This window comes from Burkholderia sp. PR2 (genome assembly GCF_052372875.1).
In the GTDB taxonomy this organism is placed as follows: Bacteria; Pseudomonadota; Gammaproteobacteria; order Burkholderiales; family Burkholderiaceae; genus Burkholderia; species Burkholderia diffusa.
On record NZ_JBQRWH010000004.1, the window covers coordinates 1635937 to 1751279 of the forward strand.

The 115343-nt window shown below is 69.0% G+C and carries 94 protein-coding genes, 1 pseudogene and 3 riboswitches (1 of these 98 running past the window's edge); of the genes and pseudogenes, 67 read left to right on the plus strand and 28 right to left on the minus strand.

Translation table 11 applies throughout. The features are described from left to right. The 7 genes from ACT2FV_RS24855 to ACT2FV_RS24885 form a co-directional block, all read left to right on the plus strand. On the plus strand, positions 1-435 hold the final stretch of the coding sequence (locus tag ACT2FV_RS24855; RefSeq protein WP_444504999.1) for a MexX/AxyX family multidrug efflux RND transporter periplasmic adaptor subunit. Its footprint begins 753 nt before the window's first position; only the last 435 of its 1188 coding nucleotides appear in the window; its start codon lies off the left edge, out of view; it ends in the stop codon at positions 433-435. 19 nt (positions 436-454) lie between these two features. Continuing rightward, positions 455-3592, plus strand: a complete 3138-nt coding sequence (locus ACT2FV_RS24860; RefSeq protein WP_444505000.1) for a multidrug efflux RND transporter permease subunit — start codon at positions 455-457, stop codon at positions 3590-3592. After that, positions 3589-5055 (plus strand): efflux transporter outer membrane subunit, encoded by a 1467-nt coding sequence (locus tag ACT2FV_RS24865; protein ID WP_444505001.1) that lies wholly within the window; start codon positions 3589-3591, stop codon positions 5053-5055. The genes ACT2FV_RS24860 and ACT2FV_RS24865 overlap by 4 nt, the downstream gene beginning before the upstream one ends. Before the next feature lie 833 nt (positions 5056-5888). Further along, the gene (locus ACT2FV_RS24870; protein WP_444505002.1) at positions 5889-6401 is read left to right on the plus strand and encodes a fimbrial protein; all 513 of its coding nucleotides are present in this window, start codon (positions 5889-5891) and stop codon (positions 6399-6401) included. A 122-nt stretch (positions 6402-6523) separates the two neighbouring features. Beyond that, complete coding sequence (locus tag ACT2FV_RS24875) at positions 6524-8977, plus strand: fimbria/pilus outer membrane usher protein (protein WP_444505449.1); 2454 nt, start codon at positions 6524-6526, stop codon at positions 8975-8977. 16 nt (positions 8978-8993) lie between these two features. Further along, the gene (locus tag ACT2FV_RS24880) at positions 8994-9740 is read left to right on the plus strand and encodes a fimbrial biogenesis chaperone (protein ID WP_124902471.1); all 747 of its coding nucleotides are present in this window, start codon (positions 8994-8996) and stop codon (positions 9738-9740) included. After that, positions 9737-10759, plus strand: coding sequence for a fimbrial protein (locus ACT2FV_RS24885; RefSeq protein WP_151051726.1), 1023 nt, complete (start codon positions 9737-9739; stop codon positions 10757-10759). The genes ACT2FV_RS24880 and ACT2FV_RS24885 overlap by 4 nt, the downstream gene beginning before the upstream one ends. Before the next feature lie 94 nt (positions 10760-10853). Here ACT2FV_RS24885 and ACT2FV_RS24890 read toward each other — a convergent pair. Continuing rightward, a pseudogene (locus ACT2FV_RS24890) lies at positions 10854-10949 on the minus strand (HHHH-motif protein); the annotation flags it as partial. 179 nt (positions 10950-11128) lie between these two features. Between ACT2FV_RS24890 and ACT2FV_RS24895 the strand changes: the two are divergent. From ACT2FV_RS24895 to ACT2FV_RS24925, 7 genes are all read left to right on the plus strand, one after another. After that, positions 11129-11797, plus strand: a complete 669-nt coding sequence (locus ACT2FV_RS24895) for an RNA polymerase factor sigma-70 (RefSeq protein WP_444505003.1) — start codon at positions 11129-11131, stop codon at positions 11795-11797. Positions 11798-11891: 94 nt separating this feature from the next. Continuing rightward, on the plus strand, positions 11892-12134 hold the full coding sequence (locus ACT2FV_RS24900; RefSeq protein ID WP_444505004.1) for an MbtH family protein: 243 nt from the start codon (positions 11892-11894) through the stop codon (positions 12132-12134). A gap of 45 nt (positions 12135-12179) precedes the next feature. Beyond that, a complete protein-coding gene (locus tag ACT2FV_RS24905) occupies positions 12180-13199 on the plus strand; it encodes a TauD/TfdA family dioxygenase (RefSeq protein WP_444505005.1) in 1020 nt (339 codons plus the stop codon). Beyond that, entirely contained in the window at positions 13189-14040 is an 852-nt protein-coding gene (locus ACT2FV_RS24910; protein WP_444505006.1) for an ABC transporter ATP-binding protein, read from the plus strand. The genes ACT2FV_RS24905 and ACT2FV_RS24910 overlap by 11 nt, the downstream gene beginning before the upstream one ends. Further along, positions 14037-16130: a Fe(3+)-hydroxamate ABC transporter permease FhuB gene (fhuB, locus tag ACT2FV_RS24915; protein ID WP_444505007.1), complete on the plus strand. Its 2094-nt coding sequence runs from the start codon at positions 14037-14039 to the stop codon at positions 16128-16130. The genes ACT2FV_RS24910 and fhuB overlap by 4 nt, the downstream gene beginning before the upstream one ends. Next, positions 16127-16927 (plus strand): siderophore-iron reductase FhuF, encoded by an 801-nt coding sequence (gene fhuF / locus ACT2FV_RS24920; RefSeq protein ID WP_444505008.1) that lies wholly within the window; start codon positions 16127-16129, stop codon positions 16925-16927. Before fhuB ends, fhuF begins: the two co-directional genes overlap by 4 nt. Continuing rightward, positions 16924-17967 carry an ABC transporter substrate-binding protein gene (locus ACT2FV_RS24925; protein WP_444505009.1) on the plus strand — a complete coding sequence of 348 codons (1044 nt, stop codon included), beginning with the start codon at positions 16924-16926 and terminating at the stop codon, positions 17965-17967. Before fhuF ends, ACT2FV_RS24925 begins: the two co-directional genes overlap by 4 nt. Positions 17968-18180: 213 nt before the next feature. Here ACT2FV_RS24925 and ACT2FV_RS24930 read toward each other — a convergent pair whose 3' ends face one another. Further along, on the minus strand, positions 18181-19926 hold the full coding sequence (locus ACT2FV_RS24930) for a cyclic peptide export ABC transporter (protein ID WP_444505010.1): 1746 nt from the start codon (positions 19924-19926) through the stop codon (positions 18181-18183). Positions 19927-20197: 271 nt separating this feature from the next. On the opposite strand from ACT2FV_RS24930, the gene ACT2FV_RS24935 reads away from it, so the two are divergent. From ACT2FV_RS24935 to ACT2FV_RS24975, 9 genes are all read left to right on the plus strand, one after another. Then, positions 20198-29872, plus strand: a complete 9675-nt coding sequence (locus ACT2FV_RS24935) for an amino acid adenylation domain-containing protein (RefSeq protein WP_444505450.1) — start codon at positions 20198-20200, stop codon at positions 29870-29872. A 9-nt stretch (positions 29873-29881) separates the two neighbouring features. Then, positions 29882-34879, plus strand: a complete 4998-nt coding sequence (locus ACT2FV_RS24940; protein ID WP_444505011.1) for an amino acid adenylation domain-containing protein — start codon at positions 29882-29884, stop codon at positions 34877-34879. After that, a complete protein-coding gene (locus ACT2FV_RS24945) occupies positions 34869-35894 on the plus strand; it encodes a GNAT family N-acetyltransferase (RefSeq protein WP_124626158.1) in 1026 nt (341 codons plus the stop codon). Before ACT2FV_RS24940 ends, ACT2FV_RS24945 begins: the two co-directional genes overlap by 11 nt. A 34-nt stretch (positions 35895-35928) precedes the next feature. Then, positions 35929-37305, plus strand: coding sequence for a lysine N(6)-hydroxylase/L-ornithine N(5)-oxygenase family protein (locus ACT2FV_RS24950; protein ID WP_226114168.1), 1377 nt, complete (start codon positions 35929-35931; stop codon positions 37303-37305). Positions 37306-37351: 46 nt separating this feature from the next. Then, positions 37352-39568, plus strand: a complete 2217-nt coding sequence (locus ACT2FV_RS24955; RefSeq protein WP_444505012.1) for a TonB-dependent siderophore receptor — start codon at positions 37352-37354, stop codon at positions 39566-39568. 85 nt (positions 39569-39653) lie between these two features. Continuing rightward, positions 39654-40493: a formyltransferase family protein gene (locus ACT2FV_RS24960; protein WP_444505013.1), complete on the plus strand. Its 840-nt coding sequence runs from the start codon at positions 39654-39656 to the stop codon at positions 40491-40493. Then, positions 40493-41512, plus strand: a complete 1020-nt coding sequence (locus ACT2FV_RS24965; protein ID WP_444505014.1) for a GNAT family N-acetyltransferase — start codon at positions 40493-40495, stop codon at positions 41510-41512. The genes ACT2FV_RS24960 and ACT2FV_RS24965 overlap by 1 nt, the downstream gene beginning before the upstream one ends. A gap of 270 nt (positions 41513-41782) precedes the next feature. After that, positions 41783-42049 carry a type II toxin-antitoxin system VapB family antitoxin gene (gene vapB / locus ACT2FV_RS24970; protein ID WP_059606948.1) on the plus strand — a complete coding sequence of 89 codons (267 nt, stop codon included), beginning with the start codon at positions 41783-41785 and terminating at the stop codon, positions 42047-42049. Further along, positions 42046-42468 (plus strand): PIN domain-containing protein, encoded by a 423-nt coding sequence (locus ACT2FV_RS24975; RefSeq protein ID WP_444505015.1) that lies wholly within the window; start codon positions 42046-42048, stop codon positions 42466-42468. The genes vapB and ACT2FV_RS24975 overlap by 4 nt, the downstream gene beginning before the upstream one ends. A gap of 42 nt (positions 42469-42510) precedes the next feature. On the opposite strand, the gene ACT2FV_RS24980 is transcribed toward ACT2FV_RS24975, so the two are convergent. After that, entirely contained in the window at positions 42511-43416 is a 906-nt protein-coding gene (locus ACT2FV_RS24980; RefSeq protein WP_444505016.1) for a nucleotidyl transferase AbiEii/AbiGii toxin family protein, read from the minus strand. Beyond that, on the minus strand, positions 43385-44452 hold the full coding sequence (locus tag ACT2FV_RS24985; RefSeq protein ID WP_444505017.1) for a type IV toxin-antitoxin system AbiEi family antitoxin: 1068 nt from the start codon (positions 44450-44452) through the stop codon (positions 43385-43387). The genes ACT2FV_RS24980 and ACT2FV_RS24985 overlap by 32 nt, the downstream gene beginning before the upstream one ends. A gap of 355 nt (positions 44453-44807) precedes the next feature. On the opposite strand from ACT2FV_RS24985, the gene ACT2FV_RS24990 reads away from it, so the two are divergent. Continuing rightward, positions 44808-45971 (plus strand): M20 aminoacylase family protein, encoded by a 1164-nt coding sequence (locus ACT2FV_RS24990; protein WP_174907859.1) that lies wholly within the window; start codon positions 44808-44810, stop codon positions 45969-45971. A gap of 170 nt (positions 45972-46141) precedes the next feature. Beyond that, complete coding sequence (bamE, locus tag ACT2FV_RS24995; RefSeq protein WP_124626175.1) at positions 46142-46681, plus strand: outer membrane protein assembly factor BamE domain-containing protein; 540 nt, start codon at positions 46142-46144, stop codon at positions 46679-46681. Between the two features lie 33 nt (positions 46682-46714). Here bamE and ACT2FV_RS25000 read toward each other — a convergent pair whose 3' ends face one another. From ACT2FV_RS25000 to cobA, 4 genes are read right to left on the minus strand one after another with little or no spacing between them, the layout of a single operon-like run. After that, positions 46715-48019 carry a cobyrinate a,c-diamide synthase gene (locus tag ACT2FV_RS25000; RefSeq protein WP_444505018.1) on the minus strand — a complete coding sequence of 435 codons (1305 nt, stop codon included), beginning with the start codon at positions 48017-48019 and terminating at the stop codon, positions 46715-46717. 3 nt (positions 48020-48022) lie between these two features. Next, positions 48023-48625: a cob(I)yrinic acid a,c-diamide adenosyltransferase gene (gene cobO, locus ACT2FV_RS25005; protein WP_059606742.1), complete on the minus strand. Its 603-nt coding sequence runs from the start codon at positions 48623-48625 to the stop codon at positions 48023-48025. A 34-nt stretch (positions 48626-48659) separates the two neighbouring features. Further along, on the minus strand, positions 48660-49037 hold the full coding sequence (locus ACT2FV_RS25010) for a cobalamin biosynthesis protein (protein WP_059606744.1): 378 nt from the start codon (positions 49035-49037) through the stop codon (positions 48660-48662). Beyond that, complete coding sequence (gene cobA / locus ACT2FV_RS25015; RefSeq protein ID WP_444505019.1) at positions 49034-49843, minus strand: uroporphyrinogen-III C-methyltransferase; 810 nt, start codon at positions 49841-49843, stop codon at positions 49034-49036. Before cobA ends, ACT2FV_RS25010 begins: the two co-directional genes overlap by 4 nt. A gap of 110 nt (positions 49844-49953) precedes the next feature. Then, a riboswitch (cobalamin riboswitch) is annotated at positions 49954-50191 on the minus strand. A gap of 124 nt (positions 50192-50315) precedes the next feature. Next, a riboswitch (cobalamin riboswitch) is annotated at positions 50316-50578 on the plus strand. A 187-nt stretch (positions 50579-50765) separates the two neighbouring features. On the opposite strand from cobA, the gene ACT2FV_RS25020 reads away from it, so the two are divergent. The 8 genes from ACT2FV_RS25020 (at position 50766) to ACT2FV_RS25055 (ending at position 60106) form a co-directional block, all read left to right on the plus strand. Then, positions 50766-51824, plus strand: a complete 1059-nt coding sequence (locus ACT2FV_RS25020) for a HoxN/HupN/NixA family nickel/cobalt transporter (protein ID WP_124626179.1) — start codon at positions 50766-50768, stop codon at positions 51822-51824. 25 nt (positions 51825-51849) lie between these two features. Beyond that, entirely contained in the window at positions 51850-52938 is a 1089-nt protein-coding gene (cobW, locus tag ACT2FV_RS25025) for a cobalamin biosynthesis protein CobW (protein WP_444505020.1), read from the plus strand. A 6-nt stretch (positions 52939-52944) separates the two neighbouring features. Next, positions 52945-56760 (plus strand): cobaltochelatase subunit CobN, encoded by a 3816-nt coding sequence (gene cobN, locus ACT2FV_RS25030; RefSeq protein WP_444505021.1) that lies wholly within the window; start codon positions 52945-52947, stop codon positions 56758-56760. Continuing rightward, positions 56757-57845, plus strand: a complete 1089-nt coding sequence (locus ACT2FV_RS25035) for an ATP-binding protein (RefSeq protein ID WP_444505022.1) — start codon at positions 56757-56759, stop codon at positions 57843-57845. Before cobN ends, ACT2FV_RS25035 begins: the two co-directional genes overlap by 4 nt. A 68-nt stretch (positions 57846-57913) precedes the next feature. After that, positions 57914-58522 (plus strand): vWA domain-containing protein, encoded by a 609-nt coding sequence (locus ACT2FV_RS25040; protein ID WP_174907842.1) that lies wholly within the window; start codon positions 57914-57916, stop codon positions 58520-58522. Positions 58523-58597: 75 nt separating this feature from the next. Continuing rightward, on the plus strand, positions 58598-59050 hold the full coding sequence (locus tag ACT2FV_RS25045) for a YaiI/YqxD family protein (RefSeq protein WP_151050735.1): 453 nt from the start codon (positions 58598-58600) through the stop codon (positions 59048-59050). Between the two features lie 120 nt (positions 59051-59170). Then, positions 59171-59743, plus strand: a complete 573-nt coding sequence (locus ACT2FV_RS25050) for a DUF1993 domain-containing protein (protein WP_444505023.1) — start codon at positions 59171-59173, stop codon at positions 59741-59743. 36 nt (positions 59744-59779) lie between these two features. Beyond that, entirely contained in the window at positions 59780-60106 is a 327-nt protein-coding gene (locus tag ACT2FV_RS25055) for a low molecular weight protein tyrosine phosphatase family protein (protein ID WP_444505024.1), read from the plus strand. 15 nt (positions 60107-60121) lie between these two features. On the opposite strand, the gene ACT2FV_RS25060 is transcribed toward ACT2FV_RS25055, so the two are convergent. Next, a complete protein-coding gene (locus ACT2FV_RS25060) occupies positions 60122-60550 on the minus strand; it encodes an NUDIX hydrolase (RefSeq protein WP_124626193.1) in 429 nt (142 codons plus the stop codon). A gap of 160 nt (positions 60551-60710) precedes the next feature. Next, positions 60711-60956 (minus strand): hypothetical protein, encoded by a 246-nt coding sequence (locus ACT2FV_RS25065; protein WP_059606767.1) that lies wholly within the window; start codon positions 60954-60956, stop codon positions 60711-60713. A gap of 270 nt (positions 60957-61226) precedes the next feature. On the opposite strand from ACT2FV_RS25065, the gene ACT2FV_RS25070 reads away from it, so the two are divergent. From ACT2FV_RS25070 to ACT2FV_RS25085, 4 genes are all read left to right on the plus strand, one after another. Further along, positions 61227-62393, plus strand: a complete 1167-nt coding sequence (locus ACT2FV_RS25070; protein WP_124626195.1) for a CaiB/BaiF CoA transferase family protein — start codon at positions 61227-61229, stop codon at positions 62391-62393. Between the two features lie 102 nt (positions 62394-62495). Then, the gene (locus ACT2FV_RS25075; RefSeq protein WP_151050732.1) at positions 62496-63797 is read left to right on the plus strand and encodes a CitMHS family transporter; all 1302 of its coding nucleotides are present in this window, start codon (positions 62496-62498) and stop codon (positions 63795-63797) included. 104 nt (positions 63798-63901) lie between these two features. Further along, the gene (locus ACT2FV_RS25080) at positions 63902-65068 is read left to right on the plus strand and encodes an acyl-CoA dehydrogenase family protein (RefSeq protein ID WP_444505025.1); all 1167 of its coding nucleotides are present in this window, start codon (positions 63902-63904) and stop codon (positions 65066-65068) included. 53 nt (positions 65069-65121) lie between these two features. Next, on the plus strand, positions 65122-65865 hold the full coding sequence (locus ACT2FV_RS25085) for an IclR family transcriptional regulator (protein WP_444505026.1): 744 nt from the start codon (positions 65122-65124) through the stop codon (positions 65863-65865). Between the two features lie 109 nt (positions 65866-65974). On the opposite strand, the gene ACT2FV_RS25090 is transcribed toward ACT2FV_RS25085, so the two are convergent. From ACT2FV_RS25090 to cobG, 5 genes are all read right to left on the minus strand, one after another. After that, a complete protein-coding gene (locus ACT2FV_RS25090; RefSeq protein ID WP_444505027.1) occupies positions 65975-67330 on the minus strand; it encodes a chitinase in 1356 nt (451 codons plus the stop codon). A 252-nt stretch (positions 67331-67582) separates the two neighbouring features. Continuing rightward, positions 67583-69307 (minus strand): precorrin-3B C(17)-methyltransferase, encoded by a 1725-nt coding sequence (gene cobJ / locus ACT2FV_RS25095; RefSeq protein ID WP_444505028.1) that lies wholly within the window; start codon positions 69305-69307, stop codon positions 67583-67585. Further along, positions 69304-70038 carry a precorrin-2 C(20)-methyltransferase gene (locus tag ACT2FV_RS25100; RefSeq protein WP_444505029.1) on the minus strand — a complete coding sequence of 245 codons (735 nt, stop codon included), beginning with the start codon at positions 70036-70038 and terminating at the stop codon, positions 69304-69306. The genes cobJ and ACT2FV_RS25100 overlap by 4 nt, the downstream gene beginning before the upstream one ends. Continuing rightward, entirely contained in the window at positions 70035-70661 is a 627-nt protein-coding gene (locus ACT2FV_RS25105; protein WP_059606783.1) for a precorrin-8X methylmutase, read from the minus strand. The genes ACT2FV_RS25100 and ACT2FV_RS25105 overlap by 4 nt, the downstream gene beginning before the upstream one ends. After that, positions 70654-72015, minus strand: coding sequence for a precorrin-3B synthase (gene cobG / locus ACT2FV_RS25110; RefSeq protein WP_444505451.1), 1362 nt, complete (start codon positions 72013-72015; stop codon positions 70654-70656). The genes ACT2FV_RS25105 and cobG overlap by 8 nt, the downstream gene beginning before the upstream one ends. A gap of 107 nt (positions 72016-72122) precedes the next feature. Then, a riboswitch (cobalamin riboswitch) is annotated at positions 72123-72314 on the minus strand. A 204-nt stretch (positions 72315-72518) separates the two neighbouring features. On the opposite strand from cobG, the gene cbiE reads away from it, so the two are divergent. The 4 genes from cbiE to cobM are packed head-to-tail and all read left to right on the plus strand — an operon-like array spanning position 72519 to position 76342. Continuing rightward, complete coding sequence (gene cbiE / locus ACT2FV_RS25115) at positions 72519-73754, plus strand: precorrin-6y C5,15-methyltransferase (decarboxylating) subunit CbiE (protein WP_124902481.1); 1236 nt, start codon at positions 72519-72521, stop codon at positions 73752-73754. Next, the gene (locus ACT2FV_RS25120; protein ID WP_444505030.1) at positions 73754-74842 is read left to right on the plus strand and encodes a cobalt-precorrin-5B (C(1))-methyltransferase; all 1089 of its coding nucleotides are present in this window, start codon (positions 73754-73756) and stop codon (positions 74840-74842) included. The genes cbiE and ACT2FV_RS25120 overlap by 1 nt, the downstream gene beginning before the upstream one ends. Then, a complete protein-coding gene (locus tag ACT2FV_RS25125; protein WP_124902435.1) occupies positions 74839-75570 on the plus strand; it encodes a cobalt-precorrin-6A reductase in 732 nt (243 codons plus the stop codon). Before ACT2FV_RS25120 ends, ACT2FV_RS25125 begins: the two co-directional genes overlap by 4 nt. 43 nt (positions 75571-75613) lie before the next feature. Further along, positions 75614-76342: a precorrin-4 C(11)-methyltransferase gene (cobM, locus tag ACT2FV_RS25130; RefSeq protein WP_124626214.1), complete on the plus strand. Its 729-nt coding sequence runs from the start codon at positions 75614-75616 to the stop codon at positions 76340-76342. Positions 76343-76539: 197 nt separating this feature from the next. On the opposite strand, the gene ACT2FV_RS25135 is transcribed toward cobM, so the two are convergent. Continuing rightward, entirely contained in the window at positions 76540-77724 is a 1185-nt protein-coding gene (locus ACT2FV_RS25135; RefSeq protein WP_444505031.1) for an MFS transporter, read from the minus strand. Between the two features lie 131 nt (positions 77725-77855). Here ACT2FV_RS25135 and ACT2FV_RS25140 point away from each other — a divergent pair, with 131 nt between their 5' ends. Continuing rightward, positions 77856-78380 carry a MarR family winged helix-turn-helix transcriptional regulator gene (locus tag ACT2FV_RS25140; RefSeq protein WP_444505032.1) on the plus strand — a complete coding sequence of 175 codons (525 nt, stop codon included), beginning with the start codon at positions 77856-77858 and terminating at the stop codon, positions 78378-78380. 134 nt (positions 78381-78514) lie between these two features. Here ACT2FV_RS25140 and ACT2FV_RS25145 read toward each other — a convergent pair whose 3' ends face one another. The 3 genes from ACT2FV_RS25145 to ACT2FV_RS25155 all read right to left on the minus strand — a co-directional run bounded on the left by ACT2FV_RS25145 (position 78515) and on the right by ACT2FV_RS25155 (position 83502). Continuing rightward, complete coding sequence (locus ACT2FV_RS25145) at positions 78515-79219, minus strand: glutathione S-transferase N-terminal domain-containing protein (protein ID WP_124902431.1); 705 nt, start codon at positions 79217-79219, stop codon at positions 78515-78517. A gap of 215 nt (positions 79220-79434) precedes the next feature. Continuing rightward, positions 79435-80559, minus strand: a complete 1125-nt coding sequence (locus ACT2FV_RS25150; RefSeq protein ID WP_151052489.1) for a porin — start codon at positions 80557-80559, stop codon at positions 79435-79437. A gap of 249 nt (positions 80560-80808) precedes the next feature. Next, the gene (locus tag ACT2FV_RS25155; RefSeq protein WP_444505033.1) at positions 80809-83502 is read right to left on the minus strand and encodes a LuxR C-terminal-related transcriptional regulator; all 2694 of its coding nucleotides are present in this window, start codon (positions 83500-83502) and stop codon (positions 80809-80811) included. A 253-nt stretch (positions 83503-83755) separates the two neighbouring features. On the opposite strand from ACT2FV_RS25155, the gene ACT2FV_RS25160 reads away from it, so the two are divergent. The 13 genes from ACT2FV_RS25160 (at position 83756) to ACT2FV_RS25220 (ending at position 96485) form a co-directional block, all read left to right on the plus strand. Next, positions 83756-84652, plus strand: coding sequence for a universal stress protein (locus ACT2FV_RS25160; protein ID WP_444505034.1), 897 nt, complete (start codon positions 83756-83758; stop codon positions 84650-84652). Between the two features lie 33 nt (positions 84653-84685). Further along, positions 84686-85666 (plus strand): quinone oxidoreductase family protein, encoded by a 981-nt coding sequence (locus ACT2FV_RS25165; RefSeq protein ID WP_444505035.1) that lies wholly within the window; start codon positions 84686-84688, stop codon positions 85664-85666. 10 nt (positions 85667-85676) lie between these two features. Then, positions 85677-86525, plus strand: coding sequence for a TauD/TfdA dioxygenase family protein (locus tag ACT2FV_RS25170; RefSeq protein ID WP_124902426.1), 849 nt, complete (start codon positions 85677-85679; stop codon positions 86523-86525). A 119-nt stretch (positions 86526-86644) separates the two neighbouring features. Continuing rightward, entirely contained in the window at positions 86645-87700 is a 1056-nt protein-coding gene (locus tag ACT2FV_RS25175; protein WP_124626226.1) for a 3-keto-5-aminohexanoate cleavage protein, read from the plus strand. A gap of 156 nt (positions 87701-87856) precedes the next feature. Continuing rightward, complete coding sequence (locus ACT2FV_RS25180; protein ID WP_444505036.1) at positions 87857-89185, plus strand: MFS transporter; 1329 nt, start codon at positions 87857-87859, stop codon at positions 89183-89185. Positions 89186-89207: 22 nt separating this feature from the next. After that, the gene (locus ACT2FV_RS25185) at positions 89208-89783 is read left to right on the plus strand and encodes an RBBP9/YdeN family alpha/beta hydrolase (RefSeq protein ID WP_444505037.1); all 576 of its coding nucleotides are present in this window, start codon (positions 89208-89210) and stop codon (positions 89781-89783) included. A gap of 262 nt (positions 89784-90045) precedes the next feature. After that, positions 90046-91212, plus strand: coding sequence for an ABC transporter substrate-binding protein (locus ACT2FV_RS25190; RefSeq protein WP_059606816.1), 1167 nt, complete (start codon positions 90046-90048; stop codon positions 91210-91212). 49 nt (positions 91213-91261) lie between these two features. Continuing rightward, positions 91262-92341: an ABC transporter ATP-binding protein gene (locus ACT2FV_RS25195; RefSeq protein WP_444505038.1), complete on the plus strand. Its 1080-nt coding sequence runs from the start codon at positions 91262-91264 to the stop codon at positions 92339-92341. 46 nt (positions 92342-92387) lie between these two features. Then, positions 92388-93260 carry an ABC transporter permease gene (locus ACT2FV_RS25200; protein WP_059606956.1) on the plus strand — a complete coding sequence of 291 codons (873 nt, stop codon included), beginning with the start codon at positions 92388-92390 and terminating at the stop codon, positions 93258-93260. Continuing rightward, positions 93260-94183, plus strand: a complete 924-nt coding sequence (locus ACT2FV_RS25205) for an ABC transporter permease (RefSeq protein WP_059606820.1) — start codon at positions 93260-93262, stop codon at positions 94181-94183. Before ACT2FV_RS25200 ends, ACT2FV_RS25205 begins: the two co-directional genes overlap by 1 nt. A gap of 191 nt (positions 94184-94374) precedes the next feature. Then, positions 94375-94812: a hypothetical protein gene (locus ACT2FV_RS25210; RefSeq protein ID WP_124626236.1), complete on the plus strand. Its 438-nt coding sequence runs from the start codon at positions 94375-94377 to the stop codon at positions 94810-94812. Between the two features lie 250 nt (positions 94813-95062). Continuing rightward, positions 95063-95275, plus strand: a complete 213-nt coding sequence (locus ACT2FV_RS25215) for a hypothetical protein (protein ID WP_059606822.1) — start codon at positions 95063-95065, stop codon at positions 95273-95275. 382 nt (positions 95276-95657) lie between these two features. Further along, positions 95658-96485, plus strand: coding sequence for an alpha/beta hydrolase (locus ACT2FV_RS25220; protein WP_151048888.1), 828 nt, complete (start codon positions 95658-95660; stop codon positions 96483-96485). Between the two features lie 70 nt (positions 96486-96555). Here ACT2FV_RS25220 and ACT2FV_RS25225 read toward each other — a convergent pair whose 3' ends face one another. Next, positions 96556-97581 (minus strand): hypothetical protein, encoded by a 1026-nt coding sequence (locus ACT2FV_RS25225; protein WP_444505039.1) that lies wholly within the window; start codon positions 97579-97581, stop codon positions 96556-96558. Positions 97582-97877: 296 nt separating this feature from the next. Here ACT2FV_RS25225 and ACT2FV_RS25230 point away from each other — a divergent pair, with 296 nt between their 5' ends. The 7 genes from ACT2FV_RS25230 to ACT2FV_RS25260 all read left to right on the plus strand — a co-directional run bounded on the left by ACT2FV_RS25230 (position 97878) and on the right by ACT2FV_RS25260 (position 104005). Further along, positions 97878-98804: a LysR family transcriptional regulator gene (locus ACT2FV_RS25230; protein ID WP_444505040.1), complete on the plus strand. Its 927-nt coding sequence runs from the start codon at positions 97878-97880 to the stop codon at positions 98802-98804. Between the two features lie 118 nt (positions 98805-98922). Then, the gene (locus tag ACT2FV_RS25235) at positions 98923-100128 is read left to right on the plus strand and encodes a YbfB/YjiJ family MFS transporter (RefSeq protein WP_444505041.1); all 1206 of its coding nucleotides are present in this window, start codon (positions 98923-98925) and stop codon (positions 100126-100128) included. Continuing rightward, the gene (locus ACT2FV_RS25240; RefSeq protein WP_444505042.1) at positions 100125-101384 is read left to right on the plus strand and encodes an MFS transporter; all 1260 of its coding nucleotides are present in this window, start codon (positions 100125-100127) and stop codon (positions 101382-101384) included. Before ACT2FV_RS25235 ends, ACT2FV_RS25240 begins: the two co-directional genes overlap by 4 nt. Positions 101385-101648: 264 nt before the next feature. Then, on the plus strand, positions 101649-102749 hold the full coding sequence (locus ACT2FV_RS25245; RefSeq protein WP_444505043.1) for an NAD(P)H-dependent flavin oxidoreductase: 1101 nt from the start codon (positions 101649-101651) through the stop codon (positions 102747-102749). 168 nt (positions 102750-102917) lie between these two features. Next, a complete protein-coding gene (locus tag ACT2FV_RS25250; RefSeq protein ID WP_059606833.1) occupies positions 102918-103289 on the plus strand; it encodes a GFA family protein in 372 nt (123 codons plus the stop codon). Further along, on the plus strand, positions 103286-103429 hold the full coding sequence (locus ACT2FV_RS25255; RefSeq protein ID WP_170296424.1) for a hypothetical protein: 144 nt from the start codon (positions 103286-103288) through the stop codon (positions 103427-103429). Before ACT2FV_RS25250 ends, ACT2FV_RS25255 begins: the two co-directional genes overlap by 4 nt. Positions 103430-103549: 120 nt before the next feature. Further along, entirely contained in the window at positions 103550-104005 is a 456-nt protein-coding gene (locus tag ACT2FV_RS25260; protein WP_444505044.1) for a MarR family winged helix-turn-helix transcriptional regulator, read from the plus strand. A gap of 111 nt (positions 104006-104116) precedes the next feature. On the opposite strand, the gene ACT2FV_RS25265 is transcribed toward ACT2FV_RS25260, so the two are convergent. From ACT2FV_RS25265 to ACT2FV_RS25280, 4 genes are all read right to left on the minus strand, one after another. Next, positions 104117-104860 carry a GNAT family N-acetyltransferase gene (locus ACT2FV_RS25265; RefSeq protein WP_444505452.1) on the minus strand — a complete coding sequence of 248 codons (744 nt, stop codon included), beginning with the start codon at positions 104858-104860 and terminating at the stop codon, positions 104117-104119. 148 nt (positions 104861-105008) lie between these two features. Beyond that, positions 105009-105338 (minus strand): DUF4148 domain-containing protein, encoded by a 330-nt coding sequence (locus tag ACT2FV_RS25270; protein ID WP_444505045.1) that lies wholly within the window; start codon positions 105336-105338, stop codon positions 105009-105011. Positions 105339-105401: 63 nt separating this feature from the next. Beyond that, positions 105402-105821, minus strand: a complete 420-nt coding sequence (locus tag ACT2FV_RS25275; protein WP_059683461.1) for an organic hydroperoxide resistance protein — start codon at positions 105819-105821, stop codon at positions 105402-105404. A gap of 280 nt (positions 105822-106101) precedes the next feature. Further along, positions 106102-106560 carry a RidA family protein gene (locus ACT2FV_RS25280; RefSeq protein WP_444505046.1) on the minus strand — a complete coding sequence of 153 codons (459 nt, stop codon included), beginning with the start codon at positions 106558-106560 and terminating at the stop codon, positions 106102-106104. A 354-nt stretch (positions 106561-106914) separates the two neighbouring features. Between ACT2FV_RS25280 and ACT2FV_RS25285 the strand changes: the two genes are divergently transcribed. After that, positions 106915-107847 (plus strand): LysR family transcriptional regulator, encoded by a 933-nt coding sequence (locus tag ACT2FV_RS25285; protein WP_151048879.1) that lies wholly within the window; start codon positions 106915-106917, stop codon positions 107845-107847. 112 nt (positions 107848-107959) lie between these two features. Here the strand turns inward: ACT2FV_RS25285 and ACT2FV_RS25290 are convergent, their stop codons facing one another. Further along, positions 107960-108673 carry an SDR family NAD(P)-dependent oxidoreductase gene (locus ACT2FV_RS25290; protein WP_444505047.1) on the minus strand — a complete coding sequence of 238 codons (714 nt, stop codon included), beginning with the start codon at positions 108671-108673 and terminating at the stop codon, positions 107960-107962. A gap of 526 nt (positions 108674-109199) precedes the next feature. Here ACT2FV_RS25290 and ACT2FV_RS25295 point away from each other — a divergent pair. Beyond that, positions 109200-110120 (plus strand): HEAT repeat domain-containing protein, encoded by a 921-nt coding sequence (locus ACT2FV_RS25295; RefSeq protein ID WP_444505048.1) that lies wholly within the window; start codon positions 109200-109202, stop codon positions 110118-110120. A gap of 217 nt (positions 110121-110337) precedes the next feature. Here ACT2FV_RS25295 and ACT2FV_RS25300 read toward each other — a convergent pair whose 3' ends face one another. After that, the gene (locus tag ACT2FV_RS25300) at positions 110338-111828 is read right to left on the minus strand and encodes an ISNCY family transposase (protein WP_444505049.1); all 1491 of its coding nucleotides are present in this window, start codon (positions 111826-111828) and stop codon (positions 110338-110340) included. Positions 111829-112155: 327 nt separating this feature from the next. Beyond that, entirely contained in the window at positions 112156-112644 is a 489-nt protein-coding gene (locus tag ACT2FV_RS25305) for an aminoacyl-tRNA deacylase (RefSeq protein ID WP_044848239.1), read from the minus strand. 453 nt (positions 112645-113097) lie between these two features. On the opposite strand from ACT2FV_RS25305, the gene ACT2FV_RS25310 reads away from it, so the two are divergent. Next, positions 113098-113385 carry a YciI-like protein gene (locus ACT2FV_RS25310; protein WP_059606847.1) on the plus strand — a complete coding sequence of 96 codons (288 nt, stop codon included), beginning with the start codon at positions 113098-113100 and terminating at the stop codon, positions 113383-113385. Positions 113386-113397: 12 nt separating this feature from the next. Here the strand turns inward: ACT2FV_RS25310 and corA are convergent, their stop codons facing one another. Further along, on the minus strand, positions 113398-114375 hold the full coding sequence (gene corA, locus ACT2FV_RS25315; RefSeq protein ID WP_444505050.1) for a magnesium/cobalt transporter CorA: 978 nt from the start codon (positions 114373-114375) through the stop codon (positions 113398-113400). Positions 114376-114554: 179 nt separating this feature from the next. On the opposite strand from corA, the gene cydX reads away from it, so the two are divergent. Together cydX and ACT2FV_RS25325 are read left to right on the plus strand one after the other, a co-directional pair. Beyond that, positions 114555-114701, plus strand: a complete 147-nt coding sequence (gene cydX, locus ACT2FV_RS25320; RefSeq protein ID WP_082729050.1) for a cytochrome bd-I oxidase subunit CydX — start codon at positions 114555-114557, stop codon at positions 114699-114701. Beyond that, positions 114698-115315 carry an AAA family ATPase gene (locus ACT2FV_RS25325; protein WP_444505051.1) on the plus strand — a complete coding sequence of 206 codons (618 nt, stop codon included), beginning with the start codon at positions 114698-114700 and terminating at the stop codon, positions 115313-115315. Before cydX ends, ACT2FV_RS25325 begins: the two co-directional genes overlap by 4 nt. The last annotated feature ends 28 nt before the right edge of the window (positions 115316-115343 follow it).

The window sequence follows — 115343 nt, forward strand, 5'->3', positions numbered from 1 at the left end:
GCCGACGGCACCACGTACCCGCTGAAGGGCAGGCTGCTGTTCAGCGATCTCGCGGTCGACCCGACCACCGATACCGTCGAGATGCGCGCGCTGTTCCCGAATCCCGAACGCGAACTGCTGCCGGGCGCGTACGTGCGGATCGCGCTCGACGCGGCCGTCGACCAGCGCGCGATCCTCGTGCCGCGCGATGCGCTGCTGCGCACGGCCGACCGCACGTCGGTGCGCGTGGTCGGCGCGAACGGCAAGGTGAAGGACGTCGAGGTCGTCGCCGACCGGATGAGCGGACGCGACTGGCGCATCACGCGCGGCCTCGCGGGCGGCGAGCGCGTGATCGTCGACAACGCCGCGCAGTTCGCCCCCGATACCGCCGTCAAGCCCGTCGAGCAGGCAACGCCGACGAAGGCTGCGTCACAGGCGGCCGCCCGTCAAACCTGACCGGTTCACCGAGACCAACATGGCACGTTTCTTCATCGATCGCCCCGTCTTCGCATGGGTGATCGCACTCTTCATCATGCTCGGCGGCGCGTTCGCGATACGCGCGCTGCCCGTCGCGCAGTACCCGGACATCGCGCCACCCGTCGTCAGCATCTATGCGACGTACCCGGGCGCGTCCGCGCAGGTCGTCGAGGAATCGGTGACCGCGCTGATCGAGCGCGAGATGAACGGCGCGCCGGGGCTGCTGTACACGTCCGCGACGAGCAGCGCCGGCGCCGCGTCGCTGTACCTGACGTTCAAGCAGGGCGTCAACGCCGATCTCGCGGCCGTCGAGGTGCAGAACCGGCTGAAGACCGTCGAGGCGCGGCTGCCCGAGCCCGTGCGGCGCGACGGCATCCAGGTCGAGAAGGCCGCTGACAACATCCATCTCGTCGTGTCGCTGACGTCGGACGACGGCCGGATGACCGACGTGCAGCTCGGCGAATACGCGTCGGCGAACGTCGTGCAGGCGCTGCGCCGCGTCGAAGGCGTCGGCCGCGTGCAGTTCTGGGGCGCCGAATATGCGATGCGGATCTGGCCGGACCCGGTGAAGATGGCCGGGCACGGCCTCACCGCGTCGGATATCTCGTCGGCCGTGCGCGCGCACAACGCGCGCGTGACGATCGGCGACATCGGCCGCGGCGCGGTGCCGGACACCGCGCCGATCGCGGCGACGGTGTTCGCCGACGCGCCGCTGAAGACGCCGGCCGACTTCGGCGCGATCGCGCTGCGCACGCAGCCGGACGGCTCGGCGCTCTACCTGCGCGATGTCGCGCGCGTCGAGTTCGGCGGCAACGACTACAACTATCCGTCGTACGTGAACGGCAAGACCGCGACCGGGATGGGCATCAAGCTCGCGCCGGGCTCCAACGCGGTGGCAACGGAGAAGCGCGTGCGCGCGACGATGGACGCGCTGTCCGCGTACTTCCCGCCGGGCGTGAAATACCAGATCCCGTACGAGACGTCGTCGTTCGTGCGCGTGTCGATGAACAAGGTCGTCACGACGCTGATCGAGGCCGGCGTGCTGGTGTTCCTCGTGATGTTCCTGTTCATGCAGAACCTGCGCGCGACGCTGATCCCGACGCTGGTCGTGCCGGTCGCGCTCGCGGGCACGTTCGGTGTGATGTACGCGGCCGGCTTCTCGATCAACGTACTGACGATGTTCGGGATGGTGCTCGCGATCGGCATCCTCGTCGACGATGCGATCGTCGTCGTCGAGAACGTCGAGCGGCTGATGGTCGAGGAGGGGCTCGGGCCCTACGACGCGACCGTCAAGGCGATGACGCAGATCAGCGGCGCGATCGTCGGCATCACGGTCGTGCTGACGTCGGTGTTCGTGCCGATGGCGTTCTTTGGCGGCGCGGTGGGCAACATCTACCGGCAGTTCGCGCTCGCGCTCGCGGTGTCGATCGGCTTCTCGGCGTTTCTCGCGCTGTCGCTGACGCCGGCGCTGTGCGCGACATTGCTCAAGCCGGTGTCCGGCGACCATCACGAGAAGCGCGGCTTCTTCGGCTGGTTCAACCGCTTCGTCGCGCGTGCGACGCAGCGCTATGCGACGCGCGTCGGCACGATGCTGAAGAAGCCGGTGCGCTGGCTCTTCGTGTACGGCGCGCTGACCGCGGCGGCCGCGCTGATGCTCACGCAACTGCCGACCGCGTTCCTGCCTGACGAGGACCAGGGCAACTTCATGGTGATGGTGATCCGGCCGCAGGGCACGCCGCTCGCGGAAACGATGCAGAGCGTGCGCGAGGTCGAGTCGTATATCCGCAACGACGAGCCGGCCGCATATACGTTCGCGCTCGGTGGCTTCAACCTGTACGGCGAAGGGCCGAACGGCGGGATGATCTTCGTCACGCTGAAGAACTGGAAGGAACGCAAGGCCGCGCGCGATCACGTGCAGGCGATCGTCGCGCGCATCAACGAGCGCTTCGCGGGTGCGGCGAACACCACGGTGTTCGCGATGAACTCGCCGGCGCTGCCCGATCTCGGTTCGACGAGCGGCTTCGACTTCCGGCTGCAGAATCGCAGCGGGCTCGACTACGCGGCGTTCAGTGCCGCGCGCGAGCAACTGCTCGCGGCGGGCGGCAAGGATCCGGCGCTCACCGACCTGATGTTCGCCGGCACGCAGGATGCGCCGCAGCTCAAACTCGACATCGATCGCGCGAAGGCGTCGGCGCTCGGCGTGTCGATGGACGAGATCAACACGACGCTCGCGGTGATGTTCGGCTCCGACTACATCGGCGACTTCATGCACGGCACGCAGGTGCGCCGCGTGATCGTGCAGGCCGACGGGCTGCGCCGGCTCGATCCGGACGACGTGAAGAAGCTGCGCGTGCGCAACGCGCGCGGCGAGATGGTGCCGCTCGCGGCGTTCGCGACGCTGCACTGGACGCTCGGGCCGCCGCAGCTCACGCGCTACAACGGCTATCCGTCGTTCACGATCAACGGCTCGGCCGCGGCCGGCCACAGCAGTGGCGAGGCGATGGCCGCGATCGAGCGGCTCGCCGCGAAGCTGCCGGCCGGCATCGGCCACGCGTGGTCGGGGCAGTCGTTCGAGGAGCGGCTGTCGGGCGCGCAGGCGCCGATGCTGTTCGCGCTGTCGGTGCTCGTCGTGTTCCTCGCGCTCGCGGCGCTGTACGAGAGCTGGTCGATCCCGTTCGCGGTGATGCTGGTCGTGCCGCTTGGCCTGATCGGCGCGGTGCTCGGCGTCACGCTGCGCGCGATGCCGAACGACATCTATTTCAAGGTGGGGCTGATCGCGACGATCGGGTTGTCCGCGAAGAACGCGATCCTGATCGTCGAAGTCGCGAAGGACCTCGTCGCGCAGCGCATGTCGCTCGTCGACGCCGCGCTCGAGGCCGCGCGCCTGCGGCTGCGGCCGATCGTGATGACGTCGCTGGCGTTCGGCGTCGGCGTGCTGCCGCTCGCGTTCGCGTCGGGCGCCGCATCGGGCGCGCAGATGGCGATCGGCACCGGCGTGCTCGGCGGCGTGATCACGGCGACGGTGCTCGCGGTGTTTCTCGTCCCGCTGTTTTTCGTGAGCGTCGGTCGCCTGTTCGACGTCGGCCCGCGCCGGCGCGGCGGATCGCAGCCGGCGACGATGGAGGGTTCGCAATGACGTTTTACCTGAAGGCGTGCGCGACGCCGCGAGCTCGGGTCGCGCTGGCCGCCACACTCGCGTTCGCGCTCGCCGGATGCTCGCTCGCACCGCGCTACGAGCGCCCGGCCGCGCCGGTGCCGGCCAGCTACACGCCGGTCGATGGCGACACGCAGCCGGCGGTCGAGGCGGCTGCATTCGCCGATGCCGCGCTGCTCGACGACTGGCGCGCGTATTTCACCGATCCAGCGTTGCAGGCGTGGATCGATGCCGCGCTCGCCAACAATCGCGACCTGCGGATCGCGGCCGGCCGGCTCGACGAAGCGCGCGCGCTGTACGGCGTGCAGCGCGCGGACCTGATGCCGTCGGTCGACGCGAACCTCGGCTACGAACGCACGCGCCAGTACGACCCGGTCGTGCGCGAGAGCGCGGTGAGCGGGCTGTATCGCGCGGGCGTCGGCGTCAGCGCGTACGAGCTCGACCTGTTCGGCCGCGTGCACAACCTGTCCGATGCGGCGCTCGCCGAGTATTTCGCGACGGCCGACGCGCAGCGCACGGTGCGCATCGGCGTGATTGCCGAAGTCGCCGGCGCGTATGTTTCCGAACGGTCGTTGCGCGAGCAACTGGCGCTGGCGCAGCGCACGCTCGACGCGCGCGAGCGCATCGCCGCGCTCACGCAGCGCCGCTACGCGGCCGGCACGAGCGACGCGATCGAGTTGCGTTCGGCCGAGATGCTGGTCGCATCCGCGCGTGCGTCGCAGGCCGCGCTGCAGCGCGAACACGCGCAGTCGGTGCGCGCACTGCAATTGCTCGCCGGCGATTTTGCACGCACCGTGCCGGCCGACGGCACCGCGTTCGACACGCTCGCGATCGCGCCGGTGGCGCCCGGCGCGCCGAGCGCGCTGCTCGAACGGCGGCCGGACATCCGGCAGGCCGAGTCGCGGCTCAAGGCCGCGAACGCGCAGATCGGCGCCGCGCGCGCGGCGTTCTTCCCGCGCATCGCGCTGACGACCGACTACGGTTCGGTCAGCGATGCGTTCTCGAGCCTGTTCGCGGGCGGCACGAGCGTGTGGACGTTCGCGCCGCGCATCACGCTGCCGATCTTCGCGGGCGGCCGCAATCGCGCGAATCTCGACGTCGCGAACGCACGCAAGCACATCGCGGTCGCGGAATACGAGAAGACCGTGCAGACCGCATTCCGCGAAGTGGCCGACGCGTTCGCCGCGCGCGACTGGATCGATCGCCAGCTCGCGGCGCAGCAGGACGTCTATGCGGCCGACGGCGCGCGGCTGAAGCTCGCCGAGCGCCGCTATGCGGGCGGCGTCGCGACGTATCTCGAACTGCTCGACGCGCAACGCAGCACGTACGAGTCGGGACAGGAGCTGATCCGGCTCAAGGAACGCAGGCTCGCGAATGCGATTGCGCTGTATCGCGCGCTGGGCGGCGGGTGGGCGCCGGCCACGGCTGGCGAAGCTGCCGCGTGATGTCTTGACCGGGACCGGGCAGGTAGCGGCGGCGCATGGCGATGCGTCGCCGCTACCCCGGTCGGTGTTGCTGCGGTCGGGTCACCGGCCGCGATCGACGACACGCGCATGCGCGCTTCGTCGCGCCTGTTTTTCCTCCACGCAGTCGGGTTGAAGGGCCGCCTTCCACTCGACTCGCATCCCGGCGACCGATCGCGTCGCCGCCGGCCTCCGATCGTGCCGGACTTCCTCCAGTTTCGACTCCATCCAGTGTCGCGAATGTCGTCCCGACGCACGGCTTTATGCGGCCGCTTTAATTCCGGGTTGACGATTCGATTAATTCACGTATTGCCAATAATCAGGGGTTGCAAAGTGTCGCGGTAAAACGTTTGTGCGTATTTTGCAATCGTTTGCGCGAAAATTTCGCGTCGTTGAATATCGCCCGTTAATTTCCTGTCAGTTGAAAATCGTCGAATCATTTCGTTGCGGTCATGCAACGATGGCGGGATCGGACCGAATTTTGTCGGCTCACATCCGGTATCTGGAAAGTCCTTGCCCAACGAAGAGAAGCCGGGATATTTCAATCGATAAAGCGAATTGTCTTTAATTTTCAGTCGGTTCCGAAAAATAGAAAAGGACTGCGGAAGAAAGTGTCGTAATTGAGAATTGGCAGGAAGGAATGGGGTTTAAAAATGCGTAAAACAAAGATTGTCATTGAGATTTGACAATGATTTACAAAATTCTTTCACTCCTATCTCGATAATGCCGCCTCGTGACGGACGGGAGCCAACCACACGCTGCCTTTTGTATCCGCCACGTCGTCCATTCCCTTTGCAATTCTCATGGAACACGTCATGAAAAAAACCCTCCTGAGCGCGGTCGCACTCGCAGCCCTGTCCACCTCGGCCTTCGCAGCGGGCACCGGCACGATCAACTTCACGGGCGAGATCGTCGCGGGCGCATGCGGCATCGATTCGAACTCCGTCAACCAGACCGTGCAGCTCGGCAAGGTACCGACCAACAAGTTCAAGCAAGCCGGCGACAAGTCGGACGCGGTGTCGTTCGACATCAAGCTGACGGACTGCGACACCAGCATCGCGCAGAACGCGTACTTCACGTTCACGGGCACGTCGAGCGCGGGCCAGCCGAAGCTGCTCGCCACGATCGGTTCGGCAACCAACGTCGGCATCCGCCTGCAGGCCGCGTCGGGCGAATACCTCGACAACGGCGCCGAACAGAAGGCACCGACCCTGCTGCAAAACGGCACCAACATCGCACGCTTCGCGGCAATGTACGAAGCCACGGCCGCCGGCGTGACGCCGGGTACGGCCGACGGCGTCGCGAACTTCACGGTCCGCTACCAGTAAGCGGCCGTACCGGAGAAGGTGTGTCCACACCCTTTCTCCGGCTTCCTTTCCTTCACGTCTCACCTTCCCCGGATTTCCGGTAGCGCCGCGTGCGAATCAGACATTCCTTCCTTTGCGTCTCCGTGCTGGTGGTCGGCAGCCAGAGCCATGCGACGGAATTCAATTCGTCGTTCCTCGACATCGACGGCACGAACAACGTCGACCTGTCGCAGTTCTCGCAGCCCGATTTCACGCTGCCGGGCGAATACATGCTCGACGTGCAGGTCAACGACCTGTTCTACGGGCTGCAGGCGATCCAGTTCATCGCGCTCGACGCATCCGGCGCGGGCAAGCCGTGCCTGCCGCCGGAACTCGTCGCGCGGTTCGGGCTGAAACCATCGCTCGCGAAGGACCTGCCGCGCTTTCAGGGCGGACGTTGCGTCGATCTCGGCGCGATCGAGGGCGCGACCGTGCGCTACCTGAAGAGCGACGGACGGCTGAAGATCACGATTCCGCAGGCCGCGCTCGAATTCACCGATTCGACGTACCTGCCGCCGTCGAGCTGGTCCGACGGGATTCCGGGCGCGATGCTCGACTATCGCGTGATCGCGAACACGAACCGCAACTTCGGTTCGGGCGGCGGACAGACGAATTCGGTCCAGGCCTACGGAACGATCGGCGCGAACTGGGACGCGTGGCGCTTTCGCGGCGACTACCAGGTGCAGTCGAACGTGGGCAACACGGCGTATGCGGACCGCACGTTCCGCTTCAGCCGGCTTTATGCGTTTCGCGCGCTGCCGTCGATCCAGTCGACGGTGACGTTCGGCGACGACTACCTGAGCTCGGACATTTTCGACACGTTCGCGCTGACCGGCGCATCGATCCGCAGCGACGACCGGATGCTGCCGCCTTCGCTGCGCGGGTATGCGCCGCTGATCTCGGGCGTCGCGCGCACCAACGCGACCGTCACCGTGTCGCAGGCGGGCCGCGTGCTGTACGTGACGCGCGTGTCGCCCGGCGCGTTCGCGCTGCAGAACATCAATACGAGCGTGCAGGGCACGCTCGACGTCACGGTCGACGAGGAAGACGGCAGCGTGCAGCGCTTCCAGGTGACGACGGCCGCCGTGCCGTTCCTCGCGCGCACCGGACAACTGCGCTACAAGGCCGCCGTCGGCAAGCCGCGGCAGTTCGGCGGCGCCGGCATCACGCCGTTCTTCGGGTTCGGCGAAGCCGCCTACGGGTTGCCGTTCGACATCACGCTGTACGGCGGCTTCATCGCCGCATCGGGCTACACGTCGATCGCGCTCGGCGTCGGCCGCGATTTCGGCACGTTCGGCGCGGTGTCGGCCGACGTCACGCACGCACGCGCACGGCTGTGGTGGAATGGCGCGACGCGCAACGGCAACTCGTACCGTATCAACTATTCGAAGCACTTCGACGGGCTCGATGCGGACGTGCGCTTCTTCGGCTATCGCTTCTCCGAGCGCGAGTACACCAACTTCGCGCAGTTCTCCGGCGACCCGACCGCGTACGGTCTCGCCAACAGCAAGCAGCGCTACTCGGCGACGATGTCGAAGCGCTTCGGCGACACGTCGACCTATTTCTCGTACGACCAGACGACCTACTGGGCGCGCTCGTCCGAGCAGCGCGTGGGTCTCACGCTGACGCGCGCGTTCTCGGTCGGCGCACTGCGCAACCTGAACGTCAGCGTGTCCGCGTTCCGCACGCAGAGCGCGGGCGCGAGCGGCAACCAGTTCTCGGTGACCGCGACGCTGCCGATCGGCGGCCGCCACACCGTCACGTCGAACCTGACGACGGGCAGCGGCAGCACGAGCGTGAACGCGGGCTACATCTACGACGATCCGGACGGCCGCACCTACCAGATCAATGCGGGCGCGACCGACGGCCGTGCGTCGGCGAACGCGAGCTTCCGCCAGCGCACGTCGACCTACCAGCTGAGCGCGCAGGCGTCGACGCTCGCCAACGCGTACGCGGCCGCGTCGCTCGAAGTCGACGGCTCGCTCGTCGCGACGCAGTACGGCGTGTCCGCGCATGCGAACGGCAACGCGGGCGATACGCGCCTGCTGGTATCGACCGACGGCGTGCCCGACGTGCCGCTGTCCGGCACGCTCACGCATACCGACTCGCGCGGCTATGCGGTGCTCGACGGGATCTCCCCGTACAACGTGTACGACGCGACCGTCAACGTCGAGAAACTGCCGCTCGAGGTGCAGGTGTCGAACCCGATCCAGCGCATGGTGCTGACCGACGGCGCGATCGGCTTCGTGAAGTTCTCCACCGCACGCGGCAGCAACCTGTACCTGACGCTGACCGATGCGGCCGGCAAGCCGGTGCCGTTCGGCGCATCCGTGCAGGACGCGGCGAACGGCAAGGAGCTCGGCATCGTCGGCGAAGCCGGCGCCGCGTTCCTGACCCAGGTGCAGCCGAGATCCGCGCTCGTGGTGCGTGCAGGCGAACGCACGCTGTGCGCGGTGAATGCACTGCCCAACCAGCTTCAACTCGAAGGCACGCCGATTCCGGTGACGTGCCAGACGCCCGGCGAGCCGCATGCAACGGCCGCACGGACGGAACGATGATTTGACGGATCCAGCGATGAACCACGCTTTCTCTCTTTTCTTCCCGCGCCGCGCGTCGTGCATGCTGGCCGTGGCCAGCGCGCTGCTCGCCGGCGTCGCGCATGCGGCGATCGTGCCGGACCGCACGCGCGTGATCTTCAACGAAGGCGAACCGGCCGCGATCGTCACCATCACGAACAAGAGCACGACGTATCCGTATCTCGTGCAGTCGTGGCTCGAGGACACGCGAGGCAACAAGATCACGTCGCCGCTGATGGTCGTGCCGCCGCTGCAGCGCGTCGAGGCGAACGAGCGCAACGTGCTGCGCATCGCGAAGCTGCCGGGCACCGAACTGCCGGCCGATCGCGAATCGGTGTTCTACCTGAACATCCGCGAAGTGCCGCCGAAGACCGATACGCCGAACACGCTGCAGATCGCGCTGCATACGCAGATGAAGCTGTTCTACCGGCCGAAGGGCGTGCAGCCCGCGCGCGACGAGGACTGGACGCTGCCGATGACGCTGCGCGTCGACGCGGGGGCGCACAAGCTCGTGTTCGACAATCCGACGCCGTATCACATTACGATCGTCGACGTGGCTTCGGGTGCGCAGAAGACGCATGTGCCGCTGGACCCGGTGATGGTGAGCCCGATGAGCACGGCCGACGTGCCGTTCAAGGCCGCGACGCCGTCGACGTTGTTCGTCACGCACGTGGACGACTACGGCGGCCAGGTGGCGGTCGAGTATGCGTGTGAGGCCGGTGCCTGCAAGAGCGTGAAGAAATGAGCGGGGGGATGCGCGAACGGCGGTTGCCGGCGGCGTGGCTGCGCTGGCTCGTGCTGGGATTGCTGGTCGCGGCCGCGCAGCCGGCGTGGGCGCTAAGATGCCTGACGAACAGCGGTGCGACCTCGCTGACCGAGCCGATCGGCGGTGTCGCGTCGTATCCGACCGACGCGCCGGACGGATACGTGATCTGGGTGTCGCCGGTCCGCACCACGTCAGGGTATTGCTACAAGGACCTCGGCGATGCAGGCAGCCTGAAAGTCGTCGACAACATCTATTTCTACGCGAACCCGAATCGCACGAACCCGGCGGCGTGGGGGCTGGAGATCGGCATCCGCTACAAGGGAATCGACTATTTCGACAAGACGAGTAATCGCGGCGGAGGGGTGTTTACCGGCTATTCGGTGCCGCCGTGCAGCAAGTACGACTTCGATCGCGGACGTTGCGAGCAGACCCGTATCAGCATCGACTACCAGGTCGTCGTGCGCAAGAAGGGCAACTGGGTCCAGCCACCGAGCGATATCTACACGGTATTCCAGTTCGACGGCGAGTTCGGGCTGAATGCATACAACCCGAGCTTCCAGTACCGCCTGAGCGGCCTGCGCAACCTCAAGCCGACGCCGTGCTTCGTCGACGTGCTCGTGACGCCCGAACCGGGCATCGTCAATTTCGGACAGGTGCAGGCCGTGGGCAACGGCTTCATGCCGGCGGTGCCGCGCAAGCGGTTCTCGTTGTCGTTGACCAAGAAATGCAACGTCGCGGTACGCGTCGACGGATATTTCGAAACGAGCTATCCGGTTCAGAACGGCTTGCTGGTGCCGGCGAAGGACAGCAATTTCGGTATCGGGATCGAGGACAGCCAGGGCAAGGCCATTCCGTTCAACCAACAGTTCAACCTCGCTCAGTTTCCGTCCAACGTCATGAACCAGAGCGTATTGATGGACGCGGTGCTCAAGTCGTTCGGGCCGCCGAAGATCGGGCGGTTCGATGCGACTGCAACGATCCGGCTGTTCATCTACTGACGCGAGCCGCGCGAGCGCGGCTCGACGCACCGCACGCACCTCACGTGAAAGCGCCGGCATGCCGGCGCTTTTTTCCAGGCTCGCGGCGCGCCGCTCAAAGCACCCGGCGACACACCTTGTGATGGCGATGCACGAAGTCGCACACGTGGCGCGGATGCGCTTCGGCGGTGGCCGGCACGAGCCGTGCGACGGTGGCGGAGGCGTCTTCGTCGAGATCCTGTCGTTCGGCCTGTCCCGTTCGTCAAAACACCGAATCCGTCAATTAATCAGACAAATCCTGACAACCGAAAGGGTCATCTCGTAATCGGATTGAGAATGATTTGCGTTTACGTTAAATTGCGCTATCTCGGAATTTGACGGAGCAGATCGATGGCTATGGCGGAAGTGCTCGAACGACCGGCAGCGGCAACGGCGAACCCGTTCCTCGGCAGTTATCCGGACCTGCCGTCGCGTCCCGCGCCGCGGGCGCGCCGTACCGCCGAGCCGCATGCGCAGGGCGCGCTGCTCGACGTGCTGATCTCCCATCGCGCGATGCTCGTCAACGTCGCGCGCGGCTTCGTCGGTTGTGCGAGCCGCGCCGAGGACGTCGTGCACGACGTGTTCGTGAAGCTCGTCGAATTCCCGAACCAGGACGCGGTGCGCCAGCCGGTCGCATACGTGACGCGGATGGTGCGCAATGCGTCGATCGATGCGTGCCGCCGGCAAAGCCTCGAGAACGTCTATCACACGGAAGAGGACGACGGCTTCGACGTGCCGTCGCCGGAACCGACGCCCGAGGCCGCGCTGATGACGCGCGACACGCTGCGCCGCGTGTGGGCCGCGCTCGACGACCTGCCGGCGCGCAGCCGCGCGGCGTTCGAGATGGTGCGGCTGCGCGAGGAGACGCTGCAGACCGCGGCGCGCGCGTTGAACGTGTCGCAGACACTCGTGTATTTCATGGTGCGCGACGCGGAGCGGCACTGCGCGGAATGCCTCGACGCGTGCCATCGCGGTGACGCGTGCCCGGTGTTTCTCGGCGGCCGCGCGCGGCGCCGGTAAAAAATCGCGCCGGCCAATCGTCTTCAAGACAGGAGCGGCCGATCCGACAGTTCGCCGCTTCGCCTCCCTCAACCGCCTCCCGCTTTTTTCGATCATGACGCAAGCCACGACGCCTTCCGCCGACACCGACGACCTCGTCTACACGATCGTCATCAACGACGAAGAACAGTATTCGATCTGGCCGACGTTCCGGCCCGTGCCGGCCGGGTGGCGCGAGGTCGGCGTGCGCGGCCCGAAAGCCGACTGCCTCGCGCACATCGAGACCGTCTGGACCGACATGCGCCCCGCGAGCCTGCGCCGCGCGATGGACGGCGATCGCGCAACGCGCGCGTCGTGACCCGCTGCGCCGCGTGTGCGGCGCGCCACCTGAAGAGGACGTTGCATGACCCTGCTTTCGTTGCCGACGCTCGACGACCTGCGTATCGAGCCGGGGCTGCCCACCGTCGTGTCGCCGCGCGGCGCCGACGGCATGTCGATCGACGAGATCGCGCCGCTCGCGCATGCGATCGCGGCCGACGCGCTCGAACGGGCGGGCGGTGTGCTGTTCACGGGCTTTCACGTGCCGTCGATCGACGCGTTCCAGCAGTTCGCGGCGTCGTTCGGCGATCCGCTGATCGGCTATGAATACGCGTCGACGCCGCGCAGCCAGGTCGAAGGCGCCGTCTACACGTCGACCGAATACCCGCCGCATCGCGCGATTCCGCTGCACAACGAGCAGTCATACACGCGCGAGTGGCCGCTGCGGATCTGGTTCCATTGCGCGCTCGCGGCGCCGAAAGGCGGCGCGACGCCGATCGCGGACAGCCGCGCCGTCTACCGTGCGCTCGATCCGGCGCTGGTCGCGCGCTTCGAGCAGCGCGAGCTGCTGTACGTGCGCAACTTCGGCCAGGGGCTCGACCTGCCGTGGCAGCAGTCGTTCGGCACCGACGAGCCGGCCGAGGTCGAGCGGATGTGCGCGGCGCGCGGCATCGAATGCACATGGCGCACGGACGACGACGGCGAACTGCTGCTGCGCACGCGCGAACGCTGCCAGGCTGTCGCATGCCATCCGCGCACGGGCGAGCGCGTGTGGTTCAACCAGGCGAACCTGTTTCACCTGTCCGCGCTCGACGACGACATGCAGGAGGCGCTCGTCGACGCGGTCGGGCTCGAGAACGTGCCGCGCAACGTGTATTACGGCGACGGCGCGCCGCTCGAGGCCGACGCGCTCGCGGAAATCCGCGGCGTGCTCGATCGCCAGCGCATCGTGTTCCCGTGGCGCACGGGCGACGTGCTGATGCTCGACAACATGCTGACCGCGCACGCACGCGACCCGTTCGAAGGGCCGCGCAAGGTGGTCGTCGCGATGGCGCAAAGCTATACGGTCCCGCGCGCGGCCGAACGGAGGACCGATGACGCGTAGTACCGCCGCGCTGGCCGTGCGCGGATTGACGGTGGGTTATCGCGACCATGTCGTGATCGACGGGCTGGACCTGTCGATCGCGGCCGGCCGCGTGACCGCGCTGTGCGGCCCGAACGGCTGCGGCAAGAGCACGCTGCTGCGCACGCTCGCGGGCCTGCAGCCCGCGCGTGCGGGCCGCATCGACGTAAACGGCAAGCCGCTCGCGTCGTTTCGCCGTCGCGCGCTCGCGCGCGAGCTCACGATGCTCGCGCAGTTCAACCAGATTCCGTCGGGGCTGACCGTGCGCGAGCTGGTCGCGTACGGCCGCTACGCGTATGGCGGTTTCCTGCGCGGGCTGTCGCGCGCCGACCATGCGGCGATCGACGAGGCGCTCGAGACGAGCGGCCTGGCCGGCGACGCCGGGCGTGACGTCGGCGCGCTGTCGGGCGGCGAGCGGCAGCGCGCGTGGATCGCGATGGCGCTCGCGCAGCAGGCGTCGATCGTGCTGCTCGACGAGCCGACGACCTATCTCGACATCCATCACCAGCTCGACATCCTCGACGCGCTGCGCGCACTGAACCGCGCGCGCGGGCTGACGATCGTGTGGGTCCTGCATGACCTGAACCAGGCAGCCGCGTTCAGCGACGACATCGTGCTGATGCGTGCCGGCCGCCTTGTCGCGCAGGGCTCGCCCGACGCGATGCTGGAACCGGCGCGGCTGCGCGCGGCGTTCGGCGTCGACATGCTGAAGCTCGCGCATCCGCAGACGGGCGCGCCGATGTGCGTGCCGGCATACGGGCCGCCGGCATCCGGCACGGCGGACGGGTTCGATCGCGCAGTTCACCGGGATATCGCCGTATGACGACGTTCGCGATGCGCAAGCGGCTCGCGGCGAGCGGGCAGGGTGCGGCATCCGGCCGCCGTGCCAGCGTGCTCGCGCTCGGCCTCGTCGTGCTGATCGCGGTGCTGGCGGTGCTGCGCATCGCTCCAGACCTTCGCGCGTGGTGGAGCGCGATGCCGGGCAGCGACGCTGCCGCGCTCGCGGGCGTGTTCCTGTTCGACCTCAACCTGCCGCGTGTCGCGGCCGCGCTCGTCGCGGGCGGCTGCCTCGGCATCGCGGGTGCGCTGTTCCAGTCGCTCACGCGCAACCCGCTCGCATCGCCCGACCTGCTCGGCGTGACGGGCGGCGCCCAGCTCGGCCTGCTCGCGGCGATGCTGGTGCCGGCGCTCGCCGGTGTCGCGTCGGTGCCGCTGCTGTTCGTCTGCGGGCTGGTCGCCGCCGCGTGCGCGATCGTCGCGGCCGGCGGCTGGCGCGCGACGCCGCTGCGGCTCGTGCTTGCGGGCAGTGTGTGCATGCTGCTGTTCGCGGCACTGTCGACGCTCGTGCTCGCATTCTTCGAGCAGAACATCGCGGGCGCGGCGCTGTGGGCCAACGGCAGTCTTTATCAACCCGGCGCGACCGGGCTCGCGCTTGCCGCACGCTGGCTCGTCGTGCCGTTGCTGGCGCTGCCGTTCGTGATCCGGCCGCTGAATCCGCTCGCGCTCGGCGACGAGGCGGCGGCCGCGGCCGGCGTGCGCGTCGACGCGGCGCGGCTCGCGGCGACGATCGTCGCGGTCGCGTTCACGAGCGTGGCCGTCAGCATCGCGGGCCCGCTGTCGTACGTGGGGCTCGTCGCGCCGAACCTGGTGCGCCAGGTGCGCGGCGCACGCGCGGGCCGGCTCGGCGTGCTGGTGCCGCTGTCGGCGCTCGCGGGTGGCGCGCTCGTGCTCGTCACCGACAGTGCGGTGCTCGCGTCGGGTCTCGACGCGACGCTGTCGACCGGCGTCGCGATCGCGCTCGTCGGTACGCCGCTGATGCTCGCGATGATCCGGCGCGGCGCTGCTTGGTCGGGCGTGCTGCATGCTCAAGCCGAACGCGCGGCCGGCAACGGGTCGACGCGGGTGGTCGCCTGGCTCGAGCAGCTCGGCTGGCCGCTGCGCACCGCGCTGCTCGTCGCGGCCGGCGTGCTCGTCGTATTCGCCGGCGTGTCGGCCGGCCCCGAATGGCTGTCGCCGGCACGCTGGTCCGCCGCGCTGTCGGGTCACGATGCCGTCGCGCGAATGCTGATCGACCTGCGCATGCCGCGGCTGCTGTGCGCGCTCCTCGCGGGTGCGCTGCTCGCCGTGAGCGGCGTCGCGATGCAGAGCGTCGTGCGCAACCCGCTCGCCGGCCCCGAAGTGCTCGGCGTCACGCAGGGCGCGGGGCTCGTCACGCTGTTCGCGTTGTCGACGTGGCCGCTGATGGGGCACGTGACGCTCGCCGTGGCCGCGTTGAGCGGCGGTGCGCTGTCGCTTGCGATCACGCTCGCGCTGAATCACCGGCACCGTTATGCACCGCTCGCGGTCGCGCTGACCGGCATCGTGATCGGTGCGTTGTGGACCACGCTCGCGCAATGGCTGATCACGCAGGAAAGCGTGCAGCCCGCGCGCTTCGTCGTGTGGCTCGTCGGCGGCACCTACGGCCGCGGCTGGGGCGAGGTGTCGATGCTGCTGCCGTGGTGCGTGCTCGCGGTCCCCGTGTTCGCCTGGCTCGCGCGGCCGCTCGACATGCTCGCGCTCGGCGACGACCAGGCGGCCGCGCTCGGCCTGCCGGTCGCCGCGCTGCGGCCGCTCGCGTTGACGATCGCGACGCTCGCCGCGTGCGCGGCCGTCGCGGCGGTCGGGCCGGTCGGCTTCATCGGACTGATGGCGCCGCACGTCGCGACGATGCTCGGCGCGCGCCGGCACCGCACGCGGCTGTGGCTCGCGGCCGCATGCGGCGCGCTGATCCTCGGGTGTGCCGACCTGGCCGCCCGCACGGTCGTCGCGCCGCGCGAAGTGCCCGCCGGCGTGCTGACCGCGCTGATCGGCGCGCCGTATCTGCTCGGGCTGCTGATCCTCGAGGGCCGCCGCGCGCGGCGCGCGGGGCGATGACACCGGCGCTCGACGGTGCACGCGCCACGCGCTTCTCCGCGTTCGCCCCCGAACCGTTCACCGGCCATCTCGACGCGGTGTGGCTCGGGATGCCCGATGACGCGCACGCGCCGGGCCGGATCATCTTGCCGGTCGGCGCGCTGCCCGATCATCGCGATGCGCTGCTCGATGCGATGGTCCGCCACTACGGCGGCGATCCCGCGCTGCATGCGCGCGCGCTGATGTCGCAATGGAGCAAATACTATTTCGGCCGCGCGGCGCCGGCCGGCGTCGTCGCCGCGCTGACGCTCGGCCGGCCGCTCGACATGACGCCGGACCGCACGTTCGTCGCGCTCGACGACGGGATGCCGGCTGCGCTGTATTTCGCGCCGGACGCGCTCGGCGCGCCGTGTATCGCGCCCGCGCCGCGCTATGCGGGGCTCGTCGCGCATCTCGGCGCGGTGATCGGCCTGCTCGCGGCGATGGGCCGCGTCACGCCGCGCGTGCTGTGGAGCAACGCGGGCAACCTGCTCGACTATCTGCTCGACACGTACCGTTCGCTGCCGTGCGCGGCCGATCCCGCTCGCGATGCCGACTGGCTGTTCGGCGCGTCCTGCGTCGAAGTTGAGCCGAATCCGCTGCGCCTGCCGGTACGCGACGCCGTGCCGCGCTCGCCGCTGCTGCCGACGCCGTTTCGCGCGCGCCGCGTGTGCTGCCTGCGCTATGAAATTCCTGGAGAAACGCAACTGTGTGGAAGCTGCCCCCTGCTATTGACGATGGACGACGCGGCGTTGGCCGAGCAGGATGCGATCCGGTGACGCCGGCACCACATGCCGGCCGTCGCCATGCGCTTGCCGCACTGGCCGCATTCGGCGCCGCGTGCTGCGGCGCGCATGCGGCGCCGGCCGCTGTGGTCGCGAACGACACGCGCGGCGGGCAGGGCAGCACGCCTTCGCAATCGGGGCGCTCGCTCGCCGGCAACCCCGTCGTATCGCAGGCGAGCGCGACGATGCCGGTGCAGCCGCAACGTGTGGTCGCGCTCGACTTCATGTTCGCGGAAAGCGTGATCGCGCTCGACATCGTGCCGGTCGGCATGGCCGATACCGCGTTCTATCCGGGCTGGCTCGGCTACGAGAGCGACCGGCTCGCGCACGTGACCGACATCGGCTCGCGTCAGGAGCCGGGGCTCGAGGCGATCGCCGCGGTGAAGCCCGACCTCATCCTCGGCGTCGGCTTCCGGCATGCGCCGATCTTCGCCGCGCTCGACCGGATCGCGCCGACGATCCTGTTCCAGTTCAGCCCGAACGTGTCGGAAGGCGGCGTGCTCGTCACGCAGCTCGACTGGATGCGCCGGATCTTCCGGACGATCGGTACCGTGACCGGACGCGACGCGCGCGCGAAGGCGGTCGAAGCACAACTCGACGCGGGGATCGCGCGCAATGCATCGCGGCTCAAGGCCGCGGGCCGCGGCGGCGATCGCATCGCACTGCTGCAGGATCTCGGGCTGCCCGACCGCTACTGGGCATATACCGGCAACAGCACGTCGGCGGGCCTCGCGCGCGCGCTCGGGCTCGACCCGTGGCCGAAGAAGCCGACGCGCGAAGGCACGCTTTACGTGACATCCGCCGATCTGCTCCGGCAACGCGATCTCGCCGTGCTGTTCGTCACCGCGACGGGCATGGACGTGCCGCTGTCGTCGAAACTCGACTCGCCCGTGTGGCGTTTCGTGCCCGCGCTGCGCGAACGCAGGATCGCGCTCGTCGAACGGAACATCTGGGGGTTCGGCGGGCCGATGTCGGCGCTGAAGCTGGCCGACGTGATGACCGATACGATGCTGAAGCTGCCGGCCGTGCGCTGAGCGAGCGAATCGTCGTTGCGGGCAGGGGGCGCGATTGACCGAGCGCCGCGTAGTTGTTCGCGTGTCGCGGCGTCCCGATGGCGTCACCTTTACGTCAGTATGCCGAACGATATTTCCTTTCGACTTTTCCAGTCCTTTCCGCTCCGCCGAGCCGAACACCGACTGCCTGCGCGCCGCAATCGCCGCGTGCAGGCGGCCGGTGTTCACGCGTGCCTACGCGCTCAGCGCATCGGCACCGTCCCGTGCACGTGACCGCGCGGGCGTCGTGTCGCTGACGATCTGCCCGTTGTCGAGCTTCAGCAGCCGATCGGCGAGATCGAAATAGCGGTCGTCGTGCGTGATCACGATCACGGCCTTGCCGCGCGCGCGCAGCTCGGGCAGCAGTTGCTCGTAGAACACCGCCTTGAACGACGGATCCTGGTCGGCCGCCCATTCGTCGAACAGGTAGAACGGCCGGTCTTCCAGATACGCGACGACGAGCGCGAGCCGCTTGCGCTGCCCGGTCGACAGCGCGCGGTTCGAGAACGCGCCGTCGACGACCTTCACCTTGTGATCGAGCGCGAGCTTCGCGACCAGCGCGTTCGCGCGCGCATCGGCCTGCGCACGCGCCGGATCGTCGGGATCGACGATGCCGAGCAGCGCATCGAACAGATGGAAATCGTTGAACACCGCGCTGAAGCGCTGCCGGTACGCAGCACGCTCGCGCCAGCCGATCGTCCGGCCGTCGACCTCGATCGCACCTTCCTCCGGCTCGTAGAGCCCCGTCAGCACCTTCGCGAGCGTCGTCTTGCCGCTGCCGTTGCCGCCGACGATAAACACGAGCTCACCCGGCCGGATCGTCAGGTCGATCGGCCCGATCCGGAACATCCGTTCGTCACGCTCGTGGAAATACGCGTGCGTGACGCCGCGCAGCGTGACGGCGCCAGCCGGCGGTACGTCGGGGGCGTCGCTGGCGGGCGGCACCGTGCGCAGCGCACCGAATTCGGCCATCACGCTCTCGATGCGCCCGAGCGACACGCGAGCCGCATTGACGGTCGGCAGGTTGTTCAGCAGTCCGTCGAGCGGCACCAGCATGAACAGGAACACGACGACGTAGCCGGCCGCCGTACCTGCATCGGCATGCACGCCCAGCTGCGGCCAGAACGCGGCCGCGCCGAGGAACACGTAGAACAGGAAGATGATCCAGCCGACGCCGACCGCATACGCGCTGAACGCGCGGCGGCGGTGGTCGCGCACTTCGCCGATCGCCGCGCCGAGCTGGCCGTCGACGAACTGGCGCGCGCGCGCGTCGTGCAGCTTCAGTTCCTTCGCGCCGGAGAACAGCGAGCCGAGATAGCCGAACAGGCGATCCTGCGCCTGGCCGGCCGCCTCGAGCGACGCGATCGCGCGGCGATCGCCGGTGTGATAGCCGAGCGAGCCCGCGACGATCGCGGTCAGCGCGAGCAGGCACACGGGCCACGACAGCCACGCGAGATAGCCGAGGCAACCGAACACGATCGAGCCGTGCATCACCAGGTTTGGCAGCGCGAAGAACAGCATCGACACGTTGGTCGCGTCGTCGGTCAGCACCGACTGCACGGGCGCCGCGCCGATCCGCTCGATGTCGCGCAGCTCGGCCGCGCCGACGCGCCGCGCGAGATGCACGCGCAGGCGCGCCATCGTGTCCTGCGACAGCCGGGCGAACAGCGTGCCCGACACGATGCGCGTGACGAGCGCGATCACCGCGCACAGCGCGAAGCGCCACGCGAGCGACACGTCGGCCGCACCGGGCGTCGCGAGCGCGCGGTTCAGCGTCGCGACGAGCAGCACGCTCGCGACGCCATTGAGCACGCATGCGACGAGCGCCAGCGCGAGCGACGCGCGGCTTTCGCGCAGCAGCGCGAGGATCAGGCGGGCCGCGGGGCGGCCGGGGGAGGCGTCGAGGGACGGCGGGGAAGAAGGCTCGTGGGCGGCGGTCATCGGCAACATCGGTAAATGAAGGGCAGGCAAATCCTGCGGAAACGGCGGGATTGATGCGAAAGCAGCGCGCGGGACGGGCCAGTCGCGGCTTTCCTCCCTGATAGACGAACGGGCCGCGCAAATATTTAGCCGTGCCTTCAAAAAATGCATCCGTTCTCGCTTTGCGCGCAAAACGGTAAAAAATCGGCCGCGCCGTTCGTCACACCAGTGAAGCCGCCCCATGCGGCCCCGAGACTTGGCCGAAGCGGCCGGACCGAAGGACTTCACGCACATGACGAGTTTCCCGACTGCGTTGCATCACCGAATTCGCGAACTGGCGCGCCGCGCGCCCGACGCGCCCGCGCTCGCCGCGCCTTTCCAGAACGACCTGCGCCTGTCGCGCGGCGCGCTCGACGCGCGTGCGTCGCACCTTGCCCGCCAGCTGCGCGCGGCCGGTGTCGGCGCGGAAGTGCGGGTGGGCGTCTGCGTCGAACGCTCGTGCGAGCTGTTCGTCGCGCTGCTTGCCGTGCTGAAAGCGGGCGGCGTATTCGTGCCGCTCGATCCGCGTCATCCGGCCGCGCGCCTGGACTGGATCGTCCGCGATGCGCAACTGCGCCACGGGATCGTCGATGCGGCCGGCCGCGCGGCGCTCGGCGCGCCGTTCGAACACGCGTTCGACGCGATGCCCGCGGAGGCAGGTGCCGCCGCCTTCGTCGACGACGAGGACGTGTCGGTGCATCCGCGCTCGGCGGCCTACATGATCTACACGTCGGGCTCGACCGGCACGCCGAAGGCGGTGGTCGTCGAGCACGGGCCGCTCGCCGCGCATTGCGACGCGCTCGCGGCCGCGCTGCCGATCGAGGGCGGCGACCGCCTGCTGCATTTCGCGTCGGTCAATTTCGATGCCGCGCACGAATGCTGGCTCGCGCCGCTCGCGGTCGGCGCGAGCGTGACGATTGCGCCGCCGCAGCCGTTCACTCCGGACGCCGCACATGCGCTGATGGTGAGTGAATCCGTCAGCGTCGCCGCGTTTCCGCCTGCATATCTGCGCGAATTCGCGGCCGTGGCCGCGCGCGAAGGCGTGCCGCCGGCGTTGCGCGTGCTCGCGTTCGGCGGCGAAGCGTTGCCGCAACAGGCATTCGAATTCGTGCGCCGCACGTTCCCGTCGGTTCGCCTGATCAACGGTTACGGGCCGACCGAGGCCGTGATCTCCCCGATGCTGTGGCCGGTCGAGCCGGGCGAAATGCCCGTGCTGACCGATGACGATGCGTATGCATCGCTGCCGATCGGTCGCGCGATCGGCCCGCGCGTCGCGCGCATCGATGGCGACGAGGGCGGCGAACTGCTGCTCGGCGGTGTATGCCTCGCGCGCGGCTATCACGGCCGCCCGGCGCTGACGGCTGAACGCTTCATTCCCGATACGCACGGCGAACCCGGTGCCCGCGTGTACCGAACCGGCGACCTCGCACGCCAGCGCGCCGACGGCGCGTTCGATTATCTCGGCCGCCTCGATGACCAGGTCCAGGTGCGCGGCGTGCGTGTGGAGCCCGCGGAAATCGCCGCGTGCCTGCGCACGCATCCGGCGGTGGCCGACGCGGCCGTGATCGCCGAAACCGGCAACGGGCCGACGCGGCTGATCGCGTGCGTCGCGCTGCGCGCGGCCGCCGACGATGCGACGCTGAAGGCGCACGTGGGCGCGTTGTTGCCCGCCGCGTGGCAGCCGCACCGTTTCGTGCGCTGCGACGCGCTGCCGTACACGCTGAACGGCAAGATCGACCGTGCCGCGCTACGCGAGCGCATCGCCGGCGTCCGCGACACCGAACAATCCGCAGGCGACGAGCCGCGCACGCCGACGGAGCAGCAGATCGCGGGCCTCTGGCAAACGCTGCTCGGCCTCGACGCGACGCCGACGCGCGATGACCGCTTCTTCGTGCTGGGCGCCGATTCGCTCGCCGCGATGCAACTGCAGGCCGCGATCCGCGCCGCGTTGCGCGTGAACCTGCGGCTCGACACGCTGTTCGCCGATCCGGCGCTGGCTGAGCTTGCTGCGCACGTCGATCGCGCGGAACGCGAAACGGGCGAGCCGCTGGCCGCGATTGCCAGACGCCGCGCGCCGGCCGATGCCGCTGCGTCGGGCGCCCCGTACGTCGATCGCGCCGCATCGCTCGCACAGCAGCGCTTCTGGGTGCTCGCGCAAACGCGCGACGCGAGTGCCGCGTATCACATCGCCGCGCACTGGACGATCGACGGCGCGCTCGACCACGCCGCACTGCAGCGCGCGCTCGATCACGTGATCGAGCGGCACGATGCATGGCGCACGACGCTCGTCGACAACGACGACGGCATCGTGATGCAGCGCATCCATGCGCATCTGCCCGTTACGATCGAAACGCTCGACCTGCGCGGTCAACCGCTGGCCGCACGCGACGCGCAAGCCGCGCGCATCGCCGAGCGCGACGCAGGCGTGCCGTTCGATCTGTCGGACGGGCCGCTGCTGCGCGCGACGCTCGTCGCGCTCGCCGACGATCGCCACCGGCTGCTCCTGACCGCGCACCATGCGATCACCGACGGCTGGAGCTCGCGCTGCGCATTCGACGAGCTGTCGGCCGTGTACCGCGCGTACGCGGAAGGCCGCGAACCGTCGTTGCCGGCACTGCCGATCCAGTACGCCGACTATGCGGACTGGCAGCGCGACATGCTTGCCGGCGGCGAAGGCGAGCGTCAGCTCGACTACTGGCGCGGTGCATTGCGCGACGTGCCGGGCCCGCTTGCGCTGCCGGTCGATCGCCAGCCGGGCGCGACGCGCACGCTGCAGGGCGCGCGCGTGTCGGTCCGCCTGCCCGACGCGGTCGCTGCCGACATCCGGCGTCTCGCGCGCGACGCGCAGGCAACGGTCTTCACGGTGCTGCTGGCCGCACTCGACGCATGGCTGTCGCGCCTGACAGGCGAGACCGACGTGGTCGTCGCGGTCCCGGTTGCGCATCGCCAGCGCCCGGAAACGCGCGCGCTGCTCGGACTGTTCCTGAATACGGTCGCGCTGCGTGTGCGGGTGGCGCCGACGCTGCCGTTCCGCGCGCTGGTCGACGCGGCACGCACGGCGGCGCTCGATGCGGTCGCGCACCAGGACGTACCGTTCGAGCGCGTCGTCGATGCGGTGAAGCCGCCCGTCAAGCGCGGCGACGAATGGCTGCGCGTGAAGTTCGCGCAGCAGTTCGATGCACGGCACGACAGCGTGCTGCCGGGCGCGACCGCGGTTGCGACGCCGGGGCCCGATCTCGCCGCGCGCTTCGACTTCGCACTGGATTTCACCGACGACGCGCACGGAATCGAACTGGTCGCCGCCTATGCAACCGACTGCATCGATGCCGACACCGCGCGCGCGTGGCTCGACAGCTATGCGGCACTCGTCACGACGGCCGCACATGAACCGCACCGCACGACGGCCGCGCTGCCGTGCGATGCGTCTCCGGCGTCGCGCCTGCCGCGCGACGGCCGTGCGCTGAACGTCGAGCACGCCGACATCGTCGCCGCCTTCGCGCGGCAGGCTGCCGCGTATCCGCATCGCGTCGCGCTCGTCGATGCGTCGGCGTCGCTGACGTTCGCCGAACTCGACGACGCGTCGAACCGCATCGCGCATGCGTTGAAGTTGCGCGGCGCGGCGGCCGAAGCACCCGTCATCGTCTGCATCGAGCGCTCGGTCCGCTTCGTCGTCGGCCTGCTCGGCGCACTGAAGGCCGACGCGCTGGCCGTGCTGCTCGACCCGGCCCAGCCGGCCGCACGGATCGCGGCCGCAGCCGCCGATTGCGGCGCGCGCTGGGCCCTCGTCGCGCAGGGCCGGGATGTGGCCGCGTGGCCGGCCGGCAGCGCAGCACAGCCGCTCGACGTCGACACACTCGCGCAGGACGCGACGCTCGCGCATGCGGCCGGCGTACGCGTCGCGCCGCATCCCGAGCAGGGCGCCTATCTGATCTATACGTCGGGTTCGACCGGCACGCCGAAGGGCGTCGTCGTGTCGCACGGCGCACTGGCCGATTACGTGCAGGGGATGCTCGACGAGCTCGCGTTCGCACCGGACGCGTCGTTCGCGATGGTGTCGACCGTCGCCGCCGACCTCGGCCACACGACGCTCTTCGGCGCGCTGTGCGCAGGCCGCACGCTGCACCTGCTGCCGGCCGCGTGCGCGTTCGATCCGGACCTGTTCGCGGACGAGATGCGCCGCCGCGACGTCGGCGTGCTGAAGATCGTGCCGAGCCATCTGCAGGCGCTGCTGGATGCGCGCGTGCCGGCCGACGTGCTGCCGCGCCACGCACTCGTGACCGGCGGCGAAACGCTGACGTGGGCACTCGTCGCGCGCCTGGCCGCGCTCGCACCGGCCTGCCGCGTGATCAACCATTACGGGCCGACCGAAGCGACCGTCGGCGCGATCGCGTGCGACACCGCGTCGATCGGCGCCGATGCGCGCGACCCCGCGAGCGCCGTGCCGCTCGGCCGGCCGCTGCCGAATGCGCGCGCGCTGGTGCTTGACGCGTTCGGCGCGTGCGTGCCGGCCGGTGCAACGGGCGAGCTGTATCTGGGCGGGCCGGGCGTGGCGCGCGGCTACCTGAACCGGCCGGCGCAGACCGCCGAGCGCTTCGTGCCCGATCCGTTCACGCCCGGTGCGCGCCTGTATCGCACCGGCGACCGCGTGCGCCTGCGCGCGGACGGCCGTCTCGCATTCCTCGGCCGCATCGACGACCAGGTGAAGATTCGCGGCTATCGCGTCGAACCGGGCGAAGTGAGTGCGGCCGTGCGCGCGGCCGGCCCGGTCGCGCAAGCCGAGACGCTCGCGATCGAGCACGACGGCCGCCTGCAGCTCGCGACGTTCGTCGTGGCGCGCGACGGCGCGGCATTCGACGAGGCCGCCATGCGCGCGGCACTCGGCGCGACGCTGCCCGACTACATGGTGCCCGCGCAGTTCGTCGCGCTCGCGCGCCTGCCGGTGACCGCGAACGGCAAGATCGATCGCGCTGCGCTGCGCGAACTGGCCGCCGCGCCGGTGGCGGTTGCCGGCGGCGCCGCGCCGCAGGGCCCGTTCGAAACGGCGCTCGCCGAAGTCTGGCAGGCGGTGCTGAAGGTGCCGCACGTCGGCCGCGACGACAACTTCTTCGAGCTCGGCGGCGATTCGATTCTGGTGCTGCAGGTGATCGCACGCGCCCGCAAGCGCGGCGTGCGCTTCACGCCGAAGCAGCTGTTCGACGGCCCGACGGTCGCGGAACTCGCGCGCATCGCGAAAACCGGGGACGTCGCCGCTGCAGCGCCGGCAACGATATCGTCCGCGCCGGCTCAGGCCGCAACGGCTACCGCGGCGACGATCCTGACGCCCGCGCAGCAGCGCTTCTTCGCGCTCGACGTGCCGCATCCGGGCCACTGGAACCAGTCGGTCGCGTTCGACGTGCGCGATCCGTTCGACGCTGATGCATTCGCGCGCGCGTTCGACGCGCTGCTCACGCATCACGACGCCTTCCGCCAGCGCTTTGCACACGGTGCGGATGGCCACTGGCACGCGCGCGATGCAGCGAAACCGTACGACGCACTCCCGTTCGTCGAGGTCGTCGCACAAGACGAAGCCGACGCGCTGGCGCGCTTCGACGCCTTGCAGCGCCGGCTCGATCTCGGCCGCGGGCCGCTCGCGTGCGCATGTGCGGCGCGGTTGCCGGACGGCGCGACACAGCTGTATCTGGCGATTCATCACGCGATCGTCGACGGCGTGTCGTGGCGCATCCTGCTCGACGATCTGGATGCCGCGTATCGCGCCGCATGCGAACGCACGCCGGTTCGCCTGTCGCCGCCGGGCTTGCGTGCGGATGCCTGGGCCGCACGCCTCGCGCGGGCCGCGACGGAACCAGCATCGCCGTTCGCCGCTGAAACGGCTTACTGGGCCGGCATGGCGCAGGGCGACGACCTCGTGCCCGATCATCCCGACGCACCGGCGACGAACGCCGACGCGGCCGTCGTCGTGCAGACGATCGACGCGGCGCTGACCCGCGCGGCGCTGACCGACGCGCACACGGCGTATCGCACGCAGACGATCGAACTGCTGGGCGCGGCGCTCGCACTGGCGCTGGCCGGTGCCCACGGCGCCGCGTCGTGCCGCGTCGAATTCGAGGGGCACGGCCGCGAGGCGCTGTTCGATGATGCGGACGCGAGTCGCACGATCGGCTGGCTGACGAGCCACTATCCGGTCACGCTGCCGGTCGAAGCCACCGCGCGCGACACGCTGTGCGCGGTCAAGGACACGCTGCGCGCGGTGCCGCACAAGGGGCTCGGCTTCGGCGTGCTCGCGCACTACGGCGACGCGGCGACGCGTGCGGCGCTGGCCGCCGTGCCGCGTCCGCGCGTCACGTTCAACTATCTCGGCCAGTTCGACGCACCGCGCGACGCGACGCTCGTGCCGCGCTTCGGCGGCACCGGCATCGAGCGTGACCCGCAAGGGCCGCTCGGCAACACGCTCGCGATTCACGCATACCTCGATACCGACCGCGACGGCACACGCACGCTGAAGGTTCACTGGGTATACGGCACGCCGCAGTTCGAGCGCGCGACGATCGATGCATTCGCGGATCGCTTTGCCGCCGCGCTGCGCGAACTCGCCGACGCATGCGCATCGCGTGTCGCGCATCGCGGCGGCGGTGCGACGCCGGGCGATTTCCCGCTCGCGCGGGCCGCCGGCCTCACGCAGGCCGCGATCGAGCGCGCGCCGCTCGACTGGCGCACGATCGACGACGTGTATCCGCTGTCGCCGATGCAGCAGGGGATCCTGTTCCATGCGCTGTTCGCGCCGGGTCATGCAAGCTACGTGAACCAGCTCGTCGCGACCGCGACGGCGCTCGATGCCGACCGGCTCGTGGCCGCATTCGCCGCATCCATCGCACGCCACGATATCCTGCGCACCAGCGTGATGCCCGACGAGGCCGCACCGCTGCAATGCGTGCATCGCCACGCGCGGATGGCGGTCGAACAGCTCGACTGGCGCACGCGCGGCGACGCGCTGGACACCGATTTCGACGCGTGGCTCGCGGCCGACCGCGAACGCGGCTTCGACTGGCGCGAGCCGCCGCTGATGCGGCTCACGCTGATCCGCGTGACGGACGACGCGTGGCGCGTCGTGTGGACGCGCCACCACGTGCTGCTCGACGGGTGGAGTACGGCGCGCCTGCTCGGCGACGTGCTGCGCGACTATCGTGACCCCGACGCGGTGTCGCCGTTCGAGCGCCGCCCGGCGCTGCGCTATCGCGACTTCATCGCGTGGCTCGGCACGCGCGACCGCGAGGCCGACGAGCGGTTCTGGACCGGGCGGCTCGCGTGTCTCGACGCACCGACGCTGATCGCCGAGCGCGTGGCCGACCGCGCGGATGCCGACATGGTCACGTGGCGCGCGACGATCGACGCGGCGGCGACGACGCGTGTCGCGCAAACGGCGCGCGCGCTGAAGCTGACCGTCAACACGCTGGTGCAGGGCGCCTGGGCGCTCGCGCTGCAGCGCATGACGCACCAGCCCGCCGTCGCGTTCGGCGCGACCGTCGCGGGCCGTCCCGATGCGCTCGCGGACGTCGACACGGTGCTCGGCCTCTTCATCAACACGCTGCCCGTCATCACGGCACCCGCGCCGCAACAACGCGCAGCCGACTGGCTGCACGCGCTGCAACGCGAAAACGCGGCTGCCGCCGAGCATGCGCATACGCCGCTCGCCGACATCCAGCGCTGGGCGCGCGGCGCCGGGGGCGCACTGTTCGACACGCTGGTCGTGTTCGAGAACTATCCCGTCGACGACTCGGTGCGCGACGCCGATCCGCGCGCACTCACACTGAGCGGCGTGCGCAGCATCGAGTCGACCGATTTCGCGCTGACGCTCGTGATCGAGAGCGGCGCCGAACTGACGATCGACTACGGCTACGACACCGCACGCGTCGACGCGCATCAGGTCGAGCGCTGGCACCGCGCGTTCGCTTGTGCGCTCGATGCGCTGGCCCGCAAGCCGGACGCGCTGCTCGGCACGCTGTCGATCGCCGACGACGCGACGCGCGACGCACTGGCGCGCGCGCAGGACACCGCGCGGACGTGGCCGGATGCGCAACGGCAGCCGCTGCATCTGCAATTCGCGGCCGCCGCACGGGCAACGCCCGACGCGATCGCGCTCGAATACGCGGATGTCCACGGTGGCGTGCAGCGCGCGACCTATCGCGAGCTCGACCTGAACACGACACGCGTCGCCGCCGCATTGCGCAGGCGCGGCGTGCGGCCCGACACGCCGGTTGCGCTGTGCGTCGAGCGTTCGTTCGACATGGTGACGGCGCTCGTCGGCGTGCTGAAGGCCGGCGCCGCGTACCTGCCGGTCGATCCCGACTATCCGGCCGAGCGCATCGCGTACCTGCTGCGCGACGCGCAGCCCGCGGTCGCGATCACGCAGGCGCATCTGCGCGAGCAGGTCGAGGCCGCGCTCGGCGACGAAGCGCCGACGCAACTGCTGACGGTGGCCGATCTGCTCGCGGACGAGGCGTGCGAGGTGGACGACGCCGCCGCCGACGTCGTAACCGACATCGACGACGCACGGCTTGCGTATCTGATCTATACGTCCGGCTCGACCGGCAAGCCGAAGGGCGCCGGCAACACGCACGGCGCGCTCGCGAACCGCATCGCGTGGATGCAGCACGCGTACCGGCTGACGCCCGACGACGTCGTCCTGCACAAGACGCCGTTCGGCTTCGACGTGTCGGTGTGGGAATTCGTGTGGCCGCTCGCGACCGGCGCGAAGCTCGCGATCGCCGCGCCCGGCGACCACCGCGATCCGGCCCGCCTCGCGGCCGCGATCCATGCGCACGGCGTGACGGTGCTGCACTTCGTGCCGTCGATGCTGGCCGCGTTCGCCGCGTATCTCGACGATTTTTCGGCCGCCGCGCAATGCGACAGCGTGCGCCTGATCGTCGCGAGCGGTGAGGCGCTCGCGCCCGAACTCGTCGCGAAGGTCGCGCGCCTCGTGCCGAACGCGACGCTCGTGAACCTGTACGGGCCGACGGAAGCCGCGATCGACGTGTCGCACTGGACCTGCGGCCCCGACGACGCCAGCGCCGTCGCGGTGCCGATCGGCCATCCGATCGCGAACCTGCAACTGCACGTGCTCGACGCGGCCTGGCAGAGCGTGCCGGCCGGCGCGACCGGCGAACTGTATCTGGCGGGCGCGGGCCTCGCGCGTGGCTATCTCGGCCGCCCGGGGCTGACCGCCGAGCGTTTCGTGCCCGATCCGTTCGTGCCCGGCGCCCGCATGTATCGCACTGGCGACCTCGCGCGGCGTCGCGCCGACGGCGCACTCGACTACCTCGGCCGCGTCGACATGCAGGTGAAGCTGCGCGGCCAGCGGATCGAGCCGGGCGAGATCGAGGCGCTGCTGCGCGCCGCGCCCGGCGTGCGCGACGCGGTCGTGATCGTGCGCGACGAGCAGCTGATCGGCTATGTCGCATGTGGCGACTCGGGGCCGCTCGACCGTGCCGCGTTACTGGATTCACTGCGCGCGCAGTTGCCGGCTTACATGGTGCCGTCGCAGCTGATCGAACTCGACGCGCTGCCGGTCACGCCGAACGGCAAGTGCGACCGCCATGCGTTGCCCGCGCCGGTGCGCGAGGCGATCGCGGCCGTCGAGCTAGCAACCGACACGCAGCGCGCGCTCGCGGCGATCTGGCAGCGCGTGCTGCACGTGGACGCGATCGGACGCGACGACGATTTCTTCCTGCTCGGCGGCCACTCGCTGCTCGCGACGCAGGCTCATGCGCAGGCGAACCTGCACTGGGGCCTCGCGCTGCCGCTGCGCACGCTGTTCGACACCCGCACGCTCGCACGCTGCGCGGACGCGATCGACGCGGCCTGCGCGGCACGCGGCGAGACCGACGCGGCGAGCGCGATCGATGCGCTGCTCGGCGAACTGGAAGCCCAATAAGGACGACGAATGACGAAGGCTCAACCCGACTGGCTCGCGCTTGCGACGCGCTTCACGCAACTGCCGGACGCGCAGCGCGCGGTGTTCATCGACAAGCTCGGCGCGGCCGGCATCGACTTCCGCATGCTGCCGATCCCGCCGCGCACGCCGCGCGCCGACCGCGTGCCGGCATCGTTCGCGCAGACGCGGCTGTGGCTGCACGCGCGCTTGATCGACGCGCCTCACGCGTATCACATCACCGAGCGGCTCGCGCTGACGGGCCCGCTCGACACACATGCGCTGCGGCTCGCGTGCGATGCGCTGATCGCGCGCCATGAAGCGCTGCGCACGACCTTCGACGAAGCGGAGGACGGCGTCGCGCAGACGATCCATCCGCCGCTGCGCTGCCCGTGGCGCGAGACCGATCTCGAAGCGTTGCCCGACGCGCAGCGCGTCGCGCGCGCCGAAAGCGTCGCAATGGCCGATGAAGCCGAGCCGTTCGATCTCGGCGCGGCACCGCTCGTGCGCGCACACCTGATCCGCTTCGACGCGACGCAACACTGGCTCGCGCTGACCGTTCATCACATCGTGTCGGACGGCTGGTCGTCGGACGTGATGCTGTTCGAACTCGCGGCGTTCTATCGCGCGTATGCGTCGGGGGAACCCGTGCCGCTCGCGCCGCTGCCGATCCAGTACGCGGACTACGCGCTGTGGCAGCGCCGCTGGCTCGATGCCGGCGAGCGCGACCGGCAGCTGGCGTTCTGGCGCGAGCGGTTCGACCCGCAGCGCGGCGTGCTGACGCTGCCCGGCGCGGCCGCGCGGCCCGCTCGCCGCAGCGCGCGCGGCGCGCGTCACGTGTTTTCGCTCGACACGCGCATCGGTGCGCGGCTGCGTGCGTTCGCAGCCGCGTCGGGCGCGACGCCGTTCGCGGTGTTGCTCGCGGCGCTCGACGCGCTGCTCGCGCGTGCGACCGGCGATGCGCGGATCTGCGTCGGCGTGCCGGCCGCGAACCGCGAGCGCGCGGAAACGGCCGGCCTGATCGGCTTCTTCGTCAACACGCTCGCGATCGACGTCGACGTGCCCGCGCACGGCGATTTCTCGTCGCTGGTCGCGCGTACGCAGCGCGCGCTCGTCGATGCGCAGATGCACCAGGACGTGCCGTTCGAGCAGATCGTCGACGCGCTCGGCGTGCCGCGCAGCGCGAGCCACCATCCGCTGTTCCAGGTGATGGCCGCGTACGGCGAGCGCCGCGCGCTGCCGGCGCTGGGCGCGGCAGCGGCAACCTTGCTGCCGTCCGGCACGCCGTCCGCCAAATTCGACCTGACGCTTTCCGTCGAGGCGACACCCGACGGCACGTTCGACGCCGCGTTCATCCATGCGCTCGACCTGTTCGACGGCGACGCGATCGTGCGGCTGGCCGCGCGCTTCGTCACGCTGCTCGCCGATGCGCTCGCGCGCCCCGACGTGCCGATCGGCGATCTCGACTGGCTGCCGGCCGACGAACGTGCGCAACTGTTCGCGTGGAACGCGCCGGCGGGCGCGGCCGAAGCTGAGCCGTTCGTTCCGGTCCACGCGCGCATCGCCGCGCATGCGCAGGCACGGCCGGACGCGCGCGGTGTCGCCGACATCGATCGCGCGCTGACGCGCGGTGAGGTCGACGCGCGCGCGGCACGCATCGCGCGCAACCTCGTCGCGGCCGGCGTGCGGCCCGAAATGCGCGTCGGCGTCGCGCTGCAGCGTTCGGTCGACCTGCTGGTCGCGCTGATCGCGGTGCTGAAGTCGGGCGCCGCGTTCGTGCCGCTCGATCCGGCCCATCCGCGCGAACGCCTCGCGCAGATCGTCGGCGATGCGGGCATCGCGCACGTGCTGACCGACGGCGCGAGCGCCGCATCGCTGCCCGAGCTGCCGGCACTGCGCGTCTGGCGCGCGGACGAAGTCGACGCACTCGACGAAGCCGCGGACGTCGCACTGCCGGACGTGTTGCCCGGTCATGCGGCATACGCGATCTACACGTCGGGCTCGACCGGCAAGCCGAAGGGCGTGATCGTCGATCACGCGGCGTTCGCGCGGCATTGCGTAGCGATCGCCGAGCGCTATGGCGCGGGCGAGAACGACGTGTTCCTGCTGTTCCAGTCGGTCAACTTCGACGGCGCGCATGAAGGCTGGTTTTCGCAATACCTGTCAGGTGCCGCGGTGTCGGTGACGGCCGACGTGCTGTGGCCGCCCGCGCAGACCTGCGCGATGATGATTCGCGACGGCGTGACGATGACCTACGTGCCGCCCGGCTGCGCCGCGCAGCTCGCCGAATGGGCGCTCGTGCACGGCGCGCCGCCGACGTTGCGCTCGTTGACCGTCGGCGGCGAAGCCACCTCGCGCGAAGCGTTCGCGATGCTGCGCCGCGCGATGCCGAACGTGCGCGTGGTCAACGGCTACGGCCCGACCGAAACCGTGATCACGCCAACGCTGTGGATGTACCGCCCCGGCGACGATCTCGCGAAGCTGGGCGACGCCGCGTATCTGCCGATCGGCACGCTGGTCGGCGCGCGCACCGCGCACGTGCTCGACGCGCGGCTGCATCCGCTGCCGGTCGGCGTGATCGGCGAACTGTACCTGGGCGGCGAGGGGATCGGCGTCGCGCGCGGCTATCTCGATCGTCCCGCGCTGACGGCCGAGCGCTTCGTGCCCGATCCTTACGGTGCGCCGGGCGCGCGCCTGTATCGCACGGGCGACCTGGTGCGGCGTCGCGCGGATGGCGTGTTCGACTTCATCGGCCGCGTCGATCATCAAGTGAAACTGCGCGGGCTGCGCATCGAGCTCGGCGAGATCGAGGCGCAGCTGGCCGCGCACGACGCGGTGCGCGAAGCGTGCGCGGTCGTGCACGGGCAGGGCGCGCAGGCGCAGCTCGTCGCCTACGTCGAACTGACCGCCGACGCGCAAGCGGCCGCGCAACCGGTCGAGGCCGCGACGCTCGACGCGCATCTGCGCCGCGCGCTGCCTGACTACATGGTGCCCGCGCAACTGATCGTGCTCGACGCGCTGCCGCGCAACGCGAACAGCAAGGTCGACCGTGCGCGGCTGCCGGCGCCCGTGCGCGTCGAACGCGCATACGAAGCGCCGCACGACGGCGACGAAACCGCACTCGCGGGGATCTGGTGCGACGTGTTGAACGTCGAGCGCGTCGGTCGCCGCGATCACTTCTTCGAACTCGGCGGCCATTCGCTGGCGGCGGTGCGCGTCGCGACGCGCGTCGCCGAGCGGCTCGGCCGCGACGTGCCGGTGCGCGCCTTGTTCGAAGCGCCGGTGCTCGCGCAATACGCACGCCACGTGGCCGATGCGCCGCGCGCCGCGCACGGCGGTGCCACCGTACCGGGCATCGCGGTGGTCAAACCCGATGCGTTCGGCGTATGGCCGCTGTCGCCCGCGCAGCTCGGCCTGTGGTTCCTGTGGCGCGCGCAGCCGGACAGCGCCGCGTACAACATTCCGGTCGCGCTGCGCGTGCGCGGTCCGCTCGACGTCGATGCACTGCGCGCCGCGTTCTCGGCTGCGGCGGCCGCGCACCCGGCGCTGCGCACGCGGCTCGTCGCGCGCGACGGCATGCCGCCGGGCCAGCGGATCGACACCGCGCCGCCCGTCGCGCTGCCGCTCGTCGACTTGTCCGCGCTGCCCGATGCGCTCGCCCGCGCGGCGGCGCTGACCGATGCCGACGCACTCGCGCCGTTCGATCTCGCGGCCGATGCGCCGCTGTGGCGCGCACGCGTGCTGCGGCTCGGCGCGGACGATCACGTGTTGTCGGTGACGATCCATCACATCGTGTCGGACGGCGAATCGATCGAGCTGTGGCTCGACGCGGTGCGCGCAGGCTATGTCGATCTGGTGCGTGGCGGAGCGGAACCGGTGTCAACGCCGCCTCAAAACATGTCGCAGCTCGTGCTGCCCGGGCCGTGCCACCCGGCCCGCGTCGCGTACTGGCGCGACGCGCTGGCCGACCTGCCGCCGCCCGTGCTGCCACTGCGCGCCGACGCGCCGGCCGTCCCGCAATGGCGTGCGGCGCGCATCGCGTTCGAATTCGACGCATCGCTGATCCGTGCCGCGCGCGACGCCGCGTCGGCCGCGCACGCGACACTGCCGATGCTGCTGCACGCGGCGCTCAACACCGCGCTGTTCCGCGTGACCGGTGCGGCCGATCAGCCGGTCGGCGTCCTGGCATCGACGCGCGAGCTGACGGGTGATGCCGCGCGCGATGCGCTCGGTCTCTTCATCAATTCGGTGGTCGTGCGCACACGGCTCGACACGTCGGCCCGCCGCTCGGACGTGCTCGCGCAGGTGCGCGATACGGCGCTCGCCGCGTATGCGCACGCCGACGTGCCGTTCGCCGACGTCGTCGCCGCGCTGCGCGCGCCGCGTGCCGCGCAGGCCAATCCGCTGTTCCAGGTGATGTTCAACTACCTGCGCCCGACCGGTGCCGCCGCACGCGACTGGGCCGGCTTGTCGCTTGCCGAGTTCGATGACGTGCGTCATCGCGTCGTGTTCACGCTCGAGCTGGACGTCGTCGAGCATCCGGACGGCCGCGTGAGCGCTGCGTTCTCGTATGCGGACGAACTGCTCGACGGCGATTTCGTCGACGCGCTCGTCGACCTCTATCACGACGAGGTCGCGCGTTTCGCCGGCGCGCCGGAAGCGGCGCTCGGCGCGCCCGACGCGCTGTTCACCGCGCCGGCGGCGGTCGCAGTCGCACCGGCCGGAGGCGCGGCGATGCAGGTCATGACGACATCGTGCGCGCCGGACGCGGCAGCCGCGCTCGCCGCGCTGTGGTCGGACACGTTCGCGACGGCCGCGCCCGCACCCTGTGCCGATCTGTTCGAAGCGGGCGCGACTTCATTCGACGTGGTGCGCTTCGTCGATGCGGCCGGCCGCGCCGGGCTCGCGCTGACGGTGGCCGACGTATTCGCGTCGCCGACGCTCGCGGCGCTCGGCGCGCATATCGATGCGTCGGCCGAAACGGAGCAGGAGGTGCGCGATGCTGGCTGAAGTGCGTCCGGACGGATTCACGATGCCGGATACGTGCCGTCTCGCGTTCGCGGACGGCCTGTTCGCCGTACGCGACGACGCGGAGATCCGCGTCGCGCAGGGCGACGGCATCGGCGCGCAGCTGCTGCGCGCGCAGCTCGCGGACGACGGCACGCTGCGCCTCGTCGCGTACAACCATCGCGCGGCACCGGGCGACCAGCGCCGCGCGCTGCTGGCCGCGCTCGCCGCCGCGTTTTCCGACGACGCGCGCCGCGCGGCGATCCGGCTCGACCCGGCCGCGTGGCCGGCGGTCGCGCTCGATGCGCTGCGCGCGAGCGGCGTGCTCGGCGACGGCGGCCTGTGCATGCGTGAAGGCTGGGCGCAGCAAGCCGATCTGTGGCGCGTCGGCACGCCGCTGCCATGTGCGACGCTGCCGATGCTGACCGACGGCCGGCGGCATCCGCGCCGGCCGCCCGCGCCGCGCGGTGACGTGTATGCGCGCGACCTGCCGGCACTCGGCGTGCGTTTCACGCTGCGCGGCTGGCAGCCGGGCGAGGACGCCACGCGCCTGGCGAACTGGTTCGACGCGCCGCGCGTGCGCGACGGCTGGCCGGGCACGCAGCCCGGCGCACACGGCACGGCGCCCGATGCCGATCCGCACGTGAGCCCGCTCGTCGGCTGCTTCGACGGCGAACCCTTCGCGTACGTCGAGGCGTTCTGGCTGAAGGAAGACCCGCTCGCGCCGCACGTCGGCGCGCGCGATTACGACCGCGGACTGCGGATGCTGGTCGGGGAATCGCGCTGGCGCGGCCCGCATTGCGTGGCGGGCTGGCTGCCGTCGGTCGTGCATTACCTGTTTCTCGACGATCCGCGCACCGAAGCGGTCGGCTGCGCGGTCCCGGCCGGCCGCGCGCGGGTCGTCGACACCCTCGCGCGGCACGGCTTCGCGCGGCAGCGCCGCCTGGCGCTTGCCGACGGGCAGCCGCTGTGGATGCGCACGCTGCGCGAGACCTTCTTCTCCGGCCGTCACGTCTGACGGGCCGGATTCACCGACAAGGGAGCTGAGAGACATGCAGAGAGAAACCGTATTCGACCTGATCGGCGTCGGCTTCGGGCCGTCGAACCTGGCGCTGGCCGTGCGCCTCGCGGAACGCAACGGCACGCGCCCGTTCGCGCATTGCTTCGTCGAACGCCAGCCGGAATTCGGCTGGCACCGCGGCATGCTGCTTGACGACTGCCGGATGCAGATCTCGTTTCTGAAGGATCTCGTCACGATGCGCGATCCGAAGAGCCGCTACACGTTCATCAACTACCTGTTCGAACGCGGCCGGCTGAACGAATTCGTCAACCTGAAGAACTTCTATCCGACCCGCATCGAATTCCACGACTATCTGAGCTGGGTCGCCGACGCGTTCGACGAGCACGTCCATTACAGCGAAACCGTCACCGCGATCGAGCCCGTGCGCGGCGACGGCGCGCGGATCGACGCGCTGCGCGTGCTGTCGCGCGATGCGGCCGGCCGCGAGCGCCAGCGCGTGACGCGTGCGCTGTCGGTCGGCGTCGGCGGCACGCCGGCAGTGCCGGACGCGTTCGCCGCGCTCGGCCGCGATCGCGTGATCCATTCGTCGTCCTACCTGACCGACATCGACCGGCTGGTCGCAGCGCCGGACGGCGAGCGCCGCCGCGTCGCGGTGATCGGCGCGGGGCAGAGCGCGGCCGAGGTGTTCATCGACCTCGCGCGCCGTTTCCCGCACGTCGACGCGAGCCTCGTGATGCGGGCAGGTGCATTGAAACCGGCCGACGACAGCCCGTTCGTCAACGAGATCTTCAGCCCCGAGTTCACCGACGTCGTCTACGCGCAGCCGCACGACGCGCGCCGCGCGCTGCTCGAGCGCTATCGCGACACCAACTACGCGGTGGTCGATCGGCCGCTGATCGAGCAGATCTACGAAATGCTGTACCTGCAGCGCATCGACGGCACGCCGCGCCATGCGCTGCTCGCGAACAGCGCGATCGAGGCCGCGGTGCGCACCGCCGACGGCCGCATCGAGCTGACGCTGCGCGACCGGATGAACGGCGCGACGCGCGTCGAACGCTTCGACGCGCTCGTGCTCGCGACCGGCTACCGGCGCGACACGCATTCGACGCTGCTCGAAGGGCTCGCGCCGCATCTGGGCGATGCGCTCACGCGCGGCGACGTCACGCGCGACTACCTGCTCGCGACGCCCGGGCACTTCGCGCCGCGCATCTACCTTCAAGGCTGCTGCGAAGACAGCCACGGCCTGTCCGACACGCTGCTGTCGGTCCTGGCGCGCCGCGCGGACGAGATCTGCGCGTCGCTCGAAGAAGGGGCCGCGCCCGCCGATGACGATGGCGCGGCCCGGGCACTGCATGAACAACGACATCAAGACGGGGCGAGCGCGGGCCGCATGGCTTTCGCTCTTTGACAAAGGCGCGGTCGGAGACCGCATCGGAAAAGTGGAGCAGAGAAAGATGGAGTGGGCAACAGGCACGCGTGTGCGTGCGATCGCAGCCGCGGCGAGCGTGGCGTTCGGGATGGCGGCAGGGCACGCATACGCGCAGACGGCGCCGGCCGTGAACGCAGGCGCCGCGGCGTCGGCCGGCAATGTGCAGAACGGCGCGACGTCCGGCACGCTGCCGGCGATCAACGTCAACGCGGGCTCGGAGGGCGACGGCACGGTCGGGCTCGTCGCGAAGCGCAGCAGGACCGGCACCAAGACCGATACGTCGATCAACGAAATCCCGCAGACGATCAACGTCGTCACCGCGCAGCAGATCGAGATGACCGGCGCGACCGACGTGAACGCGGCGCTGCGCTACGTGCCGGGCTTCTCGTCGTACGGCTCGGACAACCGCTCCGACTGGTACGCGGCACTGCGCGGCTTCACGCCGACCGCGTACGTGAACGGCCTGCAGGTGCCGAACACGCTGAACCTGTCGAGTTGGCGCGTCGATCCGTACATGATCGACAGCATCACCGTGCTGCGCGGACCGACGTCGGTGCTGTACGGTGCCGGCGACCCGGGCGCGATCATCGACGTGCAGACCAAAACGGCCGACGGCGAACGCGTGCGCGAAGCCGGCGTGCAGTTCGGCAACTACGCGCGCAAGCAGTTCATGATCGATGTCGGCGACAAGCTCGACGCGGATGGCAAGTACGCGTACCGGCTCGTCGGCGTCGCCCGCGACGGCAACGCGCTGACGGGCCCGAACAACGACCAGCGCGTCGCGCTCGCGCCGTCGTTCCGCTGGCGCCCGGACGCGGATACGTCGCTGACGCTGTCCGCCACGTATCTGCAGGACTGGGGCGACATCTCGTCGAACTTCCTGCCGGCGCAAGGCACGGTGCTGCCGAACCCGAACGGGCAGCTCGACAAGGACGTCTATGGCGGCGACGCCGATTTCAACTACTACCGCAAGAAGCAGTGGTCGCTCGGCTACCAGTTCGAGCGGAACCTGAACGCGATGTGGACGTTCCGGCAGAACGTGCGCTGGATGCACCTGTCGCTCGACAACGGCTCCGTGTTCGGCGCGGGCTTCGCCGACGGCAGCCTGACCGACATCAACCGCTGGGCCGGCGTGTTCCAGACGAACTACAGCCGCTTCGACATCGACAACAACCTCCAGGGCCGCTTCGGCACGGGGCCGCTCGAGCACACGCTGCTGCTCGGCTTCCAGTACAACCGGCAGACCGCTACCGACAGCGAATGGCTGGCCGCCGCGCCGACGCTGAACATCTACAACCCGGTCTATACACCGGTCACGCTGTCCGTGTTCTCGCCGCCGAACACCACGTACCGCACCAACACGTACACGACGATGAACACGTTTGGGCTGTACGTGCAGGACCAGGTCAAGTGGAACCGCTGGACGCTGACGCTCGGCGGCCGCGAGGACTGGGTGAACCAGCGGATGGACGACCGCGAGGGCGGCACGCAGTCGAAGGCCGACATCACGGCGTTCACCGGCCGCGTGGGCCTCACGTACCAGGGCGACTACGGGCTGTCGCCGTACATCAGCTACGCTAGCTCGTTCAACCCGCTGATCGGCGTGAACCTGTATGGCGGCGGGCTGCCGCAGCCGACGCGCGGCAAGCAGATCGAGGCCGGCTTGCGCTGGCAGCCGCCCGGCAAGAACATGATGCTGAGCGCGGCGATCTACCAGATCAACCAGACCAACGTGCTCACGTCGACGCCGCTCAATCTCGATCCGTCCGGCACGACGTCGGTCCAGACCGGCGAAGTGCGTTCGCGCGGGATCGAGCTGAACGCGACCGGCAAGCTCACGCGGAACCTGTCGCTGATCGCGTCCTACGTCTACCAGGACGTGAAGAACGTGAAGGCCAACGACGCATCGCTGAACAACTGGCCGGTCGACATTCCGCGGCCGCGTCAGATGGCGTCGCTGTGGGCGGACTGGACGTGGCACACGGGGCCGCTCACGGGCTTCGGCCTGGGCGGCGGCGTGCGCTACCAAAGTGCGTCGGCCGGTGCGGCGGACAACTCGCTGACGGTCGGGAGCTACACGCTGTTCGACGCGGGCGTGCATTACGACACACGCAACTGGCGCTTTGCCGTGAACGGGACGAACCTGTTCAACCGCCACTACATCAGCGGTTGCCAGTCGACGAGCGTCTGCATTTTCGGTACCGACCGCACGGTGATCGCCACCGCGAAATACAACTGGTGACGCCGCGCGCCGCGGCACGCCGGTCGGCCCTCGGGCCGGCGCGGGCGGGTCGCGGTGCCGTCGTCCGCTTTTCCATGACGCCTCCATGCCGAAGAAAAATCTCGTCTACATCCAGTCGCTGCGCAACGGCGCGGCCGATCGCGCCGGCCAGCCGGTCGCTTACCAGGGCGGCACGCGCTACATGAAGGCGCCGCTCGAATTCCTCGTCGAGCGCCTGAATGACTCGTCGCTCGGCGAACGCTATGTGCTCCAGGGTGTGATCGTCGACGACGACGAAGGCTCGCCGTCCGATCGCGCGAAGGTTGCCGACTGCGGCTTCGCGCGATCGGACGGCCGCCCGTGGATCCTGCCCGATGGGCTGACCGTGCAGGGCCGGCCGGTCGACGAACTGTTCTGCACGATTGCATCGACGTACCGCCGGTTGCCGCGCGACGCGCGTGAGCGCGTGACGGGCAAGCAGGCGTTCGAGCGCCGCCTGCTCGAACGCCTGCTCGAACTCGACGCCGACGTGGTCGTGCTCGACGGGCTGCTCGTGATCCTCGACGAACTCGTGCGTCCCGGCGCGCGCTTTCATCGTCGCATCGCGAACATCCACCCCGGCATCACGGCCGACGATTCGCCGTACCAGAGGCGCGGTGCGTGGGCCACGCTCGACGCGCTGCACGGCGCGCGCGGCGAACGGGTCGACTGGGCGACCGGCGCGACCTCGCGCGTCGAACCCGTGACGATGACGGGCGCTTCGTTCCACTACGTCGACAACGGCATCGATTCGGGCGAGGTGATCTGCGACGTGCTCGACACGCCGATCGCGCCGGACGACACGATTCTCGAACTGCGCTGGAACAACTTCCAGCGCAGCCTGTTTCCGGCGCTCGACCGGGGGCTGCACATCCTCGCCGATCGCCACGACGCGGGAGCACTGTGATGGAAGACACGCTGACGAAACCGGCCGACAAGGAAGCGGACGCCGTCGAAGGCGAGGTCGCCGCGGCACTCGACGGCGCCGCGCACGGGCAGGAGCCGCCCGCCGCCGAGCGCACGCTCGACACGTGGCGGCCCGACGATCCGCCGGCCGCGCTGCTCGCGGAGTTCGTCGCGCTGTTCAATACGGAAACGCGGCACGATGCGGCGGCGGTGTCGGTGCCGCTTGGCGGCGCTGATCCGGCGGCTATCGCGTCGTACGTCGCGCGCGCGGTGCGCGACGGCGTGATCGATGACGCACGGATCGCGGGCGACCGGCTGCGCCTCGCCGCATCGCGTGCGACGTTCTGGCAGAATCCGCAGCCGTGGCTGAAGGCGCCCGCATCGGGCGGGATGCCGCTGCGCTACACGATCACGAACGGCCACCGGCATCCGGTGCGGCCGCCATCGCCGGCCGGCGAGATCTATTCACGCTACATGCCGCAGGTCGGGATGACGTTCAGCCTGCGCACCGTCGACATCGCTACGCATGCGCAGTTGTTCAGCGACTGGATGAACCTCGATCGCGTCGCGCATTTCTGGGACCAGCGCGGCACGCTCGACGAACACGCCGCCTATCTCGCGGAGCGGCTCGCCGACCCGCACATGCATCCGATGATCGGCTATTTCGACGATACGCCGTTCGGCTATTTCGAGTTCTACTGGGCGAAGGAGGACCGGCTCGCGCCGTTCTACGACGCGCACGACTACGATCGCGGGCTGCACTTGCTGATCGGCGATTCACGCTTCCAGAGCGCGGGCAAGCTGCATGCGTGGTGGAGCGGGGTGCTGCACTACATGTTCGTCGACGAACCGCGCACGCAGCGGCTCGTGGGTGAGCCGCGCGTCGATCACGTGCGGCATATCGCGTACATGCACCGGCTCGGGTTCTACACGCTGAAGGAGTTCGACTTCCCGCACAAGCGCGCGGCGCTCACCGTGATGGAGCGCGAGACATTCTTCGACACTTTCCGGTTGCCGTGACGGGATGGGCGCGCGAAGGGTCGATGCGTCGATTCACAAATGTCGACGCCTCGCGCGACTTGAAAGGGGGCACACATCGGCCGTTCGGGATATGGATCGGGCGGGCGGCATGAGGAAGAATGGATCGCTCCCTCAATGCAGACAGGTCGTGACGACATGGCAAGCACATCCGCAACAGCATCAAGCGCAATCCCCGGCTCGCATGCCTCGACGTTGACATATGCTGGCATATGTCTAGAATGGGCGCATCGTACTCCCATGGAGTGGCTCATGCGCACCGTATCCATTTTCAAGAACGCCAGGAACCAGGCAATCCGCATCCCGAAGGACATGGAATTCGAGGGTGTGACGGAACTCGAGATCCGTCGCGAGGGCGACACGCTGCTGCTGCGTCCGGTGCGGCCGACATGGCTGTCGTTGGCGAGTGAACCGCTGGCCGATGCCGACTTCCTCGTCGAGCGCCCGGCTGTCATCGAAGCCGGTCGTTTCGACCTGTCCGGCACGGATGGCGACGCACAAACGGAGTCGGGCCGGTGACAACGCTCTACATGCTCGATACGAACATCTGTTCGTTCATCATGCGCGAGCGGCCGCCCGCGGTGCTGTCCCGGCTGCAGTCGTGCGTCAACGCGCAGCACCGGATCGTCGTGTCGGCGATTACCTATGCCGAAATGCGATTCGGCGCGGTCGGCAGAAAGGCATCGCCGAAGCATGCGGAACTCGTGACGGCGTTTGTCGCGCGGCTGGACGGCGTGCTGTCGTGGGATACCGCGGCGGTCGATGCAGCGGCTGCGATTCGTGTCGACCTTGCCACACGCGGGACACCGATCGGCGCGAACGATGCATCGATCGCCGGTCATGCGATCGCGGCCGGTGCCGTGCTCGTCACGAACAATGGTCGCGAATTCAGCCGCGTCGCGGGGTTGTCGCTCGAAGACTGGGCGGCCTCGGCCTAGGGCCGTGAATGTGCGATGGCGTTGCGGTCGCGCGGCCGCACGTCACGTCCGGGGAACGGGCGAATCGGTGAGAAAGGCGTCGCGGAATGCGTCGAGATACCGGTCGGCGTCATCGCTGAATTCGCCCGGCAGCAGCGCGAACGCGCGTGCCTGCAGATCCTGTCCGAGCGTCGCGTAGATCGCTGCGTCGGATAACAGCGCGCGGATCGCATCGTGCGTTTGCGGCGAAGCAATCCGCCTTGCATCGCGCGCCAGCAGCGCGGCCGCCGCCAGCTCAGGCTGGAAACCGTGCCGCTCGAGCAGGTCGGGCGCGACGTCCCAGATCCGCTCGCGATTACCCGCGTCGTGAAAATGCGTGAGCAGGAACAGCAGGTCGTACGCGTCGCTGTTCTGGCGTGCGCGCCGATCCTTCCATGCGAGCAATTTCAACAGCGCAAGGGCCGGCAGGCTCGCCACCGGCACCTCGATGCCGGCCGCGATCGACACGACCAGCGCCGTATCGACCGCCTCCTGAAAGCCCAGCACGTTCAGCACGAAATCGCCGCCCGGTGGCCACGCGATTTCGCCGGGTGGCGCCTCGAGCGGCCCGAACGGCACGAGATCGAGCTCCGTGCGAAAGCCCTGCGTCCCGCTGTCGAACAGCAGTTTCTGCTGATGCTTCGGCGCGCGTGCGAATTGCTTCGTCGCGACGAGCGCATCGACGAGCCGTTCGTGAAACGGCCAGCTCACCGCGCACACCGCGACGTCGACGTCCCGCGTCGCACGCACCGGCCGGATGCCGTGGACATGCCACATCAGGATGTCGCGCGCGGTCGCGCCGGCGACGACGAATGCCGCGTCGAGCTGCGCGCAAGCCGCACGGACCGCCTGCAGCAACGCGACCGCCGCCGGCTCGAGCGGCCGGCGCGCGTCGACTTCAAGCGGGCGGGTGGGCGAGGTATCGGTCATGGATGTGTTCGGCGGCGGCAAGATTGCGGCTGTCTCCGGACGAGACGAGATCCGCGTAGATCAGCAGCGGCGGCACGAGCGGCATGTCCTGCTCGCGCCAGTCGAGCGCCGGCGACGGCGGCCAGAATGCTTCGAGCAGCTCGACGTCGCCGCGCTCGTCCGGGCGCAGGCGCGCCTGGAGCAGCAGGCGGTTCGACACGGCGCCGTGCGTATAGACGGTGACCGCGGCCGGCTTCAGGTCGTGCGTCAGCAGGTCGGCCGCAGGTTCGCCGCCGAGCCGCGCGTCGAATGCCGCGAAATCGAAACCGTGCCACCAGTCGGGCGCGAGCGCGGCAAACCGCCGGCTCGGCAATTTCGCGCGCAGGCGGCTCGGGTACAGTGCGACCCATTCCTGCACGAAGCGCGGCCAGTCGGTAAACGCGCGTTCGCCGTTGCGCCGCTGCGCGATGAGGCCGCGGGTGATCAGATCGTCCATTGCGAGATTGACCGTGCCGAGCGCGACGCCCGACGCGGCGGCGATCGCCCGGAGCGGTTGCGTGACGAGGCTCGGCTGCGTCGCGAGCGCGAACATCACGGCGAGCCCCTTGGGCGTCGTCGCGCGCGATGCCTGCCGGCGTGGCGTGCGTGCAGGTTTCGGCCGGCCGGAGATCATCACCGTCGCCTCCGGCTGGATCAGGCACGCGTTGCCGGCGGTATCGATAAACGGGATGTCGTGCTCGATCAGGCGGGCGGCCAGTTCGGCCGATAAATACGGCGCGACCAGCATCAGCGGCCGCTCGGCGGACGCTGGAGGAGCGCGGCGGCGCAACGCGGCGAGCGCGCCTTGCAGCGATTCGACGCCGACGCTCACAACCGCCGGCATCTCGAATGTTTGCCCGGCAATGCCGAAGCGGATCATCGCGTCGGCATGCGCGTTGTATGTGGCCGGCACGCGCACGGACCGTGCGTTGAAGCGCCGGGTCGCGCGTTCGAACGCGGCACAGGCTTCGTCGAGCACATGCTGTTCCGTTATCGGCAGGGTGGCATGCTGGGGCATCGGGGCGGATCGCTTGTTCACTTTTTCACGAGTGTATGCAAAAAATGTACATCCGTCAAAAAATGAACAAAGACGCTCAACCAGTTGATATGACGGAATTATTCCGGAATGACGAACGGCGATCAACGCGCACTCCAACCTGAAAAATCGAGACGGAACACGTAGTCTCGCTAATCCCGCTCGCGGGCGGCAGTCGCCCGCATGACCGTTTTCTTCCGCCGTGCGATTCGTCGTGCGCCCCGACGATTGGCAGGCAACCTCAGGTTGTCGCCGTGACGACTTTCTGTCTTTTCGGTTGCCGTTCAACCGACTATCCTTGCCTGCACATTCCCCACGGAACCCAGGAGACGACACCGTGACGCACAGCGTGATCCCCGCAGGCCTCGCCGACGAAATGATCGAGATCCGGCACCGCATTCATGCCCACCCCGAGCTGGGTTTCGAGGAATTCGCGACGAGCGACCTCGTCGCCGGGCAGTTGCAGGCGTGGGGCTATACGGTGCATCGCGGGCTCGGCGGCACGGGGGTCGTCGCGCAGCTGAAGGTCGGCAACGGTACGCAGCGCCTCGGCCTGCGCGCCGACATGGACGCGCTGCCGATCCACGAATCGACCGGCCTGCCGTACCAGAGCACGATCCCCGGCAAGATGCACGCGTGCGGCCACGACGGCCACACGGCGATGCTGCTCGCGGCCGCGAAGCACCTGGCGCGCGAGCGCCGCTTTTCCGGCACGCTGAACCTGATTTTCCAGCCGGCCGAGGAAGGGCTCGGCGGCGCGAAGAAAATGCTCGACGACGGGCTGTTCGAGCAGTTTCCGTGCGACGCGATCTTCGCGATGCACAACATGCCGGGTTTCCCGACGGGCAAGTTCGGCTTCCTGCCGGGGCCGTTCATGGCGTCGTCGGATACCGTGATCGTCGACGTGCAGGGGCGCGGCGGCCACGGCGCGGTGCCGCATCGGGCGATCGACCCGGTCGTCGTGTGCGCGCAGATTGTCGTCGCGCTGCAGACGATCGTGTCGCGCAACGTGTCGCCGCTCGACATGGCGATCGTCACGGTGGGCGCGATCCACGCGGGCGAGGCGCCGAACGTGATTCCCGACCGCGCGCAGATGCGCCTGTCCGTGCGCGCGCTGAAGCCGGAGGTGCGCGACCTGCTCGAGACGCGCATCAAGGAAGTCGTTCATGCGCAGGCGGCCGTATTCGGCGCGACCGCGACGATCGACTACCAGCGCCGCTACCCGGTGCTCGTCAACGACGCGGAGATGACCGCGTTCGCACGCGGCGTCGCGCGCGAGTGGGTCGGCGAGGCGAACCTCATCGACGGGATGGTGCCGCTCACCGGCAGCGAGGATTTCGCGTTCCTGCTCGAGAAGCGGCCGGGCTGCTACCTGATCATCGGCAACGGCGACGGGGAGGGCGGCTGCATGGTGCACAACCCCGGTTACGACTTCAACGACGCGGCATTGCCGACCGGCGCATCTTACTGGGTCAAGCTGGCCGAGACGTTCCTGGTGTGACGCCGCGGCGCATCGATGCGGGCACCGCCGCCCGTTGCATACCGGCGCGGCCGTGAAACCGCGCGCGCGGGATGCGCGCCAATTTGACGCTCCTTGACATCGACGACACGGTGCGCGTGCTACGCTGCGCGCGACGCCGGATCGGCTCGATGAATACAGGTGTGGACGACATGCGAAAACAGTTTCTGACCGTGCTGACGGCTTGCGCGGTCGGCGTTCTGGCGGCCGGGTGCGACGACCAGAAGGTGGCTGACGCGGTGAATGCGATCAAGCCCGATCCGATGGCGTTCGGCAATCTGCAGCCGGGCGTCTCGACGACCGAGGACGTGCTGCGCCAGGCTGGCAAGCCCGAGATGGTCAGGCAGGGCGAGGACGGCTCGCAGCGGTTCGAGTATCCGCGCGGCCCGTACGGCACGAGCACGTACATGCTCGATTTCGGGCCGGACGGCCGGCTCGTGTCGATCACTCAGGCACTGACGGCGGCGAACATCGCGAAGGTCGTGCCGGGGATGTCGAAGGACGACGTGCGGCAACTGCTCGGCAAGCCGACCGAGGTCGCGCAATACGCGTTGAGTCATGAAGAAGTGTGGAGCTGGCACTGGGCCGAGGGCGGCGTATCGGGCGACGCGATGTTCAATGCGCATTTCTCGCCCGACGGCACCGTGATCCGGACTTCGCGCTCGGAAGCGCCGGGCCGCGAAACGCACTGACATCGCGGCTGCGCGGCATCCGACGGTTTTTCGTCAGAATGCCGTGCCGCCGAACAGCGCGGCCGCCATTTCCGGATTCGACGGCCAGTACATGTGCATGTACGTCGCGACGATCGGGCCCGCGCGATAAACGGCTTCGCCGCTGCCGGGCGCGCCGTCGGGCCGCGCAGCGGTCGCCACCGGTGCCAGCGGCGTAGCGAGCCGCGAATAATGAAACGTATGACCGTGCATCGGCCCGGTGCGCGTGTCCAGCTGCTGCATTCCGAGCGCCGCGAACCGGCGCTGCATCGTCGCATGACCCGACAGCAGGCCGAGCATCGGCGTCGTCGAGCCGTCCGCATCGGTCAGCGATTCGCACAGATACACCATCCCGCCGCATTCCGCGACGATCGGCCGGCTGGCCGCCGCGTGCGCGCGAATCGTCCGCGCGGTCACGGCATTCGCCGCGAGCGTCGCCGCATGCAGTTCCGGATAGCCGCCCGGCAGGAACAGCGCATCGCAATCGGCGGGCACGGGTTCGTCGGCGAGCGGCGAAAAGAACCGAAGCTGCGCACCGAGCGCATCGAGCAGCGCCAGATTCGCCGGGTAGATGAACGAGAACGCCGCATCGCGCGCGATCGCGATCCGCTTGCCGGCGAGTGCACGCGGCAGCGGAGCGCGGACGTCCGGTGCCGCGAACGAAACCGCGGGCGGCAATTCGGCGAGCGCCGTCTGCGCGAGCACGTCGGCCACGCGCTCGAGCCGCGCATCGAGGTCGTCGATGTCGGCCGGCTGGTGCAGGCCGAGATGGCGCTCCGGCAGCGCGATGCCCGCATCGGCCGGCACGTGCCCGAGCCAGCGCAAGTCGTCGGGCAACGCCTGCCGCAGCAGTTCCGCATGCCGCGGCGACCCGACGCGGTTTGCCAGCACGCCGTGAAACGGCACCTCGGGGCGGAACCGCGCGAGCCCGAACGCGATCGCCGCGAACGTCTGCGCCATCGACTTCGCGGCAATCACCGCGACGACCGGCACGCCGAACGCGACCGCGAGATCGGCGCTGCTCGGCGTGCCGTCGAACAACCCCATTACACCTTCGATCAGGATCAGGTCCGCGTCGCGTGCGGCATCCGCGAGCAGCGCACGGCAGCCGGCTTCCCCGACCATGCCGAGGTCGAGCGCATGCACGGGGGCGCCGCTCGCGCGTTCGAGCAACATCGGATCGAGAAAATCAGGCCCGGTCTTGAACACGCGCACGCGCCGGCCGAGCCGCCGGTGCAACCGCGCGAGGCCGGCCGTCACCGACGTCTTGCCCTGGCCGGACGCGGGCGCGCTGACGAACAGCGCGGGGCAGGCCGGCATCGCTCAGAACTCCACGCCGGGCTGCGCCTTCACGCCTTGCTCCTTGTACGGATGCTTGACGAGCCGCATTTCGGTGACGAGGTCGGCCGCATCGATCAGTGCATCCGGCGCATGTCGGCCAGTGACGACGACGTGCACCGCATCCGGCCGCCCGACGAGCGTCGCGAGCACTTCGTCGAGCGGCAGATATTCGTACTTCAGCACGGTGTTCAACTCGTCGAGGATCACCATCCGGTACTCACCGCTTTCGATCATCCGGCGTGCCTCGTCCCAGCCTTTGCGCGCGGTCGCGATGTCGGCGTCGCGGTTCTGCGTGTTCCACGTGTAGCCGTCGCCCATCGTCACGAAGTCGCATTGCGCGACCGCGCCGAGGAAGTCGCGCTCGGACGTGTGCAGCGCGCCCTTGATGAACTGCACGACGCCGAGCCGCATGCCGTGGCCGAGCACGCGCACGGCCATGCCGAACGCGGCCGTGCTCTTGCCCTTGCCGTTGCCGGTGTTGACGATCAGCAGGCCCTTTTCCTGGGTGGCGGCGGCCTGCTTTTTTTCATGGCCGGCGCGGCGGCGTTCGGTCATCCGCTGATGGGATTCGGCATCGGTCTTCATCGGGAATCGTCCTGTCGAAAGCGAAACAAAGGGTTCAGAGCGGGCCGGCGAGCGCGACCGTCACGCCGCCCAGGATGGATTTGGGGCCGAGCAGCCGGCCCCGCGGCGCCGCGAGCCGAGCGCACGGCTCGGCCACGCCCGCGACGCCGAAACGCGCGAGCGCGGCAGCCGACGGGCCGCTCAATGCCGGTTCGGGGCACTGCGCGAGCTGCGCCGCGTCGAACGCGACGAGCGGCCAGCCGCGGCGGGCGCACAGCGTGCGTAGCGGCCGGGCACGCGCCTTGTCAGCAAGCGTCGCGACGATGGCCGGCTCGGCATCCGGGTAGTGCGCCAGCGCCGCGCGGATCGCGGCATCGAGTTGCGCGGCCGTCACGTCCGCGCGAAAACCGACGCCGAGCGCGACGCGCATCATGCACGGCCGCCGAGCGCCGCGCGCACTGCCGGATCGTCGGCGAGCGCCGCGACGCGGCCGATCACGACGATCGCGGGCGAACCGATACCGGTCGCGTCCACGCGTTCGACGACGGTGTCGAGCGCAGCGAGCACGTGCCGCTGCCCGTCACGCGTCGCGTTCTCGATGGCCGCGCACGGCATGTCGCCGGGCATGCCGCCGTCGCGCAGCGCGGCCACGATCGCGTCGAGCCGGCGTATGCCCATGTAGATCACGATCGTCATCCGCGTCGCGGCCAGCGCGCGCCAGTCGGGCTCGTCGGCACCCGCGCCGTGGCCCGTGACGAAGATCACGCCCTGCGCATCGCCACGATGCGTGACCGGAATGCCGAGCGCGGCCGGGGCCGCGATACCGGCCGTGATGCCGTGTACGACCTCGACCGGGAAACCCGCCGCGCCGAGCGCGAGCAGCTCCTCGCCGCCGCGGCCGAACACGAACGGATCGCCGCCCTTGAGCCGCGCGACGCTGCGGCCTGCGCGCAGATGCGCGAGCATCGCAGCGACGATCGCTTCCTGCGGTGTCGACGCATGGCCGCCGCGCTTGCCGACGTGCTCGATGCGTGCGTCCGCGCGCGCATGGCGCAATACGTCGGGGTTCACGAGGTCGTCGACGAGCAGCACATCGGCCGCGGCGATCGCTCGCACGGCCTTCAGCGTCAGCAGATCGGCGTCGCCGGGGCCGGCGCCGACGAGCCAGGCGCGGCTCATCGGACGCGGCACGGCGCACACCGTGTCGTGGCAGTGGAAAGGGGACGGCGAGCGGCGCATCGGCGGCCGGCGGACAGGCAAGGCATGATGGATCGGGCGAAGCCCGCGCGAACGCGGGCGGGAAGCGCACCCCATCCGTCCCCCGCGGATCGGGCGTTCGGCGAGCAGCGGGCTCGCCCCTTGCGTCGGCCGGTATCCGGGCTGGCCGCTTGCCAGACCGCAGCCTTCCCGCCCGTTGAAGGGCAGTGGCATCGCGGGCGGCCTGGGCGCGTGCGGGGGGAACCGCGGCGCGCGGGCGGCGTACCGTTGCGGGGACAGCACAGGCCGGGCGGGCTTCCGCCTCCTGTTTCCCGTTTAACTGCGTGCGCGGAAATGCGCATGCGAGCACCGAACGCGGCGCATACGATAGCACAGCGGTCGGCCCGCGCGAACCCGCCCCGCGGGCGCCGCGAGCGCCCCCGGCACGATGCCGCGGCCGTGCCGAACGCGCCGCGGCGGCCCGTTCCGCCTTGACGCTCCCCGCACCGCCACCTACACTCGCACGCGTTTTGGTGCTCGCGTGCGCTCCTCCGGCGCGCGCAGTTAAACGGGAAACAGGGAGCCTGGCTGCACCGCAGTCGAGCCAACCTGTGCTGCCCCCGCAACGGTAAGCGAACGCATCGCGCCCAGCGCGATGCAGCGCCGCTTCGCCGCATGCCTGCCGCATGCGGACGACAGCCACTGGATGCCGCGCATCCGGGAAGGCGAAGCGGCGTGTTCGTCAGCCCGGATACCGGCCAGAACGTGGGGTTCAGCGCCGCGGGGAGGCGGCGCATCGTCCACGGCCGCAGCACGCCCGACGCCCGAACGTTGCCCGCTTCCTCCGCCGAACCGTCAGCCGCAGCACGCGCGCGGCCCGGGGCGAGGAACGGCCAGCGGCGCAGGCGGGGCCGACGACGGCCGTGTTGGCATTCACCATGTCGACCGTTCGCAAAGGAGCATCATGCTCGACTCGTTCTTCCGCCTGTTCAACGACAGCCCATCCGGGCTGCGCGGCAAAATCGTCGCGATCTATTCATTGCTCGTCGCATTCAACGTCGGCGCGTGGATCTGGGCCTTCGTCGCGTTTCGCGACCAGCCCGTGCTGCTCGGTACCGCGCTGCTCGCCTACGTGTTCGGCCTCCGCCACGCGGTCGACGCCGACCACATCGCCGCGATCGACAACGTTACGCGCAAGCTGATGCAGGAGGGTCGCAGCCCGCTCGGCGCGGGCCTGTTCTTCTCGCTCGGCCATTCGACGGTGGTGATCGTGATGTCGGTTGTGGTCGCGCTGACCGCGGCGTCGCTCGCGCGCTTCGAGAGCATGAAGACCTGGGGCGGCGTGATCAGCACGAGCGTGTCGGCGTTCTTCCTGCTGGTGCTCGCGGCCGCCAACCTGCTGATCCTGATCTCCGTCTACCGGACGTTTCGCGCGGCCCGCCGCGGCGAGACGATCGTCGACGCCGACCTCGACATGCTGATGAACCAGCGCGGCGTGCTGGCCCGTCTGTTCCGGCCGTTGTTCCGCCTCGTGTCGCGCAGCTGGCACCTGTATCCGGTCGGCTTCCTGTTCGGCTTCGGCTTCGATACCGCGACCGAAATCGCGCTGTTCGGCATTTCGGCCACGCAGGTGCAGGGCGGTCTGTCGTTCTGGTCGGTGATGGTGCTGCCGGTGCTGTTCACCGCGGGCATGACGCTCGTCGACACGACGGACGGCATCCTGATGATGGGCGCATACCGCTGGGCGTACGTGCGGCCGATCCGCAAGATCTACTACAACATGACGATCACGTTCGTGTCGGTGCTGGTCGCCGCGCTGATCGGTGGCATCGAGGTGCTCGCGCTGCTCGCGGATAAACTGTCGCTGCAAGGACCCGTCTGGGATTTCTCCACGATGGTCGCATCGCATTTCGGGATGCTCGGCTACGTCGTGATCGGCCTGTTCCTCGCGTGCTGGATCGTGTCGGCCGCGATCTATCGCCTCAAACGCTACGACGAGATCGACGTGACGCTCTCGGCCTGACACCCTTTTCGACACAGGACCCACCATGACCTTACGCAAGCTTCCCGTCACGATCGTCACGGGCTTTCTCGGCAGCGGCAAGACCACGCTGATGCGCCACATCCTGCAGCACGCCGAAGGCCGCCGCATCGCGGTGATCGTCAACGAATTCGGCGAGCTCGGCATCGACGGCGAAATCCTCAAGGGCTGCGGCATCGGCTGCGAGGACGCAGACGGCGTGCAGGGCGAAGCGTCGGGCCAGCTGTACGAACTCGCGAACGGCTGCCTGTGCTGTACCGTGCAGGAGGAGTTCTATCCGGTGATGGAAGCGCTCGTCGAGCGCCGTGCCGACATCGATCACGTGTTGATCGAGACGTCGGGCCTCGCGCTGCCGAAGCCGCTCGTGCAGGCCTTCAACTGGCCGACGATCCGCAACAGCTTCACGGTCGACGCGGTCGTGACCGTCGTCGACGGTCCGGCTGCCGCGAGCGGCCAGTTCGCCGAGAACCCGCAGGCCGTCGACGCGCAGCGCCGCGCCGATCCGAACCTCGACCACGAATCGCCGCTGCACGAACTGTTCGCCGACCAGCTGTCGTCCGCCGATCTCGTGATCGTGAACAAGGCCGATCTCGTCGCCGACGCGCAGTTTGCCGAGGTCGAAGCCGCGATCCGCGAGGAAATCCCGCCGCAGGTGAAGATCGTGCGCGCGACGCGTGGCGAACTGGACGTCGCGGTGCTGCTCGGGCTCGAATCGGCGTCGGAGGAAACGATTCACCTGCGGCACGACCATCACGGCTCGGCCGACGACGGCGATCACGACCACCATCACGACGATTTCGATTCGGTGGTGGTGTCGGGCGATGCGGGCACGCGCGAAGCGACGATCGCCGCGCTGCAGCGTGTCGTCGAGACGCACACGATCTACCGCGCGAAAGGGTTCGCCGCGCTGCCCGATGCGCCGATGCGGCTCGTGATCCAGGGTGTCGGCCGACGCTTCGACAGCTACTTCGACCGTCGCTGGCAGGACGGCGAAACGCGTGCGAGCCGCTTCGTGCTGATCGGCGAGGATCTCGACGCGGCCGCGCTGCAGCGCGCGTTCGACGCCGCGTGCGCGGCCGACCTGCAACAGGCGTAACGCGCGATGCATCTGCTGCGCACCACGCCGGGCGGCTTCGTCGACGATACGCAGGGCGTCGTCCGGATCGACCAGCAGCCGGCCGACATCGTGATCCTGAGCTCGGCCGACACGACGCTGTCGCTGCTGGCCAGCGTCGTGCCGAAACTGCCTGCCGGCTTTCCGAGCGTGCGGCTTGCGAACGTCACGTTCCTGCGGCAGCCGGCGTCGATCGATTTCTATGTCGACGACGTGCTGCGTCACGCGAAGACGGTCGTGATCGATCATCTGGGCGGCGAAGCATACTGGCCGTACGGGATCGAGCAGGCCGTGTCGCTCGCGTCGAAACGGAAGCAGCAGCTGGCGATGTTCTCGGGCGATCTGCAGGAAGACCCGAACCTCGTCGCGAAGAGCACGGTCGCCCCCGACCTGTGCCGGCGGTGGTGGCGCTATCTGCGCGAAGGCGGAAGGCACAACGCCGAGGCCTTGCTGCGCAGCATCGCGTTCCATACGCTCGGATTCGGCGACGAGCCCGAGCTGCCGCGCCCGCTGCCGGCCGCCGCGCTGTATCACCCGGCGCGCGACCCGGCGAGCGTCGACGACTGGCGGGCGCACTGGACGCCCGGCGCACCCGTCGTCGCGATCCTGTTCTATCGCGCGCACTGGCAGGCCGCGAACACCGCGGTGTTCGACGCGCTGGCCGATGCGCTCGTGCGCGAGGGGCTCAATCCGTTGCCGATCGCGGTCACATCATTGAAGGATGCGGTGAGTCGCGAGGTCATCACGCAGCTGTGCGACACGCACGATGTCGCGCTCGTGCTGAACACCACCGCTTTCGCGGCCGGCGCGATCGACAGCCCCGAGCCCGACGTGCTCGCCGGCGATGCACCGGTGCTGCAGGTGATCCTGTCCGGCGGAAACCGCGACGCGTGGGTGGCCGACAACCAGGGGCTGCATGCGCGCGACATCGCGATGCACATCGCGTTGCCCGAGGTCGACGGGCGCATCGTCACGCGCGCGGTGAGCTTCAAGGGGCTGGCATATCGTTGTCCGCACACCGAAGTCGACGTCGTGCGCTACCAGCCGGACGCCGAACGCATCGCGTTCGTCGCGGCGCTCGCGCGCGGCTGGTGCCGGCTGCGCACGCTCGACAATGCCGACAAGCGCATCGCGCTGATCCTCGCGAACTATCCGCAAAGCGAAGGGCGGATCGGCAACGGCGTCGGGCTCGACACGCCGGCGTCGGCACTGCATGTGCTGGCGGCGCTGCGCGATGCCGGCTATGCCGTGGCCGACCTGCCGGCCGATGGCGACGCGCTGATTGCGCGACTCACCGAAGGCGTCACCAACGACCCGGCCGTGCATGCGTTGCGCCCCGCATTCCAGAGCTTCGCGCTGGCCGATTACGTCGCGCGTTTCTCGCGTCTGCCGGCCGCCGTGCGCGACGCGCTGAACGCACGCTGGGGCCCGCCCGAAGCAGACCCGACGCTGCGGCAGGGGCGCTTCACGATTGCCGGCTGGCGCGCGGGCAACGTGTTCGTCGGCATCCAGCCGTCGCGCTCGCGCGGCGAGAACGACTATGCGAGCTACCACGATGCGGATCTCGTGCCGCCGCACGCGTATCTCGCGTTCTACTTCTGGCTGCGCGATGCGTTCGGCATCGACGCGGTCATCCACCTCGGCAAGCACGGCAACCTCGAATGGCTGCCGGGCAAGAGCGTCGCGCTGTCCGACGCGTGCTGGCCCGACCTGACGCTCGGGCCGCTGCCGCATCTGTATCCGTTCATCGTCAACGATCCGGGCGAGGGCAGCCAGGCGAAGCGCCGCGCGCAGGCCGTGATCATCGATCACCTGATGCCGCCGCTCACGCGCGCGGAAAACTACGGCCCGCTGCAGGATCTCGAACGGCAGGTCGACGAATACTACGAAGCGCTGATGGTCGACGCGCGCCGCGCGAAGCTGCTGCGCAAGACGATCCTCGCGACGATCGCCGAACACCGGCTGCACGACGAACTGAGCGTGTCGCCGCCGCGCGATGCGGGCGACGAGGATGCGCTGCTGACGCGCGTCGACGCGTGGCTGTGCGAATTGAAGGAAGCACAGATTCGCGACGGGCTGCACGTGTTCGGGGTGTCCCCCACCGACCGTCAGCGACGGGACACACTGCTCGCGCTCGCACGTTTTCCGGTCGGCGACGGCAAGGGCGAACGCGCGGGGCTGATCGGCGCGCTCGCACGTGATCTCGCGCTCGGCGACGATTTCGATCCGCTCGCGGCCGACTGGGCCGCACCGTGGACGGGCCCGCGGCCGGCCGTTCTGCAAGCGCTCGACGCGTCGCCGTGGCGCCATGCCGGCGACACCCGCGAGCGGCTCGAACGGCTCGCGCAGCATTGGCTCGACGGCCTGTGCGTGACTGTTTCCGGCGCGACCGGCGCCGATGCGGACCCAACGCCGCCCGGCGACTGGCCGCACACGCGCGCCGTGCTCGAACGCGTGCGCTCGACGCTGCTGCCCGCACTCGACGCATGCGGCGGCGAGGAACTGCGCCAGCTGCTGCGCGGGCTCGACGGCTGCTTCGTGCCGCCGGGGCCGAGCGGCTCGCCGTCGCGCGGCCGGCCCGACGTGCTGCCGACGGGCCGCAACTTCTATTCGGTCGATACGCGCGCGGTGCCGACGCAGGCCGCCTGGTCGCTCGGACTGAAATCCGCGCAGCAGCTGATCGAACGCCATCTGCAGGATCACGGCGACTATCCGCGCGCGATCGGGCTGTCGGTCTGGGGGACGGCCACGATGCGCACCGGCGGCGACGACATCGCGCAGGCGTTCGCGCTCCTCGGCGTGCGGCCGAAATGGGCGCATGGCAGCCATCGCGTGACCGACTTCGAGATCCTGCCGATCGAGATCTTCGACCGGCCGCGCATCGACGTGACGCTGCGCGTGTCGGGCTTCTTCCGCGACGCCTTCCCGAACCTGATGCACCTGTTCGACGCGGCCGTGCAGGCCGTTGCCGCGCTCGACGAGCCCGAGGCACTGAACCCGATCCGCGCGCGCGTCGAACGCGAACGCGCGAAATGGATCGAGCAGGGCGTGGCGCCGGACGAAGCGCGGCGTCGTGCCGGCTGGCGCGTGTTCGGCGCGCGGCCGGGCAGCTACGGCGCGGGCCTGCAGGACCTGATCGACCAGCGCCGCTGGCAGACCGACGCCGATCTCGCCGATGCGTACCGCCAGTGGGGCGGCCATGCGTACGCGCAGAACAGCGCCGGCGACGCCGCGCCCGACGTGTTCGGCGAACGGCTCGCGACGATCGACGTCGTCGTGCAGAACCAGGACAGCCGCGAACACGACATCCTCGATTCGAACGACTACTACCAGTTCCAGGGCGGGATGACGGCAGCCGTGCGGCACCTGTCGGGGCAGCAGCCGAGCATCTACCACGGCGACCATGCGAACCCGGTCGCGCCGAAGATGCGCACGTTGCGCGAGGAAATCGCGCGCGTGATCCGTTCGCGCGTCGTCAATCCGAAATGGCTCGACGGCGTGAAACGCCATGGCTACAAGGGCGCGGCCGAAATGGCCGCGACCGTCGACTACCTGTACGGCTACGACGCGACCGCGCGCGTGCTGTCGGACCACCAGTACGCGCTCGTCGCCGACGCGTACCTGTTCGACGGCGACACGCGCGCGTTCCTCGAACGGCACAACCCGAAGGCGCTGCACGGGATCTGCGAACGCTTCGTCGAAGCGATGCAGCGGGGGCTGTGGCAGCAGCCGGGCGACTATCGCGAGCGGATCGAAGCGGTCTGGCTCGACAGCGAACAATTTCAGGAAGGAGGACGGCGATGACCGATCCGACGACGCATCGCGCCCGCGCGGTATTCCCGTTCGCGGCGCTGGTCGCGCAGCAACCGCTGCAGCAGGCGCTGCTGCTCGCGGCGATCGACCCGTCGCTCGGCGGCGTGCTCGTCAGCGGGCCGCGCGGCACCGCGAAATCGACCGCCGCACGCGCGCTCGCCGAACTGCTGCCTGAAGGGGCATTCGTCACGCTGCCGCTGTCGGCGAGCGACGAACAGGTCACGGGCACGCTCGATCTCGCACATGCGCTCGCTGAAAACGGCGTGCGCTTCCGGCCGGGCCTGCTCGCGCGCGCGCATCGTGGCGTGCTGTACGTCGACGAGGTGAACCTGCTCGCCGACGGGCTCGTCGATACGCTGCTCGACGTCGCCGCGAGCGGCGTGAACGTGGTCGAGCGCGATGGCGTGTCGCATGCGCACGACGCGCGCTTCGTGCTGGTCGGCACGATGAATCCCGAAGAAGGCGAACTGCGCCCGCAACTGCTCGACCGCTTCGGGCTGATGGTCGAGCTCGAGAACTGCTTCGATGCCGCGCAGCGCGAGCGGATCGTGAAGGCGCGCCTCGCGTTCGATCTCGACCCGGAAGCGTTTCGTGCACGTCACGCGGCCGCGCAGCGCGAACTCGGCGACCGGATCCACGCGGCGCGGGCACGGTTGTCGGCGCTGGATTTCGACGATGCGGTTCATGCGCGCGTCAGCGCGCTGTGCATCGACGCGGCCGTCGACGGCCTGCGCGCCGACCTCGTGATGCTGCGCGCCGCGCGCGCGCTCGCGGCGCTGGAGCAGGCCGACGCGGTGACGGTGTCGCACGTCGAACGTGTGGCCGACGCGGTGCTGCGGCATCGGCGTCATGCGGGTACGCCGCCGTCGTCGGGCGCGACGCAGTCGAATGCAGAGACCGGCGGCAATCGCGACGACGATATGCCGCCGGATATGCACCGGCAGCCCGAGCCTCCACCAGGCGCGGCCCGAAATGACGCGACTGCGGCGCAAGGCGACTGGGGCTACCTGCCGCCCGAGCCGGTCGGACTGCGTGACGTGAAGAGCGTGGTGCCACTGCCGTTAAAAAAACGCTGAGCCATCGAGCCGACGCCGCCGCGAACGCCGTTCGCGGTCCTCGATGGCAACCAGGCGCTGCCGCGCGCGTGCCGGGCACGGTGCGTGCCGGCACGGCCGTTGCATGGCCGGCGACGCTCGCCGCGAAGCGCGGTGACCCGCTGCACGCCGACCATTTGCGTTTCCGCAAGCGGGCCGGCACACCGCGCGCACTCCATTGTTTCGTGCTCGACTGTTCTGCGTCGATGCTGTCGCACGATCGGCTCGCGCTCGCGAAAGGCCTGATCGTCGCGTACTTCGATCAGGCCGCGCGCGACCGCGTGGAAACCGCGCTGATCTGCTTCGGCGGCAACGGCGCCGCGAAGCGGTTCGGCCCGGCCGTGCCGCGCTGGTGGAATGCGCGCTGGCTCGAACCGGTGGACGGCGGCGGCGGCACGCCGCTTGCCGACGGCATCGCGGCCGCCGCGCAATTGCTCGCGGGCGTCGCACGGCGTACGCCGGACCGGCAGCGCTGGCTATGGGTACTGTCCGACGGCCGCACGCGCGAAACGCCGTCGAGACCGGCGGCCGCCGATCACGTCATGTTCGTCGACTTCGACGACGCGGCCGTGCGAATCGGGCAGGGCAGGCGGCTCGCCGATGCATGGGACGCGCAATGGATGACGGCCGCATCACTGTGCCCCGGGCCGGCCGGCTGATCGCATGGTCAGCCGTGCGTGGCGATCGCCGGCGCTGCGCTATGATCGCCTTTTCTCCCCACCGGAATGCCTGCCATGCAAGTACTCGTCGATGCCGACGCCTGTCCCGCCGTCATCAAGGACATGCTGTTTCGCGCCGCGCGTCGTGCCGAGATCTGCGTGACGCTGGTCGCGAACCAGTTCCTGCGCACGCCGCCGTCTCCGTTCATCAAGGCGCTGCAGGTGCCGGCCGGCTTCGACGTGGCCGATGCGCGGATCGTCGAACTCGCGGAAGCCGGCGATCTCGTCATCACCGCCGACATCCCGCTGGCAGCCGCCGTCCTCGACAAGGGCGCGCATGCGCTCGACCCGCGCGGCAACTGGTTCAGCCGCGAGAACATCGAGGAACGGCTGTCGACGCGCTCGATGATGGAACAGCTGCGCAGCGCGGGCATCGATACAGGCGGCCCGGCCCCGTTCAGCGTACGCGACGGCAAGACGTTCGCGTCGCAATTCGATCGGTTCCTGGCACGCCACGGCAAACCGTGACATACCAGGTGTCGATCGTGCGATACGTCACCGGTTTCGCGTCGAAGCGTCGGCTACGGCAGAATACGGAGTTGCCCCGACATTGATGTCGTGGCGCGAACGCCTCATCGGAGAGCATGGATGTCACCGACCCAACTTCTCGTTCCGACCTTCACCCAGATGCTGCGCGCGCAATCCGCGTGGCTCGACAAGGCCGCCGCGCACCGGCAGGCCGAGGGCAGCGCGCCCGATGCATTGCTGACGCTCAAGCTCGCGCCCGACATGTATCCGCTCGCCGCCCAGGTGAGGTTTTCGTGCTTCCAGGCAATGGAACCGGTCTATCGTCTGCGCGGCGAAGCGCTGCCGGACGCGCTGCTGGCGTTGCGGGAAGCCGGCTGGCATGCCGACGCGCAGCCCGGCACGCTGAGCGACGCGCAAGGGATCGTCGCCGGCACGATCGCATTCCTCGGCGAACTCGCGCCCGACGCACTCGATGGCGGAGCCGCGCGGCCGATCGCGCTCGAACTGCCGAACGGCATCGCGTTCGACATGACGGGCGAACAGTACGCGCGCGACTGGGCGCTGCCGCAGTTCTACTTTCACGCGATCGCCGCGTACGCGATCCTGCGCCATCACGGCGTCGAGCTCGGCAAGGCCGACTACGTGCCGCATATGCTGGCCTACGTGCGGCCCGGCACGATTCCGCAGGGTTGAACGGTTGAGCGGACAATCCGGCCGCCGTGCACCGGCATGACACGGGCCCTGTTCATCTGTAGCCGCAACCGGCTGCGCAGCCCCACGGCCGACGCGGTGTTCGCCGCGTGGCCGGGCGTCGAAACCGACTCCGCGGGCCTCGCGCCCGACGCGCAGACGCGCTTGTCCGCCGAGCAACTCGAATGGGCCGAGATCGTGTTCGTGATGGAGCGTGCACACAAGGCGAAGCTGTCCGCGCGATTCGGCATCCGGCTGAAGCACAAGAAGATCGTCTGCCTCGACATTCCCGACCGCTACGCGTACATGCAGCCCGAACTGGTCGCGCTGCTCGAGCGCAAGGCCGGTCCGATGCTGCGCACCTGAGCCGCGCGGGCCGGTTCAGCGCTCGCGGAGCCGCCCGTCCGCGAGCGCGGGAAAGCGGTCGAGGTGCAGCAGTTCGATGATCTTGCGGGTCGGCACGCTGGCGCGCAGCGTCTCGAGCTGTTCGACGTCGAACCACTTGCAGCGCGCAATCTCGTTGCTCGCGCGCGGCGTCAGGTGTTTCGGCACGTCGGCCACGAACACGTGATGGAGCTTCGTGAGGCCGCCGAACTGCACCGCATAGTCGAGCGCGAGCCCCTCCAGCCGCGTTTCCTCCGCCAGTTCCCGATGCGCGGCCTCCAGCGGCGTCTCGCCGCGCCGGATCGTGCCGCCCGGCAGCGACCAGCGCGCCGCGGTGCGGGCGACCAGCAGCACGCTGCTGCGCTGGCGGCACACGATCGTGGCGCGTTCCTTGATGCTGGCGACGGTATCCGGCCCGATATTCATGTTCGGCAAAACAGGTGCTGAATCGTGGAGGAAATGTAGGTCGACCGGCGTTGCCGGCCTGTCGCCCGATCGTCGGGCACGACGGCATGCAAGCCGCCGCGCCGATCATACCGGGCATTCGTGACAGTTCCGTGCGTTGTCGCGCGCAACGCGCATCGCATCACGCGTGCGTGTAGAGCCCCGTGCGTGCCGGCTTCCCGGACCGCCCACGACGCCGCTTGTGGATCGCACGCCGGTGCTGATGCGGTGGCGGCGTCACGTGCGGGCGCGTGGGCGCGGGCCGTGCCGTCGGCGCGGCGGCTCGCGGCTGTGATTGTCCCTCGCCAAAATGGAAGGTCTGGGTTTGCGCGCGGGCGACGCCCAGCGTCGACGCCAGCATGATGGCCGCGAGCAGCATGTGTTTCATGAAAGGTCCGCCTTTACTCAGTGAGCACCTTGCGCCAGCTTAACGAACCGCGGCCCGGCGCCGCAACCGGCCTGCGTTCGGTGTCGTCCCCACTTGCGGGCGGCCGCGTTCTTCACACGGCTGCCGGGCATATCCGGCTTGACAATAAAATTCCCGAGTGTGAATATAAATTCACATACAGGAATTATCGTTCGAGTCCGGGAACCCGTGCCGCCGCTGTCGGCACGACGGAACAGACGGTCCGATCAACCGGGAGCAGGAGCGAGACGCATGGCGGAGCTGGAGCAGCAGGGCGCGTTGGCGGGGTTGCGCATCATCGATCTGTCGCGGGTGCTGGGCGGCCCGTACGCGACGCAGATTCTCGCCGACCACGGCGCGGAGGTGATCAAGGTCGAACCGCCGTCGGGCGACGAGACCCGCACCTGGGGGCCGCCGTTCGACGGCGACACCGCGTCGTATTTCCTCGGCGTGAACCGCAACAAGCTCGGCATCGCGCTCGACCTGACGAAGCCGGAGGATCGCGAGCGGCTGCTCGGCCTGCTCGAGCACGCCGACGCGCTGGTCGAAAACTTCAAGATCGGCACGATGGAGCGCTGGGGCCTCGGCTTCGATACGCTGCACGCACGCTTTCCGCGTCTCGTCCATTGCCGCGTGTCGGGCTTCGGTGCGGACGGCCCGCTCGGCGGGCTGCCCGGCTACGACGCGGCCGTGCAGGCACTGGCCGGGCTGATGAGCGTGAACGGCGAGGCGGGCGGGGCGCCGCTGCGCGTCGGCGTGCCAATCGTCGATCTCGTCACCGGGCTGAACGCGGCGCTCGGCGTGCTGATGGCGCTTCGCGAACGCGATGCGAGCGGGCGCGGCCAATTCGTCGAATCGACGCTGTTCGACTGCGCGCTGTCGATCCTGCATCCGCATACGCCGAACTTCTTCCATTCGGGGCGGGCCCCGGTGCGCACCGGCAACGCGCATCCGAACATCACGCCTTACGACAGCTTTCCGACCGCGAGCGTCGACATCTTTCTCGCGGTCGGCAACAACGGGCAGTTCGCCGCGCTGTGCGACGTCCTCGGCACGCGCGAGTGGCCCGACGATCCGCGCTTCGTCGACAACCGCGCGCGCAGCGCGAACCGCGCCGCATTGCGCGCGCTGCTCGAAACGGCACTGGCCGAACACGACGGCGCGGCACTGGCCGAGCAGCTGATGCGCCGCGGCGTGCCGTGCGCGCCCGTGCTCGGGCTCGACGCGGCGCTCGACCATCCGCACGTCGCGCATCGCCAGATGAAGGTCGAACTGGGTCGGCATCGCGGCATCGCGTCGCCGATCAAGCTCGGCCGCACGCCGGCCACGTACCGGCGGCCGCCGCCCGCGCTGAACGAACACGCGGCGCAGGTGTTTGCCGACGACGCACGCGACGACAACGGCCCGCGTCGCAACTGACCCGCATCGCGGCCGGCGGCGTGCGGCACCGCACGCCCGCGCCCCTTTCGCACATCACACCGCGTCGCACCGGACACGCGCCGCTGCAAGAGGAGACACATCATGCTCGCATGGATCGGCGCGACCACGATCGTCGCGCTGTTCGGCCTGATCATCACGAAGCGGCTGTCGCCGCTCGTCGCGCTGATCGTCGTGCCGGTGGCCGCGTCGCTCGCGGCCGGCTTCGGACTCTCGACCGGCAAGTTCATCGTGCACGGCGTGCAGAATATCGGCCCCATCGCCGGGATGTTCGTTTTTGCGATTCTTTTTTTCGGTATCCTCACCGATGCGGGGATGCTCGACCCGATCATCGCGGGCGTACTGCGCGTGATCGGCTGCCATCCGCCGCGCATCGTGACGGGCTCGGCGCTGCTCGCGCTGCTGATCCATCTGGACGGCTCGGGTGCCGTCACGTTTCTCGTCACGCTGCCCGCGATGATGCCGCTCTACACACGGCTCGGCATGGACCGGCGGATCCTCGCGTGCGTCGCGTCGATGGCGGCCGGTGTCAACTTCCTGCCGTGGGTCGGGCCGATGCTGCGCGCGTCGGCGGCCTTGCACATTCCCGGTTCGGCAATCTTCATGCCGATGATCCCGGTGCAGATCGTCGGGCTCGCGTTCGTGTTCGGCACCGCCTACGTCCTCGGCGTGCGCGAGGCGAAGCGGCTCGGGCTCGATCGCGCCGGCGCGGCATCGCTCGCGATCGCGCCGCGCGAGCTGACCGACGCCGAACGCGCGCTGCGCCGGCCCGGCCGTTTCCGGATCAATCTGGCGCTGACGCTCGTCGTGCTCGGCACGCTGGTGTCGGGCATCATCGACCCGATGGTGATGTTCATGCTCGGCACGGTGGCCGCGCTCGTCATCAACTATCCGGACGTGCAGGCGCAGCGCGAGCGGATCGACGCGCATGCGAAGGCCGCGCTGATGATGGCGAGCGTGCTGCTCGCGGCCGGCGCATTCACCGGGATCATGTCGGGCACCGGGATGCTCAAGGCAATGGCCGAGGTCGTCGTCGCGCACGTTCCGGTCGAGCATGCGCGCCACATGCCGTTCGTGCTCGGCCTGCTGTCGATGCCGCTCAGCCTGCTGTTCGATCCCGACTCGTTCTACTTCGGCGTGCTGCCGGTGCTCGCGGAAAGCGCGAAGCTGCTCGGCGTGCCGCCGATCCAGATGGCGCAGGCCGCGCTGCTCGGCCAGATGACGACCGGTTTTCCGGTCAGTCCGCTCACGCCAGCGACGTTCCTGATCGTCGGCCTGACCGGCGTCGAGCTGGCCGAGCACCAGAAATTCACGATTCCGTTCCTGTTCGCCGCCACCGTGCTGATGGTCTTCGCCGCGGTCGCGACGGGCGTGTTTCCGTTGTGAGCGTCCGCGTATCCGTCGCGCCGGCCTCCACCAAGAAGGCCGCTCCGAAACCCGGCGTTGTCTCGCGCGCGGCGCGCCGCTCACGTTTTCCTGGAGGGCAATCCATGCAGTTCGACCTGACCGACGACCAGCGCGCGATCGAAAGCGCGATCGAGAAAATCTGCGAGCGCTTCGGCGACGACTACTGGCTCGAACGCGATCGCGCGGGCGGGTTTCCGTCCGACTTTCACGCGGCGCTCGCCGAGGCCGGCTGGCTCGGCATCGCGATGGACCCGGCCCACGGCGGCGCCGGGCTCGGGATGACCGAGGCTGCGCTCATGATGCGCACGATCAGCGCGTCGGGTGCCGGCCTGTCGGGCGCATCGGCCGTCCACATGAACATCTTCGGGCTGAACCCGGTGCAGGTGTTCGGCAACGACGCGCAGAAGGCGCGCTTCCTGCCGCCGCTGATCGCCGGACGCGACAAGGCCTGCTTCGCGGTGACCGAGCCCGATGCCGGACTCGACACGACGCATCTGGCCACGCAGGCGCGTCGCGACGGCGACCACTACGTGCTGAGCGGCCGCAAGATCTGGATCTCGACCGCGCAGGTCGCGAACAAGATGCTGATCATCGCGCGCACGACGCCGCTCGACCAGGTCGCGAAGCCAACCGACGGCCTGAGCCTCTTCTACACTGACCTCGACCGTTCGCGCGTCGAGGTGCGCGAGATCGAGAAAATGGGCCGCAAGGCCGTCGATTCGAACATGCTGTTCATCGACAACCTGCGCGTGCCGCGCGACGACCTGATCGGCAACGAGGGCGACGGTTTCCGCTACCTGCTGCACGGGTTGAACCCCGAGCGGATCCTGATCGCCGCCGAGGCGATCGGCCTCGGTCAGGCCGCGCTGCGGCGCGCAACGCAGTATGCGTGCGAACGCGTCGTATTCGGCCGGCCGATCGGGCAGAACCAGTCGATCCAGCATCCGCTCGCGCAGGCATGGATGCAGCTCGAGGCCGCGTGGCTGATGGTGATGAAAGCCGCGACGCGGTACGACGCGGGGCAGTCGTGCGGCGCGGAGGCGAACGCCGCGAAGTACCTCGGCGCGGAAGCCGCGTTCCAGGCGTGCCAGACGGCGATCGCGACGCACGGCGGGATGGGCTATGCGAAGGAATACCACGTCGAGCGCTACCTGCGCGAGTGTATGATTCCGAGGCTCGCGCCCGTGAGTCCGCAACTGATCCTGTGCTACATCGCGGAGAAGGCGCTCGGGCTGCCGAAGTCGTACTGACGCGCGGCGGCCCGCCCGGCGCGCGATTTCCCGTTCCGAATCAAGCGCTCGTCATGGACGTCAAACTCGTTGCCCGCACGCTCGACCTGTTCGAGCTGTTCGCCGCCGAACGGCGGCCGCTGCCGCTCACCGAACTCGCGCGCCTGCTCAACGTGCCGGCGTCGAGCTGCCTGGCGATGGCGCGCACGCTCGTGAGCCGCGGCTATCTGTACGAGGTGCGCAAGCGCGGCGGCTACTATCCGACGCGACGCCTGCAGACGATCGCCGCCGCGATCGACGCGCCCGATCCCGTCGTCGACATCGTGCATCCGCATCTCGTCGCGCTGCGCGACGCGAGCCGCGAGACGGCCGTGCTCGGCAAGATCCAGGGCGCGTCGGTCACGTATCTCGACGTCGTCGAGTCCGAGCAGGCGATCCGCTACACGCGCGAGCCGGGCGAGCTGCGTCCGCTGCATGCGAACTCGATCGGCAAGGCGATCTTCGCGGAGCTCGCGAGCGACGCGCAGCAGGCGCTCGGCGCGCAGCTGTCGTTCGAACGCTTCACCGATGCGACGGTGGCCGACCTGCCGGCGCTCGTCGCGCAGACCGCGCGGTTTCGCGAACTCGGCTGGGCCGAGAACCTCGGCGAGAGCGCGCCCGAGCTGTCGGCGATCGCGGTCGCGCTGACGCTCGACGGCGACTGGTACGGGCTGTCGGTCGTCGGGCCGACCGAGCGGATCCGCCAGCATCGCGACATGCATGCGGCGCTGCTGGTCGACGCAAAGGCGCGGCTGCTGGCCGAGCAGGGGCGGGGCTAGCAAAAAACGCGAAGCAGGGCGCAGGCGGTTTCGGCGGCCGTTCGCCGCGATGCCGGGCGGCATCCGGGAACGGCCGTGGCGCGTCACGCGCCGGCGGTGCGCCGCGGCGTCATGACTTCACCCACACGCCGCCCGCGCTCGGGTTGTCGCCTTGCGTCCACCATTTCGCGCAGTATTTCGCGCCTTGGTACGTGACGCAGGTGCCGCCCTGGTACGCGGTCGTAGCCGACCACACGGGCGTGCCGCCGCCGACCGGCTTCCATACCGCTGCCTGGCCGGGCACGTCGCCCTGCGTCCACCATTGCGCCTGGTACGTCGTTCCCTGGTAGGTCACCGTCGCGCCTGCCGTATAGACCTGGCCGGCCGACCAAGGCGCGCCGGGTTGCGGCGTTCCGCCGTTCGAGCCGCCGCCGTAGTTCGGATCCTGCGTGACGCCCGTGCCCCACTTGCCGTCGAGTTTCCGGAAGATCGACGCGAACGCGTATGGCTGCTGCGCGATACCCGAGCAGGTCGGCGCCACATATGCGCCGTTGTTCGGGCAAGGCTGATCGCGGCCGACCGACCAGTTGCCGAAGAAACCGTAGCCGTTGCCGATCGCCGCATTCAATACGCTCTGCGCATTCGCGAGCGTGAAGGTTTCGCCCTGCACGTCGTTCATCCCGATCATCGGCGTGACGCCCACCATCTGCCACAGTTGCGCGCCCGTTTTCGGCTGGCCCGCCGACTTGAACGCCGTATCGAGCTGCGTATAGAGCGCTTGCGCGGCGCTGATCGCGGCCGCACCCATGTCGATGTTCGCGGGGCCGTAGTCCATCGTCATCAGGTTCACCGCGTCGAACGCAACCTTGTTCGCGATTGCCGCGGCGACCACGTTCACGCCATCCTGCGTGAGTCCGGTCGGCATCGTCGGCAGCGTCAGCGTGACGTGCAGCGGCTTGCCTTTCGCCGCGTAGTCGGACTGCAGTTGCGCGACGGCCTGGAAGTTGCGGGCAACGGCAGCGCTGTCCTGCTGCGATGCGCCCTCGATGTCGAAATCGACATGCGTGAGGCCGTAGGTGTCGATCACGGTCTGATAGGCTGTCTTCAGCGCGGGGACGCTCGAGCATGCCTGCATCAGCGGTGTGCCGTTCGCGCCGCCGAACGAGACGGCAATCTCGCCGCCTTTCGCGCGATAGCTCGCGATCGACGCCGACAGCGACGCGAGCAGGTCGCCGCTCGCGCCGTTGCCGATCGGCTGCACGCCGCCCCAGGATGGCGCGCAGCCGCTGCCCGCGACCACGAACGCGAGCGTGAACTGCTGGATGCCCTGCTGGACGCCGATCCGGTCGACGAGCGGCGTCGGGTAGAGCGTCACGTCGACGAAGGGCGCATAGACACCGGCGCCGTGGGACACGCTCGCCATGGCGAGCAGGCAGCCCGCGGCGAGCGCGCGCGGGTTGAATCGCGGCAACACGTTGTTGTTCATTGTGTTCTCCAAGTGGAAGAGGGATACGCTGGCCCGCGTATCGCCGCCGGGCGGGCGATCGGGTATGCCCGGCCGGTGGCGTGCTCATCTTGGAGGATTCGTGCCGAATCGTGAATACTTAGGTGTTCTTTTCGTTATTCGATTCTCGACACGTAACGATCTTGCCGATTCGATCGCATATCGAAACGCGAACCGGGCGATTTTTCCGCCTGGTTTCAGCCGGATGGTCAACCGCGCGTTGCGCAGCGACGCTCAACGATACCAGCGCGGCGTGTAGACCCACTCACGCCCGTCGCCGATGGCGAAACGCCGCGTCGTCGACGAGCCGACGATCACCATCGTGCGCATGTCCACCTGATCGCTGCGCAGCGCGCCGAGCGTCGTCGTCGTGAGCGTCGCGCCGGGCCGGCCGATATCGCGGCCGAGCACGACGACCGTGTCGGCCGCGCGATGCGCGCGCACCGCATCGAGCGCACGGTCGAGCTGCCACGGCCGTGCACGCGAGATCGGGTTGTAGAACGCCATCACGAGATCGGCTTGCGCCGCGTGCCGCAGGCGCGTCTCGATCACGTCCCACGGCTTCAGGTTGTCCGACAGCGAGATCGCGCAGAAATCGTGGCCGAGCGGCGCGCCGGCCTGCGCGGCGGTCGCGAGCGATGCCGATACGCCGGGTTCGACGCGCAGTTCGACCGCGGCCCATCGCGGGTCGCGTGCTTCGTCGAGCGCTTCGAGCACGGCCGCGGCCATCGCGAACACACCCGGGTCACCCGACGAGACGACCGCGACGCGCCGGCCTTCGGCCGCCAGTTCGAACGCATGGCGCGCGCGCTGCATTTCCTCGCGATTGTCCGTGCCGTGGACGCGCTGGTCCGCGCGGAACGGGCCGGCCATCGTCACGTAGGTCGTATAGCCGAGGATGTCGGTGGCTTGCGCGAGCGCGGTGCGCGCGGCGGACGTGAGCCACGCCGCATCGCCCGGGCCGAGGCCGAGCACCGTCAGGCGGCCGCGTGCACGGCCGAGCGTCGCGGGATCGACGGGTTGCATCGCGACCGCGCACGCGAGGCCGTCAGACGTTGCGCGCAGCGTGTGCGCCACGCGCAACGTCGAACCCAGCAGGGCAGCAGCATCGGCGTCTTCGTCGCCTTCGTCGCCGTCGACATCGGCGAAGCGCAACGGCACGCCCAGCGTCCGTGCTGCCGCTTCGACGCACGCATCGCCGAGCAACGAGGCCGGGGCGACCAATGCGGCGAGCGCCAGCCGCGCGAGTCCGTGCGTATCGAGCAGCGCGTCGATGCGACCGGCAAGCGATGGCGACGCATCGGCCTGCACGCCGCGTGCCGCGATGCCGACCACCACGCTGCGCGGATGGATCACGAGTTCGTCGCGCGCGCCGCGCCACGCATCGGGCGTCACGCGGATCGCATGCGCGGCCGCGTCGTCACGCGGCAGCGCGACGTCGTCGAGCCAGGGCGCCGCGCCGTCGATGCGCGTCGCCGCACCCGCGAGCAAATCGGACACGAAACGCTTGCCTTGCTGGAGATCGGCGAGCGCATAGCCGTCGGGCGGGTTGAGCACGCACGCGCCGAAGCGCAGCTCGCCGCTCGTCGTGATCGCGGGCGCGACGCCGAGGCATTCGGCGATTTCGCGCGCGATCACGTTGACGCCGGTCAGCCCGCCGAGCAGCGGCACGACGGCCGAACCGTCTTCCGCGACCGCGAGCACCGGCGGCTCGACGCCCTTGTCGGCCAGCGCCGGCGCGACGCAACGGATCACGATGCCGGCCGCGCACAGCGCGACGATCGGCAGGCCGCGCGCGTAAAGCTCGCGCAGGTGCGCGCCGAGTTCGTCGAACGGCACGTCGACCTCGACGCGCGACGCGAGCCCATGCACGACTGCGCCCGGATAACGCGCCTGGATGCGCCGCGCGGTATCGAGTGCGCCCGCGCCGAGAATCACGATTGCGGGCGGAGTCGTCATCCTTGCCATTTTTCCCCCGGCACGACGAGCAGCGAGAAGTACGGTGACGCCATCGGATCGACTTCGTCGAGCGGCACGATGCGCTGCGCCGCCATCGTCGCGCGCTCGACGTACAGCGCGCGCTTCGCGAGCCCCAGTTCGTCGAGCACGCGCCGCACCTTGTCGAAGTTGCGGCCGAGCTTCATCACGACGGCTGCGTCGGCCTGCGCGAGTCGCGCGCGCAATTCGTCCGCCGGCAGCACGCCGGACAGCACCGACAGGCTCTGGTTGCGATAGACGAGCGGCTGGCCGAGCACGGCCGTGCCGCCGAGCATCGCGCACACACCGGGGATCACTTCGGTGTCGTAGCGCGGCGCGAGGCGATCGTGCAGGTACATGTACGACCCGTAGAAGAACGGATCGCCTTCGCAGATCACCGCGACGTCGCGCCCGGCGTCGAGATGCGACGCGACGATCTCCGCGGCGGTGTCATAGAAATCGGCGATCACGGTCTCGTAGCAGAGCGGCGGCGGCAGCGCCTCGGTCGTCACCGGATAGACGAGCGGCAGTTGCGTCTGCGCATCGAGCAGGTGCGCCTCGACGATCCCGAAGGCATTGCCTTTCTTGCCCTTCGCGACGAAATACGCGACCACCGGCGCGGCCTGCAGCACGCGCAGCGCCTTGATCGTCATCAGTTCGGGGTCGCCGGGGCCGACGCCGACCCCGAACAGGCGTCCGTGCGGGGCCATCATTCTGCCTCCGTCGCGAGTGCGTTGACGGCTGCTGCAGCCATCGCGCTGCCGCCACGGCGGCCGAGCAGCGCGACGTACGGCACGCCGCGACTGTCGGCGTCGAGTGCCGCCTTGGATTCGGCGGCGCCGATGAAGCCGACCGGAAAGCCGAGGATCAACGCGGGGCGCGGCGCACCGGCGTCGATCATGTCGAGCAGGTGGAACAGCGCGGTCGGCGCATTGCCGATCACGACGACGCTGCCGGCCAGATGCGGGCGCCACAGTTCGAGCGCAGCGGCCGAGCGCGTGTTGCCGAGATGCCGCGCAAGGTCGGGGACTTCCGGTTCGCCGAGCGTGCAGATCACGCGATTGCCGGCCGGCAGCCGCGCGCGCGTGATGCCTTCGGCGACCATGCGCGCGTCGCACAGGATCGGCGCGCCGGCCGTGAGCGCCGCGCGGCCCGCCGTGCCGGCGCCGGCCGAGAAGCGCAGGTCGTAGGCCACGTCGACCATCCCGCACGCGTGGATCACGCGCACTGCGAGCTTCTCGAGATCGGGCGGAATCTGCGACAGGTCGGCCTCGGCGCGGATCGTCGCGAACGACTGGCGGTAGATTTCCTGCCCGTCGCGAATATAGTCAAGCATCGGTGGTGTCCTGGCTGTGCCGCGCGCCCGTCAGTCGGTCCGCGGCCTGGTCAATCGTCAGATGGCGCGCGAGCGGGGCGCCGAGGCCCGCGGCGGCGTCGCGCCGGTAAAGGTCGTAGCGTCCGGGCGCGACCGCGACGAGGGTATGCATCGCGGGATGCGGCAGCGCGCAGTGGCGCTCGCAACCGGTCAGGTGCACGTCGACCGGATGGCCGACGCGCGCGGCCAGCGCCAGCGCATCGTGCTTCGTGTCGGCGCGCGACTTCGCGCAGCCCGCGCTGCCGGTGCAGGCGACCAGCGCCGCCAGCGGGTCGGACGTCGTGCACACGAGGCCGATCGACGCGAGCGCGTCGAGCACGGCTGGCGTGCGTTCGTGCGGCACGCCGTGCACGAACACGCCCTGCCACGGGGTCATCGACAGCGTGCCGTCGCCTTCCGCGTCAGCGAGTGCCGCAAGCCGTTCCAGTTGTGTTGCGTCGAACCGGCCGAGCACGAACTGCGCGCCGACGCTGCAGCGATCCACATCGCGCGACGGCCTTGCACCGAAACGCAGCGCGGCGTCCGCATGCTTGCGCCGCCAGCCGGCCAGTGCCGGATCGGCTTTGAGCGGGAAGGGCGCGTAAGACTGCGCGCGCGCGCGCAATGCGCATGCGCCGCCGGTCGCGAGCAAAGCGCGCATCCGCGTGACGTCGGCCGGTGCGAGATCGAGGAACGCGAGCAGCAGTGCGCGAACGAGCGCGACGGTCTGGTCCGGCGCGACGTCGAACGAAGCGGACGGATCACCGGGCGCGACCGGCGGGCAGCCTGCCAGGCCCGCGGCGATGCGGACCGCACCGTCGCCTCGACGCCACGCGGCGAGCCAGATGTCGTGCGGATGATCGAGCGCCGCGACCGATTCGCCGCCATCGAGCTGGATCGAGAATTTCGGCGACACCTCGCCGCGGCGCGGCTCGTGCGTCAGCATGTCGAGCAACGGCAGCGCGAGCGCGCGGCTGTCGAGCAGTGCGTCGGGATCGCGCCCCGCGAGCGGGCTGAGCATCAGGTTGCGGACGTCGTCGCGCGCGGCGAGCGCGGCCCGGTCGTCGGCGGCATCGGCGGCGCTCGCGCGCGGGCCCAGGCCCGCGTCGAGCAATGCGTCGGCCAGCGTATCGGCCGCGCCGTCGCGGATGCCGCGCAACTGGAGATTCGCGCGATTGGTCGCGTCGATCGCGCCGGAGCCACAGGCGCGCGCGGCGGCGGCGATCGCACGCGCCTGCCGCGCGTCGAGCCGGCCGCCCGGCAGCTTGATCCGGCACAGCCCGCCGTCGGCGGCCGCGACGACGCGCACGAGCCCCGGGCAAGCCGACGGGCGCACGGCGGGCGACGCAGGAATGGAATCGGGGGCGGAACTCAACGGGATACCGGGGCAGTGTCGGGCCGCGGCCAACGTATCGGTACACCCCGCCCGACGCCGACTGGCACGCACGCACTTTCATGCCGGCAGGTCTCCTGGCTGACAGGTCGGCGCCGACTCCCGGCCTTCCCGGTGAAACCAGTGGCATGAGGGGGGAGATCGGCTCGCTGTCTACAGTTGCGGGGGCAGCCACAGCGGCGCGGTGCGCGCCCTGTGTTCCCTCTTCGGCCCCGAAGGGCACCGGCGAACGAACGGCCGTAGGATACCCGATTTCACCGGCGCTTCGCGACCGCCGAGCGGGCTTAGTGGCCGAAGCGAAATGCGGCCCGGCGTCGGCGGCCCCGCAGATGAAACGCGCGGTGGAACACGGTACCATGCCGACTTTCGCAATGCGGACAGCTGCACCGGCGCCATCACGGCCGCCGTGCGGCGACTCGATGGAACCGGACGATGGGGAAGGGTGCATGACGGCGTGGCTGACGGTAGTGGGCATCGGCGACGACGGCTACGCGGGGCTCGGGCGTAGCGCGCGGCGCGCGCTGCTCGAGGCGACGCAGGTCGTCGGCGCGAAGCGGCACCTCGACATGCTGCCCGCGCGGCTGCGGGCCGAACGCACCGCGTGGCCGTCGCCGTTCGACCTGTCGGGCCTGCTCGCGCGGCGCGGTTCGCCCGTCTGCGTGCTGGCGAGCGGCGACCCGATGCTGTTCGGCGTCGGCGCGACACTCGCGCGCGAACTATCTCCCGACGAATGGCGCGTGCTGCCCGCACCGTCATCGCTGTCGCTGGCGGCCGCGCGGCTCGGCTGGGCGTTGCAGGACGTCGGCGCGGTGTCGCTCGTCGGCCGGCCGCTCGCGACGCTCGCGCGCCATCTGCTGCCGGGCCGGCGCCTCTTCGTGCTGAGCGCCGACGGCCGCACGCCGGCCACGGTCGCGGCCGAACTCGCCGCGCGCGGCTTCGGTCCGACGCGCATCAGCGTATTCGAACACCTCGGCGGGCCGCTCGAACGGCGCATCGACGGTCTCGCGCAAGACTGGAACATCGACGAAACCGCCGCGCTCAATCTCGTCGCGCTCGACTGCCAGGCCGGCCCCGATGCGCCGCGCCGAGCACTCACGCCGGGCCTGCCTGACGACGCGTACCGCCACGACGGCCAGCTCACCAAGCGCGACATGCGCGCGCTGACGCTCGGACGCCTCGCGCCCGCACCCGGCGAACTGCTGTGGGACGTCGGCGCGGGTAGCGGCTCGATCGGCATCGAGTGGATGCGCGCGCATCCGTCGTGCCAGTCGATCGCGATCGAGTCGCATGCGGAGCGGCAGCGCTTCATCGAACACAATCGCGACGCGCTCGGCGTGCCGGGCCTGCAACTCGTCGCGGGGCGCGCGCCCGCTGCGCTTGCCGGGCTTGCGACGCCCGACGCGATCTTCATCGGCGGTGGCGCGACCGCGCCCGGCGTGCTCGCCGCGTGCTGGTCGGCGCTGAAGCCCGGCGGCCGGCTCGTCGCGAATGCGGTCACGCTGCAGGGCGAGCTGGCGCTCGCCGCGTGGCGCGATATTCACGGCGGCACGCTCACGCGCGTGTCGCTCGCGCACGCCGAACCACTCGGCCGCTTCGACACGTGGCGGCAGCCGTTGCCCGTCACGCTGTACGACGTGCGCAAACCCGATTCCACGGCAACGGACCTCGCGGACCCCACGTGATGCGCGACGAAACCCCCGAACGACCGGCGCCGCTGCGCTTCGGCTATACGACCGGCAGTTGCGCGACCGCGACGTCGCTCGCGGCCGCGCGCCTGCTGCTCGCGGGGGGCGCGATCGACGCCGTCGAGATCGTGCTGCCGAAGGGGCAGCACGTGATGATGCGGCTTGCGTTCTGCAGGACGACTGCCGACGGCGCGGAAGCCGGCACGATCAAGGATGCCGGCGACGATCCGGACGTCACGCACGGTGCGCTGGTCTTCGCGCGCGTCGCGCTCGCGGCGGTGCCCGGCGTGCGCTTTCACGCGGGGCCGGGTGTCGGCACCGTCACGCGCGCCGGACTCACGCTGCCGGTCGGCGAACCGGCGATCAATCCGGTGCCGCGCCAGATGATGACCACGCACCTCGACGCGCTCGCGGCCGAATTCGCCTACGCAGGCGGCTTCGACGTGACGATCGGCGTCGAGGGCGGCGAGGCACTCGCGCTGAAGACGATGAACCCGCGTCTGGGCATCGTCGGCGGATTGTCGATCCTCGGCACGACCGGCATCGTGCGGCCGTTCTCGTGCTCGGCGTACATCGCGTCGATCCACCAGGGCATCGACGTCGCACGCGCGAACGGGATCGCGCACATCGCCGCGTGCACCGGCAACGCGAGCGAGGATGCGATGCGCGCGCACTACGGCCTGCCCGACATGGCGCTGATCGAAATGGGCGATTTCGCCGGCGCGGTGCTCAAGCACCTGCGCCGCGCGCCGGTCGCCCGCCTGTCGATGTGCGGCGGGTTCGGCAAGCTCAGCAAGCTTGCGGCAGGCCATCTCGACCTGCACAGCCGCCATTCGAGCATCGACCTGCCACTGCTTGCACAGTGGGCGGCCGAGGCGGGCGCGAGCGCAGCGCTGCAGGCCGCGATGCGCGCGGCGAACACCAGCCAGGAAGCGCTGAAGCTCGCGCAGGCCGACGGCGTGCCGCTCGGCGACATCGTCTGCGCGCATGCGCTGCGGGTCGCGCGCGACATCGTGCCGCCGTCGGTCTCGGTCGAGATGTTCGCGATCGACCGGCAGGGCCGCTTCGTCGGGACCGCACGATGAGCGCGCGCATCCTGCTGCTCGGCGGCACGGGTGACGCGCTGAAGATCGCACGCGCGCTCGGTCCGCGGCACGTCTACAGCCTCGCGGGCCTCGGCAAGGTGCCCGACGACTTGCGCTGCGAAGTGCGCGTCGGCGGCTTCGGCGGAGCGGCTGGGCTCGCCGCGTACCTGCATGGCGCCGGCATCGGCCTCGTGATCGACGCGACGCATCCGTATGCCGCGCGAATCAGCGCGAATGCGGCGGCCGCCGCGCGCGACGCGGGCGTGCCGCTGTGGGCGCTGCGACGCGCGCCGTGGGCGCCGCAACCCGGCGACGACTGGAGGATGGTCGACGACTGGGCCGGCATCGAGGCCGCGCTCGCGCCGTTCCGGCGGCCGCTGTTCACGCTCGGCCGCGAACCGCTCGCGCATCTCGACGAGATTCCGCCGCACCAGTTCTGGCTGGTGCGCTGCCTCGATGCGCATCCCGGCAACGCGCGCGCGCAGGTCCTCGCCGCGCGCGGGCCGTTCACGCTCGACGGCGAGCGCGCGCTGTTCGCGCTCGCGGGCATCGACGTCGTCGTCAGCAAGAACAGCGGCGGCGCCGCGACCGAGGCCAAGCTCGACGTCGCGCGTGAACGCAGGCTTCCGGTCGTGATGCTGCGCCGGCCGACGCTGCCCGACGCCGATCGCGTGTTCGACTCGGCCGCCGCGCTGCTCGATGCGCTCGACCCTGCCGCGCGTGCGTGATGCCGCGCGACCGGCTGCCCCATGAATTGATGGAGATTTTTCGATGACGGTGTATTTCATCGGCGCGGGCCCCGGCGACCCGGAGCTGATCACGGTGAAGGGCCAGCGTCTCGTGCGCACGTGCCCGGTGATTCTCTACGCAGGCTCGCTCGTGCCGCCGGCCGTGCTCGACGGCCATCGTGCGGAGCAGGTCGTCAATACGGCCGAGCTCGACCTCGATGCGATCGTCGCGCTGCTCGCCGATGCGCACGCGAAAGGCCAGGACGTCGCGCGCGTGCATTCGGGCGATCCGTCGCTGTACGGCGCGATCGGGGAACAGATCCGCCGGTTGAAAGCGCTCGGGATTCCGTATGAAATCGTGCCCGGCGTGACGGCCACGGCCGCGTGCGCGGCGACGCTCGGCGTCGAGCTGACGCTGCCCGGTGTCGCGCAGACGGTGATCCTCACGCGCTTCGCGGGCAAGACGACGATGCCGGAAGGCGAAGCGCTCGGCGCGCTCGCCGCGCATCGCGCGACGCTCGCGATCCATCTCGGCGTGCGGCATCTCGCGCGGATCGTCGACGAAGTGCTGCCGCATTACGGGCCCGCGTGCCCGGTCGCGGTGATCTACCGTGCGAGCTGGCCCGACGAGGAACGCGTGACCGGCACGCTGGCCGACATCGTCGGCAAGGTGCAGGGCACGCGGATCGAGCGCACCGCGCTGATCCTGATCGGGCGCGTGCTCGATGCGGAAGGGTTTGCGGATTCGACGCTATATGCGAGCGGCAGTTGATTGCGCGCGCACGGAACGCGAGGCACTTCGCATTTCGCGGCATCGCGACGACGGGTTTTCTCGCGAGCCGGCCCGCTGATCAACGCCCTCGGTCGAACGGCGCCAACCGTGCAATCCGGCATGACTGAGCAACAACGGGCAACCGCGCGAAGGCCACGATCCGGATCAACGCCTTCACGCGCAGAGTCCGACCCGCGCTAAGCCCGCGCAACACGCCGCGCAAACTGCGGCGCGAACCCCGCCGCCAGCGCGAACAGCACGACGCACAGGCACGCCATCGCGACCCACGCGGGCGACAGATCCGCGAGATGCTGGCGCACGATGCCCGCCGCGAACGGAAACAGCCCAGCGATCAGATAGCCGACACCGTGCACGAACCCCGTCAACGACGCCGCATCGGCCGGTGTCGCCGCATGATCGACCGTGACGATCAGCGACAACGGAAACAGCGCGCCGATACCGGCCCCCATCAGCAGCGCAGCCGGCAACGCAAGTGCCTCCGGCGCGGCCAGCATCACCAGCAGCCCCGCGAGCAGCGACGCGATCGCCGCGTGCAGCGCGGGCCGGCGATCGGGCAGGCGGTCGATCGTCGCCGAGATCGCCAGCCCCGCGACGACTTCGGCGAGCGTTACGCCGCCGAGCAGGCTGCCGGCCGCGGTCGGCGACCAGCCGAGCCGCATGTAGTATGGCGGCAGCCATGCCAGCACGAGGGTATAGGCGCCCGTCGCGATCCCGAAGAACATCGCGAGCCGCCACGCGCGCGGCGAGCGCGACGGCCGCGCCTGCACCATCGACCCCGACGTCGGCCCGGACACCAGCGCATCACCGCCACGGCTGGCCAGCGGCCACGCGAGCGCTGCGACCGCGGCCGGCAGCGCCCAGCCCGCGAGCGCGACCAGCCAGCCCCAGCGGGCCGCGGCCAACGGCGCGACGACGCTCGCGAGCACCGCACCGCCCATGATCGACGTCGAATAGACGCCCATCGCGCCGCCGACCCGCGTCGCGAAATGCGCCTTCACGAATCCCGGCAGCAACGCCTGCACCATCGCGATTCCGAGGCCCGCGCAGCATGCACTCGCGAGCAACAGCCACGCGTGCTGCGCGCCGATTCGCGACGCGCACGCGAAGCCGATCAGCGCGACGCCCAGCCAGACGCCGCCCGTGATCCCCGTCACGCGCTGCAGCCGGCGCGCGCTCAGCGCGCCCAGCCCCATCAGCAGGATCGGGATCGTGGTCAGCAGGCTCGCCGCGCCGTCGCCGATGCCGGTCGCGCGCTGGATCATGTCGAGCAGCGGACCGATCGCGGCCAACGCCGGCCGCAGGTTCAGTCCGACCAGCACGATCGCGGCAAGCCGCCATCCGGGGGAAGTGAAGCGATTCATGGAGTGGCCCTCATTATCGGTGCACGACACCTCCGTCAGAGGGCCGCGCGTTTTCATGTAAAGTATCTCGATATCGAGATAAATGCGGATTTATCTCGACGTCAAGATAACTGGTGAGCCGAGGAGGGTTAATGGATCGAGCCGCGCATGCGCTCGCGCAATGGCGCATCGAGCGTCCGGATCTGGATGCGTCGTCGATGCTCGTGATGGGACGGCTGCAGGAGGCCGCGCTGGTGGTCGCACGCGACGGCCTCAATCCGTTGTTCGCGCGCTACGGGATGCAGCCGGGCGAATTCGACGTGCTGGCGACGCTGCGGCGCAGCGGCGCGCCGTTCGCGCTGACGCCGACTGCGCTGTACGACGCGCTGATGATGTCGTCGGGCGGGATGACCGCGCGCATCGACCGGCTGCAGAAGGCCGGTTGGGTCGAGCGCCGGCCGAACCCGGCCGACGGTCGCGGCACGCTCGTCGCGCTGACCGACGCCGGCCGCGCGCTGATCGACGATGCGGTGGTCGCGCACGTCGACAATCAGCGCGCGATGCTGGCCGCGCTGTCGGAGGCCGAGCAGGCGCAACTTTCGGCGTTGCTGGAAAAGCTGCTGGCGGGATTGGGGGAAGGGGCGTCGGCGTCGGCGTCGGCGTCGGCCAAAAAATAGCGCCGCCGAATCGTCACGTCGAATGAACGCAGCAGGCGGAAAACGAAAACACCGAAAGGAAGCGGAAGAATTGCCCGCCGCGCGATGCGGCGGGCCACGCAGAGCGCGGCCGCAGGGTGCGCCCGCTGCGCGGCTCAGCCGCGTGCCGGGATGTTGAGCCCGCGCGCGACGGCCGGACGCGCGACGAACGCGTCGAGCGCCCGCGCGACATGCTTGAATTCGGCGAAGCCGACCAGGTCGCCCGCTTCGTAGAAGCCGACGAGGTTACGCACCCACGGGAAGATCGCGATGTCGGCGATCGTGTACGTGTCGCCCATCACCCACTTGCGGTTCGCGAGATGCGCGTCGAGCACGGCGAGCAGACGCTTCGATTCGGCGACGTAGCGGTCGCGCGGACGCTTGTCTTCGTAATCGCGGCCCGCGAACTTGTGGAAGAAGCCGACCTGCCCGAACATCGGGCCGATGCCACCCATCTGGAACATCACCCACTGGATCGTCTCGTACCGGCCCGCGGGATCCTTCGGGATCAACTGGCCCGTCTTGTCCGCGAGATAGATCAGGATCGCGCCGGATTCGAACAGCGGCAGCGGCCGGCCGTCAGGGCCGTTCGGATCGATGATCGCGGGGATCTTGTTGTTCGGGTTCAGCGACAGGAATTCGGGCGACAGCTGGTCGTCGGTGTCGAAGCGCACGAGGTGCGGCTCGTACGGCAGGCCGGTTTCCTCGAGCATGATCGACACCTTGACGCCGTTCGGCGTCGGCAGCGAATACAGCTGCAGACGGTCGGGATGCTGGGCAGGCCATTTCTTCGTGATCGGGAAGGCGGACAGATCGGGCATGGAGGTTCGCTCGTCAATGTGGAGGATCCGCGCTCCGCCGTCCTGCCGCGCATCGCTTACCGCCCGTGCCACCGCGGCAGCAACGGGACGAGCACTTCGACAGGCGGGCGGGGCGCGCCGAAAACGCCCACTGTAGCCGATCCCCGCGATCGCTGCAGGCGGCGGCCGCGAGCCGTGCCCGGGCGCCGCCGCACGCGCATCGCGTCGCCGCGTCGTCAGAAGTTGTGCCGCAGCCCGAGCATCGCGGCGGTCGTGCCGACCCCGGGAGCGACCGGCTGCCCGTACACGAGCATCTGGTCCATCGTGCCGCGGTTGTTCACGTGGCCGACCTGCGCATACACCATCGTCCGCTTCGACAGGCTGTAGTCGGCCGTGAGCACGACGGCCGTCGACCGGTTCTCGGCGCGGTTGCGGTCCTTCAGGTAGTACAAGGCCGAGGCGACCTGCAGCGCGGGCGTGAAGCGATAGCCGATGCCGGCCGACAGCATGTCGAGGTTCACCTTGTCCGCATGCGACGGATTCCGGCCGTTGCCGTACGACGCCGACACCGAGAAATCGCGGATCGTGTATCTCGCGCCGAAGTAGACGAAGCGGTTGTTGTCGACGCCGGTCGGCGCGACACCCGGCGCCGGATTCGTGTCGTGGCCGTTGTAGTACACGGCCGACGCATTGAGCCCGTCGTTCGAATACCGCAGCACGACCGACTCGCGCGTGCCGCCCTGGAACTGCCCGGCGACGCCGCCGGGCGCGTATTCGAGCGCGATCGATGCGCCCGCGAACGTCGGCGACTGATAGACGAGCGCGTTGCTGTCGTACAGCGCGCCGATCGCGCCGTTGGTGCTCGTCCCGGGCCAGCCGGCCGCGGTGTTCAGGCCGAGCCACGCGGTCAGCACGCTGCCGAAGAACTGCGCGTTGCGCACGTCGGTGTCGGCCATCGCGTAGATCATCGGCACGATCTGGCGGCCGGCCGTGAATGTGCCGAACGGCCCCGACACGCCGAGCGACGCAACCTGGTTGAAGATCGCGGTGGCGCCCGGCGTGTCGCTCAGCTGCATCCTGCCGGTGCCGCTGTCGAACGAACCCTGCAGCTTGAAGTTGACCTTGTAGCCGCCGCCCAGGTCCTCGCTGCCCTTGATGCCCCAGAAGCTCGAATAGATGCCGCCGTCCTTCATGCGGAACACCTTGCCGGTGTTCGGCGCATTCGGGCTGAACGACGCGGCCGACGTGCTCTGGTACAGCAGGCCCGTGTCGACCACGCCGTACAGCGTGACGGAGGATTGCGCATGCGCGAGCGCCGAACAGCCGGCAAGCGCCGCGAGCGCGGCCAGTTTCGTCTTCATCGAAGTCTCCAGGATCGTAATGGACCGCACGGGATCGAGCCCGGGCGGGTGAAGCGGGGGAAGCATCGAGGCAGGCGGGAAGGCGCATGATGCGACGCCGGTGCGAGCCGTGCGGAAAGGTTACGCAACGGCGCGCGGCCGCTCCCCCCCATGCGCGGGGGGCAGGGTTGCGGAGAATCGAAGGGCGGCCGGCAGCGAGGCTGCTGTCAACGGCAGGGCCAGGCCGCTACAGAGGTGGTCAGGCGGCGTTCAAGGCGCGCTTTCGAGCAATCCGAGCACCAGCGCGCGGCGCACCGCGTGCTTGCGCGAGCTGGCGTCGAGCTTGCCGAACAGGTTCTTCAGGTGCCACTTCACGGTTTCCTCGCCGACGGCGAGCGCCACCGCGATCTCCTTGTTCGAGAGGTTGCGCGCGAGCAGTTCGAGAATCGCGCGCTCCTTGGGCGTCAGCACGACGCTCGGCACCGCGCGCGGGCTTGCCGGGCTGCGCGGCGCGGGCGGCACGATGCGCGGCTGCGGCTGCGCGGGCCGCACGGGCCCGTTGCCGGCGGGCGCCTCGTCGCCGATGCGGCGCGCCCAGTCGGCGACGGCCGGATGCAAGTCGGCGAGCGTGCGCGTGAGGCCGAACATGTCCGCGAGGTTCATCGCCTCGTCGAGCAGCGCCCGGCCGCCGTGCCCGGACTGGTCGAGCGCGAACGCGCTGAGCGCCATGATCTCGATGCGCTCGCGTCCCATGCTCATCTCGCGCGCCAGCACGGCGGCTTCGTCGAGCGCCGCGCACGCATCGTCCCAGCGGCGCGCGGCCAGCGCGGCGCCCGCGTGCGCCGTCGCCTGCAGCAGCACGACGGGACGCCGCCACAGCGGCCCGTGCGACGGAAACTCGGCCGCGGCGATCGCGTCGATGCGCTCGACGAGCGCATGGCAGGTCGCCTCGCGATAGCGCGCCGCGTGAATGCGCACCTGCTCGGCGAGACTCGCGACCGACAGGCGCGGCAGCCGGCGCGCGACACCCATCGCGTCGAGCACCTCGAGCAAGTCGATCGCGCGATGCTCGACGCCGCGCAGCAGTGCGATGCGCGCGGCGGTGCGATAGCCGAGCAGCACGGTATCGGGCGTGCCCGTGTGTTCGAGCACGTCGAGCCGGTTCGCGAGCAGCGCGGCGGCTTGGTCGACGCGGTCGGCCTCGTACGCGATCGCCGCGCACATCGCCGCGAGCATGCAGGTCAGCGGATGGCGGCGCCCGAGATCGGCTTCCGCGCGCGCCAGTGCCGGCGACAGTGCATCGTCTGCGAGCCGGATCTGGCCTTCGCGCAGGTAGCTCAGGCCCGTGATCAGCTCGCCCCAGCGCGCGACGTAGCCGAACCCGGCCGCCGTCTCGCCGCGCGGCGCGGCCTGCTGGAAGCGGCGCGCCTGCGCCGGTTCGCCGACGATGATCGCGCGCGCCGACAGCCGGTTCGCGTGCATCTGCGCGAGCCACGTCGCCGCCGGCGGCGTGAAGTCGGCCCACGGTTCGAACAGTTCGACGAAGCGATCGATTTCATCGGCGTAATACGCGGCCGCGCTGAGGATCAGCGCGCATTCGTAGCGCATCGCGGCCGGCGTGCCGGGGTCGGCCAGGATGCCCGCGATCTGACGCTGCGCCTCGACATGGCGCTCGCCGAGCGCCAGTGCCCAGGCGACCGCGATCCGCAGCGTCGGGCGCTTGTCGAGTTCCGCGTCGGGCAGCAGCGCGAGCCAGTCGAGCACGTCATTGATGCGGCCCTGCTTGATCGCGTCCTCGAGGCAGCGCTGCGCAAGCGCGTATGCCGTGTCGAACTGGCCGGCCGCATACGCGTGGCGCGCGGCTTCCTCCGTCATCCCGTGCGCGTCGAGCCACGCGGCCGCGCGTGCGTGCAGCGCACTGCGCTCGGCGTCCGGGCTCGCCGCGAGGCGGTCGCGCAACGTATCGCGCACGAGCGGATGCAGCCGGCACCAGTCGGAATCGTCCGACGCGATGAACAGCGGCGTGTCGCGCGCGAGCCGCGCGAGTCGGTCGGGGGCGTTTGCGTCGTCGAGCAGCGCGGCGCACAGCGACGGATGCAGGCGGTCGGCGACGCTCGTGCGCGTGAGGAACGCGGTGTCGTCGGCCGACAAATTCGCGAGCAGCAGCTCGACGAGCCGGTCGCGGGTGCCGTCCATCCGCGCGGCAAGCGCGTCGACGGCCTGTCGCGGATCGGCCGAGCGTGCCATCGCGGCCATCGCGAGCTGCAGCCCGAGCGGCCAGCCGTCGACGCGTTCGAACAGGCGCGCGCACGCGTCGGCGTCGACCCGGTGCGCAAAGCGCGCGCCGACCAGCGCGATCGTCTCGTCGAGCGTGAAGCGCAGCCAGTCGGGGCCCGCGAGCGTGCATTGCCCGCCGGCGAGCAGGTCGCCGGCCGCGTGATCGAGCCCGCGCCGGGCCGCGACGACCACCCGCAGGTTCTGCGGCGCGTTGTGCAGCACATAGGTCAGCGCGTCGAGGCCGGCGGGTGGCAGCCGCTCCGCGTCGTCGACGATCAGCAGCGCGTCGATCGACAGTTGCGCGACTTCGGCCAGCCACGCGGTCAGCCCCTCCAGCGCGCGGGCGGCACCGTCCGGAATCAGGCGCCCGAAGCCGGGCCGCGCGCAACCGGTGCGCACCGCCTGCACGAGCCCCTGCAGCAGGCGCGGTGCGTCGTCGCGCTCGTCGGCGGACAGCCACACGACGGCGCGGCCCAGCGCAAGGGATTCGCGGCGCCATTGGGCGAGCAGCGAGGTCTTGCCGTAGCCGGCCGGCGCCTGCACGAGCGTGACGGGCCGCGCGTCGAACGCCGGCGCGGCAAGGCTCAGCCGCGCACGCGCGAGCAACTGCGCCGGCACGCGCGGCGCGGTCGTCTTCAGCACGAGTTCGGTGGGGGGCGCGTCGGCGCGATCGGGTGGGTGGGCCATCGGGGCAGGAGTGGGAATCCGGCGATGCCGTGCGGGCCAGCGTCCGGGGTGGGCGTGGGGGAAGGATCGACCGAACCGCGTTCGCGCGTCAATCCCCCCCGCGACGAGTGGGGCCGCACCGCCGTCCGGTCGATAGCATGGGTTCCGATGCGTGACGAACGCAACCGACGAATGCAACGAGGAGGGACCATGAACATCGTATCGACCGGCGCGCGACGCAGCGCACCGAGCGCCGGATAAGCGGAGCGGCACGATGTATCGCCATCTGCTCGTGACGGTCGACGGCGTGCCCGGCGGCATCGATGCGATCGGCCATGCGCTCGAACTGGCGCGTGCGGTCGGTGCGCGAGTCACGTTCGTGCTGTCCGCCGCCGCGCCGGACTCGCGTTTATCCGGAGCGCGGATGCCGGAACACGGTGCGAAAGTGGAAGCCGCCGCACGGGCGCAGGGCCTGTCCCATGCGATCGCGGATGCCGGCGACACCTCACCCGCCACGCTCGCCGGCGAGCTCGGCTGCGACCTGATCGGCGTCGCGGCGCTGCCGCATGATTGCGGCGCCGCAGCAGCAGCGCAACGGCGGGTGCTGCTGGCGACGAGCGGCGTACCGGTGCTCGTGTGCCCGGCGCGGCGTGCGCCGGCCGAGGCACGCGTGATGGCCCGCTGTCTCGCGGCACATCGCGCGCTCGGCGAGCGGCTGCAGGCACTGACGATGGCGAGCGAGGACCCGGACGTGGCCAGGCGGCCGACCGCTTACGCGCACGGCCCGCTGGCGGCGCTGGCATCCCTCGCGGCGCTGCAGAACGCGCGCTTCGGCGCGTCCGCCGAAGCACGACTGTTCGCGGCATTGCGCATGCGGGCGGAGAGCACCGCGGCCGAACTCGATGAGCTCGACCGCCAGCGGCGCCGCGATGCGCACGCACTCGACGCGCTGGCGCGGCTCGCCGCCGACGGGTTGCCGTCGGCCGCGTTCGATGGCGCGCTCGCCGACTACGCGCGCGGCGCGTTCGAGCAGATGGGCCGCATGGAAGGCGTGATTTTCCCGGCCGCGCGGCGCTACCTGGGCGACGCCGACTGGAACGAACTGGACACGCCCCCGGCGAGCGGCGCAGCCGCGACGACGCCGGGCGCGGACGAACCCGACGATGCGTGACGCGCATCCGACTGAATATTTAGGGAGAACAAGATGGCACATGCAGTGCGATTCCACGAAACCGGCGGCCCCGACGTGCTGCGCTGGGAAGCGGTCGAAGTCGGCGAGCCGGGCGCCGGGCAGGTTCGCCTGCGGCACGAGGCCGTCGGCCTGAATTTCGCCGACACGTATTTCCGCAGCGGCCTGTACCCGGTTCCGCTGCCGGCGGGCATCGGCGTCGAGGCGGCCGGTGTTGTCGAGGCCGTCGGCCCCGGCGTGACGAACGTCGCCGTCGGCGATCGCGTGACCTACACGGGTTTCCTCAACACGCTCGGCGCGTACAGCACCGAACGGCTGATTCCGGCCGCGCCCCTCGTGAAGCTGCCCGCCGGCATCGCATGCGAAACGGCCGCTGCGATGACGATGCGCGGGCTGACGTCGGCCTACCTGCTGCGCCGCATCCACGCGTTCGCGCCGGGCGACACGATCCTGCTGCATGCGGCCGCGGGCGGCGTCGGGCTGATCGTGTCGCAATGGGCAAAGCTGCTCGGGCTCACGGTGATCGGCACCGTGTCGAGCGAACACAAGGCCGCGGTCGCCCGCGCACACGGCTGCGACCACACGATCGACTACAGCCGCGAAGACGTCGCGAAACGCGTGCGCGAACTGACGGACGGCGTCGGTGTCGACGTCGTGTTCGACAGCGTCGGCCGCGACACCTTCGAAGGCTCGCTCGATTCGCTGAAGCGGCGCGGGCTGATGGTCTGCGTCGGCACCGCGTCGGGCCCGATCCCGCCGTTCGACCCGCAGCGCCTCGCGATGAAGGGCTCGCTGTACCTGACGCGTCCGGCGCTGGCCGACTACATTGCCGATCAGGCCGAGAAGAACGACCTGGCTGGCGAACTGTTCGCGCACGTCGCGGCCGGCCGCATCAAGATCGAGATCAACCAGCGCTATGCGCTGCAGGACGCCGCGCAGGCGCACCGCGATCTCGAATCACGCAAGACGACCGGTTCGTCGGTGTTCATCGTCTGAGGAGACGCGCATGCGAGTCGAACCCCTGACCTGCGCGATCGGCGCGGAACTGCTGGACGTGAGCCTCGCCGACGCCGTGCACGACGACGGCCTGTTCGCCGAGATCCGCGCGCAGCTGCTGCGTCATCGCGTGCTGTTCCTGCGCGACCAGGACATCACGCGCGCCGAGCACGTCGCGTTCGCGCGGCGTTTCGGCGAGCTCGAGGATCATCCGGTCGCCGGCAGCGATCCCGAGCACCCGGGGCTCGTGCGGATCTACAAGTCGCCCGACCAGCCGAACGACCGCTACGAGAATGCGTGGCACAGCGATGCGAGCTGGCGCGTGGCGCCGCCGCTCGGCTGCGTGCTGCGTTGCGTCGAGGGTCCGCCGGTTGGCGGCGACACGATGTGGGCGAACATGGTGCTCGCGTACGAGCGCCTGCCGGAGTACGTGAAGCAGCAGATCGACGACTTGCGCGCGCGCCACAGCATCGAGGCGAGCTTCGGCGCGGCGATGCCGATCGACAAGCGCCTCGCGCTGAAGGCGCAGTACCCGGACGCCGAGCATCCGGTCGTGCGCACGCATCCCGAAACCGGCGAGAAGGTGCTGTACGTGAACGCGTTCACGACGCATTTCACGAACTTCCACACACCCGCTCGCGTGCGTGTCGGGCAGGACGCGAATCCCGGCGCTGGCCAGCTGCTGCAGTACCTGATCAGCCAGGCCTATATCCCCGAATACCAGGTGCGCTGGCGCTGGAAGAAGAACAGCGTCGCGATCTGGGACAACCGCAGCACGCAGCATTACGCGGTGATGGACTACCCGCCGTGCGTGCGCAGGATGGAGCGCGCGGGCATCGTCGGCGACGTGCCGTTCTGAGCGCGCCCGCACCGTAACCGATCCGCAACGACGCAACAACGCGCCGGGCCGTCCGCCCGGCGCGACGGGATACGCACGCCCGTACACCCCGAACACAACGATTCCATCTGGAGGACGACATGCAATTTCTCGACGATTCGCTGCACCCGGAAAACCAGGACAAGGTAGTCATCACGGTCGCGCCGTACGGCCCCGAATGGATGCCCGCGGACTTTCCGGAAGACATTCCGGTGACGATGGACGAGCACGTGCAGAAAGCCGTCGACTGCTACAACGCAGGCGCGACCGTGCTGCACCTGCACGTGCGCGAGCTCGACGGCAAGGGCAGCAAGCGGCTGTCGAAATTCAACGAGCTGCTCGGCCGGCTGCGCGAGGCGGTGCCCGACATGATCCTGCAGGTCGGCGGCTCGATCTCGTTCGCGCCGGAAGGCGACGGCGCGGAAGCGAAATGGCTGTCCGACGACACGCGCCACATGCTCGCCGAGCTGACGCCGAAGCCCGACCAGGTGACGGTCGCGATCAACACCGTGCAGATGAACATCACCGAGCTGATGAACCGCAAGGACATCGCCGGCACGTCGCTGAACGAAGCCGCGTTGTGGGACGCGTACCGCGAGATGACCGTGCCGGCCGGCCCCGGCTGGGTCGACGAGCACCTGCGCCGGCTGCAGGCGGCCGGCATCCAGCCGCATTTCCAGCTCACCGGCATGCACGCGCTGGAAACGCTCGAACGGATCATCCGCCGCGGCGTCTATCGCGGCCCGCTGAACGTCACGTGGGTCGGCATCGGTGGCGGTTTCGACGGCCCGAACCCGTACAACTTCATGGAATTCGTGCGGCGCTGCCCGGACGGCGCGTGCATCACGCTCGAATCGCTGATGAAGAACGTGCTGCCGATCAACACGGTCGCGATGGCGCTGGGGCTGCATCCGCGCTGCGGGATCGAGGACACGATCATCGACCAGAAGGGCAACCGGATGACGTCGGTGCAGCAGGTCGAGCAGTGCGTGCGGATCGCGCGCGAACTCGGCCGCGACATCGCGACCGGCAAGGAGGCGAAGGCGATCTACCGGATCGGCGTGCAGTACGACGGCGTCGACGAGACGCTCGCGCAGCTCGGGATGACGCCGAACCGCCGGCCGGGCCAGGTGAACGTGCCGCTGCGCGCGGCCTGACACACCGCGCATCCGGGTGGCGCGCCAGCGCCGCCCGCCGATCGATGTGGCGCGGCACCCACCCTCGCGCGGTGCGCGAGGCAAGCTCCGACGAACGGGGCGGGGCCGCGCAAGCCGCGCCGGCGCATTGCCGCACCGGTGCCGGAGGAGACACGCATGCTGATTCATCACGTCGAGCCGTCGCTGCAGGACGTGGCGGCCACCGGGCGGCGCGCGCCGGCCTATGCCTGGCTCGTGTTCGGGCTGACCGTCGGTCTGCTGCTGTCGGACTACATGTCGCGGCAGGTGCTCAATGCCGTGTTTCCGCTGCTGAAGCACGCGTGGGGACTGTCGGACACGCAGCTCGGTTCGCTGTCCGGCGTCGTCGCGCTGCTCGTCGGGCTGTTGACGTTTCCGCTGTCGGTGCTCGCCGACCGCTTCGGCCGCGTACGCAGCATCGTGCTGATGGCCGCGCTGTGGAGCGTCGCGACGCTCGGATGCGCGCTGTCGACCAACTACGCCGAAATGCTCGTGGCGCGCGGGCTCGTCGGCCTCGGCGAGGCCGCGTACGGCAGCGTCGGCGTCGCGCTGATCCTCAGCATCTTTCCGGCGCGCCTGCGCGCGACGCTGACCGGCGCGTTCATGGCCGGCGGCGCGTTCGGCTCCGTGTTCGGGATGGCGCTCGGCGGCCTCGTCGGCGCGCATCTCGGCTGGCGCTGGTCGTTCGGCGTGATGGCCGCGCTCGGCATCGTGCTGCTCGTCGCGTATCGCTGCGTCGTGACCGAACGGCGGCTCGCCGCTTATCGCATCGAACCGTGCCGGCGCGACGCCAGCGCGCCGCGCGACCTGCGCGGCAGCGTGCGCGCGCTGATGTCGGGGTTGTTCGCATCCCGTTCGGTGATCTGCGCGTATGTCGGCAGCGGGCTGCACCTGTTCGTGCCCGGCGCGCTGTTCGCCTGGTTGCCGAGCTACCTGAACCGCTATTACGCGATGGCGCCGGACCGCGCCGCCGTGCTTGCGGCCGGCTTCGTGCTGCTGTCGGGCGTCGGGATGGTCGGCTGCGGGATCGTCACCGACCGCGTCGGCAAGACCGACGGCAAGCGCAAGTGGCTGACCGCGATCGCGTATTGCCTGCTGACGGGAGTGTGCCTCGCGGTCGCGTTCCGGCTGCCGCCCGGGCCGCTGCAACTCGCACTGATCTGCGCGGGCATGCTGGTCGGCGCGGGTGCGTCGGGCGCATCGGGCGCGATGGTCGCGAACCTCACGCCGGCCGCGATCCACGCATCGGCGTTCGCAACGCTCACGCTCGCCAACAACCTGCTCGGCATGGCGCCGGGCCCGCTGCTGACGGGGTGGGTCGCCGATCGCACCGGCCTCGTCGGCGCATTGCAATGGATTCCCGCCGTGCCGCTCGCGGCCGCCGTGCTGTTCGCGATCGGACGCGCGAGCTACGCGGCCGATATCGCGCGCGTCGAACGCGAACGGCGCGCGTCACACCTTTCCTGAACCGAACCCTCCCGGAGGCAGCATGACCCTGGCGACCGCGCCCACCATCCTGATCGTGCCCGGCTTGCGCAATCACGTCGAAGATCATTGGCAGACGCATCTGCAACGGCGCCTGCCGAACGCTCGCGCCGTCGCGCCGCTCGAAGCCGACAAGCTGAGCCGCGCCGCGCGCGTCGCGGCGCTCGATGCGGCTTTGGCCGCGATCGACGGCCCCGTGATCCTCGTCGCGCACAGCGCGGGTGTCATGATCGCCGTACATTGGGCGCTGCAGGCCACGCGTGCCATCGATGGCGCGCTGCTCGCCGCGCCGGCCGATCTCGATACGCCGATGCCCGCAGGCTATCCGACACCGGATGCGCTCGACGCGCACGGCTGGACGCCGGTGCCGACCCGGCCGCTGCCGTTTCCGAGCATCGTGGCCGCGAGCCGCAACGATCCGCTCGCGCGATTCGAACGAACGCAGGCGCTGGCGGCGGGATGGGGCAGCCGGCTCGTCGATCTCGGCGAAGTCGGACACCTGAACCCGGCGTCCGGGTACGGCGAGTGGCGGGATGCGGAGCGGCTGATCGGGGAGGTGATCGCGCTCCGTGCGGCCTGAGCGCCGCCTGCAACGCGCCGCGCACGATTTCACACCGGCGCGTCCGTCGGAACCGATTTCGGTTCAGCGTCCGTTGATATACGACGTCCTAACATGCTACCTATCCGTCGCATCGGCCAATAAACAAATCCTCAACAAACGGAAGGTCTTTGTTAGGGAAATTCCCGCCCCGCGCGGGTCGGTTTTTTGTTGACCGACATCGTATAACGCCGTCATGATTTCCCGAAAGAACGGTCCCATCCACCGACCGAAGCGAGGAGACATGAACACCACCACGATCGCGCGCCGTGTCCGCCGGATCGCCCTGGCGCTGGGCCTGACGCTGTCGGCCGCGGCCGCCGTCGCGGCTCCCGTATCGCTGAATGTCGTCGACGTCGCGGGCAACCTGCAGCTCACGCAGAAGGCCATCGAGGCGTTCAAGGAGAAGAACCCGAATCTCGTCTCGAACGTGACGTTCACGAACGCGCCCGCGCCGCAGTTGCCGGGCAAGATCAAGGCGATGCAGGCGGCGGGACGCGCCGACATCGACCTCGTGCTGACGGGCACCGACGCGCTGGCCGCCGGCATCGAGCAGAACCTGTGGCTGAAGCTGCTGCCCGACAACGCGGGCGCGTTTCCCGGCGTGCTCGACAGATACGCGCCCGGCCCGCGCAAGATGCAGGACCTCGCGCAGGGCTTCGGTCTCGAAGTGACCTACATGCCGGCCGGCCCGCTGCTCGAATACAACCCGGCCAAGGTCAGCGATCCGCCGAAGACGCCTGACCAGCTGCTCGCGTGGTGCAAGGCGCATCCGAACAAGCTGATCTACGCGCGCCCGGCGAACTCGGGCCCCGGCCGCACCTTCCTGATGGGGCTGCCGTACGTGCTCGGCGACAAGAACCCGCAGGACCCGATCAATGGCTGGGACAAGACCTGGGCGTTCCTGAAGCAGCTCAACGACTGCGTGCCGTACTACCCGGGCGGCACGTCGGCCGTGATGAAGGAGCTCGGCGAAGGCACGCGCGACATGACGGTGACCGTCACCGGCTGGGACCTCAACCCGCGCGCGCTCGGCATCGTGCCGGCCGAGTTCAGGATCCAGGCATTCGACAACATGACGTGGGTCAACGATGCGCACTTCATGGTGATTCCGAAGGGCGTGGCGAAGGACAAGCTCGACGTGCTGTTCAAGCTGATGAACTTCCTGCTCGAACCGGCGCAGCAGGCGATGACCTACGACGACGGCTACTTCTATCCGGGCCCGGCGGTGAAGGGTGTGACGCTCGAGATGGCGCCCGCGCACAGCCAGGAGGTGATCAGGAAGTTCGGCCGCCCCGAATACGCGAAGCTGCTCGCGGATCGTCCGCACGTGCAGCCGCTCAACGCGCAGGCGATGGTCGCCGCGTTCCAGAAGTGGGACCGCGAGATCGGGTCGCAGAAGTCGAAATGACGCATGAACCCGCGGGCGCCGCGGCGCCCGCGCCGACGGAGTTCGCGTAATGAAGCACAGTTTCGAACGGTTGCGGCTCGACGGCGTGTGCCGCAGCTTCACCAATGCGGAGGGCGCGCAGGTCGCCGCACTGAACGGGCTCGATCTCGACATCAGGCGCGGCGAGTTCATCGCGCTGCTCGGCCCGTCGGGCTGCGGCAAGTCGACCGCGCTGAACTGCATCGCCGGGCTGCAGCCGCTCACGAGCGGCGGCATCTGGCTCGACGACACGCGCATCGACGTGTTGCCGCCCGAGCGCCGCGGCTTCGGCATGGTGTTCCAGAACTACGCGCTGTTTCCGCACATGTCGGTGCTCGAGAACGTCGGCTTCGGGCTGAAGATGCGCGGCGTGCAGAAGCAGGAAGCGCGGCGGCGCGCGCAGCAGGCACTCGAACTCGTGCAGCTCGTCGGCCACGAGGGCAAGCTGCCCGGGCAACTGTCGGGCGGGCAGCAGCAGCGCGTCGCGATCGCGCGCGCGATCGTCATCGAGCCGCCGCTCGTGCTGATGGACGAGCCGCTGTCGAACCTCGACACGAAGCTGCGCATCGAGATGCGTGCCGAGATCCGCCGCATCCACACGCAGCTCGAACGCGCGACGATCTACGTGACGCACGACCAGGACGAAGCGCTGTCGATGGCCGACCGGATCGTCGTGATGAAGGAGGGCGTCGTGCAGCAGGTGGCGTCGCCGAAAGACGTGTACACGCGCCCGCGCACCCTGCACGTCGCACGCTTCATGGGCTATCGCAACGTGCTGCCGTTCACGCTCGAAGGGATGGCCGGCGACTACGTGAACGTCACCGCGGCCGGCGTGCGCATCATCGGTGTGCCGATGGCCGGTTTCGACGGCAAGGACGTCGTGGTCGCGCTGCGCCCCGACGACATCGAGCGTGCGGAAGAGGGCGCCGACAACGCATTCGACGCGACCGTCGAAACGGTCGAATACGGCGGCCGCGACTCACTCATCCGCGTGATCACGCCGTTCGGCCCGATCTGGGCGCGGGTCGCCGGCGAATTCGCCGAGGGCGAGCGGTTGCGGTTGCGCGTGGCGCCGGCGCGCACGCTCGTCTATGCGGCAGACGCGCCATGAACGGCCGCTGCGCCGCGTGCGCGGCAGCGCGCTGCCCGGAGGCCGCATGAGCACGCTCGCGACAGGCGGCGCACCGCGTGACGCGAAGGCGTGGCTCGTCACGCCGGCGATCGCGTTCATCGTCGCGCTGTTCATCTATCCGTTCGCGTACGGCCTCGTGCTGTCGTTCCAGCCGATGAACGGCGGCGGCGCGCTCGCAAACTACGTGCAGTTCTTCACCGACACCGCGATGTGGCCGACCGTGCTCGTCACGCTGAAGCTCGCGGTGCCGGCGACGCTGATCAACGTCGGCATCTCGGTGCCCGTCGCGTTCGCGCTGCGCCGCAACTCGCCGTACCAGAAGCTCGTCACGACGCTGCTCGTGATTCCGGTCACGCTCGGCACGGTGCTCGTCGCCGACGGGATGCTCACGTATTTCGGACCGAACGGCTGGTTTCCGCAGGCGCTTCAGGGGCTGCACCTGTACACGGACGAAGTGCGCCTCACGCACAATTATTGGGGCGTCCTGCTGTCGCTGATCGTGTCGGGCTTTCCGTTCGCGTTCCTGCTGATGCTGTCGTACATCAGCGGCATCGACCCGACGCTCGCGCGCGCCGCGGCCACGCTCGGCGCGAACCCGTGGCAGCAGTTCCGGCGGATCTACCTGCCGCTGCTCGTGCCGGGGCTGACGATGGCCGCGTGCCTGTCGTTCGTGCAGGCGTTCTCGGTATTCCCGTCGGCCGTGCTCCTCGGCGCGCCGGCCGGGCCGACGCGCGTGATCTCGATCGCGGCCGCCGAAGCCGCGTTCGAGAGCTACGACTATTCGCTCGCATCGGCGATCGCGATCGTGATGGGCTTCGTGCAGTTGCTGGTGGTCGCGTCGATGCTCGGCGCGCGCCGCTTCTTCTATACCGGTCCGGTCACGGGGGGCAAGGGCTGATGGCGACCGACAATCATGCGGCGCCGGCGTGGCCGCCGAAGCATAGCCCGCCCGGCGCGCAGCCCGTCAACGCGATGAAGCCGCGGAAACTACGCGACAGCCTCGCCGGCCGCGCGTGGAAGGCGCTCGTATGGGGGCTGATGGCGTTCTTCCTGCTGAACGTGATGCTGCTGATCGCGACCGTCGCGGTGAACTCGGTCGCGACACGCTGGTTCGGCACGCCGCTGCCGCAGGGCTTCACGCTGCACTGGTATGCGAAGGCGTGGGAAGACTTCCAGCTCGCGAGCGTGCTGTGGGTGACCGTCGAAGTCGTCGGCGCGGTCGTGCTGCTGTCGGTCGCGCTCGGCGTGCCGGCCGCCTACGCGCTCGCGCGCGTGCAGTTCCGCGGCAAGCGCTTCGCGCTGCTGGTGTTCCTGCTGCCGCTGATGGTGCCGCCCGTCACGTACGGGATCCCGATGGCGACCGTGATGTACAAGGTCGGGCTCGCGGGCACGCTGCCAGGCGTGATCCTCGCGAACCTCGTGCCGGCGCTGCCGTTCGTGATCCTCGTGATGACGCCGTTCATCGAGCAGATCGATCCGAATCTCGAAGCCGCCGCGCGCATCTTCGGCGCGAACACGTGGCGCTATTTCCGCTACGTTCTGCTGCCGCTGCTGGTGCCCGGCATGCTCGCGGCGGGGCTGCTCGTGCTGGTGCGCACGATCGGGATGTTCGAGCTGACCTTCTTCACCGCGGGCCCCAGCACGCAGACGCTCGTCGTCGCGCTGTATTACGCGGTGTTCTCGACGGGCGTGCGCGCGCCGCAGTCGATCGACGCGATGGCGATGATCTACATGGCCATCACGCTCGTGTGGGTCGTGATCGCGCTGCAGTTCGTGAGCCCGACGCAGCTCGTGAGTCGCGTGAAGCAGGAGCGGCAGTAGGCGCGCACGAAAGCGGCGGGGCAGCGGGGCGTTCGCACCGATCACGCCGTTCACGCCGTCCGTGCAATTGGTTACAAATGGATACCGCGAACGACGCGTGGACGTTGCAGACTACGCGGCATACCGGCTCGGCGATGCGCTCACTGGCATCGCTGCGTGCCGCCCGACGTTCACCCGATTCGCGGAGTTCCATGAAGTTTCCCACGCTGCTGACGCTCGGCTGTGCCGCCACGCTGCTCGCCGCCTGCCACCTGCTCCACGACGGCCCCGGATCGAGCGACGTCGATGCCGCGGTGCGCCGCGCGCTCGAAGCGGAAAACCACGGCGGCTTGAACGCGCTGTTCGGCCAGCCGCTGCCCGTGTCGGCCGACGTGATCTCGGCGAAGCCCGCCGGCGACTGCAGGAAGGCCGGCGAACGCACCTACGCGTGCGACGTCGTGATCACCTGGCGCAACAGCGATTACACGCCGTCGCGCGCGAACCTGACCTTCGTGCAGGCCGCCGACGGTTCGTGGCAGACCTCGGGCGTCGACGCCGCCATCGCGACCGGCGCCGCCAAGTCGCTGATCGACAAGATCGGCAAGGCATGGCCTGGCAATGCGGCCAGCGGCGCGTCGGCACCGCAGTGACGCGCCGGCGACGGGCTTCGTCGCCGCTCCTGCCGAAATGCCGTGCGGAAGATGCGTGTTGCACCGTCGCCTGCCTTCCTTTGAAGGCAACCGTTATCCCGTCTTGTCCGATGCATGAACCCTGCGTAACGGCGAAAAAGGGCGCAAACACGGCCTGCCATCGGTCGAAGCCATCCTCGGTATGCGGACTGGAATATAGGGAAAACCCTTAATTCGAGATATAATCGCGGGCTAGAAGAAAGGTCGAACCATGCCCGAACGTTTCCAATCTCTCGAAAAATTTCTGTTCTCCCTGGTCGTGATGTCCGCGGTCTTCTGCTCCGCATTCCTCGCGTACGAGCGTCACCCCGAGATCAAGATCGCGCTGCACGAAGGCGAAGCGCTGATGCGCGAAAGCGCCAAGTATTCGGTCATCTGCTCGCCGTCCAAGGTCGATCCTTGCGTCGAGATGTCCGCTTACTGAGCCTCGTCTCCCGCTGACGCACCGCGCTGATTCCCGCCGACACGCGCCGGCGGCGCGCATCGCGCCCCCGCGCGCACCGGTTCCGGTCGCGCATCGCCTGAACTGAACCCCGCTTCCCCGATTCACGGATTCCGCTGCGGCGAGCGTCATGCCGCTTCATCACGCCGGTGCGCTCGTTCGCGCATGCGCCGGCACGATGCGCGTGCTGCTCGACAGTCCTCCGCCGAAAGCGGACAGGCGCACGCCGCCCCCCGCCGATTCCGGATAGCCGGCGCCTGTTGCGCTGCGCATAATGGTGCAACGGCGTCGGCCCGCCTGGCGCCTTCGTAGCGTGGCACCGCGACTGTCCCGCGCATCCGCAATCCGACCCGGCGCTTCCCGAATGACGATCCTCTATCGCGGCATGGACCGCGCGGCCCTCGACGCCGCCTACCTGAACACGAAGGCCATTCCCGATTTCCCCGCGGTGCTCGCGTCCTGCCAGGCACGCAGCGCAGCGCTTTACGATGCGACGCCCGGGCAGCGCGACCTGCGTTACGGTGCGCGTCCGGCGCAGCGCTTCGACTGGCTGCGCTGCGGCCGGCCCGACGCGCCGCTGTTCGTGTTCATTCACGGCGGCTACTGGCAGCACTGCGCGAAAGAGGATTTCGCGTACGCGGCCGCCGGGCCGCTCGCACGCGGCTTCGACGTCGTGCTCGCCGAATACACGCTCGCACCGACCGCATCGATGACCGACATCGTCGGCGAGATCGGCGCGTTGCTCGACCATCTCGCGGCCGACCCCGACGGGATCGGCACCGCAGGACGACCGATCCACCTGAGCGGTCACTCGGCCGGCGGCCACCTGACGGCCATGCATCGCGCGCATCCGGCCGTCGTGTCTGCGCTCGCGATCAGCCCGCTCGTCGATCTCGAACCGATCTCGCTGTGCGTGCTCGACGACAAGCTGAAGCTCACCGCGCAAGAGATCACCGCATACAGTCCACTGCTTCACATCGGGCCCGGCGCACCGACCATCGTCGCGGTCGGCGCGGCCGAGCTGCCGGAGCTCGTGCGCCACGCGCACGAATACGCGGACGCATGCGAAGCGGCCGGCGAACGGATCGCACGCGCATGGCTACCCGGCATGCAGCACTTCACGGTGCTCGACGATCTCGCGAAACCGGGGAGCGCGATGCTCGCTGCGTTGCAGGCGGTCGCGCCGCATTGACCGCGCCGTATTGGGTCACCTCGCGTGATTTCGCGCCGCGCGCGGCCGGGTAGGGCCGCCGCATTGCCGCTCATTGCGACGCGCACGGATCCGGGCATCCGGCCGTCGCCGTCAGACCGGCATCGACATCGGGGGCAGGGGCGGCGTCGGCGCCTTGCTGGCGGACCGTATCCGACGCCACTGCCTGCAACCTTGCTGCCATGTCCGGCGCGATGCCGAGCTGCGCTGCCGCTTGCTCCCGCGGGCCAAACGTACGGACGTCGACACCGGCGATCTGCTGAAACAGCACGAGCGCGCTCAGGTAAGCGCCCAGCACGCCCGGATGCAGATAGTCTGGCCGCGAGATCGGCGGGTCGTTCTGCGCGCGCATGCCGTACCACAGCAGCGGTGCGCCGGACGGCGCATACGGGTCGGGATCGGCGACGCCGGTCGTCCACGCGCGCTGCCATGCGCGGCCGACCGGCACGACGGCGGCGATGGACGGATCGCCCCGGCGCGCGCCATCGAACGCATCGCGATATGCGGCGACGAGCGCGGTGAGGCGATCGACGTAGCGCGCGTGAAACCCGACGCTATCCGGCTCGCCCGCCAGCGCTTTCGCGAGATCGGCACGTGGCCAGGTTTCATATAGATAAACACGCGCTTGCGGCGCCGCCGCGCGAATGCCGCGTGCGAGCTTCGCGACGCTCGCACGGAAACCGGCCGGATCGCTGGCGCGGCTGTGCGTGAGCGCGACCGGCAGAGGCTTCGCGCTCAGTTCCTGCAGGACCACCACATCCCACGTGGGCCGGTCGATCACGTCCGATGCGACGCGGTCATGTTTCGCGAGACTCGTCGCCGACATCGCTTCCAGATGAACCTCGAAGTCGAGTCCGGCTTCGGCGGCGAAGCGCGCGAAAATCCCCGGAATCCCGCCCCATGGGCCCGGCTCGCGTTCGGCGCGGGCCCCGGTCTGCCCGAAGTTTTCGTCGACGACCCGCGCGGTGCCGCCAACCTCCTTGCTGCCGGGCCGCATCGCGCCGTACGAACGCACGGGCGTGTAACGGCCGTGCGTGAGGCTGTCGCCGACGAACAGGATGCGTTGCGGCGTGCGCATTGCCGGTACGGGCGACCCGCCCGGCAAGTGCGTGGCTTCCGTGGCCGAGGTGGCCGTCGCCGGCCCGACGACCAGCAACGCCACGACGCACGTCAGTGCGGACCGCAAGATCGGGCAACAGAACGAGGGCATGGCGGGCATCTCAGTCATCGCAGGGTTTCGGAGGACGCGTGGCCGCAGTATTTCACGAAGCGGCACAACGGGGCCGACCACGCATCGCGGGACGCGTACGGTAGACTGCTCGCTGGCTTTTTCCCGCCGCCAATGACACGACCACTCTCGCACGCTCACACGCCATGGACCGAATCGATGCGATGAAGGTGTTCGTCGCCACGCTGGACGAGGGCAGTCTCGCTGGCGCGAGCCGCCGTCTCGGCCGCTCGCCGGCGGCAGTCAGCCGCGCGATCGCGTTTCTCGAGGAGCACACGGGCACCGCGCTGCTGTACCGGACCACCCGGACGATTCGCCTCAGCGAAGCCGGTGAACGCTACGCCGCAGCGTGCCGCCGCATCCTCGCGGATCTCGAGGAAGCGGACATGCTGATCGCCGACGAACGCTCGGCGCCGCGCGGCCTGCTGACGATCACGGCGCCGGTCGCCGCCGGCGAGGACGTGCTGCGCGCGCTCATCGACGAATTCATCGATCGCCATCCGGCCGTGTCGATTCGCCTGCAACTGCTCGACCGTCCCGTCAGCCTGATCGACGAAGGAATCGACGTCGCGCTGCGCATCGCACATCTGGCGGATTCGACGCTCGTCGCGATCCCGGTGGGCGCGGTGCGGCGTGTCGTCGTCGCGTCACCCGACTATCTGGCGAAGCATCCGCCGATCACCGCACCGGCCGATCTCGCACGGCACCGGATCATCTCGATGACGCACTTCGGGCTCGATTCATGGAGCTTCCCGCCGTCGGGCCAGTCGGCGCTGCCGCAGGTGGTCCAGTTCGCGCCGCGCTTCATCGTCAACACGATCCGCGGCGCGCTTGCATCGGCGCTCGCCGGCCACGGCGTCACGCGCCTCTTCTCGTATCACGTCGCCGAGCAGGTTCGGGACGGCGCGCTGCGAATCGTGCTGCGCGACAGCGAACATGCGCCGCTGCCGATTCACGTCGTCACGCCTTACGGACGGCTGTCGGTGCCGAAAGTGCGGACGTTCGTCGATTTCGCCGCGCCACGATTGCGCGAGCACTTCGCACGGCTGGCCGCCATCACCGACGAAGATTGAACCGACATGCGGAAGAATGGCTTCCGCAACGCGTGGATTCTCCCGAAACCCGGTTCAATCTAGACTCCCTTCAACCGTCAGGCGCGTATGCGTCCGCCCAGCGAATGGAGGTCCTTCAATGCAACAAGCGCTTCTCGACCGGCAGAACGCCCCCGCGTTCAACGTGTGGCGCGGCACGGTGTCCGGTGCCAGTGCGAGCCTGATCGGCATCGGTCTGGCACGATTTTCGTATACGCCGCTGCTGCCCGCGATCATCGGCGCGCACTGGTTTCCCGCGTCGACGGCCGCCTATCTGGGTGCGGCCAACCTCGGCGGCTATCTGGCCGGTGCGCTGGTAGCCGGCGCGCTCGCGCGCCGCGCCGGCTCGACCGCCGTGCTGCGCGCGATGATGCTGCTCGCGACGCTTGCGTTCGTCGCGTGCGCGGTGCCCGTGTCGTTCCTGTGGTTCTTCGTCTGGCGCTTTGCGTCCGGCCTGTCCGGCGGCGCCCTGATGGTGCTCGCCGCGCCGGCGATCCTCACGCATGTGCCGCCGGCGCGCCGCGGTTTCGCGAGCGGCGGCATCTTCACGGGAATCGGTCTCGGCATCGCGGCGTCGGGCACGATCGTGCCGATCCTGCTGCGGCAGAGTCTCACCGCGACGTGGCTGGGGCTCGCGATCGTGTCGCTGTTGTTGACCGCCGTCGCGTGGCGCGGCTGGCCGGCTGACGATGCGTCGCCTGCGGCCGTCGCGTCGCCGGCCACGCACGCGCGCAACCACCTCCCGACCGGCAGCCTGCGCGCGCTGTACGTCGAATACGGGCTCAACGCGGTCGGGCTGGTCCCGCACATGATCTTCCTCGTCGACTACGTAGCGCGCGGACTCGACAAGGGCGTGGACGCGGGCGCGCAGTACTGGGTGCTGTACGGTCTCGGTGCGATCGTCGGGCCGCTCGCGTGCGGGCATCTCGCCGATCGAGCGGGATTCGGTCGCGCACTGCGTATTGCATTCGCGATCGAGGCCGTCGCCGTCGTGCTGCCGCTGCTCGGGATGGGGCCCGCCGCGCTGATCGTATCGAGCGTGCTGGTCGGCGCGTTTACGCCCGGCATCGTACCGCTCGCACTCGGCCGCGTGAATGAACTGCTCGCACATCATCCGTCGGTTGCGAAACGCGCATGGCGCAGTGCGACGACCAGCTTCGCGATCATGCAGGCGATGGCTGCCTACGGCCTGTCGTACCTGTTCGCCTCGAGCGGCGGTCGATACGAAACGCTGTTCGCCGTCGGGGCCGCCGCGCTGCTGCTGGCGCTCGCGGTCGACGTCGTCGCATCGGCGAGGGCGCGATGAGCACGACCATCCAGACACCTGACACGGCGCGCGCCGGCCGGTCCGCCGCCAGCTATGCCGAACGGAACGCGCGCTACTGGCAGCGCAATCTCGCCGTGTGCGTGTTCGGCTCGTTCACGACGCTCGTCAGCCTGAGCATGCTGCTGCCGTTCCTGCCGCTGTACGTGCGGCAGCTCGGCGTCGATGCGCAATCGGCCGTGATCGAGTGGTCCGGCGTCGCCTTCGGCGCGACGTTTCTCGGCACCGCAATCACCGCGCCGCTGTGGGGCCGCCTCGCGGATCGCTTTGGCCGCAAACCAATGCTCGTGCGCGCTGCGCTCGGAATGGCCGTCGTGATGTCGCTGATCGGCGTTGCGCACAACGTTCAGGAACTCGTCGCACTGAGGCTCGTCGCCGGGCTCGTCGGCGGCTATGCGTCGGCATCGACCGTGATGGTGGGCACGCAGGCACCGCGCGAACGCGCGGGCTGGGCACTCGGCATCCTGTCGACCGGTGCACTCGCGGGCAACCTCGTCGGGCCGCTCGTCGGCGGCTTGCTGCCGGGCTGGCTCGGCATCCGCGGGACATTTTTCGCGGGTGGGGCGATGATCGCCGTCGCCGCGCTGCTGACGATCCTGCTCGTGAAGGAGGACTTTCACGCGGACACCGACGCACTGACGCGACACGCCCGCGCAACGACCGCGGACACGGCACGGCGCACCGATCTTGCGGCGGTCGCCGCGCTCCTGGTGACGGCAATGATGGTCCTGCTCGCGAACATGTCGATCGAGCCGATCATCACGGTCTATATCGGCGGGCTCGGCGTGGATGGCAGCCACCTCGCGCGCGTCGCCGGCGTCGTGATGGCCTGTTCCGCACTGGGCAGCATGCTGACCGCCGCGCGGCTCGGCGCGCTCGCCGACCGGATCGGCAGCTGGAATGTCATCGTCGGCTGCCTGCTGCTGACCGCGCTCGCAATGGTGCCGCAGGCCTTCGTCTCGCACTGGTGGCAACTCGCGGCACTGCGCGTGCTGATGGGGATGACGCTCGCCGGGCTGCTGCCGTCGATCGGCAAGCTGGTCCGGCAGTCCGTCGACGAGCGCGCGACGGGCCAGATGCTCGGCTACCTGCAATCCGCGCAGTTCGGCGGGCAGGTGATCGGCCCCGTGATCGGCGGACAGATCGGCGTCGCGCTCGGCCTGCATGCGGTGTTCTTCGTGACAGCCGCGCTACTGACGGCCTGCGCGGGGCTCGCCTATCGGGTACGCAGGCGATAGAAGCAAGTTGGGCTGGCGCGCGGGCGGCAGGCCGGCGTAGCATGGGCGCGGTTGCCGGGGGCTGTTTCGCGCACCGTTCGGATGCGCCTCGCGCCGCGCGACGGCCGCGTCATTGCCCGATCGGCCGCCGAGTTCGACACCGCTTTCCCGTGACCGGCTCCGCGCGACGCGCCGTGAACATGCCGTATACCGGACCCGACCCAGCAGCTTCGGCCCGCATCTGGCCGCAGCATTCCGATCCCGGACGTTGCAGGAGGCAACGACATGAATCGACCGACCGAAAACCGGACGCTGTTGCGCACGCTCGGCATCCGCACCCCGATCATCCAGGCGCCGATGGCCGGCGTCAGCACGCCCGCGCTGGCGGCCGCCGTGTCGAATGCGGGCGGGCTCGGCTCGCTGGGCGTCGGCGCGACGAACGCCGAAGGCGCGCGCAAGATGATCCGCGACACGCGCGCGCTCACCGACCGGCCGTTCAACATCAATCTGTTCTGCCACCGGCCGGCCCGCGCCGACGCCGCCGTCGAACGCGCGTGGCTCGACTGGCTCGCACCCGCGTTCCGCGAACAGGGCGCGACGACGCCGGCGGCGTTGTCGGAGATCTACACGAGCTTCGTCGCGGACGATGCGATGCTCGCGATGCTGGTCGAAGAAAAACCGGCGGTCGTCAGCTTTCATTTCGGGTTGCCGTCCGATGAGGCCATCGCCGTGCTGAAGCGCGCGGGCATCACGCTGTTCGCGTCCGCGACGAATCCCGACGAAGCCCGGCAGATCGCCGCGGCCGGCATCGACGCGATCGTTGCGCAGGGCATCGAAGCCGGCGGGCACCGTGGCGTATTCGACTCGACGCCGTACGACGACCGGCTCGGCACGTTCGCCCTGACGCGACTGCTGGTGCGCGAATGTGCGTTGCCGGTGATCGCCGCCGGCGGCATCATGGACGGCGACGGCATCGCCGCGGCGCTCGCGCTCGGTGCGCAGGCCGCGCAGCTCGGCACCGCCTTCGTCGCGTGCCCGGAGACGTCGATCGACGACGGTTATCGCCGAGCGATCCTCGGCGACGCAGCGCGCCGCACGACATTGACGACCGCGATCTCCGGACGGATCGCGCGCGGCATCGCGAACCGGCTGACCGCGCTCGGCGACGATCCGCTCGCACCGGCCACGCCAGCCTATCCGATCGCATACGACGCGGGCAAGGCGCTGCATGCGGCCGCGAAGGCGAACGGCGAGTTCGGCTACGGCGCGCAATGGGCCGGGCAGGCGGCGCCGCTCGTCCGGTCGCTACCGGCGACCGAACTGTTCGCGACGCTCGAGCGCGAGACACGGGCGGCCATCGCACGGCTACAGCACGCGCTGGACTGATTTCGCGGCCGCACGCGGTGCGCCGGCGTTCGGCGAATGCGCCGCAATGCGAATGGCCGGGTACAGAATTGCAACGTTCTGTATCCGCCCGCGGCGTGGATACAGCGTGATACACGGCGTCGGCGAAGGCCCGTTATAAAGCGGACATGACTTCTTGAGGAGCACGACATGTCTGCTACATGGTTCAACGGATCCTGCCACTGCGGCGCCGTGAAATTCCAAGTCCGGACCGCGCTTGCGCCGGCGGCTCGCTGCAACTGCAGCCTCTGCCGCCGTCGCGGCGCGCTGATGAGCCCGATGTTCGCCGCGGCCGACCTGAAGATCGTCGAAGGCGAGGGCGCGCTGACGCTCTACCGCTTCAATACGCACACGGCCCGTCACTATTTCTGCAGCCGCTGCGGCGTCTATCCGTTCCATCAGACGCGCAAGGATCCCGCGTGCTGGCGCGTCAATCTCGGCTGCCTCGACGGCGTCGATCCGTATGCGCTCGATGCGACCGTCGCCGACGGCGCAAGCCTTTCCGTCGTGGAGGACGCATGAAGCGCTGGCTGATGATCCTGCTGTTCGCCACGGGCGGCCTCGCGACCGAGATCGCGCACCCGGTGCAGTGTTCGCTGCTGTCGATCAGCCGCCAGCGGACCGGCGACCGACGGGGTCGGAACGACAGCGGACGAGATTGAGCAGGCGCCGCGGGTGTCGCATCGTGTTGATCGGAAGCGATAATCATGCCTCCGATAAGATCGCACGCGATATATAATGCGTTCGTCTGCGACACGAACCGCTGTCGCTGGAGAACGCTCATGAAACCGACCGAAGCACAATCGCCCGCCACGCCGAAGCTGTCCGAGTTCCTGTGTTTTGCGATCTACTCGACGAATCTCGCGTTCGGCAAGGCATACAAACCGATCCTCGAAGAGCTCGGCCTCACGTACACGCAATACATCACGATCATCGCGCTGTGGGAGGAGGGCAACCAGACGGTCGGACAGCTCGGCGAAAAGCTGTTCCTCGAATCGAACACGCTGACGCCTATCCTGAAGAAGCTCGAGGCGATGGGCTATCTGGAGCGGCACCGCGATCCGTCGGACGAGCGCCAGGTACTCGTGAGCCTGACGAAAAGCGGCCGCCGCGTGCGCGAGAAGGGGCTCGACATGAACCTGGTCGAAGCCACCGGCCTGAAACCCGACGGATTCGCGAAGATGCAGAAGGCCATCGTCACGCTGCGCGGCAACCTGATCGATTCGATCAACGAATAGACGATCAAACGCAGGCTCGATGTCGAGCCTGCGATGCGCTTGCCGCCGGCTCCTTCCGCCATTTCAGTACATTTTCCGCAGTCGGGACCGAGGCACCGCCGCGACCGGTCCTTATGGCCGGCGCGCCGGCTGGCCCGTCCCGGTCTCCTCGCGCCCCAGCACCAGCAAATGCATGTCGCGACGCGTCGCGAAGCCGAGTGCGCGATAGCGCTCGATCGCACCGTGATTCGACGTGAGCACGTGCAGGAACGGCGTTTCCGCCCGCGCGCGGATGGTCGCGACCAGCGACCGGATCAGTCCGGCCGCGAGGCCTTGGCCCCGGAAAGCCGCATCCACGCACACGGCGCTGATCTCCGCGTGACCGCCGGCCCTCAGCCGCTGACCGGCCATCGCCACGAGCCGGCCTTGCCGGCGGACACCGATATAGCCGCCGAATTCGACCGTGCGCGTGCCGAACGGGCCTGGTTCCGTCGCCGCGATCAATTCGAGCATCTCCGGCACGTCGGCTTCGGTGAGCCGGACATGCTCCAGAGCAGGCGCGCCGTCGAGCGTTCCCTGCCAGATCATCTGATGCAGCATCGCCCGCCAGACCACGGAAAAACCGGCCGGCGTCGGGATCTCGTCCGGCGTGACGAGTGCCGCAGGCCCATGCGCGTCGATCAGTCCGCGCAGCGCGTCGAACGCGGTCGGGCTGCGGTCGGCCATGCCCGCAAACGGTGCGAGCGCAGGAGGAAATCGACGCGCAAGCAGGTCGCCGAGGGCGAAACGATGCTGCTCCCCGGTGAGCGCATGCCATACGGCATTGTCGAGCGGATGCAATCCGCCTCCTTCCTGCTCCGTCGTTCCTTCCCGCATCGCCTGCTCCTTGATCGAAGGCCGTTCGTCGCACAGCATAGACGCGATCGCCCGGGGCAGGTTGCGGACAAACGGACAAATAAAGCGCATGCGATTAGATCGCATGCGCTTTATTTGGCGGACGGTGTCGTCGATTTCGTCGCGACGCTCAACGACCGAAATAGATCGAGCGCTCGGCCGTGCGAATCGCCATGCGACTGCCGGATTGCGTCGCACCGTCGGCGTTGTTGCCGTAACCGGCTGTCTGGGTGTCGGCCGCCGTTGCATCGCTGTCGCGCACGCGCTTCAGCGCTGCCTGCAGGTTGTCCGGATAGTTGGGATCGTTCGGGCGATTCGGCAGATAACCGGCCTGCTGGAGCGCGGCCAGTTCCGCCCGCACTTGCGCACGCGTCACAACGGCATCACGGGCAAAAGCCGGCACGGCAGCAGCAGCGGACACGGCAACGAGAAGGGCAGCGATCAGTTGGGTTTTCATCATTCACCTCGACAAGAAAATGGCAGAACATTCGGGAAGGCAGCCCGTGGCCGCCCGGGGCATTGCTCAGACGATGCGGATCTCGACGTCGATGTTGCCGCGCGTCGCCTTCGAGTACGGGCAGGTCTGGTGTGCGGTGTCGACAATGTGCTGCGCGACGTCACGATCGAGCCCCGGCACGCTCACGTTCAGGCGAGCCTGCAGGAAGTACGCGTTGCCACCCGTGCCCAGGTCCACCTCGGCATCGACCGCGAGATCGGCAGGCAGCGTGACCTTCGCCGCGCGCGCCGCGAGCTGCATCGCGCCGATGAAGCAGGCCGACCAGCCGGCCGCGAACAGTTGTTCCGGATTCGTGCCGGTACCGGCACTGCCCGGCGACGACAGCTGGATGTCGAGGCGGCCGTCGGAACTGCGAGCCGCGCCATCGCGGCCGCCGGAAGTCGTATGCGTCTTGCCCGTGTACAGCACTTTTTCGATCTTGCTCATCGTTCACTCCGTCAGGTAGGAAGGTTGTTGTCTGATGCGATTAAATCGCATGCGATGCAGTTTGATCGAGGCGACCAATCACGTCAAGCGCATTCGATTAACTCGCATACGATATTTTGTATTGCAATGTATCGGGATCGTGTCGAGCCTTGCCGGAAAAGGCTCTTCGATGATGCATCCCTTATATTGAAAAGGCACCTCGGATCGAAAGTTTCAGCGGTGGCAGGGCAGATGGCCGCCGGATTCGCGGCCGCCCGGGCTTGCGGCAACCCGGTCATGCCTAGCGGATCTCGGCGATCACGACCAGGACCACCGTCGCGTCGGCCGGCAACTGACGGTGGGAAAAGGCCGAGCGCGCGTGTCCGGCCTTGTTGCCCAGCACCTTGGCGAACAGGTCGGAGGCGCCGTCGATCACGGCCGGCTGACCGTGGAAGCCGTCGGCCGACGCGACGTGCCCCTCGACACGGACGATGTGATGCAGGCGGTCGAACCCGCCGAGGTGCTTTCTGATCTGCGCGAGCACGTTCAACGCCGCAAGCTGCGCCGCGTGCCGACCGTCATCGACATCCCGTTGTTCGCCGACGCGGCCCGTATAAGCCACCTTGCCGTCGACGAGCGGCAATTGCCCGGAAATGAACAACAGGTTGCCGGCCTCACTGACGGCCGTGTAGCTGCCAAGCGGTTGCGGCGGTTCGGGTAGCGTGAAGCCCAGTTCGGCCAGCTTCTGTTCGATCATCATGGCATTCTCCTTCGGGGATCGTTGATGAGTTGGCCGCGGTGTGGAGCGCAACTCGCCACGGCCTCTGTCGATCACTCTAGTGACGCGGTAGGGGCCGGTAAATATCGTTCGCGCAATTGACTCGACACACGGTGTAACGAATCGCCCGCGGTGCAACGCGGCGCGAACGCGTAACTCCGGTATCGCCGATCCGCTGGTTTCCCAGCGGGGATTCATGCACACTCGGTGCTTCGGCGTCCCGCCACGGAACAACCAGCGCTGGCGGGCCGGAAGCGTGATGCCTCGTTGCAGGCGCAAGCCGAATTCGCCGTTTTGCAACCGCTCAAGGCAGCACGAGGAAGCAGGAGCCGCCCCATGCAGAGAAAATTCGATGACCTCCTGCTCGGCAGCATCGAGCTGTTCTGCCTGGCAGCCGAACTCGGCAGCTTCACGCTCGCCGCAACGGCCGCTAGCGTCACGCCGGCTGCGGTGAGCCGGTCGGTCGCGCGGCTCGAGGAGCGACTCGGTGTACGCCTGTTCATACGGACAACGCGCCAGATCCGCCTCACCGATTCCGGGCGGCGCTATTTCGAGCAGTGTCGTGATGCGCTGTCGCAGCTCGTCGACGCGGAGCGCGAAGCGACGGGGCAGCAGACAACGCCGGCCGGCGTGCTGCGCATCAGCATGCCGACGCCATACGGACACTATCGCGTGCTGCCGCTGCTGCCCGCGTTTCGCGAGCGATACCCGGACGTACGCGTCGAAACGCATCTCAGCAACCGCAACATCGACTTCGCCGAGGAGGGTTTCGACCTTGCGATCCGCGGCCGCGCGCCAGCGGATTCGAGCCTGGTCGCACGCAAGCTCGAGGACGCCGAACTCGTCGTCGTCGCGACGCCCGGCTATCTGAAGCGCGCCGGCGTACCGCGCACGGCCGACGATCTGCACGCGCACGAATGCATCCAGTTCGAGCTCCCGAGCAGCGGGAGGCCGATTCCATGGCTGTTCAACGACGGAGCAGCGGAAATCGACGTCGCGACGACGGGTGGCTATGGCACGTCGGGCGACGTCCTCGCCGGCGTCACCCTCGCGCGCAGCGGTGCGGGCCTGTTCCAGACCTATCGCTTCATCGTCGAACGGGATCTGCGGGAAGGCACGCTCACCGAGGTGCTGTCCGCCCAGGGCGGGCGATCGAGGCCGTTCATGCTGCTGTATCCGCATGCACGTTATCTGTCGTCGCGCGTGCGCGTCTTCGTCGACTTTCTCGTCGAACATCTCGAACAGGCACCCGGCAGGCGGACTCGCTAGCCGCGGCCAGCCATGCCGGCAACCGGGCAGAGCGGGGCGCGCAAGCCTCGCCTGCGCCGGCATCGGGGCGCCGCGCACCCTGCGCGCCGGCGCATGTTCACGACGTTGCCGCTCAGTGCCCGGCGCTCTGGCCGCCGTCCACGTGCAGGATCTCGCCGGTGACGAACGGCGCGGAATCGAGATACAGGATCGCGCCGACGATGTCGCTCATCTCGCCCATCCGGCCGACCGGATGCAGCGATGCGAGCGTCGCGTGCGTGTCGGGCGCGTGCATCGGCGACTTGATGATGCCGGGCGACACGGCGTTCACGCGGATGCCGGCCTTCGCATATTCGATCGCGAGCGACTTCGTCGCCGCATTGAGCCCGCCTTTCGTCAGCGATGCGAGTACCGACGGTACGTTGCTGTTCGCGTGGTCGACGAGGCTCGTCGTGATGCTGACCACATGACCGCCGCCGTTTCCGTTTCGCTGCATCGCCGCAATCGCGTGCTGCGTGACATGGAAGAAGCCATCCAGGTTCACGCGGGTGACAGCTGCGTAGTCGTCCGCCGTGTATTGCGTGAACGGCTTCGCGATGAAGATGCCCGCGTTGTTGACGAGCGTGTCGACCCGGCCGAAGCGCTCGATGGCGGCGTCGACCACGCGCCGCGCGACAGCCGGGTCGCCGATGTCGCCCGCGACGGTGACGAGATCGGGATCGTCCGACGGCCCGATCGAACGGGACGTCGCGACCACTCGATGGCCCCGGGCGCGGAATGCGTTGACCGTTTCGGCACCGATGCCTTGCGATGCGCCGGTGACGATGATGACTTTGGAAGTGCTCATGATATGCCTCGACAGGTGACTGGTTTTCGGCTTCAGCGCCGACCGGATTGATGAATCCGATGGACGCAACTCTAGGCGCGCCGGGCCGGAGTTCGAATACCCACCATGGACCAACAGTCTTGCGTCGCGGGAACAAATGCGGGGAAGAGCGGGGACCGACGCAGCGGCGAGGATGCCGGCGGAGATGAGTCAACGCGCCCCCAGTGCGCCGTCATTCACACAGGGCGACACGCGTCGATCGTTGCGAATTCGACGGTTTGCGTGGCGAAATGATGTGAATGCCGTATCTCGGATCGTGCGTCACGCGTCGGGCACTTCTGATTTTTATCAAAACTATCCGGATAACTTTTCTTATCACAATAGCGTTATTTTTCACCGAAACTCTCGGATGCGAAAACGCGCCTGATCTGACCGTCACGCGCTTCGTCGAACGGCTCCCCAAGCGAATCAGGGCAGGGCATGCCGTCGCACGTGGATGCTCGGTGCGCTAACCGGCACTCCGAACACGACCAAAACTGGCACAATCGTGCCCACAGCCGTAGATGCGGCCCGATATCGCCCGACGATTGCCCGGCAGCGAACGCCGCCGATCCGCTTGTCCCGGACACTTGCTTCGGCCGGCGCCGTACCTGCACCAAGCGCAGGATCGCGCGAGCGCCGCCCAACAGCCGGCGCCGGATGCGGCGCGGCGAACATGGCGAGCGGGTGGCTCGAAGCATCCGGTTTCGGGCTGCCAGGGCGACGCTCCGCGCCTGATGGCGCAGCTTCACGCCGCGTGAATCGCACGGTGAAGCAAGTCGCAATCAATACAATTTCCATGCACGCGTTGAACACACTGCACGAACAGGTCGAAAAATTCAGGGAATGGGCAACGCTATACCCGGTCCACCAGCGAAGTACCGACTGGGAATGCGAGTACGGCCATTGGGAAGCCCTGTGGGACGCGTCGCTTGCCGTCGTCGACTCGCTTGCGCCGGACGCCTGGACCGTAACCGCGTGCGCCGATCTGCTTTACGCGATTGCCCGCGACCACGCGCTGGAACACATTTCGAGCATGCTCTGGACGCAACCCGACGCGTTGCTGGCACTTGCGCGCGCGTCGATCGACGCGTCGGAGCCGAACGCCAAATGGCAGTTGGCCGCGCGACTCGGCGGGCAGGGTTCGCATGCCGCAGAGGCCGAAGCACTGCTGTTGCGCCTGGTGAACGACGAGGACGAATACGTGCGCCGGCGTGCCTTGCTTGCGTTGGGCGCACTGAAGTCCGCTTATGCCGAAACGCTCGCGGAACGCGCATGGGACACCGGACATGAATATCAGCGGATTGCCGCGTTGTGGGTGCTCAAGGACGTCAAATCCGGCAAGCTGGCGCAATACGTGAAGCTGGCCGAGGAAGACGGTCGCGAATACGTCGTCCGGAACGCGCGAGACGTCATGATGACGAGTTGAACGCCGCCGCATCGTGCGCAGCCTGCGGCTGGAAACCGGGAATCCGGTGGTTGGTCGGCAGACCGGCCGCAGAAGCGACATTTCCATGTAGCCAAAAGCGGACATTTCAATCTAGCCACTACAAGATTTGTCAAAGCCATTCTCAAATGTCCGCCTCTCGGCTAAGTTGAAATGTCCGGGTTTACGGGCTTGGTGCTTGTTTGTCTTGGGTTATAGCTCACGCAGTGTCGAAGAGCTGATCCTGAACGGGCAGGGTGCTTACGCTTGCGTCACTGCCCCTCGCAGACCGACGGCCAGGTTTGCGCGCGGGCTGTTGGACCTGTCTGCGTTCGGCGAGATCCACGATCACTTTCTCGACATCGGTCTGCGTGAACTCACGCTGCTTCTTTTGGTTCGGCTGAGTGGTGTTGCGATTCGTCTTAGTCGAATCGCCTCGATGCGTTCGAGACGGTGCCTTACCGATTCGGCTGTTATCGCGTTGCGCCTGAAGCGCTTGCGCGATCTGTAGTACGTGACTCAGACGCTTGTGTTCGACGATGGCACCTTGATCGATTTCGGCCAGCCGGTCGTACTGCCTGCAGGGCAACACACGACCCTCCGTTCGGAGTTCGATGCGCCCATCCGGGTACTCCCAAACCTCGATCGTTCGATCAATCAGTTGCCGATTCTCCGGCGTATCGTCCAGCAAATACATCACGCGGTCGTACTGCACCGTGAGCGACTTCGTCACTTTCCGCGGCTCGCGCCACGTCAGCACCAAGTCAAGACTCTCATCGGCCCGCAGCGGCCGGTGCGCATTGAAATCGCTCTTCGGCGGCTTCGCAAAACGTGTGTTGTAAGCGGCGATGAAGGAGGGCGCGTAAGCGTTGGCATCGGCCACTGTGTTGATCCCGCGCAGTCGTAGCTCCTTGACCAAGCGATCCTGCAACGTCAGATGTGCTCGCTCGACTCGCCCCTTGGCCGGACTGCTGTTCGCGCAGAACGTGTCGATGTTCAGCTCGTACATCGCGCGGCCGAAGTGCGTTACCCGATTACCAGTCTTGCCTGGCGTTACGTTGCGGAACACGCTGTACTTGTCGCTATAGAACGCCCCCGGCTTGCCGTGGCACTCGATATACATTCGCGTCGCCTCGAAGTAGCTGAACGTCGATTCGGTCTGCGTGAAGTGCAGCATCATCAGCCGACTCGTCGCATCGTCGACGTACACCAGCAACGTGCAGGCCGGCGCCCGATCCTCGAACCATCGATGGTCACTGCCGTCGATCTGGATCAGTTCACCCAGGCATGCCCGACGCGCTCGCGGCTGGTAGACCTTGGGCGGGCGTTGCCGGCGCGGCACCCAGAGGCCAGCGTCGGTCATCAGCTTGCGGACCGTTTCCTTGGCCAGCCGAATGTTGTGGCATTCGTACAGCTTCTCGCAGGCCAGCGTCGGACCGAAGTCCGCGTAGCGATCCCGGATGATTGACAGCACCCGATCAGCCGTCATGCTATCCAATCGGTTGTTGCTGGGCTTCGCGCGCCGTTGCGACACGAGACCTTGCGGCCCGTGATCACGCAATCGGCCGACCAGTCGCCGGATCTGCCGCGTCGTCAGCCCGAGTCGCTCGGCCGCGCGCCACGGCTGAAGCTTGCCGTCCGCGACGTCCTGAATGACCTTGAACTTGTCCAGCTCGCGCATCGTCATCGTGATCCGTTCCGTCGCTGCCATCGAAGCCTCCAGCGCTGGATTCCCAGCGGCCGATCAGCTTACGATGGGTCGAAAAACGGACATTTGAACTTAGCCAGAAGCGGACATTACAACTTAGCCGCCACAAGATTTTTTGTTGATAACTATGATTATGTCAAATACGAAATTCACCCGACGACACCACTGAGATCCCGATGGGACGCCACCAGAATCCCGCCTCACCGGTCGCTCGCGGCACCGATTTCCGGCGTAAACGCAGCTGCGGCAAAACCGGCGAAACGCAACGTCCCTGACGGCCGTCCGCCAGACGCCGTCTCCAACCACCGCAAACTGCCCGCAACAGGACGATCAGGACAACCACATCCCCTGCATCTTGTGCGAGAAATGCGCGCGCTCGGCCGTCTCCATCAGCGACAGGAATTCGTCCTGCATCATGTGGATCAGCGCTTCGTGGTCGCCGGCCTCGAAATACACTTCCGGCTGCTGCGCGAGATGTTCCTCGAGGAACGTCTTCATCCCGTACGCCATGCACACCGGCGGCAACGCGCCTAGGTCGCAATCCTTGAACAGTTCGCGCAGTTCGATTTCCCTGGCGAGCACGAGATGACGACCGGTCTTGACCCAGAGATCCGACAGCCGCACTGCATGCGACGTCGGCAGCACGGCGGCGACGTAGCCTTCGTCGTCCTCGAGCAGTACGGTTTTCGCGAGGCGATCGCCGGGGATATGCGCGGCGGCGGCCGTCTCCATGCTGGTATGGCTATACGGGTGGTACACGACTTCGTACCGCGATGACTTCTGGCGCAGGCAATCCTGCAGGGTGGCTGACACAGGCATGGCACACCTCGTCTCGACGAATCGGGCGAACGAAGTTCGCTCCGGATTCGTTCAGCATAGGTCGCATTGCGGCCAATGGAAACGCCCTCGCACGACACCCGGACGGACGGCCCCGACACCTGGCTTCGGCCCCTTTTCCGGTCGGCGCGGCCGCCCTAGCCGCCCTTGCCGGTATGCGAAATCCGGGCCCGGAATACGCATGGAACATGCCGTCCGGACCCGCCTTTCCTGAAGACAAAACCGGCGATAACCGGTCAAATGCGATAACGCGAATCCATGCGACGGCGGATTCAGCCTAGACCGTTAGTTGCATTTTAGGGAAGGGCATCGAGACCTGAAAATCATCTTCGTGGTGGCCCGAAATCGGCCGGCCACGCGCCGACAAAGACCGAAGCTCGCTCTATACTGAGCCAACCGCCCGCCATCCAGCGGCAACCGATTCCGGGAGCGACCATGCATTACCAGTTGATCTACGAACTCGTCGACGATTACCTGTCCCGGCGCGAGCAGTACCGCGCCGAGCACCTCGCACTCGCGCAGGCGGCAACCGAGCGCGGCGAACTCATGCTCGCCGGCGCATTGCAGGATCCAGCCGACCGGGCCGTGCTCGTCTTCGAAGGCGACTCGCCGGAAGCCGCCGAATCGTTCGCCCGCGCCGATCCGTACGTGCAGCACGGCCTCGTCAAATCCTGGTACGTGCGTCCGTGGCGCGTCGTGGTCGGCAAGCATGCCCCGCGCTAGCAGCGCTCGCGGCTACAGCCACCCCGCCCGCTTGAAGCGCCACCACAACGCGAGATCGGCGGCGACCATCACCCCGATGCAGCCGTAGAAGCCGTACTTGAGGTGCAACTCGGGCATGTTCGCGAAGTTCATCCCGTAGATGCCGGCAATCATCGTCGGTATCGCGAACAGCGCGGCGAACGAACCGAGCCGCTTGGTCACTTCGTTCTCCGCGAGCGAAATCATCCCGAGGTTGACCTGGACCGCGGTCACGACCATCTCGCGCCGCCCTTCGATCGTCTTCACGATCCGCTGCAGGTGGTCGTACACGTCGCGGAAGTAATGCTCCATCCCGCTACAGACCTGCGGAATGCGTCCTCCGGTGAGCTTCGCGAGCGGCTCGATCAGCGGCGCCGTGTGCTGGTGCAGCGTTACGAGCCTGCGTTTCAGCGAATAGAGATCCTCGATGATGACGCGCGACGACGCGGGCGAGGCCTTCGTGAAGATGCGGTCCTCGAGTTCCTCGAGCTCGAGGCCGAGCGTCTCGAGGATCGGGAAATAGCGGTCGACGACCTGGTCCATCAGCGCATAGAACACGAACGCCGCCCCCTCCTGCAGCAGATGCGGCTCGCGCTCGCAGCGCTTGCGCACGTCGCGGAAGTCCTGCTCGGTATGGTTGCGGATCGACAGCACATAGTTCGGGCCGACGAACACGTTCAGCTCGCCGACCTTGAATTCGCCGTCGTCGTCGAGCTCGACCATATGCAGCACCGCGAACAGCGAGTCGCCGTACTCCTCGATCTTCGGCCGCTGATGCCCCTTGCGGGCATCCTCGAGCGCGAGCTCGTGCAACCCGAATTCCTCGCCCATCAGGTCGATCTCGTCCGGCGTCGGATCCTTCAGCGCGACCCACACGAAACACTCGGGCTTGGACACGTAGTCGCTGATGGCGTCGATATCGATTTCGGCCAGCTTGCGGCCGTCCTGGTATGCAGCACAATTGATCAGCATGTTGTCCGTCTTGTTGCAGTTTTCGCATCAGTTTACCGGTTTGACGCGCGGGCGGCCCGGCTTGCGCGACACGCCGATATTGGTCATGATCGGACTACGTGCGACGCGGCATGCGCACGGCATCGCTTCGACAGACGCACGGCATGGCCGTGCGGCCCAACCGTCAAGGAGACAGACCCATGTGGTATTTCTCGTGGATACTCGGCATCGGCGTGGCGCTCGGCTTCGGCATCATCAACGCGATGTGGCTGGAGGCGGAAGTCTTCTCGCGCGGCGACAAGCGCACCGACGCATCGCGCGCGGATCCGGGGAGCCGGTATTCGTGACGCACCTGGTGTTCTTCTGCGGTCATGCCGGCACCGGCAAGACCACGCTCGCGAAGCGGCTGATCGGGCCGCTGATGCGTGCGACCGGCGAAGCCTTCTGCCTGCTCGACAAGGACACGCTCTACGGCCGCTACAGTTCGGCCGCGATGGGCGCCCTCACCTCCGATCCGAACGATCGTGACAGCCCGCTCTACCTGAAACACCTGCGCGATCCCGAATACCAGGGCCTGCTCGACACAGCCCGCGAGAATCTCGCGCTCGGCATCGGCGTGCTCGTGGTCGGCCCGCTGTCGCGCGAAGTGCGTGATCGGCGCATCCTCGACCGCACGTGGCTCGGCATCGGGCCGGACGTCGTGCTGACGGTCGTGTGGGTCCATACCGCGGAAGACGTTGCGCGCCAGCGGATCGTCGCGCGCGGCAATCCGAACGACGCGTACAAGCTCGCGCACTGGGACGAATACCGGCAACGCCGCTTCGTGCCGACCGGCCACGAATGCGACGGCATCGTGATGTTCGACAACACCGCGCCGTCCGACGCGGACATCGATGCTCTGCTGTACCGCATCGCACCGCCGGCGCCGCAGGCATCGATCCTCCCGCCGCTGCCCGCCTGAGCGGCAGGCATCGCCCTGCTCTTCCCCG

Bases quoted from the DNA above. Each gene is read 5' to 3' on its own strand.
- ACT2FV_RS24940 (WP_444505011.1), top strand. From the start codon at position 29,882: ATGACGAAGGCTCAACCCGACTGGCTCGCGCTTGCGACGCGCTTCACG.
- ACT2FV_RS25055 (WP_444505024.1), top strand. From the start codon at position 59,780: ATGACACGGGCCCTGTTCATCTGTAGCCGCAACCGGCTGCGCAGCCCC.
- ACT2FV_RS24900 (WP_444505004.1), top strand. From the start codon at position 11,892: ATGACGCAAGCCACGACGCCTTCCGCCGACACCGACGACCTCGTCTAC.
- fhuB (WP_444505007.1), top strand. From the start codon at position 14,037: ATGACGACGTTCGCGATGCGCAAGCGGCTCGCGGCGAGCGGGCAGGGT.
- ACT2FV_RS25050 (WP_444505023.1), top strand. From the start codon at position 59,171: ATGTCACCGACCCAACTTCTCGTTCCGACCTTCACCCAGATGCTGCGC.
- ACT2FV_RS25070 (WP_124626195.1), top strand. From the start codon at position 61,227: ATGGCGGAGCTGGAGCAGCAGGGCGCGTTGGCGGGGTTGCGCATCATC.
- ACT2FV_RS25215 (WP_059606822.1), top strand. From the start codon at position 95,063: ATGCCCGAACGTTTCCAATCTCTCGAAAAATTTCTGTTCTCCCTGGTC.
- ACT2FV_RS25270 (WP_444505045.1), bottom strand. From the start codon at position 105,338: ATGATGAAAACCCAACTGATCGCTGCCCTTCTCGTTGCCGTGTCCGCT.
- ACT2FV_RS25100 (WP_444505029.1), bottom strand. From the start codon at position 70,038: ATGATGGCCCCGCACGGACGCCTGTTCGGGGTCGGCGTCGGCCCCGGC.
- ACT2FV_RS24865 (WP_444505001.1), top strand. From the start codon at position 3,589: ATGACGTTTTACCTGAAGGCGTGCGCGACGCCGCGAGCTCGGGTCGCG.
- ACT2FV_RS24980 (WP_444505016.1), bottom strand. From the start codon at position 43,416: ATGACCGATACCTCGCCCACCCGCCCGCTTGAAGTCGACGCGCGCCGG.
- ACT2FV_RS25080 (WP_444505025.1), top strand. From the start codon at position 63,902: ATGCAGTTCGACCTGACCGACGACCAGCGCGCGATCGAAAGCGCGATC.
- ACT2FV_RS24905 (WP_444505005.1), top strand. From the start codon at position 12,180: ATGACCCTGCTTTCGTTGCCGACGCTCGACGACCTGCGTATCGAGCCG.
- ACT2FV_RS25225 (WP_444505039.1), bottom strand. From the start codon at position 97,581: ATGCGCACGCCGCAACGCATCCTGTTCGTCGGCGACAGCCTCACGCAC.
- ACT2FV_RS25285 (WP_151048879.1), top strand. From the start codon at position 106,915: ATGCAGAGAAAATTCGATGACCTCCTGCTCGGCAGCATCGAGCTGTTC.
- ACT2FV_RS24885 (WP_151051726.1), top strand. From the start codon at position 9,737: ATGAGCGGGGGGATGCGCGAACGGCGGTTGCCGGCGGCGTGGCTGCGC.
- ACT2FV_RS25235 (WP_444505041.1), top strand. From the start codon at position 98,923: ATGCAACAAGCGCTTCTCGACCGGCAGAACGCCCCCGCGTTCAACGTG.
- ACT2FV_RS25275 (WP_059683461.1), bottom strand. From the start codon at position 105,821: ATGAGCAAGATCGAAAAAGTGCTGTACACGGGCAAGACGCATACGACT.
- ACT2FV_RS24910 (WP_444505006.1), top strand. From the start codon at position 13,189: ATGACGCGTAGTACCGCCGCGCTGGCCGTGCGCGGATTGACGGTGGGT.
- ACT2FV_RS25170 (WP_124902426.1), top strand. From the start codon at position 85,677: ATGCGAGTCGAACCCCTGACCTGCGCGATCGGCGCGGAACTGCTGGAC.
- cobO (WP_059606742.1), bottom strand. From the start codon at position 48,625: ATGAAGACCGATGCCGAATCCCATCAGCGGATGACCGAACGCCGCCGC.
- ACT2FV_RS24860 (WP_444505000.1), top strand. From the start codon at position 455: ATGGCACGTTTCTTCATCGATCGCCCCGTCTTCGCATGGGTGATCGCA.
- ACT2FV_RS25310 (WP_059606847.1), top strand. From the start codon at position 113,098: ATGCATTACCAGTTGATCTACGAACTCGTCGACGATTACCTGTCCCGG.
- ACT2FV_RS25280 (WP_444505046.1), bottom strand. From the start codon at position 106,560: ATGATGATCGAACAGAAGCTGGCCGAACTGGGCTTCACGCTACCCGAA.
- ACT2FV_RS24895 (WP_444505003.1), top strand. From the start codon at position 11,129: ATGGCTATGGCGGAAGTGCTCGAACGACCGGCAGCGGCAACGGCGAAC.
- cobN (WP_444505021.1), top strand. From the start codon at position 52,945: ATGCATCTGCTGCGCACCACGCCGGGCGGCTTCGTCGACGATACGCAG.
- ACT2FV_RS25125 (WP_124902435.1), top strand. From the start codon at position 74,839: ATGAGCGCGCGCATCCTGCTGCTCGGCGGCACGGGTGACGCGCTGAAG.
- ACT2FV_RS25255 (WP_170296424.1), top strand. From the start codon at position 103,286: ATGAAGCGCTGGCTGATGATCCTGCTGTTCGCCACGGGCGGCCTCGCG.
- ACT2FV_RS25175 (WP_124626226.1), top strand. From the start codon at position 86,645: ATGCAATTTCTCGACGATTCGCTGCACCCGGAAAACCAGGACAAGGTA.
- ACT2FV_RS25210 (WP_124626236.1), top strand. From the start codon at position 94,375: ATGAAGTTTCCCACGCTGCTGACGCTCGGCTGTGCCGCCACGCTGCTC.
- bamE (WP_124626175.1), top strand. From the start codon at position 46,142: ATGCGAAAACAGTTTCTGACCGTGCTGACGGCTTGCGCGGTCGGCGTT.
- ACT2FV_RS25245 (WP_444505043.1), top strand. From the start codon at position 101,649: ATGAATCGACCGACCGAAAACCGGACGCTGTTGCGCACGCTCGGCATC.
- ACT2FV_RS25300 (WP_444505049.1), bottom strand. From the start codon at position 111,828: ATGGCAGCGACGGAACGGATCACGATGACGATGCGCGAGCTGGACAAG.
- ACT2FV_RS25140 (WP_444505032.1), top strand. From the start codon at position 77,856: ATGGATCGAGCCGCGCATGCGCTCGCGCAATGGCGCATCGAGCGTCCG.
- ACT2FV_RS25200 (WP_059606956.1), top strand. From the start codon at position 92,388: ATGAGCACGCTCGCGACAGGCGGCGCACCGCGTGACGCGAAGGCGTGG.
- ACT2FV_RS25230 (WP_444505040.1), top strand. From the start codon at position 97,878: ATGGACCGAATCGATGCGATGAAGGTGTTCGTCGCCACGCTGGACGAG.
- corA (WP_444505050.1), bottom strand. From the start codon at position 114,375: ATGCTGATCAATTGTGCTGCATACCAGGACGGCCGCAAGCTGGCCGAA.
- ACT2FV_RS25185 (WP_444505037.1), top strand. From the start codon at position 89,208: ATGACCCTGGCGACCGCGCCCACCATCCTGATCGTGCCCGGCTTGCGC.
- ACT2FV_RS24960 (WP_444505013.1), top strand. From the start codon at position 39,654: ATGCCGAAGAAAAATCTCGTCTACATCCAGTCGCTGCGCAACGGCGCG.
- ACT2FV_RS25165 (WP_444505035.1), top strand. From the start codon at position 84,686: ATGGCACATGCAGTGCGATTCCACGAAACCGGCGGCCCCGACGTGCTG.
- ACT2FV_RS24955 (WP_444505012.1), top strand. From the start codon at position 37,352: ATGGAGTGGGCAACAGGCACGCGTGTGCGTGCGATCGCAGCCGCGGCG.
- ACT2FV_RS25195 (WP_444505038.1), top strand. From the start codon at position 91,262: ATGAAGCACAGTTTCGAACGGTTGCGGCTCGACGGCGTGTGCCGCAGC.
- cobA (WP_444505019.1), bottom strand. From the start codon at position 49,843: ATGCGCCGCTCGCCGTCCCCTTTCCACTGCCACGACACGGTGTGCGCC.
- ACT2FV_RS25305 (WP_044848239.1), bottom strand. From the start codon at position 112,644: ATGCCTGTGTCAGCCACCCTGCAGGATTGCCTGCGCCAGAAGTCATCG.
- ACT2FV_RS25035 (WP_444505022.1), top strand. From the start codon at position 56,757: ATGACCGATCCGACGACGCATCGCGCCCGCGCGGTATTCCCGTTCGCG.
- ACT2FV_RS25265 (WP_444505452.1), bottom strand. From the start codon at position 104,860: ATGCGGGAAGGAACGACGGAGCAGGAAGGAGGCGGATTGCATCCGCTC.
- ACT2FV_RS25105 (WP_059606783.1), bottom strand. From the start codon at position 70,661: ATGCTTGACTATATTCGCGACGGGCAGGAAATCTACCGCCAGTCGTTC.
- ACT2FV_RS25150 (WP_151052489.1), bottom strand. From the start codon at position 80,559: ATGAAGACGAAACTGGCCGCGCTCGCGGCGCTTGCCGGCTGTTCGGCG.
- ACT2FV_RS25000 (WP_444505018.1), bottom strand. From the start codon at position 48,019: ATGCCGGCCTGCCCCGCGCTGTTCGTCAGCGCGCCCGCGTCCGGCCAG.
- cydX (WP_082729050.1), top strand. From the start codon at position 114,555: ATGTGGTATTTCTCGTGGATACTCGGCATCGGCGTGGCGCTCGGCTTC.
- ACT2FV_RS25075 (WP_151050732.1), top strand. From the start codon at position 62,496: ATGCTCGCATGGATCGGCGCGACCACGATCGTCGCGCTGTTCGGCCTG.
- ACT2FV_RS24870 (WP_444505002.1), top strand. From the start codon at position 5,889: ATGAAAAAAACCCTCCTGAGCGCGGTCGCACTCGCAGCCCTGTCCACC.
- ACT2FV_RS24965 (WP_444505014.1), top strand. From the start codon at position 40,493: ATGGAAGACACGCTGACGAAACCGGCCGACAAGGAAGCGGACGCCGTC.
- ACT2FV_RS25240 (WP_444505042.1), top strand. From the start codon at position 100,125: ATGAGCACGACCATCCAGACACCTGACACGGCGCGCGCCGGCCGGTCC.
- cbiE (WP_124902481.1), top strand. From the start codon at position 72,519: ATGACGGCGTGGCTGACGGTAGTGGGCATCGGCGACGACGGCTACGCG.
- ACT2FV_RS25135 (WP_444505031.1), bottom strand. From the start codon at position 77,724: ATGAATCGCTTCACTTCCCCCGGATGGCGGCTTGCCGCGATCGTGCTG.
- ACT2FV_RS24945 (WP_124626158.1), top strand. From the start codon at position 34,869: ATGCTGGCTGAAGTGCGTCCGGACGGATTCACGATGCCGGATACGTGC.
- ACT2FV_RS25290 (WP_444505047.1), bottom strand. From the start codon at position 108,673: ATGAGCACTTCCAAAGTCATCATCGTCACCGGCGCATCGCAAGGCATC.
- ACT2FV_RS24950 (WP_226114168.1), top strand. From the start codon at position 35,929: ATGCAGAGAGAAACCGTATTCGACCTGATCGGCGTCGGCTTCGGGCCG.
- ACT2FV_RS24880 (WP_124902471.1), top strand. From the start codon at position 8,994: ATGAACCACGCTTTCTCTCTTTTCTTCCCGCGCCGCGCGTCGTGCATG.
- ACT2FV_RS25220 (WP_151048888.1), top strand. From the start codon at position 95,658: ATGACGATCCTCTATCGCGGCATGGACCGCGCGGCCCTCGACGCCGCC.
- ACT2FV_RS25045 (WP_151050735.1), top strand. From the start codon at position 58,598: ATGCAAGTACTCGTCGATGCCGACGCCTGTCCCGCCGTCATCAAGGAC.
- ACT2FV_RS25085 (WP_444505026.1), top strand. From the start codon at position 65,122: ATGGACGTCAAACTCGTTGCCCGCACGCTCGACCTGTTCGAGCTGTTC.
- cobW (WP_444505020.1), top strand. From the start codon at position 51,850: ATGACCTTACGCAAGCTTCCCGTCACGATCGTCACGGGCTTTCTCGGC.
- vapB (WP_059606948.1), top strand. From the start codon at position 41,783: ATGCGCACCGTATCCATTTTCAAGAACGCCAGGAACCAGGCAATCCGC.
- ACT2FV_RS25250 (WP_059606833.1), top strand. From the start codon at position 102,918: ATGTCTGCTACATGGTTCAACGGATCCTGCCACTGCGGCGCCGTGAAA.
- ACT2FV_RS25205 (WP_059606820.1), top strand. From the start codon at position 93,260: ATGGCGACCGACAATCATGCGGCGCCGGCGTGGCCGCCGAAGCATAGC.
- ACT2FV_RS25065 (WP_059606767.1), bottom strand. From the start codon at position 60,956: ATGAAACACATGCTGCTCGCGGCCATCATGCTGGCGTCGACGCTGGGC.
- ACT2FV_RS24935 (WP_444505450.1), top strand. From the start codon at position 20,198: ATGACGAGTTTCCCGACTGCGTTGCATCACCGAATTCGCGAACTGGCG.
- ACT2FV_RS25260 (WP_444505044.1), top strand. From the start codon at position 103,550: ATGAAACCGACCGAAGCACAATCGCCCGCCACGCCGAAGCTGTCCGAG.
- ACT2FV_RS25145 (WP_124902431.1), bottom strand. From the start codon at position 79,219: ATGCCCGATCTGTCCGCCTTCCCGATCACGAAGAAATGGCCTGCCCAG.
- cobM (WP_124626214.1), top strand. From the start codon at position 75,614: ATGACGGTGTATTTCATCGGCGCGGGCCCCGGCGACCCGGAGCTGATC.
- ACT2FV_RS24930 (WP_444505010.1), bottom strand. From the start codon at position 19,926: ATGACCGCCGCCCACGAGCCTTCTTCCCCGCCGTCCCTCGACGCCTCC.
- ACT2FV_RS25090 (WP_444505027.1), bottom strand. From the start codon at position 67,330: ATGAACAACAACGTGTTGCCGCGATTCAACCCGCGCGCGCTCGCCGCG.
- cobJ (WP_444505028.1), bottom strand. From the start codon at position 69,307: ATGACGACTCCGCCCGCAATCGTGATTCTCGGCGCGGGCGCACTCGAT.
- ACT2FV_RS25190 (WP_059606816.1), top strand. From the start codon at position 90,046: ATGAACACCACCACGATCGCGCGCCGTGTCCGCCGGATCGCCCTGGCG.
- ACT2FV_RS25120 (WP_444505030.1), top strand. From the start codon at position 73,754: ATGCGCGACGAAACCCCCGAACGACCGGCGCCGCTGCGCTTCGGCTAT.
- ACT2FV_RS25020 (WP_124626179.1), top strand. From the start codon at position 50,766: ATGCTCGACTCGTTCTTCCGCCTGTTCAACGACAGCCCATCCGGGCTG.
- ACT2FV_RS25155 (WP_444505033.1), bottom strand. From the start codon at position 83,502: ATGGCCCACCCACCCGATCGCGCCGACGCGCCCCCCACCGAACTCGTG.
- ACT2FV_RS24985 (WP_444505017.1), bottom strand. From the start codon at position 44,452: ATGCCCCAGCATGCCACCCTGCCGATAACGGAACAGCATGTGCTCGAC.
- fhuF (WP_444505008.1), top strand. From the start codon at position 16,127: ATGACACCGGCGCTCGACGGTGCACGCGCCACGCGCTTCTCCGCGTTC.
- ACT2FV_RS25060 (WP_124626193.1), bottom strand. From the start codon at position 60,550: ATGAATATCGGGCCGGATACCGTCGCCAGCATCAAGGAACGCGCCACG.
- ACT2FV_RS25010 (WP_059606744.1), bottom strand. From the start codon at position 49,037: ATGATGCGCGTCGCGCTCGGCGTCGGTTTTCGCGCGGACGTGACGGCC.
- ACT2FV_RS25180 (WP_444505036.1), top strand. From the start codon at position 87,857: ATGCTGATTCATCACGTCGAGCCGTCGCTGCAGGACGTGGCGGCCACC.
- ACT2FV_RS25160 (WP_444505034.1), top strand. From the start codon at position 83,756: ATGTATCGCCATCTGCTCGTGACGGTCGACGGCGTGCCCGGCGGCATC.